The sequence below is a fragment of the Allobosea sp. 10N428 genome, from assembly GCF_056394545.1.
Genome location: NZ_JBFTIC010000011.1, coordinates 1 through 83,957 on the forward strand (window position 1 = coordinate 1; position 83,957 = coordinate 83,957).

Annotated in this window: 87 protein-coding genes and 2 pseudogenes; 47 read left to right on the forward strand and 42 right to left on the reverse strand. The window is 62.5% G+C overall.

The genetic code is table 11. The features are described from left to right. Positions 1–252: 252 nt before the first annotated feature. Complete coding sequence (locus AC1DDA_RS24055; RefSeq protein ID WP_476797690.1) at positions 253–1,149, reverse strand: BrxR family helix-turn-helix transcriptional regulator; 897 nt, start codon at positions 1,147–1,149, stop codon at positions 253–255. Positions 1,150–1,287: 138 nt separating this feature from the next. On the opposite strand from AC1DDA_RS24055, the gene AC1DDA_RS24060 reads away from it, so the two are divergent. The 9 genes from AC1DDA_RS24060 to AC1DDA_RS24100 all read left to right on the forward strand — a co-directional run bounded on the left by AC1DDA_RS24060 (position 1,288) and on the right by AC1DDA_RS24100 (position 13,536). Beyond that, entirely contained in the window at positions 1,288–1,476 is a 189-nt protein-coding gene (locus AC1DDA_RS24060) for a hypothetical protein (protein WP_336532362.1), read from the forward strand. 113 nt (positions 1,477–1,589) lie between these two features. Further along, the gene (locus AC1DDA_RS24065; RefSeq protein ID WP_476797691.1) at positions 1,590–1,787 is read left to right on the forward strand and encodes a hypothetical protein; all 198 of its coding nucleotides are present in this window, start codon (positions 1,590–1,592) and stop codon (positions 1,785–1,787) included. An 83-nt stretch (positions 1,788–1,870) separates the two neighbouring features. After that, on the forward strand, positions 1,871–4,555 hold the full coding sequence (locus AC1DDA_RS24070) for a PD-(D/E)XK nuclease family protein (RefSeq protein ID WP_476797692.1): 2,685 nt from the start codon (positions 1,871–1,873) through the stop codon (positions 4,553–4,555). Next, complete coding sequence (locus AC1DDA_RS24075) at positions 4,555–7,695, forward strand: UvrD-helicase domain-containing protein (RefSeq protein ID WP_476797693.1); 3,141 nt, start codon at positions 4,555–4,557, stop codon at positions 7,693–7,695. The genes AC1DDA_RS24070 and AC1DDA_RS24075 overlap by 1 nt, the downstream gene beginning before the upstream one ends. A gap of 255 nt (positions 7,696–7,950) precedes the next feature. Beyond that, positions 7,951–9,120, forward strand: a complete 1,170-nt coding sequence (locus AC1DDA_RS24080) for a helix-turn-helix domain-containing protein (RefSeq protein ID WP_476797694.1) — start codon at positions 7,951–7,953, stop codon at positions 9,118–9,120. Positions 9,121–10,620: 1,500 nt separating this feature from the next. After that, positions 10,621–10,998: a hypothetical protein gene (locus AC1DDA_RS24085; RefSeq protein ID WP_476797695.1), complete on the forward strand. Its 378-nt coding sequence runs from the start codon at positions 10,621–10,623 to the stop codon at positions 10,996–10,998. Continuing rightward, positions 10,964–11,704, forward strand: a complete 741-nt coding sequence (locus tag AC1DDA_RS24090) for a hypothetical protein (protein ID WP_476797696.1) — start codon at positions 10,964–10,966, stop codon at positions 11,702–11,704. The genes AC1DDA_RS24085 and AC1DDA_RS24090 overlap by 35 nt, the downstream gene beginning before the upstream one ends. Positions 11,705–11,824: 120 nt before the next feature. After that, on the forward strand, positions 11,825–13,018 hold the full coding sequence (locus AC1DDA_RS24095) for an ImmA/IrrE family metallo-endopeptidase (protein ID WP_476797697.1): 1,194 nt from the start codon (positions 11,825–11,827) through the stop codon (positions 13,016–13,018). Further along, positions 13,015–13,536 (forward strand): DUF4411 family protein, encoded by a 522-nt coding sequence (locus AC1DDA_RS24100; protein ID WP_476797698.1) that lies wholly within the window; start codon positions 13,015–13,017, stop codon positions 13,534–13,536. Before AC1DDA_RS24095 ends, AC1DDA_RS24100 begins: the two co-directional genes overlap by 4 nt. Before the next feature lie 185 nt (positions 13,537–13,721). Here the strand turns inward: AC1DDA_RS24100 and AC1DDA_RS24105 are convergent, their stop codons facing one another. After that, the gene (locus AC1DDA_RS24105; RefSeq protein ID WP_476797699.1) at positions 13,722–14,333 is read right to left on the reverse strand and encodes a DUF3800 domain-containing protein; all 612 of its coding nucleotides are present in this window, start codon (positions 14,331–14,333) and stop codon (positions 13,722–13,724) included. Positions 14,334–14,553: 220 nt separating this feature from the next. Here AC1DDA_RS24105 and AC1DDA_RS24110 point away from each other — a divergent pair, with 220 nt between their 5' ends. Beyond that, the gene (locus AC1DDA_RS24110; RefSeq protein WP_476797700.1) at positions 14,554–14,841 is read left to right on the forward strand and encodes a BrnA antitoxin family protein; all 288 of its coding nucleotides are present in this window, start codon (positions 14,554–14,556) and stop codon (positions 14,839–14,841) included. Between the two features lie 382 nt (positions 14,842–15,223). Here the strand turns inward: AC1DDA_RS24110 and AC1DDA_RS24115 are convergent, their stop codons facing one another. The 3 genes and pseudogenes from AC1DDA_RS24115 to AC1DDA_RS24125 form a co-directional block, all read right to left on the reverse strand. After that, positions 15,224–15,682 carry a hypothetical protein gene (locus AC1DDA_RS24115; RefSeq protein ID WP_476797772.1) on the reverse strand — a complete coding sequence of 153 codons (459 nt, stop codon included), beginning with the start codon at positions 15,680–15,682 and terminating at the stop codon, positions 15,224–15,226. Positions 15,683–15,770: 88 nt separating this feature from the next. Then, positions 15,771–15,917 (reverse strand): annotated as a pseudogene (locus AC1DDA_RS24120) (DUF6074 family protein); the annotation flags it as partial. Beyond that, the gene (locus tag AC1DDA_RS24125) at positions 15,914–16,069 is read right to left on the reverse strand and encodes a hypothetical protein (protein ID WP_476797701.1); all 156 of its coding nucleotides are present in this window, start codon (positions 16,067–16,069) and stop codon (positions 15,914–15,916) included. The pseudogene AC1DDA_RS24120 and the gene AC1DDA_RS24125, both read right to left, overlap by 4 nt. A gap of 297 nt (positions 16,070–16,366) precedes the next feature. On the opposite strand from AC1DDA_RS24125, the gene AC1DDA_RS24130 reads away from it, so the two are divergent. Next, positions 16,367–17,014, forward strand: a complete 648-nt coding sequence (locus tag AC1DDA_RS24130; protein ID WP_476797702.1) for a hypothetical protein — start codon at positions 16,367–16,369, stop codon at positions 17,012–17,014. 191 nt (positions 17,015–17,205) lie between these two features. Here AC1DDA_RS24130 and AC1DDA_RS24135 read toward each other — a convergent pair whose 3' ends face one another. Next, a complete protein-coding gene (locus AC1DDA_RS24135; RefSeq protein WP_476797703.1) occupies positions 17,206–17,337 on the reverse strand; it encodes a hypothetical protein in 132 nt (43 codons plus the stop codon). A gap of 31 nt (positions 17,338–17,368) precedes the next feature. Between AC1DDA_RS24135 and AC1DDA_RS24140 the strand changes: the two genes are divergently transcribed. Further along, on the forward strand, positions 17,369–17,983 hold the full coding sequence (locus tag AC1DDA_RS24140; protein WP_476797704.1) for a hypothetical protein: 615 nt from the start codon (positions 17,369–17,371) through the stop codon (positions 17,981–17,983). Between the two features lie 809 nt (positions 17,984–18,792). On the opposite strand, the gene AC1DDA_RS24145 is transcribed toward AC1DDA_RS24140, so the two are convergent. From AC1DDA_RS24145 to AC1DDA_RS24155, 3 genes are all read right to left on the reverse strand, one after another. Next, positions 18,793–20,007: an IS91 family transposase gene (locus AC1DDA_RS24145; RefSeq protein WP_476797705.1), complete on the reverse strand. Its 1,215-nt coding sequence runs from the start codon at positions 20,005–20,007 to the stop codon at positions 18,793–18,795. A 15-nt stretch (positions 20,008–20,022) separates the two neighbouring features. Beyond that, positions 20,023–20,886 (reverse strand): tyrosine-type recombinase/integrase, encoded by an 864-nt coding sequence (locus tag AC1DDA_RS24150; protein WP_476797706.1) that lies wholly within the window; start codon positions 20,884–20,886, stop codon positions 20,023–20,025. Positions 20,887–21,572: 686 nt separating this feature from the next. Then, on the reverse strand, positions 21,573–21,998 hold the full coding sequence (locus tag AC1DDA_RS24155; RefSeq protein ID WP_441471273.1) for a low affinity iron permease family protein: 426 nt from the start codon (positions 21,996–21,998) through the stop codon (positions 21,573–21,575). A gap of 509 nt (positions 21,999–22,507) precedes the next feature. Between AC1DDA_RS24155 and AC1DDA_RS24160 the strand changes: the two genes are divergently transcribed. Next, positions 22,508–23,014, forward strand: coding sequence for a YciE/YciF ferroxidase family protein (locus AC1DDA_RS24160; protein WP_476797707.1), 507 nt, complete (start codon positions 22,508–22,510; stop codon positions 23,012–23,014). Between the two features lie 183 nt (positions 23,015–23,197). Here AC1DDA_RS24160 and AC1DDA_RS24165 read toward each other — a convergent pair. Then, positions 23,198–23,638, reverse strand: a pseudogene (locus AC1DDA_RS24165) (NAD-dependent epimerase/dehydratase family protein); the annotation flags it as partial. Here AC1DDA_RS24165 and AC1DDA_RS24170 point away from each other — a divergent pair. Both AC1DDA_RS24170 and AC1DDA_RS24175 read left to right on the forward strand, forming a co-directional pair. Then, entirely contained in the window at positions 23,565–24,197 is a 633-nt protein-coding gene (locus tag AC1DDA_RS24170; protein WP_476797708.1) for a DUF6766 family protein, read from the forward strand. The pseudogene AC1DDA_RS24165 and the gene AC1DDA_RS24170 overlap by 74 nt on opposite strands. Positions 24,198–24,245: 48 nt before the next feature. Beyond that, positions 24,246–25,157 (forward strand): NAD(P)/FAD-dependent oxidoreductase, encoded by a 912-nt coding sequence (locus AC1DDA_RS24175; RefSeq protein WP_476797709.1) that lies wholly within the window; start codon positions 24,246–24,248, stop codon positions 25,155–25,157. A 455-nt stretch (positions 25,158–25,612) separates the two neighbouring features. Here the strand turns inward: AC1DDA_RS24175 and AC1DDA_RS24180 are convergent, their stop codons facing one another. From AC1DDA_RS24180 to AC1DDA_RS24190, 3 genes are all read right to left on the reverse strand, one after another. Beyond that, positions 25,613–25,873, reverse strand: coding sequence for a hypothetical protein (locus AC1DDA_RS24180; protein WP_476797710.1), 261 nt, complete (start codon positions 25,871–25,873; stop codon positions 25,613–25,615). An 82-nt stretch (positions 25,874–25,955) separates the two neighbouring features. Continuing rightward, complete coding sequence (locus AC1DDA_RS24185; protein ID WP_476797711.1) at positions 25,956–27,137, reverse strand: YihY/virulence factor BrkB family protein; 1,182 nt, start codon at positions 27,135–27,137, stop codon at positions 25,956–25,958. A 273-nt stretch (positions 27,138–27,410) separates the two neighbouring features. Continuing rightward, positions 27,411–27,737: a hypothetical protein gene (locus AC1DDA_RS24190; RefSeq protein ID WP_476797712.1), complete on the reverse strand. Its 327-nt coding sequence runs from the start codon at positions 27,735–27,737 to the stop codon at positions 27,411–27,413. 259 nt (positions 27,738–27,996) lie between these two features. On the opposite strand from AC1DDA_RS24190, the gene AC1DDA_RS24195 reads away from it, so the two are divergent. Next, the gene (locus AC1DDA_RS24195; RefSeq protein ID WP_476797713.1) at positions 27,997–28,608 is read left to right on the forward strand and encodes a PDC sensor domain-containing protein; all 612 of its coding nucleotides are present in this window, start codon (positions 27,997–27,999) and stop codon (positions 28,606–28,608) included. After that, positions 28,589–29,380 carry a GGDEF domain-containing protein gene (locus tag AC1DDA_RS24200; RefSeq protein WP_476797714.1) on the forward strand — a complete coding sequence of 264 codons (792 nt, stop codon included), beginning with the start codon at positions 28,589–28,591 and terminating at the stop codon, positions 29,378–29,380. The genes AC1DDA_RS24195 and AC1DDA_RS24200 overlap by 20 nt, the downstream gene beginning before the upstream one ends. Before the next feature lie 302 nt (positions 29,381–29,682). On the opposite strand, the gene AC1DDA_RS24205 is transcribed toward AC1DDA_RS24200, so the two are convergent. Then, on the reverse strand, positions 29,683–30,906 hold the full coding sequence (locus AC1DDA_RS24205) for an RNA-guided endonuclease InsQ/TnpB family protein (RefSeq protein WP_476797715.1): 1,224 nt from the start codon (positions 30,904–30,906) through the stop codon (positions 29,683–29,685). A gap of 406 nt (positions 30,907–31,312) precedes the next feature. Between AC1DDA_RS24205 and AC1DDA_RS24210 the strand changes: the two genes are divergently transcribed. Then, entirely contained in the window at positions 31,313–31,726 is a 414-nt protein-coding gene (locus tag AC1DDA_RS24210; protein WP_476797716.1) for a LysM peptidoglycan-binding domain-containing protein, read from the forward strand. A gap of 180 nt (positions 31,727–31,906) precedes the next feature. Here AC1DDA_RS24210 and AC1DDA_RS24215 read toward each other — a convergent pair whose 3' ends face one another. Further along, on the reverse strand, positions 31,907–32,161 hold the full coding sequence (locus AC1DDA_RS24215; RefSeq protein WP_476797717.1) for a DUF6894 family protein: 255 nt from the start codon (positions 32,159–32,161) through the stop codon (positions 31,907–31,909). Between the two features lie 266 nt (positions 32,162–32,427). Here AC1DDA_RS24215 and AC1DDA_RS24220 point away from each other — a divergent pair, with 266 nt between their 5' ends. Both AC1DDA_RS24220 and AC1DDA_RS24225 read left to right on the forward strand, forming a co-directional pair. Then, entirely contained in the window at positions 32,428–33,225 is a 798-nt protein-coding gene (locus AC1DDA_RS24220) for an alpha/beta fold hydrolase (protein WP_476797718.1), read from the forward strand. After that, on the forward strand, positions 33,191–34,336 hold the full coding sequence (locus tag AC1DDA_RS24225; RefSeq protein ID WP_476797719.1) for a PAS domain-containing sensor histidine kinase: 1,146 nt from the start codon (positions 33,191–33,193) through the stop codon (positions 34,334–34,336). Before AC1DDA_RS24220 ends, AC1DDA_RS24225 begins: the two co-directional genes overlap by 35 nt. Positions 34,337–34,403: 67 nt before the next feature. On the opposite strand, the gene AC1DDA_RS24230 is transcribed toward AC1DDA_RS24225, so the two are convergent. The 15 genes from AC1DDA_RS24230 to napE form a co-directional block, all read right to left on the reverse strand. Continuing rightward, on the reverse strand, positions 34,404–34,655 hold the full coding sequence (locus tag AC1DDA_RS24230) for a hypothetical protein (RefSeq protein WP_476797720.1): 252 nt from the start codon (positions 34,653–34,655) through the stop codon (positions 34,404–34,406). 363 nt (positions 34,656–35,018) lie between these two features. Further along, positions 35,019–35,228: a cbb3-type cytochrome oxidase assembly protein CcoS gene (gene ccoS, locus AC1DDA_RS24235; RefSeq protein ID WP_476797721.1), complete on the reverse strand. Its 210-nt coding sequence runs from the start codon at positions 35,226–35,228 to the stop codon at positions 35,019–35,021. Continuing rightward, positions 35,225–37,483 (reverse strand): cation-translocating P-type ATPase, encoded by a 2,259-nt coding sequence (locus AC1DDA_RS24240; protein ID WP_476797722.1) that lies wholly within the window; start codon positions 37,481–37,483, stop codon positions 35,225–35,227. Before AC1DDA_RS24240 ends, ccoS begins: the two co-directional genes overlap by 4 nt. Then, positions 37,480–38,265, reverse strand: a complete 786-nt coding sequence (locus tag AC1DDA_RS24245) for a DUF2189 domain-containing protein (RefSeq protein ID WP_476797723.1) — start codon at positions 38,263–38,265, stop codon at positions 37,480–37,482. Before AC1DDA_RS24245 ends, AC1DDA_RS24240 begins: the two co-directional genes overlap by 4 nt. 11 nt (positions 38,266–38,276) lie before the next feature. Next, positions 38,277–38,483: a hypothetical protein gene (locus tag AC1DDA_RS24250; protein WP_476797724.1), complete on the reverse strand. Its 207-nt coding sequence runs from the start codon at positions 38,481–38,483 to the stop codon at positions 38,277–38,279. Further along, entirely contained in the window at positions 38,483–39,358 is an 876-nt protein-coding gene (ccoP, locus tag AC1DDA_RS24255) for a cytochrome-c oxidase, cbb3-type subunit III (RefSeq protein WP_476797725.1), read from the reverse strand. The genes AC1DDA_RS24250 and ccoP overlap by 1 nt, the downstream gene beginning before the upstream one ends. A gap of 3 nt (positions 39,359–39,361) precedes the next feature. Continuing rightward, positions 39,362–39,532 (reverse strand): cbb3-type cytochrome c oxidase subunit 3, encoded by a 171-nt coding sequence (locus AC1DDA_RS24260; protein WP_476797726.1) that lies wholly within the window; start codon positions 39,530–39,532, stop codon positions 39,362–39,364. A 4-nt stretch (positions 39,533–39,536) separates the two neighbouring features. Continuing rightward, positions 39,537–40,271 carry a cytochrome-c oxidase, cbb3-type subunit II gene (gene ccoO / locus AC1DDA_RS24265; protein ID WP_476797727.1) on the reverse strand — a complete coding sequence of 245 codons (735 nt, stop codon included), beginning with the start codon at positions 40,269–40,271 and terminating at the stop codon, positions 39,537–39,539. A gap of 4 nt (positions 40,272–40,275) precedes the next feature. Then, complete coding sequence (gene ccoN, locus AC1DDA_RS24270; RefSeq protein ID WP_476797728.1) at positions 40,276–41,934, reverse strand: cytochrome-c oxidase, cbb3-type subunit I; 1,659 nt, start codon at positions 41,932–41,934, stop codon at positions 40,276–40,278. 127 nt (positions 41,935–42,061) lie between these two features. Beyond that, the gene (locus tag AC1DDA_RS24275; protein ID WP_476797729.1) at positions 42,062–42,775 is read right to left on the reverse strand and encodes a cytochrome c3 family protein; all 714 of its coding nucleotides are present in this window, start codon (positions 42,773–42,775) and stop codon (positions 42,062–42,064) included. A 9-nt stretch (positions 42,776–42,784) separates the two neighbouring features. Then, complete coding sequence (locus AC1DDA_RS24280; RefSeq protein WP_476797730.1) at positions 42,785–43,288, reverse strand: nitrate reductase cytochrome c-type subunit; 504 nt, start codon at positions 43,286–43,288, stop codon at positions 42,785–42,787. After that, positions 43,255–45,756 carry a periplasmic nitrate reductase subunit alpha gene (gene napA, locus AC1DDA_RS24285; RefSeq protein WP_476797731.1) on the reverse strand — a complete coding sequence of 834 codons (2,502 nt, stop codon included), beginning with the start codon at positions 45,754–45,756 and terminating at the stop codon, positions 43,255–43,257. The genes AC1DDA_RS24280 and napA overlap by 34 nt, the downstream gene beginning before the upstream one ends. Then, positions 45,753–46,040, reverse strand: coding sequence for a chaperone NapD (locus tag AC1DDA_RS24290; RefSeq protein WP_476797732.1), 288 nt, complete (start codon positions 46,038–46,040; stop codon positions 45,753–45,755). Before AC1DDA_RS24290 ends, napA begins: the two co-directional genes overlap by 4 nt. Then, positions 46,033–46,542 (reverse strand): ferredoxin-type protein NapF, encoded by a 510-nt coding sequence (napF, locus tag AC1DDA_RS24295; protein WP_476797733.1) that lies wholly within the window; start codon positions 46,540–46,542, stop codon positions 46,033–46,035. The genes AC1DDA_RS24290 and napF overlap by 8 nt, the downstream gene beginning before the upstream one ends. An 8-nt stretch (positions 46,543–46,550) precedes the next feature. After that, positions 46,551–46,745, reverse strand: coding sequence for a periplasmic nitrate reductase, NapE protein (gene napE, locus AC1DDA_RS24300; protein ID WP_476797734.1), 195 nt, complete (start codon positions 46,743–46,745; stop codon positions 46,551–46,553). Positions 46,746–47,006: 261 nt separating this feature from the next. Here napE and AC1DDA_RS24305 point away from each other — a divergent pair, with 261 nt between their 5' ends. Then, on the forward strand, positions 47,007–47,702 hold the full coding sequence (locus AC1DDA_RS24305) for a Crp/Fnr family transcriptional regulator (RefSeq protein ID WP_476797735.1): 696 nt from the start codon (positions 47,007–47,009) through the stop codon (positions 47,700–47,702). A 227-nt stretch (positions 47,703–47,929) separates the two neighbouring features. Then, positions 47,930–48,109: a hypothetical protein gene (locus tag AC1DDA_RS24310; RefSeq protein WP_377843932.1), complete on the forward strand. Its 180-nt coding sequence runs from the start codon at positions 47,930–47,932 to the stop codon at positions 48,107–48,109. A 357-nt stretch (positions 48,110–48,466) separates the two neighbouring features. On the opposite strand, the gene AC1DDA_RS24315 is transcribed toward AC1DDA_RS24310, so the two are convergent. Continuing rightward, on the reverse strand, positions 48,467–48,637 hold the full coding sequence (locus tag AC1DDA_RS24315) for a helix-turn-helix domain-containing protein (protein WP_476797736.1): 171 nt from the start codon (positions 48,635–48,637) through the stop codon (positions 48,467–48,469). Positions 48,638–48,854: 217 nt separating this feature from the next. Here AC1DDA_RS24315 and AC1DDA_RS24320 point away from each other — a divergent pair, with 217 nt between their 5' ends. From AC1DDA_RS24320 to AC1DDA_RS24385, 14 genes are all read left to right on the forward strand, one after another. Beyond that, the gene (locus tag AC1DDA_RS24320) at positions 48,855–49,307 is read left to right on the forward strand and encodes a c-type cytochrome (protein WP_377843938.1); all 453 of its coding nucleotides are present in this window, start codon (positions 48,855–48,857) and stop codon (positions 49,305–49,307) included. Positions 49,308–49,347: 40 nt separating this feature from the next. Beyond that, positions 49,348–50,694: a cbb3-type cytochrome c oxidase subunit I gene (locus AC1DDA_RS24325; RefSeq protein ID WP_476797770.1), complete on the forward strand. Its 1,347-nt coding sequence runs from the start codon at positions 49,348–49,350 to the stop codon at positions 50,692–50,694. A gap of 63 nt (positions 50,695–50,757) precedes the next feature. After that, complete coding sequence (locus AC1DDA_RS24330) at positions 50,758–51,576, forward strand: AAA family ATPase (RefSeq protein ID WP_476797737.1); 819 nt, start codon at positions 50,758–50,760, stop codon at positions 51,574–51,576. Positions 51,577–51,586: 10 nt separating this feature from the next. After that, a complete protein-coding gene (locus AC1DDA_RS24335; RefSeq protein ID WP_476797738.1) occupies positions 51,587–53,479 on the forward strand; it encodes a nitric oxide reductase activation protein NorD in 1,893 nt (630 codons plus the stop codon). Between the two features lie 11 nt (positions 53,480–53,490). Next, positions 53,491–53,646 (forward strand): hypothetical protein, encoded by a 156-nt coding sequence (locus AC1DDA_RS24340; RefSeq protein WP_476797739.1) that lies wholly within the window; start codon positions 53,491–53,493, stop codon positions 53,644–53,646. Between the two features lie 102 nt (positions 53,647–53,748). Next, on the forward strand, positions 53,749–54,066 hold the full coding sequence (locus AC1DDA_RS24345) for a DUF2249 domain-containing protein (RefSeq protein ID WP_476797740.1): 318 nt from the start codon (positions 53,749–53,751) through the stop codon (positions 54,064–54,066). Between the two features lie 26 nt (positions 54,067–54,092). Then, a complete protein-coding gene (locus tag AC1DDA_RS24350) occupies positions 54,093–55,439 on the forward strand; it encodes a hypothetical protein (RefSeq protein WP_476797741.1) in 1,347 nt (448 codons plus the stop codon). Positions 55,440–55,452: 13 nt separating this feature from the next. Then, positions 55,453–55,995: a DUF2249 domain-containing protein gene (locus AC1DDA_RS24355; RefSeq protein WP_476797742.1), complete on the forward strand. Its 543-nt coding sequence runs from the start codon at positions 55,453–55,455 to the stop codon at positions 55,993–55,995. Further along, entirely contained in the window at positions 55,992–56,276 is a 285-nt protein-coding gene (locus AC1DDA_RS24360; protein WP_476797743.1) for a metal-sulfur cluster assembly factor, read from the forward strand. Before AC1DDA_RS24355 ends, AC1DDA_RS24360 begins: the two co-directional genes overlap by 4 nt. A 112-nt stretch (positions 56,277–56,388) precedes the next feature. Next, positions 56,389–57,516, forward strand: a complete 1,128-nt coding sequence (gene nirK / locus AC1DDA_RS24365) for a copper-containing nitrite reductase (RefSeq protein WP_476797744.1) — start codon at positions 56,389–56,391, stop codon at positions 57,514–57,516. A gap of 60 nt (positions 57,517–57,576) precedes the next feature. Continuing rightward, positions 57,577–58,464, forward strand: a complete 888-nt coding sequence (locus AC1DDA_RS24370) for an SUMF1/EgtB/PvdO family nonheme iron enzyme (protein WP_476797745.1) — start codon at positions 57,577–57,579, stop codon at positions 58,462–58,464. After that, positions 58,461–59,012, forward strand: coding sequence for a cytochrome c oxidase subunit 3 family protein (locus AC1DDA_RS24375; RefSeq protein ID WP_476797746.1), 552 nt, complete (start codon positions 58,461–58,463; stop codon positions 59,010–59,012). Before AC1DDA_RS24370 ends, AC1DDA_RS24375 begins: the two co-directional genes overlap by 4 nt. Position 59,013: 1 nt before the next feature. After that, entirely contained in the window at positions 59,014–59,283 is a 270-nt protein-coding gene (locus AC1DDA_RS24380) for a cytochrome C oxidase subunit IV family protein (protein WP_476797747.1), read from the forward strand. A 100-nt stretch (positions 59,284–59,383) separates the two neighbouring features. Continuing rightward, on the forward strand, positions 59,384–60,073 hold the full coding sequence (locus tag AC1DDA_RS24385; RefSeq protein WP_476797748.1) for a Crp/Fnr family transcriptional regulator: 690 nt from the start codon (positions 59,384–59,386) through the stop codon (positions 60,071–60,073). Positions 60,074–60,562: 489 nt separating this feature from the next. Here the strand turns inward: AC1DDA_RS24385 and AC1DDA_RS24390 are convergent, their stop codons facing one another. From AC1DDA_RS24390 to ubiT, 7 genes are all read right to left on the reverse strand, one after another. Continuing rightward, positions 60,563–60,913 (reverse strand): type II toxin-antitoxin system RelE/ParE family toxin, encoded by a 351-nt coding sequence (locus AC1DDA_RS24390; protein WP_476797749.1) that lies wholly within the window; start codon positions 60,911–60,913, stop codon positions 60,563–60,565. Beyond that, the gene (locus tag AC1DDA_RS24395; protein WP_476797750.1) at positions 60,913–61,173 is read right to left on the reverse strand and encodes a CopG family ribbon-helix-helix protein; all 261 of its coding nucleotides are present in this window, start codon (positions 61,171–61,173) and stop codon (positions 60,913–60,915) included. Before AC1DDA_RS24395 ends, AC1DDA_RS24390 begins: the two co-directional genes overlap by 1 nt. Positions 61,174–61,628: 455 nt before the next feature. Continuing rightward, a complete protein-coding gene (locus tag AC1DDA_RS24400) occupies positions 61,629–62,828 on the reverse strand; it encodes an NnrS family protein (RefSeq protein ID WP_476797751.1) in 1,200 nt (399 codons plus the stop codon). A gap of 235 nt (positions 62,829–63,063) precedes the next feature. Continuing rightward, a complete protein-coding gene (locus AC1DDA_RS24405; protein WP_476797752.1) occupies positions 63,064–63,420 on the reverse strand; it encodes a hypothetical protein in 357 nt (118 codons plus the stop codon). A gap of 43 nt (positions 63,421–63,463) precedes the next feature. Further along, positions 63,464–64,360, reverse strand: a complete 897-nt coding sequence (gene ubiV, locus AC1DDA_RS24410; protein ID WP_476797753.1) for a ubiquinone anaerobic biosynthesis protein UbiV — start codon at positions 64,358–64,360, stop codon at positions 63,464–63,466. Between the two features lie 30 nt (positions 64,361–64,390). Beyond that, a complete protein-coding gene (gene ubiU, locus AC1DDA_RS24415; protein ID WP_476797754.1) occupies positions 64,391–65,368 on the reverse strand; it encodes a ubiquinone anaerobic biosynthesis protein UbiU in 978 nt (325 codons plus the stop codon). Beyond that, positions 65,359–65,910: a ubiquinone anaerobic biosynthesis accessory factor UbiT gene (gene ubiT / locus AC1DDA_RS24420; protein WP_476797755.1), complete on the reverse strand. Its 552-nt coding sequence runs from the start codon at positions 65,908–65,910 to the stop codon at positions 65,359–65,361. Before ubiT ends, ubiU begins: the two co-directional genes overlap by 10 nt. Before the next feature lie 84 nt (positions 65,911–65,994). Here ubiT and AC1DDA_RS24425 point away from each other — a divergent pair, with 84 nt between their 5' ends. After that, entirely contained in the window at positions 65,995–67,542 is a 1,548-nt protein-coding gene (locus AC1DDA_RS24425) for a UbiD family decarboxylase (RefSeq protein ID WP_476797756.1), read from the forward strand. Further along, positions 67,539–68,126 carry a UbiX family flavin prenyltransferase gene (locus AC1DDA_RS24430; protein WP_476797757.1) on the forward strand — a complete coding sequence of 196 codons (588 nt, stop codon included), beginning with the start codon at positions 67,539–67,541 and terminating at the stop codon, positions 68,124–68,126. Before AC1DDA_RS24425 ends, AC1DDA_RS24430 begins: the two co-directional genes overlap by 4 nt. Before the next feature lie 150 nt (positions 68,127–68,276). On the opposite strand, the gene hemN is transcribed toward AC1DDA_RS24430, so the two are convergent. Together hemN and AC1DDA_RS24440 are read right to left on the reverse strand one after the other, a co-directional pair. Further along, complete coding sequence (hemN, locus tag AC1DDA_RS24435) at positions 68,277–69,617, reverse strand: oxygen-independent coproporphyrinogen III oxidase (RefSeq protein WP_476797771.1); 1,341 nt, start codon at positions 69,615–69,617, stop codon at positions 68,277–68,279. A gap of 111 nt (positions 69,618–69,728) precedes the next feature. Further along, on the reverse strand, positions 69,729–70,184 hold the full coding sequence (locus AC1DDA_RS24440) for a pseudoazurin (RefSeq protein WP_476797758.1): 456 nt from the start codon (positions 70,182–70,184) through the stop codon (positions 69,729–69,731). 292 nt (positions 70,185–70,476) lie between these two features. Here AC1DDA_RS24440 and AC1DDA_RS24445 point away from each other — a divergent pair, with 292 nt between their 5' ends. From AC1DDA_RS24445 to AC1DDA_RS24455, 3 genes are all read left to right on the forward strand, one after another. Further along, the gene (locus AC1DDA_RS24445) at positions 70,477–70,635 is read left to right on the forward strand and encodes a hypothetical protein (RefSeq protein ID WP_476797759.1); all 159 of its coding nucleotides are present in this window, start codon (positions 70,477–70,479) and stop codon (positions 70,633–70,635) included. After that, positions 70,629–70,865 carry a response regulator gene (locus tag AC1DDA_RS24450; RefSeq protein ID WP_476797760.1) on the forward strand — a complete coding sequence of 79 codons (237 nt, stop codon included), beginning with the start codon at positions 70,629–70,631 and terminating at the stop codon, positions 70,863–70,865. The genes AC1DDA_RS24445 and AC1DDA_RS24450 overlap by 7 nt, the downstream gene beginning before the upstream one ends. A 379-nt stretch (positions 70,866–71,244) precedes the next feature. Further along, positions 71,245–72,417 (forward strand): zinc-dependent alcohol dehydrogenase, encoded by a 1,173-nt coding sequence (locus tag AC1DDA_RS24455; RefSeq protein WP_476797761.1) that lies wholly within the window; start codon positions 71,245–71,247, stop codon positions 72,415–72,417. Positions 72,418–73,510: 1,093 nt separating this feature from the next. On the opposite strand, the gene AC1DDA_RS24460 is transcribed toward AC1DDA_RS24455, so the two are convergent. Together AC1DDA_RS24460 and AC1DDA_RS24465 are read right to left on the reverse strand one after the other, a co-directional pair. Next, on the reverse strand, positions 73,511–74,797 hold the full coding sequence (locus tag AC1DDA_RS24460; RefSeq protein WP_476797762.1) for a Y-family DNA polymerase: 1,287 nt from the start codon (positions 74,795–74,797) through the stop codon (positions 73,511–73,513). Next, a complete protein-coding gene (locus AC1DDA_RS24465) occupies positions 74,794–75,216 on the reverse strand; it encodes a LexA family protein (protein ID WP_476797763.1) in 423 nt (140 codons plus the stop codon). Before AC1DDA_RS24465 ends, AC1DDA_RS24460 begins: the two co-directional genes overlap by 4 nt. An 895-nt stretch (positions 75,217–76,111) precedes the next feature. Between AC1DDA_RS24465 and AC1DDA_RS24470 the strand changes: the two genes are divergently transcribed. The 6 genes from AC1DDA_RS24470 (at position 76,112) to AC1DDA_RS24495 (ending at position 83,823) form a co-directional block, all read left to right on the forward strand. Next, positions 76,112–76,963, forward strand: a complete 852-nt coding sequence (locus tag AC1DDA_RS24470; RefSeq protein WP_476797764.1) for an SDR family oxidoreductase — start codon at positions 76,112–76,114, stop codon at positions 76,961–76,963. Between the two features lie 808 nt (positions 76,964–77,771). After that, positions 77,772–78,317 carry a hypothetical protein gene (locus AC1DDA_RS24475; RefSeq protein ID WP_476797765.1) on the forward strand — a complete coding sequence of 182 codons (546 nt, stop codon included), beginning with the start codon at positions 77,772–77,774 and terminating at the stop codon, positions 78,315–78,317. 132 nt (positions 78,318–78,449) lie between these two features. Further along, positions 78,450–80,528 carry a recombinase family protein gene (locus AC1DDA_RS24480; protein WP_476797766.1) on the forward strand — a complete coding sequence of 693 codons (2,079 nt, stop codon included), beginning with the start codon at positions 78,450–78,452 and terminating at the stop codon, positions 80,526–80,528. A gap of 366 nt (positions 80,529–80,894) precedes the next feature. Continuing rightward, the gene (locus AC1DDA_RS24485; RefSeq protein WP_476797767.1) at positions 80,895–81,137 is read left to right on the forward strand and encodes a hypothetical protein; all 243 of its coding nucleotides are present in this window, start codon (positions 80,895–80,897) and stop codon (positions 81,135–81,137) included. A 664-nt stretch (positions 81,138–81,801) separates the two neighbouring features. After that, complete coding sequence (locus tag AC1DDA_RS24490) at positions 81,802–82,971, forward strand: ATP-binding protein (RefSeq protein ID WP_476797768.1); 1,170 nt, start codon at positions 81,802–81,804, stop codon at positions 82,969–82,971. Positions 82,972–83,409: 438 nt separating this feature from the next. Further along, the gene (locus AC1DDA_RS24495) at positions 83,410–83,823 is read left to right on the forward strand and encodes a PD-(D/E)XK nuclease family protein (protein WP_476797769.1); all 414 of its coding nucleotides are present in this window, start codon (positions 83,410–83,412) and stop codon (positions 83,821–83,823) included. Positions 83,824–83,957 lie beyond the last annotated feature (134 nt).

Here is an 83,957-nt window from a genome sequence, read left to right on the forward strand (position 1 = left end):
ACAACCACAACCGCCACAGACCCCACTCGGCCCTCGGCAACATCACGCCCGCCGAGTTCGCCCTCAAATCCACGCTGGAAAAACAGGCCGCATGAGGCCAGAAACGAAACTCAGGACTCTCTCTCAGACCGGAGGAGAAAAGGGTCTCAGGTCAGACCCATTCCTGCCCCTGAGGGCATGCGTGGGTCGGGCGCAGCAGTAAGCTGGAGTGTAATCTACGACGACCAGCGCGTGTCACCGCGGGCACGCCCTCTACGGAAACCGCTTGGCGATGAGAGTTTTGGTGCGAGCCTTGGCTTGATCAATCTGCTCACAGACCTCGTCGAGGTTCTCCAGCTCGATCTGGAGGCGCTCCGGAGTGAGTTTTTCAGTGGTCGGCAAGTCCAGGTTGAGCCGCCTAATGAAATAATAGGCCAAACACGCGGGCACCTCTACATCTCGCCAACCAGCGCTCATCCCGAAGTCCTTTTCGATGGCGCTTCGCTGCTGATCGGAGAGGCCGCTGTGAGGTCGTAGATGCAGCACGACCTTAGTATGCCAGGCGGCATCGTCCGCGGGATCGTACTCCACACTCGATACCGCACCAAATTCGTCCATCCTGGAGAGAACGAAGTCCCGGAACTCTCGATTCTCGCAGCACCAAGCGCGGACGTGCCATCGAAATCCATCATAGGCCAGCGCATGGGGCGCGATCACACGCCGGCGTGAACTGGTCAGAGATTGATAGCGAACCTCAATGGCTTGCCGATCGCGCATCACCCGCAAGATCGAGCGCAAGCAATCCGCCGCGAGGTCACGCGCGATGTCCGGCGCGATTGCGACGTCGGGAATATCTTTGAACCATATGTCCGTGCGCGGAATGACGTCCGCTAGAAAGGCGCGCAGTTGCAAGAGCAGACGTTCGGCTGAAGGCCTGAGGAAGTGCGGAAGGAACTTCGCCGCTGGACGATAGCCGCGAGCGGTCTGTTCCATATTCTCCGGCGCGATCTCACGATAGCGCCGCAGATCGACGGACGCTTGCGGAGTCGAAATATCGAAGGTGTCCTCAAGGTCACTGCGGATGACACGGCCTTCCCAAAACATCTTCCATTCAAGGAATTCCATGCGCCGCTGATGCGTCCATGAGGGACGGTCGCTTGCTTCGCTCATTTTCAACCCCTATCAACTCTTGACCCGTATCGAGTTTATACCCCTATAATGTCAATGCGGGTCTGATTCACGATCCGTTGTTTTGCCGCGATGAGCAAGGCAAAGCGTGGGTCCCCAACGAGAAAGAGGTGAATGGCAATGGCCACGAATTCAGGAAAAGGTTTCCGGCATGGCGCGGTGACGGGTCGTACCCAGTTGCAGCGTTCGGATGGGCTCTTCCAGAAGCGCAACGAGCGCAATGGCGAGTTCATGGAGGTCAAGCAAACCCCGGGCAAGTTCAAGGGGATCGCGCGGGAGCCGGATGGCCGTGACACCAAGAACTCGTGATCGCTTCTCCGAGCGACGCGGGTCAATGGCAGGAGAAGTCGGCGGTCGGGCGTTAAACGCAGCGATCGCCGACGATCTCAGGTGATTTCGTTCTTCGTTCCAAGGGTGCGAACATGAAATCGAGGATTGAAGGCAGCTGGACGGGCTGGAGCGGAGATACCGTCGTCAAGCTCGTGGACGGGTCGGTGTGGCGCCAAGAGCAATACTACTATCGCTATCAGTACAAATATCGCCCGAGCGTCATGGTCGAGAGGAACATGATGCTAGTCGAGGGCATGCCCAAGGCTGTGCGGGTGAGGCGGATCGACTAGCGGACCGGCACGTCATGTGCTGAGCCCAGCGGCAACGGTTTATCGGGTCGCGAAAGACGGCCAGACGATGGAGTGGGGGTAAGTTGCAGCTTTACTTTGGCCTTCAGGCGGATGGGCGAACCTACCCGGATACGGCAACGCCGATCGGGGGCCTCGATGTCGCTGTTGTGGGACCCGCCGGTCTGGTCGCGACGCTAGAGGTTCAAATTGGCCTGCTCGGCCCGGTTGCCTCGCGAGCGACCCGCATCGCGGCCTATCTGAGCAAGCTGCGTTCTGCTGGAGGCACGTCTCGTTTCTGGCGCGAATCATTTTCGAAGGATGCCTGGTCGACGGCTGCGGCGGTTCTGATGTGGCGCGATGCGCTCGTCGCCGGCGGCTGGACTACTGGTCCGATCGGCTCCTCCCGCATCGATGATCTCGCTGCCGCCGAAGCCGCCGGTTCAGCGCTTCCTCCTGGTCTTGTTGACCGCGCGGCGACGGTAACCGCAGCCGTTGCGACCCGTCCGGGGCTCAGGGTTACGAGCCTCATCCTTCTGGAGGCTAGGGAGGCATTGCCGCGGCAATGGGCTGGCCTGGTTGATGCGCTGGAGACAGCCGGCGTCTCTATTGAAGAGCGGCCGTCTCGTTCGTCCGGGGTGGACGGAACGGACTTGCGGCGTGTGCAGTCGGCCCTGTCGGGTGGCGAGATTGAGCCTCTTGCGGGTGACGGCAGCTTTGTCATGTTGGAGGCCGACACCGAGCTGATGGCGGCTGAGGCCATTGCCGATTGGCTCGCCGCGGCGCCAGCAGAGGAGATGGGCGAGACCGTCATTCTCTCGGCTGACGGAGATACCGCGCTGCTGGACAAGGCCCTTCAGTCGCGTGGTCTGCCGGCCTTGGGGCTTTCCCGCCCGTCGCCGTGGCGAGGGGCGCTGCAGCTGCTGCCGATGGCATTTGCTGCGGCTTGGCGGCCATTGGATGCGAAGGCCTTGCTGAGCCTGTTGATGTTGCCGCGGCCGCCCATGCCGCGGTTTGCGGCTGCGCGGCTCGCGCGTGCGCTGACCTCTGAGCCGGGTCTGGACGGGCGTGCCTGGCAATTGGCCTGGGGTGACATCCGGGCACGGGCCGAGGTGATGTGCGTCGACGACGGTCCGCGGGCTCCCGCGAAGGCGCTGGCCTTGGTGGAAAAATGGCGTAGCTGGACGCTCGGAGGGCGCTTCGATCGCGTCGATGGCATGCCCGTGGATGAGGTTCGACAGATCGCCGGCAGGGTCGCGGCCTGGGCGGTTGAGGTCGACGCCGGCGCGGGAGATTCGCTGCTGCTGGCGGTAGCTGGCGCCGCGGGTGTGCTCGTCGAGGCGGTCGAGCGCCTTGAGCTGGACCGGGTGCCGGCGTTGCTGCTGGAGCGGATCATCGGACAGGTTCTGGCGGATGGCGTTCGCAATCCGGCGCACGGTCCCGAAGCTGGCGAACTGCGCAGCGTTCAGGCGCCAGGCTCGATTTGGGGCGAAGTCCCCCGGCTGATCTGGTGGAGTTTCACAGGACCGGGCGAGCGCCCGGTGTTATTGCCTTGGAGTCGCGCGGAACTAGCGAGCCTGATGAAGGAGGGAGTGCATCTGGAGGAGCCGGCAGTCACGGCCAGCCAGATCACCGCGCGCTACTCGCAGGTGCTGCAGCGGGTTTCCGATCAGACGATCCTGGTTCGGCCGGCGCTGGCCAGGAGCGAGCAGACGATTGCGCATCCCCTCTCCCATCAGCTGCGGCCGATCCTGAAGGATGCAAGCACGGAAGTGCTCGTCCGTGCCGAGCGCCTGTTGCGCGAACCTGACGTTTTGCTCGCCAGGCGCCGGCTGGTTCGACAGGAGAAGCAAACGACAAGCCCTCCCTTGGGCCGTGCGGCGTGGGACGTGCCGGAGCAGGCTCTTCGGCGTTTGGAGGCGCGGCGTGAGAGTGCCTCATCGCTGAGGCGGCTGCTCACCTGCCAAATGGCCTGGATGCTACAGGATGTCATCGGCCTTCGTCCGGGCAAATTCGCCGAGATCCCCGGGCCCGATCAGCTGTTCGGCAATGTGGCGCATGAGATTGCCCGCCGCCTGCTGAGGCCGGGCGCGCCTCCGCCGGAAGCGACGGTTCGTGCGGCTGCAGGGCTCTTATTCGAAGAGCTGCTGCCGCAAATGGCCGCGCCACTGCAGCGGCCGGAGTTCGCAGGAGAGCTTGCGACAGCGCGGGACCTGGTTCCTGCCGCGCTCGAAGCTCTCGTGCGACTCATGCATGAACGCGGGCTGGAGATTGTCGGAACCGAACTCGACCGCGAGGGGGTTGTCGGGAATCTCGCTCTGCAGGGCCGCATCGACCTTGCCTTGCGTCAGGGGGGCCGCCCGGCGATCTTGGATTTGAAGTGGACGCGGTCCGAGCGGCGCTACCGAAAAGAGATCGTCGATGGCGACGCGGTGCAGCTCGCGATCTATCACGCACTCGGCGGTGAAGGCGGCGTCGGGGCGGATGGGGCTTATTTCCTCCTGCGCCAGCGCCGCGTGCTGGCGGGTCAAGGCTCGAATTTGGCGAACCAGCCCCTGGAGAGTGCGCGCGACAATGCCGAGACGCTGCGACTGGTGGAGTCCGATTGGTCGGCCTGGCGGGAACTCACTCAAAACGGGACCTTACTCGCCGCCGGTGTCGAGGGAGCCGCGGAGCAGCGTCCGGTCGAGCTGGGCTTCCCGGCGGCGGAGAAGCCCTGTCAGTTCTGTGAGCTCACCGGCCTATGCCGTGTTCATGTGGAGATGGTGTGATGCCGGGGAAGCTTCAGGCCATCACCGCGGCGGCAGGCGCGGGCAAGACGACGCGCATCGTTGGCGATATCGCCAATGAAGTGTCGAAGCGCTCGCCGGAAAGCATTCTGGCAACGACCTTCACCATCAAGGCGGCGGATGAGCTCGTGGAGCGGGCCCGCGCCGAGCTGTTTCGTCGAGGACAGCATGAGGCGGCGGCTCGCCTGCTCGGTGCCCGCTTCGGCACCGTGAATGCCGTCTGCGGTCAGATCGTCGGCGAGTTCGCGCTCGATCTGGGACGTTCGCCCGCAACCGCAGTCATCGGAGAGACAAACGAGGCGCTCAGCTTCTCGATAGCGGCTGATGTTGCGATCGCCGCACACGCGCCAATCCTGAACAGGATTGCGGACCTGTTCGGCGACAATGATCCTCGTCCGCCGCACAAGGAAAGGCCGGACTGGCGGAAGACGGTGCGCTCGATCGTGACCCTGGCGCGGGCCAACGGTATCGGCCCGGACGAGCTTCGCCACTCGGCGGAGCGTTCGATCGAAAGCTTTCTGGAGCTACTGCCTCAGGCGACATCGACCAGCGAAGCGCTCGATGCCGGCCTGGTTGCCGCGATTGCACGTGCGGTTGATCTTTGCCCGGCCAATCCGAGCACAAGCGGGCGTCCTGACGCCGAGGTGCTACGATCGGTTCACCAGCGCGTGAGCCGCGGCGAGCCGATGTCATGGTCGCAGTGGGCGAAGCTGACGAGGCTTAAATGCGCTCCGACCAAGGATGGCAAGGCCTATGAGGTTGCCTTGGCAGATGTGATGGCTCGGGCAGGTCAACATTCGAGCCATCCTCGTCTGCGCGAGGATGCCGAACTCTTCATTGGGACCATCTTCACCTGCGCCGCCGACGCCCTGGAGGCCTATCAGCACTGGAAGGCCGAGCGGGGCCTGGTCGATTTCACTGACCAGGAGGCGCTTGCGCTGAAAGTGCTTACGAACCCGATCTTGGCGGAACGGGTTCGCGAACGCATCGAACGGGTGTTCGTGGATGAGTTTCAGGATTCGAGCCCGCTTCAGGTCGCGCTGTTCAAAGCGCTGGGCGACATAGCGGAGGAGAGCACTTGGGTCGGTGATCCAAAGCAAGCAATTTATGGGTTTCGCGGCGCCGACACAGAGCTGACCCAAGCGGCATTTGCCGGCGCGGGCGATGACAACGAAGACGTCCTGTCGGTTTCCTGGCGCAGCCGGCCGGGGATCATTGAATTCGCGAATGCGTTGTTTGGACCGTCATTCGAACGAATGGGACTACCGGCTTCGCGGCACGCTTTTTCCGGGGCTGCCCGTTCCGACGTAGGCTTCGATCGCCATCCGCTGGCTTGGTGGCCGTTGATCGGCAAGGTGGAGGAGCAGGCGCAGGCTTTGGCCGAGGGCATCAAGGCTGCCCTCGAGGATGCCGATAGCTGGCTGGTTGGCCTGGAGGATGACGAACACAGGACGCTGGGCGTTGGCGACATCGCGATCCTGTGCCGGAGCAATACGGATGTTTCGCGCTTTGCGACCGCACTGAGCCGCGCTGGTCTACCTGTCGCCGTCGAGCGATCGGGCCTGGCGAGAACACCGCACGTAGAGTTCGTGCTAGCGGCCTGCCGCTGGGTTGCCGACCCTGGCGACCGGCTCGGCTTGGCGGAAATGGCACGCTTCTTTGCCGATGATCCTGAATCGGCAACGTGGCTGGAAGCCGCGGCAGATGATGCGCCGGACTCGGCCCTGCGAGCGCTTGTACCGGTGGCAGAAGCGCTGGAGGCGCTGCGAGCGCAGGTCCTGAACCTGACGCCTGCCGAGCTGGTCGATGCCGTCCTAGCGCTCCCGGAGGTGATCGGTCGTATCGAAGCATGGGGCGACCATGCCATTCGGCTCGACGACCTCGAGGCGCTACGCGGCTTCGCGGCTGACTATCAGGCCGAATGCATCGCTTCGGGCTCATCGGCAACCCTTCAAGGCTTGTTGCTTGCGGTCCTGAGCGCAGATCCGAAGCGGCCGCCAAGTCTCGCGGCGGATGCCATCCAAGTCATGACTTATCATGGCGCCAAAGGCCTGGAATGGCCGATGACGGTGCTGACTGGTCTGCATTTTGAGCCGCGGTCTCGCTTGTTCGAGCCGGTGGCCGAGATGGAAGGGACAATCGACTGGAGCGAACCACTTCGCGGTCGTTGGATCCGGTACTGGCCCTGGCCGTATGGCCTCGCGGGGCAGGGGAGCACGCTGGAGGTAACCGCTTCCAACTCGACCTATGGGCAGACTGCCGGGCAACGGGCAGTGAACGAGGAAACGCGCCTTCTCTATGTCGGCGTCACCCGGGCCCGGGACTATCTCCTGTTCGCGCCATCGGCGAAGGCGCCGCTAAATTGGCTCAAAGTGTTCGACACGTCCGATGCCGGTCCTCACCTGAGGCCGCCGTCCGAGGACAACGGTCAGATCGATGTCGGTGCGTACACGTTCGCGGCCGATATTCGGCCTTTGGCAGCAAGCAACGCTGATGATGAGCGCTTTCCTGTTCCGACCTTCATTCGACCAAGGGCGAACGATAGCGCGGCAGCGGCGCCGCTCTATTTACGCCCGAGCGCGTCAACGGGTGACGCGTGGTCTGTAGCGGAGCGCATCGATCTAGGCGGCCGTCTGCCGATTGATGGGGTTTCGAACATGGCCACACTCGGCGAGGCCCTGCACGCAATCCTGGCTTACGACGATCCTGCGCGGGAGCCAGCCATTCGGCTTGCCGATGCTCGGGCCACGCTCGACCGTTGGGGCGTGGCTGGTTTCAATGCGCGCGATGCGTTGACAGCTTCAGATCGCCTTCACGGCGTACTGGCCTCGCGTTGGCCCGGCGCGGTTCTACGGCGAGAGGCGCCAGTTTCGGCACGGATCGGCCAGCAACTCGTTCAGGGACGGATTGACCTGCTGATTGAAACGGGCTCGACGTCAGCGATCGTCGACCACAAGAGCTTCCCGGGGCGGGCGGATCTCTGGGAGACGCGAGCGCTTCAGCATGCTCCACAGATTGGGCTTTACGCGGAGGCGGTCGAGGCGGCATCGCAGCGTTCCTGCGGAGAGCTGTTCGTACATATGCCGATTGTCGGAACCCTCATACGTGTGGCTCGCGTATAATATCTCGGTCTGCCGCAAGCGTGGATTTTGGGTCGAGATATGCCTCTAGCCACGATGACACATCGGGACCATGCGAGGCTTCCCAGTCAGGCTGAGGAAAAGCGTCTCAAATTAGGTGCCGGCATAAATTATTGAAAGTATGTTGGATTTTTAATGAGATTGACCGCTGGTCACGGATATGGAACATGACGCGGAACGCAAGGCTTCCTTGCAAGTTTGGTTGCGCAAGATTATCTGCACGTCGGTATGGCAGCTATGAACGACATCCACATTGGCCAACGGGTCAAAGCCCTTCGCGAAGGCAAGGGGATGCGGCAGGATGAGCTCGCGACGCTCCTCGGGTTAAACAGCCGTCAGATCGTTTCGCAGATCGAAACTGGCACACGGCGTTTAACGGCGTCGGAGCTCGTCGCGATTCTAGACCACTTTGGCGAGACGCTGGAGCGTCTGACCAACCCATTCCTGCTCATGGGCAAAAGCTCGTTTTCTTGGCGCCAGCATCAGGTTCCAAGAGAGCGGCTCGATGCCTTCGAGAGCAAGGCGGGGGAGTGGATCGGTGCATATCGAGAACTGAACGAGCTTCGAAGCCGGCAGCCCAAACTGCTGCCAAATACGCGGCTGACCTATGCTAGCTCATTCGAGGATGCTGCTGCGGTTGGCGAGCGCGTTGCGGAGCAGCTGGAACTTGGCGATACGCCGGCCTTCAAGCTTGCCGAGGTCATGGAGGATCAGCTCGACATCTTGGTGCTCATGGTCGATGCCGAGCCCGGAATTTCTGGTGCTGCGTGCCAACTACCGGAGCTCAGTGCGGTCCTCATTAACCGCCAGGAGAGCTTTGCGCGGCGCAACTCTGATTTGGCGCATGAGCTGTTTCATATCCTGACCTGGAATGAGATCAAGCCAGCTCACGTAGAATCATCGGTGCAGAGCTGGGACATTCCCACAAAGCCGAAATCCCACAATGCCAAGCGCGATCAGCGTATCGAGCAGTTGGCGGATAATTTCGCAGCGGCGCTGCTTATGCCGCCGCGGAGCTTGGATTTGATCGGTAAGCCGCGGGGGGGGCAGGCTCAATGGCTGGTGGAAGCGGCAGCTTTCCTCGGTGTGTCGAGTCGTGCCCTTAAGTGGCGACTGGTCAATTCAGGCCGCGCTCCCGAACTGAATGGCCTCAAGGAAGGGGATTTGGTCGCTGCGATGCAGTCCCGCGTGGACGGGAATGGCTCGCAGGAACTGCCCCCGCTGTTCAGCAAGCGATTCATCGCAACGATCGCTTCCGGAGTCGAGCAAGGCAACTTGTCGGGGCGACGGGCGGCTGCGCTATTGGGACTGGATCAACAGCTTATCGGTGAGCTGTGTGAGACATACGGATTGCCTCGCCCAGTTGAATTAGGCGGGCAGGCAACTCTGGAGCCTTCGCAGGCTTGATCACTCGGCTAACTCCAGTCCTTTTGGACACTAACGCGATCCTCGCCTGTCATTCGAACGGATGCTGGCGAGCGATCGCAGGGGCGTTCCGGTTGGAGACCGTCGACAGGTGTATCGTTGAGTTCCAAACGGGTGGCCACGCCCTGAAAATGGCCGAATACGTCGATGAGCCAACGTTACGCAGCCAGTTTCACGAAATCCATTCACCAACCAGCCTGCAACTCGCCGAAGTGGCCCTGGCGGGAGGCACCGGCCTTCACGATGGAGAGCGAGAACTCTGGGCTCACGCCCTCGGACGATCGGATGCTTGGGTCCTATGCGGACCAGATCGCGCGAGTATGAAGTTTGGGTGCAGCCAAAAGGCGGCCAACCGCTTAATCTCGCTTGAGAGCCTGTTAAGTCACCTCAATCATCCATCGGCGGGCAACCTGCCGACGCAATATTCACAGGGATGGCTCGAACAGGTTCGTAGAAATTTTGTCTTGGGGATCCTCTAGGACCGTTTTCCCGAGCGACCGGCCCATGCAACTGAATCGTTGCTGAACTCAATTTCTTTGCGCTGGGGATCCACCCATTCTAATGAACGGACCTATTAATCCTTAGAGCGTCTGAGACAGTCAGTCACTGTTTTCGTTGGGAGGGTAGCCGGGCAGAACGAATGGCGCACCGTACTGCGCCATACCGGCCCTGGGGAGCCAACCGGCGTTATAGGACCATAGCTGACGCTGGGAACGTCCGCTTTCGGGGATGCCGATTGTTTACACCCCAGCGTAAATGATGGGGCTCGCCTGTTGAGTGCTGAAGGTTTTTCGGCCTCCTTTAATCAAGCGAATGGCGTCACTCTCACAGTCGTCCAACGCGGGGAGTGACCATGAACCCGAAAGACCTCATCGCCGTATCGCCACAATGCCGCCGCCGGCTCAGAGCGTCGCCGCCACGCCACCAGTAGAGGTTGTCGCGATGGTCGTGCGCATGGCACGCGGGCTAAGACAGTGGAAGCAAGACACGCTCGCCGACTTCGCACGCGTCAGCATGTCCACGGTCGAGGACGTCGATCGCGCTGAGCCGGTCAGCACCGAAAGCCTCGACCGAATCGCTCAGGCGCTCGGTTACGAAGCCGGTGTCTGCTCAGCGCCCCGCCTGCCAATCCCCAGGGGTGGGGCGGCCACGCAGATGGTCGATCAGCTCGGAATCTCCAGCAGGTCGAGGTGCGCCCGTTCGAAACCCACCGCCAGATTAGAATGATCGCAGCCACCCAGGCCTGTTACATCCACCGCCCCGAGGAAGGGGCCGCCTACGCCGAGCAGGTGACGGGCCTGCGGGAGTGGCTAGACTTGGCGTCCTTCGCACTGGGGCCTGAGCCCGTCTACGGGCGAGCCGATCCGTCGGCGTGCACTCTGCGATGACATCCTGGCCGCGGTTGTCGATCTGCGCCGCCGCGGCGTCACGGTTCTCGTCGGCATCGCCGACGCGCCAATCCCGGGATTTGCCGACTGGAAAGTGGCGATCATCTCGCTCACGCCCAAGCTCTCCGATCCCGGCGCGCTCCACCCCGATGGCGGAGTGAACATCACGCGCTTCTTCGTGATGGGGTGCCTGTGGACGGACGCCCGCCAAGGCGATGCTCAACGCGACAAGCGCCCGCCAAGGCACTTCTCGCAATCAGCAGAGCTTCCGGCGCCAACCGGCGGTCTGCCTATCTCGGTCAGGGTTTCGACACCCGCTGACCACGATGCCCTTATTCGCAGTTTCGAGCAAGCGCCGCTCTCTGGGGCGATGCTCTCGCTTGCGTTGAAAGCCGGCTCTCGTCCAGATTGCGGCGCAGAGGCTACGGGGGCGGCGCATGTCTATCAGAACGAGGGTATTGGTCTGGGTTGAGCCAAACAGCCAGCCGGTCGAAGTCGGCATTTTCGATTTTGAGGTCCCGCCCTCTCCTCAGGACATGCTCGCGCTTTCCAAGCATCCGGTTCTTCTTGTCAACTGGAGAAAATTCGCGCCGCCTGATGCCGAGGCCGATGGTGTGCAACTGCTTCTCGGCTGTAGCTACGACCGCCCGGCGACCACTCCCCCTCCTGCTGAAAGCCCCCTCGACGCGCTTGAAGATCAGCAAACCCGCATCAACAACAAGCTTCGCGACAATCAGAAGATCATCGGCGAAATTCAGGGCCGCTCCTTCAAGGACGCAGCAACGTACGTCAACGTCATTGTCATTGCTGGCTATGCCGCCATCTTTACAATCTGGTCGAATGTGAAAGCGATCGTATCCCCCATGGAGATCGCCTCCGTGGCAGCGCTATTGCTTTTCTCAATCGTCGTATTTGTTGCTTTCGAACTGACGAAAATGATCATTCTTTCCCTCTCCATGCGACGGAACGTGGCCGCCGCGATGCGAGATCCGATGATCGAGGACTACCTTTCCAAGCTCATCGAAGCTGAGCAGACCGGGATGCAGCGAATGGGCATCTTTATGAAGGCGTGGCCGCTGGTCCTGGCCCTAACTATTCTTCCCGCTCTTACGGCTGCAGTCGTGTTGTTTTGGAAGTTTTACGGCGTTGTGAGTCCCTCCCCGCCTGGAGCGCCTTGACGCAGATTGAGCGGAGGGGACATGGCCCAGGCTGCCCGAGCCCGCCCCGTTTGGCGCAAGGTCTTATTGTAGAATCTGCTGCAGGATGGCACTGCAATCCTATCCGCACGTTGGGTCCCCATGGCTGAGAGAGTGATAGCGCCGGTAGAAGCCTCCCTGCTCGCCTGGGCTCGCCGAACCGCGTCCATCGGACTGGACGAGGCTGCGAAGGCCGCTGGCGTGGCTCCTGAACGGCTCGAGGCGTGGGAACAGGGCGAGGCTAAGCCGACCCTGTCGCAGCTCCGCGCTCTCGCGACCAAGTATCGCCGGCCGCTCGCGGTAATGCTGTTGCCGAAGCCTCCACGCGATTTCCAGCCGCTGCGTGACTTCCGGCGTGTTGATGAGCTTGCCGGCGGTGCGATGCCGCCTCGCGTGACCTTCGAAATTCGACAAGCCCAGGAGCGGCGCGAGATTGCTCTCGATCTGCTCGACGACAGCGCTGGCGAGAGCGAGCGTTTTTCCATGCGCGCGGCGCTGACGGACGATGTCGAGGCCGTGGCCAAGCGCGTTCGAGAATTCCTCGGCGCCGATTTTGCCGACCAGTCCAAAGCGGCTCGCAAGGCGCAAGCCTTCGCTTACTGGCGCGACCTGATCGAGGCGAAGGGCGTGCTAGTTTTTGTCATGGGCGGAAACCAGGCGCCGAAGGTGCGCGAGGTCCGCGGGTTTGCGGTTCCCTTCGACAAACTGCCGATCGTCGCCGTGAACGGTCGCGACAGGACGGCCGGCCGAGCCTTCACTCTGTTGCATGAATTTGCGCATCTGTTGCTCGGCACGGCGGTTGTCGAGAATGCAGTCCAGCCGGGGCCGTGGCTGCCGGCTGCGGAACGCAAGATAGAGCGCTTCTGCAACGCCGTTGCCGCCGCAGTCCTCATGCCCTTGGCGCAGGCTCGGCAGATTGCCCAGACGCGCGGCAAGAGCGCTGGAGCGGCGTGGAGCGATGCCGAATTGGATGCGGCGTCCGAGCAGTTCGGGGCGAGCAGGGAAGCCGTGCTCTTGCGCATGGTGAAGCTGGGCTTTGCTGCTCAGCGGTTCTACCTGCACAAACGCAAGGCTTTCGAGGCCGAGTATCAGCAGCTCGACGAATCCGTTTCCGGCGAACGGTTCGGGCCGCCGCCGCACCTGACGCAAGTTGGCCGCTACGGCAAGAGCTTTGCGCGGCTCGTCCTCTCCAGCTACCGCGAGCGGCGGATCACGATGAACGACGCGGCCGCCTATCTTAACGTCCAGGCTAAGCATATCGCCGCAGTAGAGAAACAGGCGTTCCGCGCAGCATGACGAGGAAGGCGCTCTACTGCATCGACACGAGCGCCCTGATAGCAGCCTGGGATGAGCGCTACCCTATCGACGTGTTTCCACAGCTATGGGCCGGCGTCGCCGCTATCATCGAGGAGGGCCGGCTCATCTGCCCCGAAGAGGTCGCTCACGAGCTCGACAAGCGATCGAAAGACCTTGCAGCCTGGTTGCTAGAAGCCGGGCCGATCATGATCCCGAACGACCAGGACACCGTCAATCACGTCGCCCGCATCCTTGCCAGTCACGAGCGTTTGGTGGCCGAGCGGAAGCGTGCCTCCTCTGCCGACCCGTTCGTCATTAGCCTCGCCAAGCTGCGCGCCGCCATCGTCGTCACGGAAGAGGGCCAAGGCACCGAAGCGAAGCCCAAAATCCCCACGGTCTGCACGGCCTATAGGGTCGAATGCATCAGCCTGCTGGACTTCATCCGGGCCGAAAGTTGGATGATGGGCGGCCGCAAGCCGCCGAGTAGGGGCGGTGATCAGGGCGACATATTTTCGTAATCCGAAAACGCTTGCGCCGGCCGTCTCGTCTTCCTGGAACCGACTGGGGTCCGGCAAAAGTTAACTTGACATTAACGCGGCGCACACAACATTGAAGCTGCAAAGTCGCCCCGCCTTGCCGAATTGTCGCCGGATGGCGTGCGTGGCCAGCAATCGCTGGTCTAGGCAGGCGGGTCGCACCTCTCCTAGCGAAAATGCCAGATATTCTGGATCTTTGGCCCCAAAACCTCCAGCCATCGGCGGGCATCGTCGCGGTCCTTCCGTTGAGCCCGGCCAATGGCCCCGGCGCACATATCGGCGAGTTGCACCAGACGATCTCGGCTCGAATCGGAGAATGTGATCTTGTTTACCGCGCCGGGGCCGGTGTAGCGCCTGAGATAACTGCCAAGCTCCTGGCGGAAGGCTCGCTCGCCGCTGCCGTCGATAACGACCTTGGCCTGGGCAAGGAGCCCATTGTCGAAGGTCAGCATCGATTTCACGAAGAAGCTGTAGAATGCCTCTTTGTCCGTCCGGAGATGCGCGCTGTATATTAGCTCTTTCCGCACGACCACGGAACGAACGCAAAAGTCGAATGGCAGCACCGTCCGGAAGAATTCGTCCCGTACCTCCGAGCGGCTCTTCGAAAACTTGAACTCCTGCCGGAAGCGCAAGCGTGCCGCCAAGTCGTCAATCGCTGTCCCGGCGCGTATTGCCTGCTCGCGATCTTGAAACGCAACCATCGCCACGACGAAGTGCGGCGAGGAACCCTTGGTCAGCTTGAAGCCGGCGTCGCCCGACTCGTCGATGAAAATCAGCATGTCCTGTGGTGGTCGGACTGCAACCGCAGCGCAAGGTGCGGCGCGGACTTAGCCGCCTTTTCCACCTTGTCCACAGGTTACCCACAGTTCCACAATGAGAGAACGCGGTTGGCATCCATTGACGCCGCGCCGCCGCCGTCGTGTGCTGCCTCCGCGATTCAGGAGGCTCCACGATGATGCGCGCGGTGATCGAGCTGGCCATGGCAAGAGGGGAACAAGAATGAGCAACGACCGCACGCCCCGCCGCCCGACGAGCGCCCGCGACCTGGCAGAGGCGTTGTTCGCCGCGCCGAAGGTCGCGCCCGCCGCCCCTCTTGAAAAGCGCACTGTCCTGCCCGGCGCGAAAGAGATGGTCACGCTCCGGATCGATTGCGAGGTGCTGGCGTATTTCCAAGACGGCGGGCCCGGCTGGCAGGACCGTATCAACGCCATCCTGCGCCAGGCTACGCCCCTTGCTACAGATGAGGGCTTGAAGCCGGACGAAATCAACTCGCCCAACGACGGCTGATTGGCCGGGCGCAGGCGAAGGGCGGCGGGGCTACTGGCTGAAGCTGTTGCATTCGATCTGCATCAAGCCGTCGAATGCCTCGCTCTTGTCGATCTGAGCTTTCCGCGCGCCTAGATTTGCCGCGGCCCACGCCTTCACGGTCCCCGCGTCCGCCGTGGTCGAGAAAGAAATAAGCGTTCCGGGACAGAGCCGTCTCTTCGATCAACTCGCCGCTGGTAAGCAGGTCGGTGCGCAGCTGGTCGGCTTCGGCCTTCCTGCGCCGGGCATCCTCCGTCCGGCCGGAACTGTGGCGGACGGTGCTCAAGCCTGGAGGGGCAGCAGCAACCGGCCTTCGCGGGTTGTGCCTTCGGACCTCATGATTAGGTCGAGCATAGGATCGTTGTTAAAAACCGTGCCTTCGCCGGTCAATGCTTGGCGCGTGGCCCGCATGCCCGCCGACGGCGAGCGCAGCGCCGGGAACCGGCCGCCAGTGCCGCCCCATGGCGAGGCCAGCCCGCGCGCGGCGTTCCCGGATGCCACCATCCCACCGGTCAACGCGTTTTGGGATCAGCCCCGCGAACGGACCCGATCCGTCAAAGCTCTGCTGCTGGATCGTGGCGCCCTGGCGCGCATCCTGCTGGAGCTTCCGGAGCTTCTCGATCTCGGCCGTCAGCGACTTCATCTCGTCTACCAGCTTGTCGCGCTTCAGCCGGGCCTCGTCATCCGTCGGGCCGGTGAAGCCGCGCACCCCTTTTTTCATTCCGAAGCCGAGTTCTGTGCCATGCGCTCTTATTATGCTCGACGGCGGGAGGCTCGCTCGCCATGTCGAGCCGGATCGGGCTGCCGAGATCAATGAGGTCATGATGGCACGTCTCGCGGCCGTCCCGCCGTCGTCGATCGCGAAGATGCATCACAGCGATTTTCCGGAGCAGCGCGGGTGCAATGCTTATGCTCGTCAGACGACCGGCCAGAGTTCCGAGATGCCGCCGAATATGCCTTTCGGCGGCATCCGGACCCATTTGCCGCATGCATCTTGCGTGACGCGCTGCCCACGGACGATTGCGCACGCGGGGGAACGGGATCACTTCGCCCATCATCTCACCTCTCGCTTGAGTTCGTCTCGATAGAGCTCGATCGCCGCGGCGCGGAGCTGCAGCACCCACTCCCGGTTTGGGAACACCACGCGATCGGTGCCGAACGTCAGGCTCGGCGGAAAAACGGTGAGCTTGCCGTCAGGGAGCTCGACCACGCTCAGCCCTGAAGACGGATATCAGCAACGACGACGGCGAAGGTCGGCAGCCGGCGGCCGCCACGGTTGAGCGCGAGCCCGTCAGGCCGCATGTCCACGATGGACAGGGAGATTGTTTCCATCGGCTGGATTGTCCTGGGGCTGGGCACCATGTCTGTTGCAAGCCCTCACGCGGGCTCTTCTCCATGACGGCGCCGGCTGTATGATGGTGGCGTGCGCCTGTCGGGAAACCGGCGCACGCCTCGCAACCGCCAACCGAGCGTCCGATTGGAGATCACGAATGGAAGGATCTGAATCATGGTCCATGGCCAATCCGCCGAGGCCACCTCAGCCTCCTCCGCCGCCGCGGCCGACGCCGGGGACGAAAGACGGATCGATCCGCATTCCGGCGGACCCTCGTCCACCGCGCGACTCCCGCTGACGGATCGTGACAAGGAGCGAATGCGCTGCGAGCGCGGCATCTGGTACCACGACGATCGCGAGCGCTTTTTCGCTCGCCTTCACAAGTTCCTGATGTTCTGGGTGATCGTCACAGGAGCGAGCGCCGGAGCCGAAATCACGCAAACGCTGGGTTGGTTTGACGCGAAATATCTCGGCATGGCCGCCGCACTGATTGGAGCGGCCGATATCGCCTGGGACATCTCCGGCAAGGCGCGAGTGCATGCGATGTTGAAGCGCGAGGCTGTCACCATCCTGGAGCGCATCGAGGCGGGCGACGAGGTCAAGGCAATCCGGATTGCGATCGCTCGATCTCAAGCCGATGAGCCCCCGATCATGCACGCGGTGAACTGCATGGCGTACAACGCTGTCCAGCGCGCGAACGATCGCGGGGAGCATACCTGCGTCGAAATCAAGGGATGGCGCCGCTGGATGCGCCACTTTGCCTTCACTCCGGAAGTGTTCCCGGACAAGACGCCCCAAGCTGGCGGGTTGCCTCAGGCCTGATCGCCATCCTCTGGCGCCTACTTCTTGGCCGGCGCCGGCTTGCGCCACGCTCCCGGCCGTGATGGTCTTGCGCAGCGGATTGCGGGGGGCTAGCGGTGGCGGTACTGGCGTCGGATTGCGAACTCTGGGCCAATGGTGCTTGGCACGTTCTTAGCGTCGATGAGGCCCTGCGCTATCCGCGCGATCGGCTGCTACGCTGCCGCGAGTGCCTTGGCCGGGTGCATGCGCACCGCGCGGGCGGTGGCCAGAGTGCCCATTTCGAGCACGAGACGCGGCACGAAGGCTGTTCGCGGTGCGACAACTTCGGTGGAGTTAAATCGCATCATCCTACGCCCGCTCGCCTGCGGCGTTGAAATGTCTGAATTCTGGCGGAGCTTCCAGGGCTGGTACTTTAACTCCGGTGTCGAGACGCTGAGTCGAAGCTACACGACCGCTGCGCGTGCGCTGTTCCTCGAACTCGATCAGGCAAAATCGAACCTGTCCGGCTATCTCGACGATATCGCAGGTGGCGCCGAGCCGGATCGGGAGGTCGATGAAGACGGTCTAGTGCTCTCGGACCGGGAAACGCTGTTAGAAATGGAAATCGAGAACGTCTATGAGGCCGCTATGGGTCTCCGCAAGGCCTTCGCGATCCAGTTTTATCACTTCTGGGAGCGCTCGGCGCAGAACTGGACCGGCTGTGATACGAAGGCCGGCTTCCGTAGTCTTAAGGCAGCAGTTCACACAAAGGGATTCGATACCCACCCCAAGCTTGATGCCGTTCTGATGCTGGCGAACACGCTCAAGCATGGCAGCACAGATTATGGCCCTAGGCTCTTTGCTGCTTGGCCGGAGATCGTCGTCCTGCCCTTCGCCAGGGATGTCTCCAAAGTTTCCGACTGGTACGCCGCTGTGGTGCTCTCTGATCCGGTGATCTTTGAGATAGCCGAAATCATTCGGGCATCTGGCCCACAACTGCGCCGCGGCTGATGCGACTGCTGCTGGAGTGGATCAGCCTTGCGCCGGGCCCTCCTTCATCACAAGTGCCTTCGCCTCGCATTCCGCGAGCCAGGTCCGGACTGTCTCCGGTCGGGCACAGACTGTCCCGAACGCGGACGATATCCGAGAGATCGACGGTCGATGGCGCGCACCCAGTGACCGGTCGGCACGTGGCGCTCCAGGCTGAACTCTCAGAACAGTGCCCCTGGCGCCAACCGCCGTTCGCCCATCATCCCGCCGCCCTACGACCAAGGACAACCGAATCAGGACGTCATCCTGCGGGACCCGTCGTTCATATCTCCACATCGGCAGGTCTGAAGGAGCCCCACCGTGCAGCATGCGAGATTCCGCGCATTGCACGAGCCGATCGGCTCGAACTGCGCTCCGTCCGACAACGAGCTCTACCTGTCTCTCGACTAGCGAGAGTGTGCCTCTCAGAATTTCCGCTTCCAGGCGGTCATCCAATGTCCGGTGTTGTGAAGGGTTTCGGATGCCGGCCCGTGCGAGCGGGTTCGGACCGGGCTGAGGGCCGGCGTCCGAAAACCTCCAGGGGAGGAAGCCGCGGCCCGGGGCCGTGTGCTATGCGGATTTCGTCGCGCGGCCTGGTGGGTGGGATCGTGCGAGGCGCGGGACGGCGGCGCGATGCTCCGACCAAGATGCCCGGAAGCCCCGGTTTTGCTGCACCTGGGAGGGATCCGGGATCGCCGCAAGGTGCATTTCCGCGATCAACGCGATAGGGATCGCCCGCTCTCTGGCCGAGACCGGTCGTTGTTCCTCATGGTGTCGCTGCGGCGCCATCGTCATGAGGTGTCCAACCTGACGGCGAAGATGGTGCGCGGCGCTGTGCCCGGCGCGAAGCGCTCGACGAGGATCATGCGGCCACCGCAGCAGGGGCAAGGCGGCCTCCGCTCGTCGACCGGATCGCATTGTTCGGCCGGGATCTCTGCTTCACGATCTGCCTTCGTCGTGGCCGGCGTCGCCGCCGCGATGATCTCCCTTATGCGGGCGATGGTGTCGGCACGGCGGCTGGAGGCGAGCAGGCCGTAGTGGCGGATGCGGTGGAAGCCGTCGGGCAGGACGTGGAGCAGGAAGCGGCGGATGAACTCGTGGGCCGTCAGCGTCATGGTCTTTCGCCAGGCCTTGCCGGCGGAGCGAGCGCGATAGTCCTTCCAGCGGAACGTGACCCCGTGCCGATCCATGCCGACGAGGCGGCTGTTGGCGATGGCGACGCGATGGGTGTAGCGGGCGAGATAGGCCAGCACGGCCTCGGGGCCACCGAAGGGTCGCTTGGCGTAGACGACCCAGTCGGCGCGTCGCAGCGGCGCCAGCATGGCGGCGAAGGCATTAGCTTTGGCCAGATGGGCGAGATCGCCCTGGAAGGAGAGCCGCCCGTAAGCATTGAAAGCGGCGAGCCCTTCGAGGAAGAGCCGTCGGAACAACCGCGAGAGCACGCGCACGGGCAGGAAGAAGCCGGGCCTGCAAGCGATCCAGCGCGAGCCGTCCGGCGAAAGGCCGCCGCCGGGTGCGATGATGTGGAGATGGGGATGGTGCGTCATCGCCGACCCCCATGTGTGCAGCACGCTGGTGAAGCCGATGCGGGCGCCGAGATGCCGGGGATCGATGGCGATGGTGGCGAGCGCCTCGGCTGCAGCCCTGAACAGCAGGCCGTAGACCTCGGCCTTGTTCTGATAGGCGACCACTGCGATCGGCGCCGGCAGGGTGAAGACGAGATGATAATAAGGCACGGGCAGCAGATCGGCCTGCCGGTCCGCCAGCCAGTCCTTCGCCGCCGCGCCTTGGCAGCGTGGGCAGTGCCGGTTGCGACAGGAGTTGTAGGCGATGGTCGCGTGATCGCAGTCGCCGCAGGCCATGACATGGCCGCCGAGCGCAGCCGTGCGGCAGGCCCGGATCGCACCCATCACCTTGAGCTGGCCACGGCTGAGCCGATGGCGCGCGGAATAAGCCTCGCCATGCCGGTTCAGGATATCCGCGACCTCCAGCGAAGGCCGCGCCATGATCGGCGCGGAGCGTTACGGCGGTGGCGGCAGCGCCAGCAGGGCGAGCGGGCTGGTCACCTCGCGCAGCGTCTTCAATGCGACGCGGGTGTAGACGGCGGTGGTGTCGAGCTTCCTGTGACCGAGCAGGACCTGGATCACCCGGATATCGGTCTTCCGCTCCAGCAGGTGGGTGGCGAAGCTGTGCCGCAGCGTGTGCATCGACACCCGCTTGTCGAGCTTGGCCGCAACGGCCGCGGCATGGCAGGCCCGGTTGAGCTGGCGCGTCGTGATCGGCTGGCCCGGCTGCTGGCCGGGGAAGAGCCAGCCGCGCGGCCGCTTCACCCGCCACCATTGCCGCAGGAGGTCGAGCAGGTCGGGCGCGAGCATGACGTAGCGGTCCTTGCGGCCCTTGCCCTGCTCGACGCGGATCAGCATGCGGGCGCTGTCGATGTCGCCGACCTTGAGATTGGCGATCTCCGAAACCCGCAGTCCGCAGCCATAGGCGATGCTGAGCGCCGCCCGGTCCTTCAGGCTCCGCGCATGTGCCAGGAGCAGCGCGACCTCCTCGGTCCCCAGCACCACCGGCAGGCGCTCCGGCGTCGGGATCCGCGCCATGCGGTCGCCGAAGCCGGTCCGGCCCAGCGTGACGTGAAAGAAGAACCGCAGCGCCGTGCAGGCCTGGTTCATCCGCGAATAGCTCGCGCCGAGCGAGGCCAGGTGAAGCTGGTAGCGCCGTAAATCCTCCGGCTCGGCCCGATCCGGCGGCAGGCCCAGAAAGGCCGTGAACTCACGGACCTGCCGGACATAATCGCGCTGCGTGTGCTCGCCGAACTGGCGGATCGTCATGTCCTCGATCATCCGCTGGCGCAGCGGACTGACGGTGACGGCATCGATCATGGAGACCTCCAGGGATCAGGGGAAACGACCCCGAAATCCTCGGATGCAGCGCCTCACATGCGAAATCTCAGCGATGAACGCGCCGCAGCGCCCTCCCGCGAGAGCGGGTTAGTCCAGTGGCGCCGCACGGTACTTGAAGTGCTTTGCGGCATTCACGATCGTCACGGGCCGATTGCCGGCATTCCGGTCATCCACTGCCTTCGCGGCTCTCGTCGAACGTCTTCCGCGCGTTCCTGAAGCTGTCGGCATTTTCGACGATCCAGGTCCAAACCCTGCCAGGAACCATGTGCGGTGGTAGTTCAGCCTGAAGCTGATCAACCCGCATGAACATCGGCAATCTCCTTGAGCCCCAGCCGAAGGAGTAACGGGCGGTCTACTTAGATTTTCGGGAGCTGCCGGCGACAAATCGGTCGCGAGTATCCTGATACGTGGCAAACGGAGCGGCGTCGGAATGGTTCCTCGGCCAGCTGCGATGTTACTGACGCGAAGCCGCATCCGTTCGAACGATGAGATATCAAGGATGTTGCGCCTTGGCTTCAACGCGGGCAGCGCAGGCCAGAGGAGGGCGAGCCCGCGAACCCGGTAGCGCGGTGGGTCCGAACGCACCGCCGCTGTCGGCCCGCGCTTAAACCGATCCATGTGTTCCTCGCAAATACCCATCGCAGAAGCGGCGAGGTGTCCGAGGTTCAGGCGGTATTCGACCCATCTTCGGCTTTGCGCCGCGCCTTGGACGCGCGCTTGCAGAAGTCACGCCTGATTACCACCAGGTCTTCTTCGTCCAGCTCCTCCAGATCAAGGAGCTCCTCGCGCGCTCCTTCCAACCGGATGATGAGCTCGTCGAGCTTAATCTGCATAGCGGCGGTGTCGCGGTTCTGGCTGTTCTGGATGATGAACACCATCAGGAAGGTGATGATCGTCGTAGAGGTGTTGATGACGAGCTGCCATGTATCGTTGAAGCCAAAGATAGGGCCGGAGAGGGCCCAGATGAGGATCAAGCCGACCGCCACGAAGAATGTGATCGGCTTGCCCGTCCAACTGGCGACCGCCTGAGCGACGCGGGTGAACAAGGACACCTTGTTGTCCTTGTGAATGATATGATCATAGCTCGACATGGTGCACCTCGGTCCCCGTTGGCGACGCCTCCGTCCGCAGAGCATTTGAACCGGCAGAGCTCCCGGCGAGTTCCGGATCGACCGCATCGGAGGACGAGATGAAGTGGTTCGACGCATTCTCGACTGGGTGCGCCCGTTTCGCCGGGCGGCCCGCGATGCTGGTGGTGGCTTTGACTTTGTCCCTGACCTGAGTCCCCGCGTTCGCTTCAGGAGACGATCACGTCCTGGGAGGAGCTAGCGTGGCGATCAGCACGGTCACTCTTTTGCTCCTCCTCCAAGCCACGAAGAACCGCGACGGGACGGCCCTGCATGCGAAAAATTGAGCTCATTCGGGTTCAGGAGGGAGCCCGCAGCTCGCTCATCGGGGTCGAGGCCCGCAGTGACGAAGAGATCAAAAAGGCGCGCCGCTCCGAGAAACACTCTCCTGAACCGTATCGGGAGTAGAGACCGCGGAACTTGGGCGGAGACAAACCGTTGGATCGCTCTCACCCCTAAGGAGGAAGCCGATCATGGCCAGCGAGCCCAAGACCCTGAACGACCTCTTTATCGACACCCTGAAGGACATCTACTACGCCGAGAAGCAGATCCTGAAGACGCTGCCGAAAATGGCGAAGGCGGCATCATCGCCCGACCTGAAGGCCGCCTTCGAAAAGCACCGCGACGAGACTGAGACCCATATCGAACGTCTCAGCCAAGTCTTCGAGATTGCCGGCAAGGCTCCCCGCGGCAAGACCTGCGACGCCATCCTCGGCATCATTGAAGAGGGCAAGGAGATCATGGAGGAGTACGCCGACAGCGCGGCGTTGGACGCTGGACTGGTCGCTGCGGCGCAGGCCGTCGAGCACTACGAGATGACGCGCTACGGGACCTTGAAGACCTGGGCAACCCAGCTCGGCCTCAACGATGCGGCGGCGTTGCTCGAACAGACGCTCCGGGAGGAAGAGACGACGGACCAACTCCTGACGAAGCTCGGCGTCACCGCGGTCAACAAGAACGCGCAGGGCAAGGCTGCGTGAGTCTGAATTGCGCGCCGGCTTCGGGAGCCGGCGCGCCTTCCTGGGACGAAGGCATTCGGAGCAATTCTCGCTGCTGACCGATCGCACCGTCCCCATCTGCGTGGATATGCAAAGAATATTGGCTCCGGAAGGTCTAGCCAACCCCGTTTGGTGGGTCTGCTGCAGATCGTCAGATGGCCCATCCTGAAGAGCCCCTGCGCAGTTCACGACCGCCGCGACGCCCGTCAGCAGATGCTCCCATTCGGCTCCGTCGGTGTGGCCCAGCTCGCCGGCTTTCCATTCGATCGAGGCTGGCGCCGGGGGCGTCCCGACATGACGCGCTACGCCCACGACCCGGACGCCGCGGGCAATCAGCGCGGCAGCGATACTGGTTCCAATCAGCCCCGTGGCTCCGATGACAGCGATGCGGTCCACGGCGATTCTCCGGATTGTGCCGTGCAGCCCCAACCAGAGCTTCCTCGCGATGTTCCCACGTCTCATCGGCCGGGGAACATGAAGGGATAGGAGGCGTTTTCCCCGGCCGAAGGAACACGAGAAGGGGCATCGCCAAATGCGGCACTTCCTGCGCGACAACGGGCTGACGTTGGCGCTTTCGGCGATGTTCCTAGCTTCCCTGATTGGCATGGCCCTGACGGGGCATGCAGCACGCAACCAGGAACTTTCGGATCATGGTCAAGCTGCAATCGGATTGGGCGCCTACCTTTCCGGGGGGACCTTCCTGGCGGCTCTATTCGAAAACTGGGAGAGCGAGTTTCTTCAGATGGCGGTTTACGTCGTCCTGACTGCCATGCTCTTCCAGCGCGGCTCGGCGGAGTCACGCGATCCCGACGACCCTCAGCGCGACGGAGACGAAGTTCCTTGGCGCGACCGTCGCCCGATCCTCGCGTGGGTCTACGAACGATCGCTCGGCATCGCCTTGGCGGTCCTATTCGGGATGTCTTTTGTACTGCATTGGTGGTTCAGCATGGTCGCAGCTAACCATGAAGCGTCGCTACATGGCCGGGCGCCGCAGTCGGCGCTCGAATATGTCGGAGACTCCCAGCTTTGGTTCGAATCCTTCCAGAACTGGCAGTCAGAGTTCCTTTCGACGGCCCTGCTGGTGGTATTGTCGATATTCTTGCGGCAGCTCGGCTCTCCCGAATCGAAGCCGGCGGCCGCCACCAATGACGAGACGGGCGCGTGAGGTTGCACCGCGCAGACAGGAACCGAACTGATCGATGAAAGGCGAGCGATGCCCGAAGCCTTAGATTGCCTGATCATTGGAGGCGGACCTGCGGGGCTGACCGCGGCGATCTATCTGGCGCGGTTTCATCTGTCCGTGACGGTGGCCGACGACGGCAACAGCCGGGCGCGGCAAATCCCCTGCACTCACAACCACGCTGGGTTCCCGGAAGGCATTGCCGGGGCGGATCTGCTAGAGCGCATGCGCGACCAGGCGCACAAATATGGCGCGCGCCACCTCGAAACCCACGTCGGCGAACTTGTTGCAGGCCCTCTTGGGTTCAAGGCAAGCGGTAGCGGGGAGATCGGCCCTGCACGAACCGTGCTTCTTGCAACCGGGGTGACCAACCGGCGGCCCGATATTCCTGAGGCTCTCCATGCCGAGGCACTGCGCTCTGGGAGGCTGCGCTATTGTCCGGTATGCGATGGCTACGAAGTGACCGACATGAACGTCGGTGTCATTGGCCGCGGCGAGCGCGCTCTGACCGAGGCTATCTTCTTAAGGTCCTTCACCGATCGGGTGACGCTGATCCTCGATCAGCAGGCCGAATTGACCGAGCAGGATCTTAGCCGGATCGGCGCGGTCGGAATTGAGTTAGTCCGGGGTCGACCGAGCGAGTTTTCCTTCGACCAGACCGGGATAAACGTCAGCTTAGGGCAGCGGCGGATGTCTTTCGATACAGTCTATCCTGCCCTTGGCTCCAAGATTCATTCGGACTTGGCGGCGTCGCTCGGCGCCGCTTTGACGGACGAGGGCTGCATCAAGGTCGATGCCCACCAGCGCACGAATGTCCCGGGGTTGTATGCCGCCGGCGATGTCGTGGTCGGGCTGGACCAGATCAGCCACGCGATGGGGGAGGCTGGTGTCGCCGCGACAACGATCCGCAATGACCTGGCTACGGCCAAGCCGATCCTGCGCTAAACGGATCGATCGCGGTCGCGCCAGTCCGCACGGACGGCCGGCCTGCCCATTCTCAAGAAATAAGCCATCGTACCGACGGCCACAGCGCCTGCGATTGCACCGGCTGCGGCCGGCACAATCGTCCGCTCCGGCCGCGTCAGCAACTTCGCCGTTCGCGAGATATCAGGAGAGGTTTGAAGGCGCTGGTATAGCGAAGGCGGAGGAGGAGTCCGAGAGAGAATGTATCCGGCGATGATGAGCCCTATTGCGCAGAGCAACAGCCCCCCAGCCACGACGAGGCTCGCCGTTATCGAGCCCCAGCGGAACATGAGCGCCGCATGGAGTGCACTAAGCGCGTATCCGGCCGCGAAGACCGCGAAAAGCCCGCTGGCAACCCAGAGGCCATATACGATCAAATGGCGCTTCAGCGCGCCCGTCGCCACAGATACGAGTTGGGCGACAAGGCCGCCCATGGCCTACTTCGCCGCCCAGAAACCGAAGATCACTCCGGCGGCAGCGGCCCAGGCAAGGGCACGTAGCGGCTGCGCTCTCACTTCGTCGACCAGCAGGCGCTGCAACTCGCTCACCCGTTCACCCGCCGCTTCGGTCATACGGTCTGTGTCGATGCCGACCGATTTAAGGTTCTCGGAAACTTCGCTCGCTGCGGCTCGGGCTGCCTCCATCTGCGAGCGCTGACCATCGCCGCCTGTCTGGCCGAGTTCGTTCTCATCTGCCATTTTGCGCTCCCAAAGCTTGCAGCTTATGATGAGCGTTCAACGGGCACTCGCGCCAACGGTTCCCGGGTTTTCGCGTTCGCCGTTATCGTTGAGCGGACTGGTTTTTAACCGACTTGTGTTCGTCATCAGACTTGTTGTCAGCGGCGTCTGCGCCGCGCAGTCCGATCGGTCGCGGTGCGCCCTTGGTGGTGTCGCGAAGCGTCTGACGCTCAGTTTCGGAATTCAGTTCGGCACCGACCAAAATGATCGTCGCTGACAACCACATCCACATTAGGAGAGCGATCACAGCGCCGAGCGCGCCGTACGTTTTATTGTAATCCTCAAAGCTGGCGACATACCAAGAGAACAGAACCGATCCGAGGAACCACGCTACGCTTGCGAACATTGCTCCTGGGCTGACCCATTTCCATTGGGCATCGTCACGGCTCGGCCCGAAGCGGTAGAGCGCCGCGAGCCCGATCATCATGATGGCGACCAAGACGGGCCACCGGCCGAGCCATATCAGCCATTCCGCGACGTCTCCGAGGTAGAGGTAATCAAGGACGACCGGGATGGCGGCCACCGCGCCGATTGCGAGCACGGCAAACACGAGAATGCCGAGCGTGAAGACGAGCGAGGTCAGGTTGAGCCGGATAAAGCTGCGCTTCTCCTCTTCGCCATAGGCGACGTTGAGCGCGTCGAAGACAGCTTTCACTCCTGCATTGGCGCTCCACGCCGATATCCCAAGACCGAGGACGAAGGCGAAGCCGAGCTTGGTCTCGTTTCCCGTTGAGATGCGCACGATCTGATCGCGTATGATCTCGATCGCGCCACCCGGCAGCATGCCCTCCGCTGCCGAGAGTTGCTCAGCGACTGTTCCCGGATCGGCTACCAGACCGTACAGCGATACGAAGGCCGTAATCGCCGGGAATATCGCAAGCAAGCCGTAGAAGGTTACGCCTGCAGCTACCGCGAGCACCCTATCCCTGCTGACTTCGCCATATGTCCGCCAAAGAATATCGCGCCAGCCTCTCGGCGGGATTTCGGTCGGTGCGTCGGCATCGGAACCGTCAGTACCGGCGGAGCTACCGCGGGCGGTACCGCTGCGAGTACCGGCCGCGAGCAACGAGTACAGCTGCACCGCCATCAACGATGCCGTTAGACCGGCCAGGGCCGCGAGCGTTGCCTGTTTCAAAATAGCTAGAGTGCGCAAGTGCCTCGCCCCAAAATCCGGAAACTGCGGGCGAGTGGGAAAGGTTGCATCATGGATGCCAAGCGTGTCCACGGCGGTCCGATCCACACCATCGGACAGATCAGCGCAGCATCCCCTCGACATCAAATCGGGCAACTATAGGAGCACCTCGCTCAACGTTGACGGCGATTCACCGCCCGAGAGAACGGCCCTTCCATCAGCTTTGGAGTCTGCAAAAGCGCCAGGATCGGCGGCCCCGCGAGGCCACCTGTTTCAACCGCCGGCGCTGACGAATCATCTTGAAATCCGAGACCAGAACTTCGAGCTCGACGCTCCAACGGCCGGGGGCGAGGATCGGTAGCTCTTTCACGAGCCATGTAGCGTCGTCGGGTCGAACCGCTTGGCGCTCGATAGGTTCAATGCCGGCTTCGGGGTGGTGGCGCCGCTGCCTGACGTCGTGACCCGTCCGATCACTCCGAGATGCTTGTCACGCGAATGCATCACGGCAAGAACGATGACCTCGCCATCGGCGCAGACGAGTTCTAGTCGCTGGCACAAAACAGCCGGGTCGATCTGGGAAACGTCGCAGAGCAGATATCCGGCGCGTCGATCGTCCTCGTCGCCGCCGAACTGATAATGGGCAGCAATCTCGCGCCCATTCTGCAGGACCAGTATTCCTGTCCCACTAATCATTTCTACCTCCCGCGAGCAGGAAGCCAGGCCCTTCCACCGTGTCCTTCGATAACAGGCCCAAGGCGACGCACCGATTTTTGCCACTCTGGCTAAACAACGGCAAGGCGGAAAACGCGCCATGACGGGGCGAGGGAGATCTTTCGCCGAAAGCCCCGGATGGTGCGTCAGAACCATTAGGAGGCAGGCTGTTCGACGCCCCTTGACCCGCAGATCGCGATCGTTCGCAATCCATTAATCCAGTCACGTCAAGGTGCTCGCTATGGAGCCCTATCTGAGTTCCCAGACGGGCGACCGGTTTACCCGGCCACCGCGTCTTCCAGCGTGGGCAGGCGCCTTTGTGGCGCTGGTCTGTGTTGCCATTCTCGCTTTGAGCGCGTGGCATGAATGGGACACCCGCAGCTCCACGTTGCATCGATCTGAGACCGAGATGGCCAATCTCGCGCGGTCGCTCACCCAGCATGCTGATGACACTATCGACCTTGCTGATGCCACCCTGATGGGATTGGCCAATCGCCTTGAGGCAAGCGGCACAGATGAGCCTGCGCTCGCGGCCGTTCAACACTTCCTAGACATGCGGAAGGCAACCTTGGGCAGCATCCGAGCGCTCTTTGTTTACGATGAAAAGGGGCACTGGCTGGCGACAACGGAAACCATCAACCGCGAGGGGCTCGATAACAGTGATCGAGCCTATTTCCGACATCACCGGCACACAGATGATGGTCGCCTGTTTCTGGGGCCGCCGATTAAAAGCCGTTCTGGGGGTCAGTGGATTCTCACGATTTCCCGGCGGTTCAATCACCCGGACGGCAGCTTTGCTGGAGCCACCGGCGAAGCTTGTAGGCACTTCAGCCTTGGCCGGGATCAATCCTGAAGATCTTCCGCGAGTCCAACAAGCGATCGAGGCGTTGAAATCCGGGGACCTGACTGAGGCCAGGATTCTTTACCGGAATAGGCATCGAGAGAAGGGGGAAATCTGGATCGAAACGAGCGCGAGTGTCACAAGAAGATCAGACAATGGGGCGATTAACGGCGTCGTTGCCCTCTCTCGCGACATGACCGAAAATCAGGATCTTCAGGCTAAGCTCACTGCTTTGGCCGCAACCGATGGCTTGACTGGCGTCGCGAACCGCCGATCCTTTGACGAGCGTCTGGAGCAGGAATGGTCCAGAGCGCGGCGCGAAGGTAACCCGCTCTCTTTGCTCATGATCGACATTGACCACTTCAAAGCGTTTAACGACCGCTTCGGACACCCGGACGGTGATCGCTGTCTACGAGCCGTTGCGGGCGTGGTTGCCGGTCAGGCTCGTCGGCCCGCCGACGTGGCGGCCCGCTATGGTGGTGAGGAGTTCGCCATGTTACTTCCGAGCACTGATGCTGAAGGCTGTAGGCAGGTCGGGGAGGGGATTCTCGACGCTGTCGCGCGGCTTTCGTTCGAGGATGGCGCTCACCGCTTTTCACATCGCGTCACGGTCAGTGTTGGCGGAGCGACCTTTCAACCCCGTTCAACAGCCCAATTGGATCCGCACTTCCTCGTTGCCTCTGCTGACCGTGCTCTCTACGCAGCCAAGGCGGAAGGCCGGAACCAGATCGTCATGGCGGGTCAAGTGGTCGGATGGCCAATTCATAAGGCCCGCGATCACTAAGGCGAGCTGCTGCTGATCGAACATCCAATGCGGGTTGGGGAGGCTGCCCCAACCGCCGACGACCTCATTTTTAATCGTAAGCAATCAATTGTCGAACCCAGGTCGCGAGGCTGCCGTCGCGCTTCGAGCGACGGCGAAGGGCGGGGATGCGCGGCGCCGGGGGGATGATGCCAAATCGAGCTTTGAAGGCCGAGAGGCTGATCGCTTGGAGAGCCGAACTGACGCGATCTTCCCGATACTTCCCATGGCTATCCGGCACCTGAGGTTGATCCTCTGACGCCAGGTTACGGGAACTTCGGCCGCTAGGCTGCTTCCGTGACCGCGGTTCCGAGACGACGCACGGGCTGATGCCCCACGTTACCGTCTCCGGGCGGCATAGCCCGCCCGTGGGCGACCAGAGCCCTGTTTAAAATGTTGTTCGCCGCGTTGTGGTCGCGATGCAGGTCAGCACCGCAACCGCAGGCATGGCGACGCTCGGAGAGCGTCTTCTCCACGATTGTTCCGCAGGAGGAGCACTCCAACGAGGTGCGACGTGGATCGACCCTGACGACCGTCCCACCGGCTCTCTCAGCCTTGTAGGTCAGCATCCGGATCAGACGCGCGAGAGCTGCATCGAGCAGCGCCCGGTTCAGGCCGGCCTTCTGCCGGACATTCGTGCCAGGATCGTTCGCTGTTCCGCGCGCCGACCTGGGCATGTTCCTCAGCTTCAAGTCCTCCACAGCGATGAAGGCAAAGCGCCGCGCCAGCTTGGCTGAGACCTCATGGAGATGGGAGTTCCTCGCTTGCTGGATCCGCCGATGGCCGATCGCGACACGTTCCCGAACTTTGCGCCGCCGCTTAGAGCCGCGCTTGCAGCGCGCGAGCGCGCGCTGGGCAAGGCGCAGTTCCTTCTCTCGGCGCGATCGCGGGCGAATGTTCTCGATATGCACACCATCGCTCAGCGTCGCGAGATACTCGATCCCGACATCAACACCGACAGTGCTCTCCGGCGCAGCGTGAGCTTTAGCCACGGCGACGTCGATGGCCAGGGTGATCCACCAGTGCCGTCCACGCCGGGTGAAGGTGCACGACTTGGTCGACGAACCTTCCGGGATTGGGCGATGCAGGTTGAGGCGCAGCGCTCCAACAATCGGCTTCAACATCAGCCGATCAGAAACGAGCCTGATCCCTTTCCACTCGACAAATCCGAAGCTGCTCCACCTCGATCGAGGCTTGAACCTGGGAAAGCCCGGGTTCTGCCCTCGTTTCACCCTCGCGAAGAATCCCCCCATTGCGTCGTCGAGCCGCGCCAGTGACCAGCGCGAGAGCGAGACGGGCATTGACGCATAGGTCTCGTCGAAGCTCCTGATCTGCGTCAGCGACTTGTTCTGGTCGATCTTCGAGATCGACTTGCCGGCCTTGCGCCAGGCCTCGATGCGTTCCTGCAGCGCTGCATTGTAGAGCTGCCGCTGCGCCTCAAGCAGCCGATTGAGAGCCGCATATTGCGCCCGCGTCGGCTTCAGCTTGTAGCGATAAGTCAGCAGCATCAGGTCCGGCTGTTCTTCAAACGTTCCTAACGAAGACAGCCTGGTTCCGCCTCCCGGTCAAGAGCTGATCAACCTCGCATGTCGGAGCGCCCTTCCCATTCGCGCGTCGGGGCCAAGAGTGCCAGCCGGCGCTGGCGGATGCTTCTACATCGCCCTCTAGGTGCGCATCGCTCACCCCAGCTTCCGGAGGCGCGATCAGGCTGCCTATTGCGCTGCTTCTGCGGTGGGCTGTGCCGGCGAGATGTTGATTATCTGCATCGGGGCGCTCTACCCGCGTGAACTGTCCCGGAAGGCGTCGCTCTGAGACGGCGGCCAGGCTGGCATTCGAAATGGCGTTTCGATTTGAGCTAGCGCAACGAACGGCGCCGCCAAAACCGGAAAATTGCAGCGTAGGGAGGATACGATCATGCGTTTATCAGAATCGGTCCGGCATTGGCTAAAAGCGCAGTTTCCCTGGAAGGAAATGAAGGCGCTCGATAAGGAGACGATCGCCCAGCTCGCGCGAGACAACGCGATGTCTGTCTCTGATTTCTCTGCGCTGGCGAACTCCAAGAGCGGCAACTCAGAGCTCCTTCCCCGACAGCTCACCCGAGCCGGCCTAAATCCCGAGACGGTGGCCGACGCCAAATCGAGCGTAATGCGGGATATGCAGATTGTGCTCCGGCTGCTTTATGACCCGCCGTTGCCGGCGCGAGCTGAGCCGACAGAATTCAGCGCCAAACTACTCAGCGTATTGTCCCAACGCGCCCACCATCGACGCATTGAGACGAGATCTGGTATAATCAACAGACCTCCGCTCATGCGCGTAAAGGCCACATAGTTCTGCGTGATGGACGCAGATTTCGGTAGTCCCTAGATGAGACCCGCGGGGCATCTCCTGGAATAGCTCCGATTTCGACCCGGCATGCTTTTTGTTCTGCGATGAAGGCTCGGGAGCTGGTTCGCCCGTCATATATTTCAGGGCCAGATTAGCTGTGACGGGGCGTGGCAGGCTTCCGGGTCAGTTCTTTCCGCTGGACCCTGCACTCGCTTCTTTCTTGAATGTAAGCGAAGCGCGATAGATCTCCTCTCCTGCTTCGTTCTCAACAGATGCGCTCAAGTCCGCGCGCTCGCCGTCTGGCAGCTTGTCATCCGCCATGTCGACCAATGCCCTCTGCGCATCGTCGGTTGCCGCTTTCTCGTCGGGAAATTCTAGCGGCACGTCGTCTCGATCGATCTTGTTCCCGTCCTGAGTTGTGAACCGAAACTTGGGCATAGGCCATTCCTCCTTTTTTTGGAGAAATGCGATCGGGTCCTTTTGGTTCCAGAACCTAACTACGAAGGCGGCGTGCTAACAGCGAAAGAACGGATAGAACGCCTGAGAAGGGCGGCCGAGCTGTTAACCACCAAAGGGGGACTGGGGGGGTTCCATCCCCTCCAGTCGCTAGGCGTCGCAGTGCCAGGCTCGGACAACTGCGTCCCATCATGCCAAGGCTTCAAGCGTAGGAAGACAATTCGAGGGTATCGCGGTAAGACGCTGTGATGCACGCAAAGCTCGGGCTCCAACGCAATAACGTGAAGGTCGCTGGGGCCGGCGCCCGGCCGATGATGTTTGCTCACGGGTTTGGTTGCGATCAGAATATGTGGCGCCTGGTCGAGCCGGCGTTCCGCGACAGCTACAGGACCGTCTTGTTCGATCACGTCGGTGCCGGCGGGTCCGATCTCTTGGCGTTCTCGCCTTCGAAATACGAAACCCTTTCGGGCTATGCGGATGACGTGGTCGAAATCGGCACGTCCCTTAATTTGGACGATGCCGTGTTCGTCGGTCACTCCGTCAGCGCGATGATCGGCGTGCTCGCCGCCGCCAAGGCTCCGGGGATGTTCTCGGCTTTGGTAATGGTCGGGCCGTCACCGCGCTACATCGATGACGGCGACTATAGGGGAGGCTTCTCGGCAGCGGATATCGAGGGTCTTCTCGATTCTATGGCCGAGAACCACATGGGTTGGTCGAACGCGATGGCCCCCGCGATCATCGGAAACGCGGACCGCCCCGAGCTTGGGCAGGAGCTGACGGCAAGCTTCTGTCGGACGGACCCCGAGATTGCGCGGCATTTCGCCCGCACGACATTCTCATCCGACAACCGCGCCGATCTCGCGAGCGTTTCTGTCCCGACGCTGATCCTTCAGTGCCGCGACGACATCATCGCGGACGAGAAGGTAGGGAGATACGTTCACGACGCCGTGCCGGGCAGCCAGTACGTGCTGCTCGACGCCACCGGCCATTGCCCGAACCTAAGCGCGCCCAATGAGGTCATCCGGGAGATCCGCGCATTTGTCTGACTTCGATCTGTCGCTGCCCGACATCTACGAGCATGCTCCATGCGGATACGTTGTCCTGCTTCCAGATGGAACGATCGCATCAATCAATGCCACCCTCTCGACTTGGCTGGGCACGCCGGCTGAGGACCTCGTAGGCAACAGATTCCGCGAGTGGCTCTCCGTGCCGGGCCGCATCTTCTATGAAACCCACGTAGTTCCCACGTTGCGTATGCAGGGCTTCGTCACCGAGATCGCCATGGACCTACTGACGGCCGACGCTGGCCGGATCCCGGTTTTCATCAGCGCCAACGAGCGCAGGGATGACCGGGACCAACTGGTCTATACTCGGCTGATCGTGTTCCAGGCCACCGAACGGCGTAGCTTCGAACGATCGCTGGTGGAATCGCGCGAGCAGGCATTTAAGGGGCTGGCCGACGAAAAGGCCCTAGGAGCGCTGCGTGAGCAGTTCATCGCCGTTCTCGGCCACGACCTGCGCAATCCGTTAGCCTCAGTGCAGGCTGGCCTGCGCATGGTCAGCAAGGAGCCGGTGACGGCGAAACAGGCGCGGCTGATCGGGTTGATGCAGGCGAGTTCCCTGCGGATGTCCGGCTTGATCGATAACGTGCTGGACTTCGCTCGCGGCCAGCTCGGCGAGGGCCTGACGCTGACGCGCAACGCCACAACCGACCTGGAGCCGATGCTTCGGCAGGTGATCGCCGAGCTTCAGGAGGTGCATCCGGACGTCAGGATCGAAGCGATCATATCGATTCGGCGGCCGATCGATTGCGACAAGTCCAGGATCGGCCAATTACTTTCGAACCTGATCGGCAACGCCCTGACGCACGGGGCGATCGATTGGCCCGTGCGGGTCGATGCCTTCGCGGACGAAGAGGTCCTGCGGATCTCCGTGGCGAATGCCGGTAAGCCCATTCCACCGGCGGCAATGAAGCAGCTGTTCCAACCGTTCTTCCGCGGTAACGTCCACAACAGCGCGAACGGGCTGGGTCTTGGCCTTCACATCGCTTCGATGATCGCGAAGGCGCATGGTGGGGTCCTCACGGTGGCCTCGTCAGAAGTCGAGACAAGGTTCACGTTTGAGATGCCGCTCAGCCGTGCGGACGAAGGGCCTTGACGACCTCGTCCGAGCGATAGGGCTTTCGGAACAAACTAGGGTTCATCGGCAGGTCGCTCCCGGTAGACTAGGCGACAGTGAGAGACTCTATTTTTGATATAATAAGATCGAAAGTCTTGCGTTCCTCTAACAGGGCCATATCAATGTCGCCATTCTTGAGCGCATTTAACAACTCTGCCTTAAATTTCTCGGCGGCTTCGGCGCCTTCCTGCGTGGAAATGTGCCTCATTGAATACCCGATACAAAGATATAATGCATTCAGCGCAATTTTAATCTGCTCCATATTTGTATCTGTGACATTTTCAATTTCCTCCGCCATTTTTGTGCTCCTTAAGGCTGCGCTCTGAAGCGGGCTCGTTGCTGGTCTTTGTCGCGGCAATCCAAATCGGAACTGCCGAGCGGCAAAGCTGTTCCGAAACTGCTCGATGGGGCAGAGGGCGCCGATCCGACCCACCAAGTCGCCCAAGCCAAAAGGCCATTCAGGTTATCGAGTGGGGAACTCGCTACCATAAGCGTCAGGGAGTTGGCCTATCCTGAACTTGGTGGAAAACCGAGAACTGGGCATGAGCGCTCTCCTTAGCGAAGAATATCACTAGTAGCCCCGCACCAGCCAAGACCCGTGCTGTTTCCGAGCTGCACCTCAATGCTGCTCACGACTCCCACGGCCTGATCGCCGCAAAAACTAGCTTTTTTCAGACGGACTGTCGTTCTCGCGGCCGTTCGATGAGTTGCTCGGGTCGGAGATGCGATCGTTCTCCTCGTCCAGCAGGATGCGCTCGGCCGCGCCGTCAAGATCATCGTACTGACCGCTTCGCACTGACCAGAGAAAGGCGGCAAGCGCGGCCCCGCCGAGGACGAGGGCCAGCGGCACTAGAAAAGCGAGGCTACTCATCCGCCTGGCCGCACGCTATCAGCGAGAGCGTTTAAATCCGGCTGCGCATCGCGCGATGGAAGATGCGCGCTGGCGTCGAGGCGCAATGCATTAGCGACGACGAGGGTCGAGGATAGCGACATTGCCAAAGCCGCGATCAGGGGCGTGACATATCCCGCGATCGCAATCGGAAGGGCGATGGCGTTGTAGGCGATTGCAAGCGCGAAGTTCTGCCGGACCAGACGGCCTGCGTTCCGCGAGACCGCGAACGCCATCGGAACCGCGTCGAGCCCCTCGCGCAGAAACACGAAATCCGCCGCGTTGCGGTTGATATCCGCAGCCGATGCAGGCGCCATTGAGACATGAGCAGCGGCGAGAGCGGGAACATCATTCAGACCGTCCCCAACCATCAGCACCTTCCGGCCCTTGCCCCCCAAGGCAGCGAGCCGCTCGACTTTTTGCGCTGGCAGCAAACCCGAAGCGGCAGAGCCGATCCCGAGCTTGCTCGCCATCGCCCGCACGGCATCGACGGCATCGCCGGAAAGCAAGCAGACGTCCAACCCTGCAGCATGCAAGGAATCGATGGCCGCCCGCGCCCGAGGGCGCGCTGCTTCTTCGAACGTGAAACTCGCGACGGAGACGCCGTCGCAGCTGAGCACTGTGCCACTCGCTGCAATTTGTGGCGACGCGCCTCCGTCCAAAGCCCACTCGGCCCGCCCTAGTCGATAAACGCGCCCCTGTAGGCCGGCTTGGAGACCGAGCCCTGGGTGTTCACGTACATCGGACATGGCCAGAGCGCCCGACGGTTCCACAGCAGCAATCGCCCGCGACAGCGGATGATTGGAATGGCGCGCAAGCTCCGCCGCGATCGACATGACTCCCGGCGCGATCTTGCCGTTGATGAGGCGCGGCTGGCCCAGGGTCAGGGTGCCCGTCTTGTCGAAGGCCACTGTATCGATCTCGGCCATGCGCTCGATCGCCGAGCCGTCCTTGACCATGATGCCGTTCTCGAAGAGCCGCCGCGATGCCACCACCTGCACGATTGGCACGGCGAGGCCAAGCGCGCAGGGGCAGGTGATGATCAGAACGGCGATGGCGACCGTGATCGCTTGGTGCCAGCCGCCGCCTAGCGCCATCCAGCCGAGAAAGGTCAGGAAGGCGGCGGCATGGACGACTGGCGAGTAAAGCGCCGAGGCGCGATCGGCGATTCGACGATAGCGGGCGCGCCCGCCTTCGGCGGCTTCCATGAGCCTGACGATCTCGGCGAGGAAGGAGCTGTCCGCCCGTGCCGAAGCATTGATGACGAGTGCGCCGGACAGATTGAGCGTGCCGGCCTGAACCACGGAACGGGGCTCGACGCGGCGGGGGGCGCTCTCGCCGGTGACGATGGCGCAATCGAGCTCTGAAAGGCCTTCCGAGACGATGCCGTCGACGGGAATGCGGTCACCGGCCGCGAGCGCGAGGCGCATGCCGGGCTCGATCTCGGTTATGGGCACGTAGTCGCGACTGCCGTCCTTGCGCAGAACCGTCGCGCCGCGCGGCGCCAGACGCATCAGGCCGCGCACTGCGGCGCGCGCTTTCTCGCGCATGAGGTGGTCCAGCGTCCGGCCGATCAGCAGGAAGAAGATCAGCGAGGTTGCCGCGTCGAAGTAGGCGTGCGCCCCTTCATGGATCGTGTCGTACAGGCTCAAGGCAAAGGCGAGGCAGACGCCGATGGAGATCGGCACATCCATGTTTGTGCGGCCATGTTTCAGCACCGACCAGGCGGAAGCGAAGAAGATCCGGCCCGAATAGAGAAGGCAAGGCAACGCCAAGCCGGCTGAAATCCAATGAAAGGCGCTGCGCGTTTCCGCTTCGGCACCGGACCAGACTGAGACCGAAAGCAGCATGATGTTCATCGCGCAGAAGCCGGAAACCGCCAGCGCTCGGACCAGCTGCGTGAGCTCCGGATCAGCCTGATCGGCAAAGGTCTCGAAAAGATGGCCCGGATATCCCAGGGTCGCCAGCGCTGCCAAGAGGTCAGGCGCTTCCTGCCCGCGCCACTTCACCGCGACGCGCCGCGTCGACAGATTGACGCGGGCGTGCTCGACGCCGGTGACGCGCATCAAGCCCGTTTCGACCGCGCGGATACAGGCGGCACAGTGAACGCCCGGCACGGCAAGATCGCATTGCCAGAGTCCATCGCCGAGATCGCGGCTGGCGAGCCGGATTTCCTGTCGCGCGGCCGAGCCATCGAACTCCCCATAGGGATCGACTGGCGGCGCGCAGCAGCTCACTTGATCGCTCTATAGCTGTGCCAAGTTGCGTGACCGAGCAGCGGAAAGACAATGATCAGGCCCAGCAGCCCTGTAGCCACAGCAACGAGGAACAGGCCAAGCACGATTGCACCCCAGGCAAGCATCACCGGAAGATTGCGGAAGACCATCGAGATGCTGGTGCCCATTGCGGTGAAGGCATCTACCCGTTCATCGAGCAGCATCGGGATCGCGAAGGCGCTGATCGCGAAGGAGAAGGCGGCGAACAGACCGCCGACAACCGTGCCGACCAGCAGCATCGCCCAGCCAACCGGTGTTCCGAACAGCATCGCGGCGATGTCGTTAAAGCCGGGGAAAGGTCGAAAGCCGAAAAACAACGCATAGATGATGACCGCGGCCCGCATCCAGAGCAACATAAGCAGACACAGGATCGCGCCGGTAAACCAGACCTGACCGCCCGCTGCAGCCCTGACAAAGATCATGCGTGAAAGGCTGATTGACTCGCCTCTCTCAATGGCACGGCTCTTTTGATAAAGCCCGATCGCGAGCAGCGGCCCCATCACCATGAAGCCCGCCAGCGCCGGGAACAGGATGTAGTCGAGCCCTAGTCGGAACAGCCCCCAGATGACCGCGGCGGAGCCCACGGAGACGGCGAAGCCATAAAGCAGGCTGGGCGCCGGGCGGTGCCAGAGATCACGCCAGCCCGCCCCGAGCCAGGACAAGGCAGCGCCCGCCGGCAGGTTTCGTCTACGCCGCGCAGAGAGGGGCAGCGGCATCTCCTGGCCATTCCCGATCGCAGCCATGGGCTCCTCCTTCAGCAGGACGGGCGGGCGGCGCGAAACCCGCCTGCCTCGCTCGCCGATTTCGCATGCGGCACACAATCCGGCTGCGAGCCGACCGCGACATAGATCAGATGGGCATTGGCGAGAATGAGCCCGCCCGCAAGCACGCCGGCGAGCATGAGCCATAAAGCCCTGCGCCCGCCGTGCCGCCTTGCGCCGCCTTCAGTCGGAGCGCTCATCACTTCGCCTCCCCGAGCGTGCCCACATAGAGCGCCAGCATCTTGATATCGGTCGGCGAGAGCCGGCCTTCCCAGCTCGGCATGTGGCCCTGCCGCCCGCCATGGATGCTGTTGACGACCGATTGCAGGTCGCCGCCATAGATCCAGTTGGCATCGGTCAGATCCGGCGCGCCGAGATCGTGCTGGCCCTTGGCGTTTTCGCCATGGCAGGCGACGCAATTCGCCGCGAAGACCTCCTTGCCGGCCGGCACGCGGGCCTGTTCGGCCGCGTCGAGCTTCTGGCCCGACAGCGAGCGGACATAAGACGCGACGGCGAGCACTTGCTCGCGCTGGAGGATGCCGTCACGGCCGAAGGCCATCATCTGCGCGGTACGCGTGTCCTTGGCCGAGCCATTGATTCCGGCGCGGATCGTTTCCGCTATCGTCTCCGGCGCACCACCCCAAAGCCAGGAGCCGGCGGCGAGATTGGGGAAGCCCGGCCCGCCCCGGCCTTCCGTACCATGGCAGGCGGCGCAGTTATCGGCGAAGAGCGTGCGGCCGGTATCGCGGACATGGCGCATCAGCTGGGGGTCGGCGGCGATCTCGGCGAAGGAGGCCTTGTCGATCTTCGCGGTCCAGCTTGCCCGCTCGGCAGCCGCATCGCGCACCTGCTCGGTCACGACCTGGCGCTGGTCGATGCCGAGCAACCCCTTGGTATAGGTCACGCCCAGCGGCCAGGCCGGCATCAGCAGCCAGTAGCCAATCGCAAACAGGGTCGTGACAGCCAGGAAGAACAGCACAACGCGCGGGATCGGCGTATCGAGCTCTTCGATGCCATTCCACTCGTGGCCAGTTGTTGCTGTCCCCGTGACGGGATCGCGCGTCGCATCTGCCATCGCTCAGTCCCCCGGCCTATCATCTTCATCGAAAATGCTTTTCTTGGCGCGGTCGAAACGCTTCCGGTTCGACGGCCACAACGCATAGATCAGCACGCCGATCGCCATGGCCACGAGATAGAACAGCCCCCAGCTTTTGGCGAAACCGACCAGGTCGTAATGATCGACGTCCATGGTCTCACTTCTCCGCCGCCACGGCCTGCTTCTGCGCGGCGTCAGTCAGGCGGCCCAGAACCTGGAGATAGGCGACCACGGCATCCATCTCGCTCAGCCGGTTCGGCTCGCCGTCGAAGGCGCGCAGGTTGGTGGCGGCGCCATAGCGCTCGCTAACGCCACCGGCATAGGGGCTGTCGGGGCTGGCCTGGCCATAGGCGTCGGCGCTAGCATTCGCGATCTGTGCATCGGTATAGGGCACGCCGACCGCACGTTGCGCCGCGAGATGCTTATCCAGATCGTCAGTTTTCAACTCGTTGCGCAGGAGCCAGGCATATTTCGGCATCACCGATTGCGGCACCACATCGCGCGGATTGTAGAGATGCGAGACATGCCAGGCGTCGGAATACTTGCCGCCGACTCGTGCCAGATCCGGGCCCGTCCGTTTTGAACCCCAAAGCATAGGATGGTCATATTGCGACTCGACCGCGAGCGAGTACGGCCCGTAGCGCTCGACCTCGTCGCGCAGTGTACGGATCATCTGGCTGTGGCAGAGATAGCAGCCTTCGCGGATATAGATGTTGCGCCCCGCCAATTCGAGTGGCGTGTAGGTGCGCATGTCAGGCGCCTTCTCCACCGTCTCATGGATCGTGAAGAGTGGCGCAATCTCGACGAAGCCGCCGATCGCGGAGACGCCGATGATGGCGAGCACGAAGCCGATCGCGTTGCGTTCGAGCTTGCGATGAAAGAACTCGCGCATCGGCTTATTCTCCCGCCTGAAGCGCAGCGCCTGCACCACGCAGCGCCGGCAGATCGCTGTCGCCGGTACGCGCCGCCTGGGCGCGCGACATCCGGATCGTCATCCAGACATTGTAGGAGGCGACAATCGCACCGAGCAGGAACAACAGGCCGCCGACGGTGCGCGCGATGTAATAGGGATGCATGGCGACGACGCTGTCGATGAAGGAATAGGCGAGGGTGCCGCTGTCATTATAGGTGCGCCACATCAGGCCCTGGATGATGCCCGAGTTCCACATTGCGAAAACGTAGATGACGGTCCCTGCGAGAGCGAGCCAGAAATGGACCTCGATCAGCTTGGGCGAATACATCCGCTCGACCTTCCACATCCACGGCACCAGCGCGTAGAGCGAGCCGAAGGTGATCATCGCCACCCAGCCGAGAGCGCCGGCATGAACATGGCCGACGGTCCAATCGGTGTAGTGCGAGAGCGAGTTCACGGCGCGGATCGCCATGAACGAGCCTTCGAAGGTCGAGAGCCCATAGAACACGGCGGCGACCATCATGAAGCGCAGGGTCGCATCGTCGCGCACCTTGGCCCAAGCGCCGTTGAGCGTCGCCAGTGCGTTGCCGGCGGAGGCCCAGGACGGCACCAGCAGGACGACCGAGAAGGTCATGCCCAGCGTCTGCACCCATTGTGGCAGCGCTGTGTAATGCAGGTGGTGCGAGCCCGCCCACATATACATGAAGGTGATGCCCCAGAAGCTGATGATCGACAGCCTATATGAGTAGATCGGCCGTCCTGCCCGCTGTGGGAGGTAGTAGTACAGCATCCCGAGGAAGCCGGAGGTCAGGAAGAAGGCGACCGCGTTGTGGCCGTACCACCACTGTGTCATCGCATCCTGGACGCCGGAGAACAGCGAATAGCTTTTGGCACTACCGAAGGAAATCGGCACCGCCAGGTTATTGACGATGTGCAGCACCGCCACGACCAGGATGAAGGCCATGTAGTACCAGTTCGCAACGTAGATATGCGGCTCCTTCCGCCGCTGCAGCGTGCGGATATAGATCAGAAAATAAGTGACCCAGACGATGACGAGCCAAAGATCTGCATACCATTCCGGCTCGGCATATTCCTTCGATTGTGTAATGCCCATCAGGTAGCCGCTGGCGGCCAGCACGCAGAACAGATTGTAGCCGATCAGGACGAACCACGGGCTGAACTGGTCCGGCAGGCGCGCACGCGTCGTCCGCTGCAGGACGTGGAAGGAGGTCGCGATCAGAGCATTGCCGCCAAAGCCGAAGATCACGCCGGAGGTATGAACCGGCCGGAGGCGGCCGAAGCTTGCCCAGCCGGCATCGAAGGTGAGGTCCGGCCAGGCCAAGAGCGCTGCGACCCACACGCCAAAGAACATGCCGACCACAGCCCAAAAGAGCGAAAGCACGATGCCGACGCGCGTCGGGTCGTCGTAGTAGCGCGTCAGCCGCTCTTCCGATGGCTCCGGCGCGAAGTAGTTCGACATGACCAAGCCAATACAGCCGAGTCCGAACAGCATGATGACGACGCCATGAACCCCGAACAGGTCGTCGCGGCCGGCGATCGCCATGGCGAGTCCGCACAAGGCGAGTAGCGCCGAGATCGATATGGCGCGCTGTCGCTCCGCGACCGTGAGTGCCGCAATCATCGCTCACCTTCTCCGTGGCCGGCGCGCGCCGGCAACCTCAATCCTTCGGGCCGGTATCCATAAATGCTCCAGGTCAGATACCTCTTTGCTGAGAGTGGGACCTGACAAACTGGCAGCCGGCAGAATTTCATTGCTTCTCGATCTCCGCGAGATACGTCCGCATCGCTTGCTCCGGTCCATGCCAGGAGGCGCTGCCCTTGCCCTGCAATTCCGGGGCATCCTTCCAGCCGGGCTCGATGCCTCTCATGTCCGGCAGCAGATGGGCGATGCCCTTGTGGCAGTCGATGCAGGTCTTCTCGCCCGTGGTCAGGAAGCGGCCATGGATCTCGGCGGCGCGGCGCGTCTGCTTGGTGAAATCCATCGCGACAGAGGAGTGGCAGTTGCGGCATTCCAGCGAATCGTTCGCCTTCAGCCGGGACCATTCGTGCTTGGCGAGTTCCAGGCGCATGTTCAGGAACTTCTCGCGCGTCGAGATCGTGCCGAAGATCTTGCCCCACACCTCCTTCGAAGCCTGCATCTTGCGGGCGATCTTGTCAGTCCAGTTATGCGGCACGTGGCAGTCCGGGCAGGTCGCGCGCACGCCCGAGCGATTCGAAAAGTGCACCGTCGACTGCAGCTCCTGATAAACGTTGTCGCGCATCTCGTGACAGGAGGTGCAGAACTTCTCGGTATTGGTGATTTCCAGCGCCGTGTTGAAGCCGCCCCAGAACAAAACGCCGCCGACGAAGCCGCCCAGCGTCAGCACGCCGAGCGGCAGATAGGCGCTCGGCCGGCTGATGATGCGCCAGAAGCTGACGGCAATGCCCCAGCACCAGAGAATGATGGATTTGAGCCTAGCCATGATGCGCGCCTATGGCTTCCGGCCGATGTCTTTGGCGTCCTGGAACCTATTCTGGACCAGGGGCGGGACATCGGTCTGCTGGACATGGCACGCCGTGCAGAAATAGCGCCGCGGCGTCACGTCCGAGAGCACCTGCCCGTCGCGGTCCTGGAAATGGGTGACGCTGATCATCGGCGCTCCCGAGCCTTCCGTGAACTCGCGCTTGTGGCAGTCCATGCAGCGATTTGTGTTGAGGGTAAGCTGGTAGCCGTCGATCGAATGCGGAATTACCGGCGGCTGCTCGGGATAGTTGCGCATGCGCCTGACGTCGTCGACGACCGGGCGGCCGAGCGCCGGCACGCGCTCGACTGCCATCGGGCTAGCCGTGCCTGTGAGACGCGGCACAATCTTCACCGGTGCGCCCTCCTGCGAGACGGCAGCCCCGAAGGCGAGGACGAGGCCCGCCGCCAGGGCGGCCCCGAGGAAGGTCCGCGAGCGCATCAGCCCGAGACCGGAACGATCTTGACCGCGCATTTCTTGAAATCCGTCTGCTTGGAGATGGGATCGGTGGCGTCGAGCGTCGTCTTGTTGATGAGCTGGCTGGCATCGAACCACGGCACGAAGACCACGCCGGGCGGCATGCGGTTGCGCCCGCGCGTCTCGACGCGGGTGCGCATCTCGCCGCGCCGCGAGATAATCGTGATCTCGGCGCCCTGGTTGAGCCCGCGCTTGCGGGCGTCCTCGGGATGCATGAAGCAGCGCGCGCCCGGGAAGGCCTTGTAGAGCTCCGGCACCCGCATCGTCATCGAACCGGAATGCCAGTGCTCCAGCACGCGGCCGGTGACGAGCCAGAGGTCGTATTCGCCATCGGGCGATTCCGCCGGTGGCTCGTAGGGCACCGCGATGATGCGGGCCTTGCCGTCCTTGTTGCCGTAGAACTCGACGCCCTTGCCCGGCTTCACATAAGGGTCGAGCCCCTCCCGGTAGCGCCAGAGCGTCTCCTTGCCGTCGACCACCGGCCAGCGCAGGCCACGGACCTGATGGTAGAGGTCGTAAGGCCCGAGATCATGGCCATGGCCGCGGCCGAAGATGGCGTATTCCTCGAAAAGGCCCTTGTGGACGTAGAAGCCGAAGTCCTTCGATTCCTGGTTCTCGTATTCGGGACTGGTCTCGGAGAGCGCGAATTTGTCGACCTGGCCGTTGCGATAGAGCACGTCGAACAGGGTCTTGCCCTTGTGGTTCGGGTTAGCATCGAGAACATCCGCCGGCCAGACCTCGTCGGTGGTGAAGCGCTTCGAGAACTCCATGAGCTGCCAGAGATCCGAGCGTGCCTGCCCCGGAGCATTGACGAGCTGGTGCCAGACATGGGTGCGCCGCTCGGCATTGCCGTAGGCGCCCTCTTTCTCGACCCACATCGCGGCCGGCAGGATCAGGTCGGCGGCCATCGCCGTCACCGTCGGATAGGCATCGGAGACGACGATGAAATTGTCGGGATTGCGATAGCCAGGATAGGTCTCGTTGCTGCTGTTCGGCGCCGCTTGCAGGTTGTTGTTCACCTGGATCCAGTAGAAATTGAGCTTGCCGTCCTTGAGCATCCGGTCCTGCTCCACCGCGTGGTAGCCGGGCTTCTCCGGAATGATCCCGTGCGGGATGCGCCAAATCTCCTCGGCATGCTTACGATGCTCGGGATTGGTCACCGTCATGTCGGCCGGCAGCCGATGGGCGAAGGTCCCGACCTCCCGCGCCGTGCCGCAAGCCGACGGCTGGCCCGTGAGCGAGAACGGGCTGTTGCCGGGCTCCGAAATCTTACCCGTCAGCAGATGTAGGTTGTAGACCATCTGGTTGGCCCAGACGCCGCGCACATGCTGGTTGAAGCCCATGGTCCAGAGCGACATGACCTTGCGTTTGGGGTCGGCGTAGAGCTCTGCGAGCTGCTGCAGAAAACCGGGCTCGACCCCCGTCAGCGCAGAGACCTTCTCCAGCGTGTATTCCTTGACCGAGGCAGCGAAGGCCGCGAAGTCGATCGGCGTCGTCGCGGCAACATCCTCCGCTTTTCGTGCCTTGACCTCGCGGGGATCATCGGAGCGTAAGCCGTATCCGATCTCGGTCGCGCCTTTGACGAAGGTGGTGTGCTTCTCGACGAAATCAGTGTTCACCCGGCCGGTCGAGATGATGTGGTTGGCGATGTAGTTAAGGATCGCCAAGTCCGTGCCCGGCTTGAACACGATCGGGATGTCGGCGAGGTCGGAGCTGCGGTGGGTATAGGTCGAGAGCACCGCGACCTTTACATGCGGCTGGCCGAGCCGACGATCGGTCACCCGCGTCCACAGGATCGGGTGCATCTCCGCCATGTTCGAGCCCCAGAGCACGAAGGCGTCGGCATGCTCGAAATCGTCGTAGCAGCCCATCGGCTCGTCCATGCCGAAGGTGCGCATGAAGGCGTAGGCGGCAGAGGCCATGCAGTGGCGGGCGTTCGGGTCGAGATTGTTGGAGCGGAAGCCGGCTCGCATCAGCTTGGTCGCGGCGTAGCCCTCGAAGATCGTCCACTGGCCTGAGCCGAACATGCCGAGCGCGGTCGGCCCCTTGGCTTTGAGGGTCGCCTTGGCCTTGGCGGCCATGGTGTCGAAGGCCTCCTCCCAGGAAACCGGCGTGAACTCGCCGTCCTTGGCATAGACGCCGTTCTTCTTGCGCAGCAGCGGCTGGGTCAGCCGGTCGTTGCCGTACATGATCTTGGAGAGGAAATAGCCCTTGATGCAGTTCAGGCCGCGATTGACGTCGGCCTTCATGTCGCCATGGGTGGCGATGACCTTGCCTTCCTTGACGCCGACCATGACGCCGCAGCCGGTGCCGCAGAAGCGGCACGGCGCCTTCGACCATTTGATCTGCAGGGTATCGACGCCGCCGGTCACCGGCTGGGCATCGGCCGGGACGCTCATATTGGCGGCGAGCGCGGCGACGCCGGCCGCCTGCGCCTTCAGCATCTCGCGACGGGACAGGGTCATGGGATCACTCCGGGGTCGTCGAGGGTTTCGAGGTCTTCGATCTGCTCGAACACCATGTTGGCCGAGAGAACGCCGTCGATCAGGCTGATCGCGGCGAGCCGGTCGCCGATCACGCCCGTGCTGGAGCCTTCAAGCACGATCACGATCTTGCCGTTCTCGACGCGATGGATCTCAGTCTCGGGAAGCTCTGCGATACGGGCGAGCACCGCCTCGACCTTTGCCGGCAAGGCCGAGACGACGGCGCTCGAAATATGATGGAAGCGCTGGCGCGGACGCTCAAGCATGGGCGGACTCCGCCGGACGCGCACCAACAGCGATGGCCTGCGCCGGACAGGCGGCGACACAGGCGCCGCAACCATTGCAACGATCGCTCGCGATCTCCGGCAAAGCCGGACCGCCCAGCCGCGGGCGAAAGCGGATCGCACTTTCCGGGCAGGCATCGCCGCAGCTCTGGCAGACGATGCCGCGCTGCGCGAAGCAGTCCGCACCGGCCGCAGCTACATGCTCGAAGGCGGGCAACAGCCGGTCGAAGACCGGCTCGGGGCAGGCTTCCGCGCAGGCGCCGCAGAAGCTGCATTCACCCCCCGAGAAATCGAGCGCGGGCCGGGCGGACTCGTCGAGGGCGATGATGTGCTGCGGGCAGGCCGCGATGCAGGCTCCGCACCCCGTGCAGTCAGCGGCGAGCGAGGATGCAAGGGCCCAAGGTGGGCGCACCCTGTCGGGTAGTGAAACACGCCGGCCAGTCAGGAAGTTACGGCGCCCTCGATCGATGACGGAGCGTTCCATTTCGGGCCTCAATGCGGGGGTCCGGGCGGGCCCAGAATGATCTGGGACATCCACACCAGGAAGCCGTATCCACCGACGACGCCCACCGCGAAGATTGGCCAGATCAGCACGGCCAGCACCAGGAAAGCTAGAAGCTCGGCGCGTCTCGTCGGCTTCTCCGCAACCTTTTCCGGGCCGCGAGCATCAGCGGTCTCGGTCGCCATCTCTTTTCCTTCTCCAAGACGGGCGCCTCGCACCGCCACCAGATTAGAGATCAAAAAATGACAATAAGAGCATCGCCGGCACTGTCCAGCCCGAGTGGATATCAGGATGCCGATTTCAGGAGCTTGTTTGATCTAGCGCAAACACAGGTGGTGCGCCGTCGACTAGCTGATGACAGCGACGTGCTTTCGGAATCTGGAAGCGACCCGCATTTCTCTCGGCATCGGAATGGCCGCGCCGAACACCTTCACACTTGCGCAGTCATGAAATTCGAATCGCCTGCTCTCAAACGGCTGCCTGTCTTCGCCGCACTCACCCCCGAGCAGCGACGCGAAATCGCATCGGCCGCATCGCTGAGGAATTTAGCGAGAGGCGAGTACGTGTTTCGGGAGGCAGAGCCAGTCAGCAACGCCTTCCTGATTCTATCCGGCCATGTGAAACTCTCAAGAGGGGGCTGGCATCGCGATTCCGTCACCGTGAGCATCGCCCACCCAGGCGAGCCATTCGGGGTGACCGGAGACCTATCGGGACATAAGCAGACGAAGACCGCCGTCGCCCTCTGCGACTGCAGGCTCGCGATCTGGCCCATCCAAATTTGGAACGAATTCCTGCGAGCAATGCCCGGCCTCGCTGTCGGCCTGTTGCAGGACGTTGAGCGTCGTTTAGCCATCACTGAGGATCGTCTGGCGGAGATCGCCTCGCTCGATGTCTCGCGTCGCATCGCCCATTTGGTGCTCCGCCTCATCGATCAGGCTGGAAAGCAGGGAGAAGATGGTGTGTGGGTGGATTTTCCCGTTACGAGGCGGGAAATCGCCGCGCTCACCGGAACGACGCTGCACAGTGCCTCCCGAATCCTAACGCAGTGGGAACGAGAGCGCATCGTGGGAGGAGGAAGACGAGAATTGGTCGTTCGCAACATACCCGCCCTGCTCAGCCTTGCCACCGGCGCGACAGCTTAAGGTCAGCTGACCATCGATCTTAAAAGTCCCCCGCTGCAATCGATGTAGCCTGCCGGCTCCTCACGAGAATTTACGCTGGGGCGTCGCTGAGTTTCCTCTCTCGCTGGGACACCGGTGTTCTGAACTTTCGAGAATTCGCTGGGCTTTGTCGCACCACCTACTTTGCTCCACCGCAAAGACGCTATCGACTGGTCGTTTAATGGTTTCTCGACAAAGGAGAACGACCCATGACACTGTCCGAAACGACGCGAAACAAAGCTATCCTGATCATGTTCTTACTGGCACTCGTCGTTGCGGCAGTTGCCGGCGTGGCGCTCGGCTCGGGAGCGTTTCAGGCGCTTCTTTTTGCCGTTTTTGCTCTATCCGCTGGAATCTTATCGACTTTTGTGTTCGTGGCCCTGAATTAGTGGTCTCTACCTGGCGGAAGAGCCCTAATTGGGATTCCTGTCGTTGAGTGTCCATGCAAGTCCGCTGCGTCCATCGCCATCGCCTTGAGGCGGTAGCAAGGGATCGCCACGGCGCGCAGAAGCATGTGCGGCAGCACGAGCCTATTCGCCGCGTTGAACGTCCTCGACGGCACCGTCATCGGCCACTGCATGCCTCGCTTCACTTCGACAGCGTCGGCTCCTAAAGCACCGCGCCTTCGCCGGCCGGCATAGGCACATCGATCCAGGCGCCCATGCCGTCGTCGAGCCGCGCCAGGGACCAGCGCGAGAGCGAGACGGGCATGGACGCGTAGGTCTCGTCGAAGCTCCTGATCTGCGTCAGTGACTTGTTCTGGTCGATCTTCGAGACCGACTTCCCTGCTTTGGCCTGGCCTCGATGCGCTCCTGAAGCGCCGCGTTGTAAAGCTGCCGCTGCGCGTCAAGCAGCCGATCGAGAGCCGTATATTGCGCCCGCGTCGGCTTCAGCTTGTAGCGATAGGTCAGCAGCATCAGGACCGCATTGTTCTTCAAACGTTCCTATCGAAGACAGCCTGGTTCCGCCTCCCGGTCAAGAGCCGATCAACCTCGCATGCCGGAGCGCCCCTGTTTGCCAAAACGCAAAGAAGCTCCTGGGGCGTCTCGCTATCACCGGTTCGCCTCCGCGGCTGCACGCGGGGGCTCTTGAGCCGGCGTCGCCGGCGCGCACGCGCAACGGAAGGGTGAACGCATGGCCGAACGTCTGACAAAGGCGGGAGCCCGAAATGTCTTCTACGGCGGATCGATCTTCTTCTTCGCCATCTTCGTCGGGCTCACCGCCCATAGCCACTGGTTCATGCGGACGAAGTCCACCGACGAGACGACGCTGACGCCGGCCGTCGCACGCGGCAAGCATGTATGGGAGCGCAATTCCTGCATCAACTGCCACACGCTGCTCGGCGAAGGCGCCTATTTCGCGCCGGAGCTCGGCAATGTCTGGAAGCGCTATGGCGGCGACAAGGATCCGGCCGGCGCGCGCGAGGGCCTGAAGGCCTGGATGCAGGCCCAGCCCAGCGGCATCGAGGGCCGGCGCCAGATGCCGCAGTTCAACCTGACCGATCAGGAACTCCGGGATCTGGCCGATTTCCTCGAATGGACCAGCAAGATCAAGACCCAGAACTGGCCGCCCAACGATGCCGGCTGAGACCTCGCGACAGGAGAGAGCCATGCCAGGCTACAACACCTTGAGATACAAGACCCAGAGCGTCGCGATGCTCTATTTCTACGGCGCGCTCGCGCTGTTCGTCGCGCAAGTCACCTTCGGGCTGGTAGCGGGGCTGATCTATGTCCTGCCCAACACGCTTTCGGTCGTCCTGCCCTTCAACATCGTGCGGATGATCCACACCAACGCGCTGATTGTGTGGCTGCTGCTCGGCTTCATGGGCTCGACCTATTACCTGCTGCCGGAAGAGGCGCAGACCGAACTCTACAGCCCGAAGCTGGCCGTGGCGCAGTTCTGGATCTTCTTCATCGCCGCTGGCGTCACCGTCGTCGGTTATCTCTTCCATATCCATGAGGGTCGGGAGTTCCTGGAGCAGCCCTTCGCGATCAAGGTCGGCATCGTCCTCGTCGTGCTGATGTTCCTGTTCAACATCACCATGACCTCGCTGAAGGGCCGCAAGACCACGGTCACCAACATCCTGCTCTTCGGCCTCTGGGGGCTGGCGGTCTTCTTCCTCTTCGCCTTCTACAATCCGGCCAACCTCGCGCTCGACAAAATGTACTGGTGGTACGTCATCCATCTCTGGGTGGAAGGCGTGTGGGAGCTCATCATGGCCTCGGTCCTGGCCTTTCTGATGATCAAGCTCAACGGCGTCGATCGCGAGGTCGTGGAGAAGTGGCTCTACGTCATCGTGGGGCTCGCCCTGTTCTCCGGCATCCTCGGCACCGGCCACCATTATTACTGGATCGGCGCACCCGGATACTGGCAGTGGATCGGCTCGCTTTTCTCGACGCTGGAGGTCGCGCCCTTCTTCACCATGGTGATCTTCACTTTCCAGATGACCTGGAAGGCTGGGCGCAACCATCCCAACAAGGCCGCGCTGCTCTGGTCGATCGGCTGCTCGGTGATGGCCTTCTTCGGCGCCGGCGTCTGGGGCTTCCTGCACACGCTGTCCTCGGTGAACTACTACACCCACGGCACGCAGCTCACCGCCGCCCATGGCCACCTCGCCTTCTTCGGCGCCTATGTGATGCTGAATCTCGCCGTGATGGCCTATGCCATCCCCGAGCTAAAGGGTCGTGCGCCTTACAACCAGTGGCTCTCGATCGCGAGCTTCTGGCTGATGGTGACGGCGATGTCGGTGATGACCTTCGCGCTGACCTTCGCCGGCGTGGTCCAGGCCCATCTCCAGCGCGTGCTCGGCCAGAGCTTCATGGAAGTTCAGGATCAGATCGCCCTGTTCTACTGGATCCGGCTCGGCTCCGGCCTGGTGGTGGTGATCTCGGCGCTGATGTTCGTCTGGGCCGTGCTGGTGCCCGGCCGCGAGCGCAGCGCCGATCCGATCGCGCTGGCCCAGCCGGCGGAATGACGTCTCAGCCCGCCGGCCACCCGGCCGGCGGGCTTCCGTTCCCTTGCCCCACGGATTTTTGCGATGAACATGATTCCGCGCCCGCCGGTCCCGGCTCCCGCTTCCGTCGACATCCCGGCCTATACCGCTTCCGGCAACGAGCGCTTCCTGTTCGAGAAGGCCTGGGAGCGACGCCTGCCGCTGCTGCTGAAAGGGCCGACCGGCTCGGGCAAGACCCGCTTCGTCGCCCATATGGCGGCCAAGCTCGGGCTGCCCCTTTTCACGGTCGCCTGCCATGACGACCTCTCCGCCGCCGACCTCACCGGCCGCCACCTGCTCAAGGGCGGCGAGACCGTCTGGGTCGACGGGCCATTGACGCGGGCCGTGCGCGAGGGCGGGCTGTGCTATCTCGACGAGATCGTCGAAGCTCGCAAGGATGTCGCGGTAGTGCTGCATCCGCTAACCGACGACCGCCGCATCCTGCCGCTGGAACGCACCGGCGAGCTGCTGGCGGCGCCAGCCTCCTTCATGATCGCAGTCTCGTACAACCCCGGCTACCAGAACCTGCTCAAGAATCTGAAGCCCTCGACCCGCCAGCGCTTCGTCTCGATCAGCTTCGATTTCCTGCCGCGTGAGCAGGAGATCGCCGTCGTCGCGCAGGAAAGCGGGCTCGACGAAACCGCGGTCGCACCCCTGGTTGATCTCGCCCGGCGCCTGCGCACGCTGAAGGGGCAGGATATCGAGGAGGGCGTCTCGACGCGCCTTATCGTCTATGCCGCGAGCCTGATCGCGGCCGGCCTACCGCGGCAGGAGGCGGTGATGGCCGCGATCATCGAGCCGCTGACCGACGAGCCGGAGGTTCGCTCTGGGCTTGTCGAGGTCGCACGCGCCGTCCTCGGCTAGGAGCCAAGCGATGCTGGACTTCCTTGAGTTCGAAGAGGCCGTCGGCCGCTTTTGGCATAAGCTCGTCGGAGACACTTCGAGCCTGCCATATCACCCCCAAGCGGCAGTGAAGCTGGCGAGCATAGCGCCGACGCTCGCCGTCTGCTTCCGCGGTTTCGGCGGCGAACCCGGCGTCAGGATAGTCCCCGCCCGCGAGCGTGCCACCGGCCACCGGCTCAGGCTTCGCCAGCGCGTCGGGCTCGGAGAGGAAAGATTGGCACAGGCGTTGCGCACACCGGATAGTCTGCAGCTGCCCGCCGAGATCGCGATCTTCCCGCAGACCAGACTGAATCGCGACCTCTATCTCTGGCTCGCCGCCGCCATGGCAGCCGTCCGTCCCGCTTCCGTGACGCAGGCGGACCCTCTCCGCCGCGACCTCGCACTCATTGCCGCGGCGCGCGCGCTGGTCGCGACGGTCCTCAAGTCCTTTCCCGGGCTCGCGCCGGTATATCGCCGACTGGCAGACGCCCTGCTCGCCAGCCGGCGTCGCGAGGGCTTGCCAGCGACAGAGGCAAAGGTGGAAGCGTTGATCTGTGGGCTGTTGCGCGGCGAGGTGGTCGATTTGTCCCCGGCGAATTGGCAGGCTGCCGCCCCCGCGGGCTATCTGCCGGCGCTGGGCGTGCCGCTCTGGCCATTAGCGAGCGCCGCCGCTCCCGCCCGCATGCGCCGCCGCGACGAGGACCACCCGTTGCCGGCCTCGGCCAAGGCTGAGGAACAGATGAAGGCTTATGCCGCCAGCCGCGACGAGACGGCTGAGGATTGGCGCGAGCGCAGCCCGTTCATCCTCAACCGCTTTGAGAAGATCCTCGCAATGTCGGAGATGGTCGCCGTTGATCGCCCCTCCGATGACAGCGAGGAGCATGATCCCGAGGCCGCAGATGAACTCGATGACCTCGTTCTGAGCGAGCGCAAGGGCCGCCCGGCCTCGCGCTTCCGCTTCGATCTCGACCTGCCGCCGGAGGCGATGGATGAAACGTCCCTGGCGGGCGGGCTGACCTATCCGGAATGGGATTTCCGCAGCGCCTCCTATCGCGAAGACTATTGCAAGGTGATCGCGGCCACGGCCGCACAGGGACGCGAGCCGCCTGTGCACGACCCGGCGACGCGCGCGCTTGTACGCCAAGTCCGCCGTCGGTTCGAAGCCCTGCGTCCCTTGCGCGAGCCGCAGCGCGGCCAGATCGACAGCCCAGATCTCGACCTCGACGCGGTGGTCCGACGCCAGGCCGATCTCGCCGCCGGCGGTCCCGGCAGCGACCGCATCCATCTCGCCAGCCGGCCACAGGCGCATGACCTCGCCGTGACGACGCTGATGGATGTCTCGCTCTCGACAGATTCCTGGTTCGACGATCTGCGCGTGCTCGATGTCGAGAAGCAGGCACTCACCGTCTTCGCCCATGGGCTGGCCGCCTGCGGTGACCGCCACGAGATACTGACGTTCACCTCGCGCCGGCGCGACTGGGTCCGGATCGAGACGCTGAAGCGCTTCGACGAGGCGATGGGGCCGGCGGTGGAGGCGCGCATCGCTGCACTGAAGCCGGGCTACTATACCCGCATCGGCACCGCGATCCGCCATGCTGCGGCGGGGCTCAAGGTCAGGCCCGATCGGCGCAAGCTCCTGCTCGTCCTCACCGATGGCAAGCCCAACGACATCGATCATTACGAGGGCCGTTTCGCCATGGAGGACACGCGCATGGCGGTGATCGAGGCGCGCCGCGCCGGCATCTGCGTCTTTGCGGTGACCGTCGACCGGGAGTCACGCGCCTATATCCCGCACCTCTTCGGCCGCAACGGCCATGCCGTGGTCTCCCGGCTCGACCGCCTACCCGCTGCCCTGCCGGCGATCTATCGCGCGCTGGCGACTTAAGGACGCCGATCATGACTGAAGCTCAAATGGGTCTCGTCGTTGCGACGCCCGCGATCATCGTGATGGCCCTGCTGTTCTACCGAATGGGCGTGCTGCAAAAAGGCGGGCTCGCCACGGCGGTGCTCGCTTCGCTCGCTATCGCCGTCGTCCTCTATCTCGAACAGTGATGGGCCAATTGTAGGTTCTTTGAGCCTCGACAAATTGCCAGGAGCTCGGGCCGGTTAGGTTCGATGCCACCCCGCTTTGGGGCCGCATCGGAGCCGGAAAACATGACCACCCTGCCTCTTGAACCGCTGGACGTGCGCACCATTCCGCCGGTTGTGCGCCACGCCACGATCTTCGGTATCCTGGAGCGTCTGGCGCCGGGCGATGCTTTCAGTATCGTCAACGACCATGATCCGGCGCCCCTGCGCCGCCAAATGGAAGCGCGGTATCCCGGCGCTTACTCCTGGGACTATGTCGTGCAGGGCCCCGAAATCTGGCAGGTCGAGATCGGCTGCAACGAAGCCGGTGCGGAGGAGGCTCAAGAGCATGCCGCCGACTGCGGCGGCCATGGCGAAGGCCATTCCTGCACCTGCGGCCACTGAGCCGCCCCGACCGGGAGACTGAAGCCATGCCGATGGCATCGCTGTCCCGCTGGACGATGAGCTACTTCGCGGCCGCGCTTGCTTTCCTCCTCGCGGCCGAGGCTCTCGCCATCGCCGGCGTGGGCTATCCGGCGGCGGGCATGGGCGACCCTGGGACGCTCATCCTCGTCCATATCGTGGTGATCGGCTTCCTCAGCCTCGCCATGGCGGGGGCACTGCTCCAATTTGTGCCGGTGCTGGTCTCCCGGCCGCTCGTCTTCCCACAGTTCGCGTTGCCTGCTCTTATCGCATTAGTCGCGGGGCTGCTTCTGCTCGGCGTCGGCTTTGCGATACTCGCCGGCTGGATCGATGGCCCGCCGGACGTTCTGCCGCTGGCGGCCGCGAGCCTGCTGACGGGCTTTGGCCTCCTCGGGCTGATGCTGGTGGCGACGCTGCTGAGTGCGCGGCCTGTCACGCTGTTCGCCTCTTTCGTGCTGGCTGGTCTGGCCTGCCTCGCCGGCACGGCCTTGAGCGGTTCCGCCTTCGCCGCGATCCTGGCTGGCCGAGGGGGTCGGCTCGCCGAGCTAGCGCTACTGCCGGGCGGCTTGCCATTTCACGCTGTGCTTGGTCTTGGGGGCTGGCTCGGGCTCATCGCCTTCGGCGTCAGCTACCGGCTCTTCGTCATGTTCATGATGGCGCCTGAACCGCCGGCTCACCGTGTACGGCTGGTGCTGTTGTCCGGAGGCTTCGGGCTCGGCGTCGCCTTTGCCGGCCTGGTCGCGCCCTTCGTCGGCTTCGAGCCTGGCATTGGATGCGCCATGGCTGCCCTTACGGCACTCGCCATAGCGAGCGCCTTCTACGGCCGAGACATTCTCTCGCTCTATCGAGCGCGCCGGCGCAAGGCGCTCGAAATCAACATGCTCGCCAGCATCCCTGCCTATGCCTCGCTCGGCCTCGGCATCGCTCTGCTGCCGATTGCCGTTGCCAGAGGCGCCGCAGAAGGCATCGTCGCGGGACTGGCCTTCCTCCTGGCGTTCGGCTGGCTAGGCGGCTTGACGCTCGCTCAGCTCGTGAAGATCGTCTCATTTATGACTTGGCTCGAAACCTATGCGCCCCGGCTGGGGCGTGGCCCAGCGCCGCGCGTCGGCGACCTCGTCGCCATCAGGCGCACGGGCTGGTGGTTCGCGCTCTATTTTGGCGGGGTCGCGCTGGGAACCATCGTCCTATGTACCGGAATGGCTTCCGGCTTCCGCTGGACCATGCTTCCCTGTTTCCTGGGAACGGCAGGGATTACCGCAGAACTCGTCCGCGTGCGCCGCTTGTCCCAGATTAACGCCAACGCCCGGCCGCCTACGCATGAACGCCCATGGCTGCTGATTGCACGCATCGGCTAAAGGAGACCGCCTCATGTCGACCACGCAAACGCCGCTTGCCCGCGAGCTTGACGTCCGTCCGATGCTGCGGGCCGGCGAGGAGCCGTTCCAGGCGATCATGGAAGCCGTCAGTGCTTTAACGCCAGGTCAAGCTCTCCGCCTGATCGCTCCGTTCCGGCCGGTGCCGCTTTTCTCGGTGATGGCCAATCGCGGCTTCGCCGCCAGCGACCGCGACCTCGGCAGCGGCGACTGGGAGGTGGTGTTCTCCCCCGTCGAGACACCGGACGAGAGCGAGGGTCTTGCTATCGGCAGCTCTCTTTCGGCGGTGTTCTGGGGTGAGCCCGTGATGGAACTGGACCTCATCGATCTCGAACCGCCCGAGCCGATGGTGCGTATCCTCGAGACTCTCGAAAGTCTGCAACCGGGCGACGTCCTGTTCGCGTTGCTCGCTCGTGAGCCGGTGTTCCTCTTTCCGGAGCTAGCCAAGCGCCAGCACGAATGGGCCGGCAATTTCGACGCTTCTGGCACGGCCTACCGTCTACTTGTGCGCCATGGCGGCGGGAGCTCGCACCGATGAGCGCCAACCTGGAACGCCTCGTCGAGATCGCGTTGCGTGACGTGCTCGACCCCGAGACGGGCCGCAGCGTGGTCGACCTCGGCCTAATCTATGCGATCGCAGCAGCCCCTGGCGGCTCAGTCGCGATCACCATGACGACGACCACGCGCGGGTGTCCTTTGGCCGGCTTCTTGAAGGAAGCTGTCACCATGGCTGCGGGAGCGGTGGAAGGCGTCAGGGGCGTCGCTGTGACGCTCACCTACGAGCCCGCTTGGGTGCCTGCTATGATTGCCGCTGAATGATCGCGGATTACGAAATCGTCGAAGATGTTGTGCTGCAACAAAGAGTGATTTTCCCAGTCTCCTAAAGTCTTCACGACCGGATGAACTACGGTCGTTGGCAAGGAGACCAGCCATGGGCGAAGAGCTCAATCTGACCCGCCGCAGCATCCTGGCGGGAGCGGCGGCCGCCGGGGCATTCGTCCAGGCAGCTTCCGCGCCGGCGCAGGCGCAGGCCGTGATGACCAAGGCCACCGCCGCCGATATCGCCAAGCTGCCGCGGGTGAAGCCGAAGCTGGTCGATCCCCCCTTCGTGCAGATGCATGAGCAGATCGCGACCGGCGGCCCGAAGGTCGTCGAGTTCGAAATGACGATTCACGAGAAGAAGATCGTCCTCGACGATGCCGGCACGGAAACCTTCGCCTTTACCTTCAATGGCACCGTTCCTGGCCCGCTGATGGTGGTTCACGAGGGCGACTATGTCGAGCTGACGCTGATCAACGCCGAAACTAACGAGCTTCTGCATAATATCGACTTCCATTCGTCGACGGGTGCCCTCGGCGGCGGAGCACTGACTGAAGTCAATCCCGGCGAGCGCGTCGTGCTACGCTTCAAGGCCACGCGGCCGGGCGTCTTCGTCTATCACTGCGCACCTCCCGGCATGGTGCCCTGGCACGTCACCTCCGGCATGAACGGCGCCATCATGGTGCTCCCGCGCGACGGGCTGAAGGACGGCCAGGGCAAGGCTCTGAAATACGACAAGGTCTATTATGTCGGTGAGCAGGACTTCTATGTGCCGCGCGACGAGAACGGGAACTTCAAGCGCTACGCCAGCCCCGGCGAAGCCTATGAGGACGTTCTGAAGACTATGCGGACGCTGACCCCGAGCCATGTCGTCTTCAACGGCAAGGTCGGCGGTCTGACCGGCAAGAACGCCATGACTGCGAAGGTGGGCGAGACCGTGCTGATCGTGCACTCGCAGGCCAACCGCGACACGCGGCCCCATCTGATCGGCGGCCATGGTGACTATGTCTGGGCCACCGGCAAGTTCCGCAATGCGCCGGAGCGCGACCTTGAGACCTGGTTCATCCCCGGCGGCTGCGCGGGTGCAGCGCTCTACACCTTCCTGCAGCCGGGCATCTACGCGTATGTCAACCACAACCTGATCGAGGCCTTCGAGCTGGGCGCCGCCGGACATTTCAAGGTCGAGGGCGAGTGGAACGACGACCTGATGAAGCAGGTGCGGGGACCGGCCGGCATCTGACCATTCCCAGCCTCCCCGCCAGCCGGCGTGGAGGCTCTTTCCCCGACAGGGATTCCAACCATGGCCACCACGCTGCGTCTATCGCTGCCGGGGCTGACGACTTCGCTCGGCCTCATGTTTATGGCAAGCGCCGCCGCTCTGCTGCTCGCCTTGCCCGTGCATCGCAATGCGCCGACGTTTCCGTTGCCGCAGACGGCGGTCGTGCCGCCCACGACGCTGCTGCACCGCCTCGACGGTGAGTACAGCCGCGCCGGCCGCCCGGTCGATGCGCCGCGTGTCGCGATCGAGATCCGCGAGCCTCTGGAGATCATGCGATATCAGGTAAGCGCTGCCGACTACGCGCGCTGTAGCGCGGCCGGTGCCTGCAAGCGGCTCGACACCCCGCCGCCACGCGGCGACCTGGCTGTGACCGGCGTCAGCCATGCGGATGCCTCCGACTACGCCCACTGGCTGTCGCAGGAAACCGGAGCGGTCTGGCGTCTGCCCACGGATCGCGAATGGGCGCAGGCCGCCGGTTCGCGCTTCGTCGACGATGCGCGCGGCTTGAGCGGTGGCGAGATCAATCCGGCATTGCGCTGGCTTGCCGATTATGAGCGCGAGGCCAACCGCAAGGCCGCCAGCAATCCTGCCCCCCGTCCCGTCGGCAGTTTCGGCGCCAACGAGCACGGCGTCTACGACATCGCCGGAAATGTCTGGGAATGGACGCAGACCTGCCTGCGTCGCGTTGCTCAAGACGCCGCAGGCCGCACGACCGGCGAAAGCAGCAATTGCGGCATCTATATCGTCGAGGGCCAACATCGCGCTCCGATAACTTTCTTCATGCGCAATCCGAAAGCAGGTGGCTGCTCGGTCGCCACCCCACCCGACAATCTCGGCTTCCGGCTGGTGCGTGAGCGGAGTTGGCGCGATCGGTTGCCGGCGAGCATCAATCGGCTGCTGCCAACATGAACGTTGGCGTCGACCGCCGCAGCCTTACCGGCGCCCAACCGGCATCCGGAGGCGGCATGGAGCTTCTGCTCTGGATTCTCGTCTGGAGCGAACTCGTAGTCTTCGGCGCGCTGCTGGGCGCCTTCTTGCTCCTCAGCGCGCTCGATCCGTTGTCCCGGGCGACGCTGCACCGAGCTCTAGATCCCACTCTCGCCGGCCTCGCGACTGCTGTGCTGCTGTGCAGTGGTTTCTTCGCAGCATGTGCAGCCTTTGGCCGCCATCCGCGTCGTAACCTGATTGCGGCCGGTCTTGGTGGCTTTGCGTTTTGCGGACTGAAGATCGTAGCTTTCACTGACGAATTGCCGGCGCTCAGCGAGATGGAAGGACGGCTCGCAGAGCTCTATCCGCTCATCGTCGGCTTCCATTTCGCGCACGTGCTGTTCGTCGCCGGCTTGCTACTGCTCGTCGCCTGGCGGGCAGTGCCGCGCCACGTCGCCGCCGTCGCGACCGTCTGGCATCTGATCGACCTGGTTTGGTTGCTGATCCTCCCCGTCATCTATTTGGGTTGAAATGCTGTTTTCACGCGCATTGCCGCTTCCCACCGTGCTAGTCGCACTGTTCGCCGCATCGGGCTTGAGCCTGTTTGCTGCCAGCCATCTTCCGGCCGGACTGCGCGGACCCACCATTGCGGTGCTCTGCCTGGCGAAGGTGGTGTTAGTGGTGCTGGGCTTCATGCGGCTACAGCGAGAAAGCCGCGCGTTGGCCGGAGCGCTCATCGGCTATGCCGCCCTCATTTGCCTGCTGGCCGGCGCCAGGATTGCGTTGGCCGGGGTATCGTGACGCACTTGAACGGCAACTGCGATTGGGGTCTTATCCTGCGTCTGTCGATATAGAAAACGCACGCCGACCCATTCCAAGCCGGACCCAGGAAGACAACATCGTGGCAATGGATCGGAGCGTGCTTCGCGATATCCCGCTCTTCGCAGCCATGACTGATACCCAGCTCGATCGGATGACCGCGCAGGCGAACGGGCGCCGGATCCCTCAGGGCGAGGCAGTCTTCGAGCAGGGAGGACCGGCCAAGGCTTTCTATCTGCTGTTGCACGGGCGGCTCAAAGTGACTCAGGTCACGCGCGATGGCCAACAGATCATTGTACGGGTCGTCCATCCTGGCGACCTATTCGGCTTTACTCGCGCACTCGGCCGCAGCGACTATCCGGGCACGGCGACAGCCGCGGTCGATAGCCTCGTTGCAGCCTGGCCGACCGAGTCGTGGGACGACTTCGTAGAAGAAAACCCGCATCTCGCCATGAGCGCGATCCGGACTATCGGCCAGCGCCTAGACGAGGCCCATACTCGCATCCGCGAGATGTCGACGGAGGAAGTTGAGCGTCGCGTTGCTCACGCTGTGCTGCGGCTGATCGAGCAGGCAGGAACACGCGACGCGGCCGGGATGCGTATTGATTTCCCAATCTCGCGGCGCGACATCGCGGAGATGACCGGGACGACACTGCATACAGTCTCGCGCATCCTCAGCGCGTGGGAGTCGCGGGGACTGGTCGAAGGCGGCCGCCAAAAGCTGGTAGTCTGCGATGCCGCAGCACTGAAGCGGCTGGCTGAGAACGTATAATAGCGGCAGTGTCTCAATGAGGCCGAACGCCTCCCAGATCGCATAGCCGAGACCCTAGAACGATCTCGACGCAATCGGCAGGGCTTTCGGCCGGTTGGGCAACAGCGGCAACCTGCATGCCGTCATGCTGCGGCAGAAGCGCCAGAGCCTGCTGGGCGCAGCAGATCCAGCGCACAGGCTGATACGCGAGCTGCGGACGCTGTAGGCCCGATGACCAGAATGGATCTCGCTCCGGCGATCGTCAGCCTGAAAGGTGACGACGTGAGAGACTGGAAGATTGGCTCCAAGACCCGAGAGGCGTCTCGCAAACCGTCCGGTTTCAACGGGAAGCGGGATGAGCGCGGTCAATGGGAGTCAAATTAGGCTCCCTGGTTTCGTCGAGGCGAGCCGGCAAGTTGATGGGATTCGCACGCTGCTGGGACGAGAGCGTTCTCCAGGCCAACGCATTGCGGGCAGAAGCGCGGCGACAACCGAACCGGCAAGCGTCGCTTATCGTCTTCCGGGAGGACTGTACTCAGGTGCCGCCTCGTCTTCGTAGTCGGAGTCGGGCTCCAAGATAGTGCTCTGTGACAATCGCTTGCCGCTGCGGATCGAGACGACGTGAATTTCCTGTTCGGTCACTTCGTAGTCCATCAGATAGTCCCCGACGACGAGGCGTCTCATACCATCAACCGGAAGATCGTCGGATTCGAACCCCATCTGCGTGAACGCACTTAGATTCAGGCGCGCTTTGGCTATATGGGCGGTGAATTCCTTGGCTGCGGCGGTGCTGCGCGCCTTCAAGTATCGGGTCTCTTCACGGATATAGGTTCGTGCGCGCTCGGAAAGCCGAACCTTCATCAAGCGGCCCTGCCATCGGCGATCGCCTCGATCTCCTTCAGGACATCATCCATGTCGTATGATTGCCCTGCCTCGATTTGTCGCCGACCCTCGATAGCCGCAAGGACGTCGCGGCCTTCCGCGGCGATATACCGCTTTAGGGCTCGGACCATCACCCAGCTTCTGGTTCGGTCGAGTGCCTCGGCGACCTGCTCGATCTCACGCAAGATATCCACTGGTAACCGCAGGGTGATCGGATCGCTTAGCTCGGGCTTGGACACGCTCGTTCTCCTCGTGAGATTACGGTGTATTACAAATGACCGATCTCCGTGTCAAGGCTGTTCCGGTGGTTGATCCGCTTCGAGCCTGGTGCGACCTAATTAAGCCCGTGGTGCGGCGGTACGAAATGCCCGCGACCAACTCGTCCCGCGACGGAGTTAGCGAGACAGCCTGCTCTCGATGGCTTCCCGCACAATCGTTGCTAAGCTTCTCAGCTTGATCTCTCGGCTACGAACCAACTTCATCGGAGCCGGCATCTTGTTTGAGACCGGTCGGCATGCGCTGGAGCCGATGACCGATCAACCAATTTCAAAATTCGATATTTGTTGCCAACGGGGCAAACCCACATCGCAGCCGCCTTCGCTTAGTCCGAGGTAGCCCCCGTCGAGCAGCTCATTTGCTGGTTCTGATGCAGCATCAGACTAGGGACCGGGGATACTCATGCGCCGCGGCTCGATCAGCTTGGCTGAGCGGGCGCCTTCGCGCCAAGGCGCCGCCCCGTCAGTACTTGCCAGTAGGCTGCCGTGAAGGTCAAGAATCCCAGTGACCAGCCAAGCCCGGCGATGTGGAGCAGCGCGACTTGACCATGGCCCAGCGCCGAGCAGATCCGCGCTACGGTGCCGATGATGACCAGCACGTAGCAAAGCTGGGTCGCGGTCGTGGCGACAAGCGGTCGGCTCGTATGGCCGAGGCTGGCGCGTGACATCACGGCGAGCGTCATGATGCCGAAGGCGCCGGCGGTCCAGGCATGAAGGCCGGCGGCGGGCGCCAGCATACCGGCGGCCGCCGCCGCTGTCAGCGCAAAGCCCAGTGGCACAAACAGATATCCTACGTGCAGAATGACGAGCAGGGGGTTGCGCCAGGTGCGATCACCGGCCCAACGGGCCAGCCTGAACAGATGAAGACAGGCCGCGGCCGCCAGGGCCACGCCGGTTGCGCGAGCGTCGGGCAGAGCCACCCAGAGGGCAAGGACGATAGCGCTCGCCGCCAGAACTAACTTGTCGTAGAGCCCGAACGGAATTGGCATGCGCCCCTGCCGCCGCTGCGCCAGCCAGTTGCGCGTGAAGCTTGGCACGATGCGCCCCGCGACCAGGGCGACGAGCAGGAGCACGACGGCGATAGCGAAGCGACGGGAGAAGTCGGCGCCGCCCGCCAGCCGGGCCTCCAAATGGAATGCCAGGTTGGCCGTCAGCAGTAACCCAATCAAAACGACGACCTTGAGATTGCGCCAGTTGCGCCCCGCCACGATCTCACGTCCCGCGGAGGCGGCGAGCAGGAGAAGGAAGAGCGCATCAATACACATGGCCAGGCGCCAACCTATCACGGCCGATAGCGCGACCGCGATGCGGCCTGCGAGCCAGGCAACGACGAGGACCAAAAGCGGCTTGCCCTGAACGGGTAGGCGGCCGGTCCAGTTGGGGATCGCCGTCAGCAGGAAGCCGCCGATCGCGGCAGCCTGATAACCGAACAGCATCTCATGGATATGCCAGTCCACGGGAGCAAACGCCGTCGGTATCGCGATATGGCCAGTGACGACCAGCAGCCAGACCAGGATCGTGAGCCCCGCTTGGAGAGCCGCGAGAAGAAAGAAAGGCCGGAAGCCATAGGACAACAAAGCGGGTCCCTCATAGGCGCGCAACCTCGGTATCGGTGCCATCAGATTTGTCCCTTCCGGCCGGTTGACCGGCCGGCTCGATCTCCGAATACACAAGGCTGATGCGCCTTGGCGGCGGCCACGCTGACGGCACTTAAAATTGATCTGCTCGTCCACGACGACCAGGCCATCACGCCTGTGTCCTGTGGCTCGCGGCACCGCAACAGTAGCGAGCTAGGGCCGGTGGCAAGTTGCGGAAACGCAAATTCGATGATCGGAAGAGGACGTCTGCGTGGGATCAGAGCTCGCGCAAGGCGGCTGCACCCGCTTCTGCGCTGCTTGCGATCTCGATGAAGAGAAGTGCCAATTCCTCAAAAACGCTCCGATCGTTCTCGACTTCGCTCAATGCATCGAGTTCCGACAGGAACACCAGCAGCGCGGAAATCCGCTCCTTGTGATCCCGTGCAGTTGTGAGTTGCCGACGCCATTCACGCCGACGTTCGAGTTGGTCAAAGCGATCAAGCGCGCCGTCCAGCGTCTCGCGACAAGTGCAATCGAGCTCCTCGGGTCGCAGCACTCGTCGGAGCCGACCGATCAGTTCGCTCGCCGATGTCGGCGGAGCATTGCGCGTACCGCTATTCTGCCCGCCAGCCATGACCTGATCCTTCCGCGTTCAAACCGGGTTCGCTGCATTGCGTCTAAATTTGCGCTGCCACACGAACGTGGCCAGGACACCCATGCAGGAAGCCATTGGCCAGCGGCACGTCAGGATAGACCGCTCCAAGAAGCCTTTCGGCTTCTTCCGGGTCGAGGCGCTCGTCTGCGACATCGCGGAACAGCCGCGCGACCGCGACCATGTCGCAATCCTGCGGCGACAGCCTCAGCGAGTCGACGCCTGCCCCGCGCAGCGCCGGAATGTCCCGCAGCAGGCTGGCCGAGGTATGCGAGAGGGTCTGCACGCCGTTGACCGAGAGGAAGCCGGCGCCGTCGAGCGTTTCAACTGGCATGCCGTCGGGGTCCTGCTCGCAGACGAAACGGCAATTGTCCTTGGTTAGCTTGTGGGCGCGAGCATGATAGCAACGCGCCGAGATCGCGAGCGGCACCTTGCCGAAAGCAAAGACCTCAATGGCAAGCTGGGGCAATGCGGTGGCGATGGTCTTGACTGCTGACAGTGGCAGCTCCGGCGGCAGGCAGATGCGTGTCGCTCCTCGCCGAGCCAGAAAGCCCGCTGTGCCTTCATTATAGACGTTGACGAAGGGGCCGGCTGCAAAGGGCCGCTCGCCAAGGGAGGCAAGGCAGGTCAGATCGTTGATCTCGACCTCGGCCTCCTCGGCTTGCATCAGTTCGCGGGTCTGGCGACGCTCGCGCGGAAGCGAAACCAGAATCAGTGAAGCATGCAGTACCCGCTTGCCGGCCGCTTCGAGGCGCTCGACCACAGCAGGAAGGTAGTCCTGCTTGAAGGAAGTGCGCTTCGAACAGACCGCCTCGCCGACCACCACGGTGTCCACCGGTGCTTCATCCGCGATCCGGTAATGGAAATCGCGCCAGCGCTCCGGCGCCCAATGATAGAGGACCGGCCCCAGGGTGAGCTGCATTTTTGGTAATCCCTCCGTCGATCCCGGGCACTATCGCCAGGTCTTGCGATAGGCGCCGACCGTGCTCGCCTGTCCTTCCGCCAAGGCGGCGAGGCCGGCTCCGGCGGCGCTACGGCCCTCATCAAGTGCAGCGAGAATTTTACGGAAGGAGCGCACGACACCGGCGATGTAGGCGCGGCCGCGCTGGCGACCCTCGATCTTTAGTGCTGTCACGCCAGCGTCCCGCAAGGCTGGCAGCAGCGTGGCAGCATCGAGGCTCACCGGTTCCTCGAAAATATAGCCGGAGCTCTTCGGCGTGGCGAAGCGGCCCTTGCACAAGGTCGGATAGCCGGCCGGCTCGTTCTTCCCGAATCTATTGATGGTGATCCCACCAAGCGTCGAGACGATGTGTCCGTCGCGCTCGGCATAGGCGACATGGCTGGCCGGAGAGCAGACCCCATTCATGTTCGGTGACTGGCCGGTGGCGTAGGACGAGAGCGAACAGCGCCCCTCCTCCATCACGCACAGGCCGCCGAAGACGAAAACCTCAGTCTCGCAGCTGCTCTCGCGCGCGATCACGGCGATCTCCGGGACGCTGAGCACGCGCGGCAGCACGACGCGGCGCGCACCGAAGCTTTCGGCATAGAAGCGGATCGCGTCGGGATTGGCCGCCCCCGCCTGCACCGAGACGTGCAGCCTCTGATCGGGGTGACGGCGGGCGGCATAGTCGAGCGTCGCGAGGTCGGCCAGGATCAGGGCATCGGCCCCGGCCGCGGCAGCGTCGTCGATCGCCGACTGCCAGAGCCCAAAGGAGCCTGCCCGCGCGAAGGTGTTGATCGCGACCAGCACCCTGGCACCATGGCGATGCGCGAAGGCGATGCCCTTGCGCAACTCCTCGCGCGAAAAATTGAGGCCGGGGAAATTGCGGGCGTTGGTCTCGTCACGGAATCCGCAATAGACGGCGTCCGCTCCCGCCTCCACCGCCGCTTCGAGACTCGCCGGCGTCCCGGCCGGGCAGATCAGCTCCACGCCGGATCCTCCGATACACCGGGTCGCGCACGCATCCGCTCGCGCATGACATCCGCCAGACGCGCACCGACAGGCCCGAGACCACCGAACAGGAGCGCACCAAAATCGATGCGAGCATCGTCGATGGCATTGCGCAGGGCGAGCGCAGCGGCCACATCCCCCTCCACCCAGAGCACCCGCGAGAAGAACAGGGCATCTGCGTCGAGCGTCCCTTCCGCCATGCCGATCAGCCCCGCCAACGGACCGCGGATGCTGGCATCGAGCCCGGCCGGCAATTCGCGGAGGGCGCGCGCCAGCGGGCGGCGCGGCTTCGGCTCAAGCACGAAGGCGAAGGGCAGATCGGTCGGATCGATGCCGAAGCGCTTCTGGGCATGCTCGCCTAGGCGATCGTAAAGATCGGGATGGGAGCGGCCGATGCGGTCGAGCAGCAGAGCCAATGCCGGCTGCAGCGGCGCAAGCGGCAAGGGCGCGACCGCCCGCGCCAGCCATGGTGGCAACCGCGGTGTCACCGCATGCAATCGTGTCTCTTCCGGCCTCGGCATTGCTTACCTCCTGCGCCGGAGACTAGGGCGGAAGCTGATGCGCTCGTTGTTCCGGCGCAAAGACGTCCGCGAATGAAGCGGGCGATGTTCCGGCAACCGGAGCCCTTGCCTTTGCCGATCCGAGACCTGCCCCATTTTCGCGACCTCAGCGCCTTCCTCGCCCATCTCGATGGCGCCGGTCAGCTCCGGCGGATCTCGGAGCCGGTCAGGGTGGCGCACGAGATCACCGAGATTCATCGCCGCGTCATTGCCGAAAGCGGGCCTGCACTGTTGTTCGAGCGCCCGGTACAGCCGGACGGAACGGTTTCGCATGTACCGCTGCTGACCAATCTCTTCGGCACGGTGGAGCGCGTGGCGTGGGGTCTAGGGGTTGAAAAGCGCAACCTGCCGGCGCTCGGCCGCATCCTTGCCGACCTACGTGAACCCAAACCGCCGCGCGATCTCTCCGAAGCCTGGAAGGCACTGCCGTTGGCGCGCGCGGCCTTGTCGATGCGCCCTCGTATCTGCAAGCGTGCGCCGGTGCAGGAGCTGGTCTTCCGAGGCGAGGCCATCGACTTGGCGGCGTTGCCGATCCAGCTCTGCTGGCCCGGCGAGCCGGCGCCACTCATCACCTGGCCGCTGGTACTGACCGTGCCGCCCGATTCCTCACCACAGGACGAGAGCAATCTCGGCGTCTATCGGATGCAGGTGCTCGGCCGCGATCGCGCGATTCTGCGCTGGCTCGCCCATCGCGGTGGCGCACGCCACCATGGGCAATGGCGCCGGCTCGGCCGCGAGATGCCGATTGCCGTCGTCATCGGCGCCGACCCGGCGACGATCCTCTCCGCCGTCCTCCCCTTGCCGGAGACGATTCCGGAGTTGCGCTTCTCCGGCCTGCTGCGCGGCGAGCGACCGGCGCTCGTCCCATGCGTCAGCATTCCATTGTTGGTGCCGGCTGAGGCCGAGATCGTGATCGAAGGGTTGGTCTCGCCGGATGAGACGGCGCCGGAAGGGCCCTATGGCGACCACACCGGCTATTACAACGCAGTCGAGCCCTTCCCGGTGATGAAGGTCACGGCGGTGACGATGCGGCGGGCGCCACTCTATCTCTCGACCTTCACCGGCCGGGCGCCGGACGAGCCCTCACGCATCGGCGAGGCGCTTAATACCCTGTTCCTGCCGCTGCTGCAGCAGCAGTTTCCCGAAGTGATTGATGTCTGGCTGCCGCCAGAGGCCTGCTCCTACCGGATCGCCGTCGTCGCCATCGCCAAGCGCTATCCGGGACAGGCGCGCCGACTCATGCTCGGCCTATGGTCGCTGCTGCCGCAGTTCAGCTACACCAAGCTCGTCATCGTCGTGGACGCCGACATCGATCCGCGCGACTGGACGCAGGTAATGTGGGCCGTCGCGACCCGCACCGATGCGAGCCGCGATCTCCTCACCCTCACCGACACGCCGATCGACTATCTCGATTTCGCCTCGCCGAAGCCTGGGCTGGGCGGCAAGCTGGGCATCGACGCCACCAACAAGCTCGCTCCCGAGACTGAGCGCGAATGGGGCCGGCCGATGGCCATGGATCCGGCTGTCAGTGCTCGGGTCGACGCGCTCTGGCCCTCGCTCGGGCTGGCGCCAGCCTCCGGAGTTCCGCGATGAGCCGGCCGATGCGCATCGTCGTCGGCATTAGCGGCGCTTCGGGTGCGGCGATCGGGCTTCGGGTGCTGGAGCGGCTGTCCGAGACTCGTCAGGTCGAGACGCATCTCGTCATCTCCCCGGCGGCGGAACGCACGCTTGCAGCGGAGATCGATCCGGACGCCCCGGCACGCGCACGGGCGCTGGCCTCCCATTGCCACGATCACCGCGATATCGGCGCTAGCATCGCCAGCGGCTCCTTTCGTACCGCCGGCATGATCGTCGCTCCGTGCTCGATGCGCAGCCTCAGCGCCATCGCCTACGGTCAGCTCGGGGATCTGCTGGCACGCGCAGCAGACGTTCAGCTCAAGGAGCGGCGGAGGCTCGTGCTGGTGGTCAGGGAGAGCCCGCTGCATCTCGGCCATCTGCGCGCCATGGCGCAGGTCACGGAATACGGCGCAATCATCGCGCCGCCCGTGCCTGCCTTCTATCTGAAGCCGCGCGACATCGCAGATATCGTCGATCAGATCGCGCTACGCGCCATCGGACTGCTTGACCTCGACCTCGAGGCGTTACCGATCATCGAGTGGCAGAGCGTTCAAGTGTGACGACCACGAATGGCTGGGCTGCCTGCGCGAGCCAGCCCTTTCGAAGCTTCTTCGTCCTGGCCGCAGGCACTGCAGCGGCCGGCGTGCTGCCATGGCTTGTCGGGAGATGGCCAGAGGGCATGACTCTCGGGCTTGCGTGATTGCGACGGTTCACACGGCGCGGCTGAATTGCCTCTGCGCCTGATCGAGATGGGCGTCGAAGACCGAAGCGACCTTGCGGACCAGCAAGCGCGCCTCCTCCGGCAGGAGCACGCGCCTGCCATCGAAGACGACGAGACCTTCATGAGCCAGCTGGTCTAGCTTGCGTCGTGCGGGCGCGAGTATCCGCGCATCGACAGGGTGCTGGGCGCAGATCGAATCGATGTCGACAGTGAGGTCGCACATTATCCGCTCGATCAGTTCGGCCCGGAGGCGATCCTCGGGCGTCAAGCGATAACCCCTGCGGGTGGGCAGGACGCCGTCGGCGATGCGTTCCGCATAACGGCCGATGACAACTTCGTTCTGAACGAAACCTTGCGGCAGCTTACCGATCGCGGAGGCGCCAAGTCCGATCAGCGCCTCGCAGGGGTCGGTCGTGTAACCTTGGAAGTTTCGATGGAGCCGACCCTGCGACAGCGCGTGTGCCATCGGGTCCTCGGGGAGGGCGAAATGATCGAGCCCGATTCGGACGTAGCCCGCCTCGGTAAGCAGGCGTGCCATGAGTTCGGCCTGCTCGTGCCGGGCCTTGCCGTCCGGCAGGTCCACCGTCGCGATACGGCGCTGGTGCTTTTTGAATTCCGGCACATGTGCATAGCCAAAGATCGAGAAGCGGTCGGGCCGCATCGGCAGGCACTGCTCGACAGTGTCGAGGCAGGATTGCAGCGTCTGCTTCGGCAGTCCGTAAATCAGGTCGAAGCTGACTGCCGCGATCCCGGCGTTGCGCAGGCCGGCTGTCACAGCGGCCGTCTGCTCGACACTCTGGATGCGATTGATAGCCTTCTGCACCACAGGGTCGAAGCTCTGCACGCCCAGGCTCGCACGATTGACCCCAGCCGCGGCAAGGGCTGCCGTCATTGACGGTTCGAGCCGACGCGGATCGATTTCAACCGCGATCTCTGCGTGCGGATGAATTTGGAAACGCTGCCGTAACAGTGCGACGAGCGCGACGAAATCCGCCGGTTCGAGGATGGTCGGGGTGCCGCCGCCGAAGTGGACATGCCGCACGTCGGGCGGCGCGGAAAGCGCCTCTGCCACCAGCGCGATCTCGCCGCGCAGAGTTGCGAGATAGTCGACGATCGGCCCGTCGCGCAACGCGACCGTCGTGTGACAGCCGCAGTACCAGCACATCGAGCGGCAGAAGGGGACGTGCAGATACAGGGACGTCGGCGTGCCCTGCGCCAGGGCGCTAAGCCAGCTCGTGTAGTGAGCCTCGCCCATCTCGTGGAATTGAGGAGCGGTTGGGTAGCTCGTGTAACGAGGAAGACGCTCGTCCGCATACGCTAAGGCGTTCATATCTGATCGAGCCAACACTCTTGGGATTGGATCCCGCGCCCGTTCAAAGGCAGCGTTATTGCGACCACCGCCACAACGTGATCGTGACGGCGTTGGCCGGAACGGCAGAACCTACTTTGCTGCCACTGTCAGGGTGGCCAGCTTATCGAACAGGCCCGCGAACACCTGTTTCGCCTTGCCGGGATGGGTCGCAGCTTTGGCCTGGTCGAGATTCGGTGCATCGCCGACAACGACCATAGCGACCATGCCCATCCCATAATGGGGTTTGCACTTGTAGCCATAGACGCCGGGCTTGTCGAAGGTGACGGCGACTTCTTCGCTGATCTTGCCCACGACAGCCTGCGCCCCTTCGGGCAGCATCGCCTCGATCGTCTCGACATTGTGGCCCTTGTCGGACGGCATAAAGCGGACGGTGTCGCCGGGCGCGATTTTGACGACGGCAGGCTCGAACACCATCACGCCTTCCGCGCCCTTATTGAGCATTTTGATCTGGACTTCGGCCGCTTGGGCCATCCCTGCCACTCCAAGTCCCGCCACGAGGGCGCCAAGCATAATGATTTTGCGCATTATAGTTCTCCTGTTTCGGTGAAAAACCGCGAGCCGCACCGAGCTCTTGGGGAGCGTGATACGCCTGGTCTCCAGGAGGCAGTTTGATTTTGCGCAAAGAAGAACGCGGTCGGCCGACGGATCAGCGGTTGCTTTTCGTCTGGCCGCTTGCGATTGGAACGGGCCTTCTCCGACCAGGCTCAGCCACGCGTGTAGCAAGGGCGCGCAGCGTGCGAAATTTTGGATTCGTTGGGTCTCCAGCTTGGAACCTGCGGCAGCGATCGAAGGTTACCCAGCCTTCAGGAGGACTTCCATGAACGGGCGGACGATCCTGTGCGTCGATGACGAACTGCTGATTGCGCTCGACGTCGAAGACGCGTTGACCGAGGCAGGCTTCCTCGTCATCAGCGCACATTCGGCGGTGGAGGCTATCGCCCAGCTGGAGCAACGTGGGAAATCGGCCTCTTGCTGACGGATGTTCGCATGCCAGGTCAAACTGGCTGGGCGTTGGCCAGGCGCGCGCGTGAGCTTCAGCCTGAGATCGCGGTGATCTATATGACGGGCGACAGCGCACACGAATGGACCCAGCAGGGTGTTCCTGAAAGCGTGCTGATCAGCAAACCCTTCAGGCATGCGCAACTGGTGATGGCAATCGACAACTTTTTTAGCGCCCAAGCGACGATTGTCGATACAAAGGCCTGACACGGCCGTCTGTACGACGAGCGCCCTGGTCGCCCGTTCCCGCGTAGATATGGAGCGGCGTGAGTAAGAGCGTCCGTTCAATCGAGCCGCTCGACCTGATTTCGCTCGAACAATTCTTGCCTCGGCGAGCGCGCTAGCTCTCAGCCAGGACAACGCTCGCCCCCAGCAGCGGTTGCACGCATCAGCTCAAGAACTGTCGGTCGATAAATGGGGTGAGGTGTGGCTTCCGATCGGGGTTCACCAGGTAACAATCGCCTGCCTGGCGAAGCTGACGCGCGTTCTTCCGGGCTTCAGCATCTCTGGAAGCCATCGATCCTTGGAACGCTGATTGAAGTGCCACGTTCGGACCAGTGGCGGGGGCCAACCTTCGGAGGCTGACATGAGAGCCCTTTGCTGGCACGGGAAGAGCGACATTCGCTGCGAGACCGTCCCAGATCCGCAAATCCAGGATCCCGGTGATGTCGTCATCAAGGTCACATCCTGCGCCATCTGCGGCTCTGACCTGCATGTCTATGACGGCTATACGCCAACGATGGAATCCGGCGACGTCCTAGGCCACGAGACTATGGGCGAGGTCGTCGAGGTCGGCAGCGGCGTTCGCAACCTCAGGATAGGCGACCGGGTGGTCGTTCCCTTCAATATCGCGTGCGGCGACTGCTTCTTCTGTCGAAAGCAACTCTTTTCCCTGTGCGATCGGTCCAATCCGAACGCGGATCAAGCCAGGAAGGCGATGGGGCAATCGCCGTCAGGCCTCTTCGGCTACTCGCACATGCTCGGCGGGTTTCCGGGTGGACAGGCCGAGTATCTGCGAGTGCCCTATGCCGATGTGGGGCCCATCAAAATCCCCGCAGGCATACCGGACGAGCAGGTCCTATTTCTTTCAGACATTTTCCCAACTGGATATATGGCCGCAGAGAACGCCGATATCGAGGAGGGCGATACCGTAGCCGTCTGGGGCTGCGGCCCCGTCGGTCAGTTTGCGATCCAGTCGGCATGGATGTTCGGGGCTGGCCGGGTCATCGCAATCGACAACGTACCTGAGCGCTTGGCCCTTGCGGCATCGGTGGGACGGGCAGAGACGGTCAACTTCGACGACGTGACGGTTTACGACAGGCTCATGGAGATGACGGGTGGCCGCGGCCCGGATCGCTGCATCGAGGCGGTCGGCGCCGAAGCCCATGGCAGCGGCGCCTTCGATGCCGTCGTCGATAAAATCAAGGCGGCGACTTACCTCGCGACAGATCGCCCGCACGCACTTAGAGAAGCGATAATGTGCTGCCGGAAGGGCGGTACGATTTCGATGCCGGGCGTCTATTTCGGCTTCCTCGATAAAATTCCGATGGGCGCCTTCATGAACAAGGGTCTCACCCTGAAGACCGGGCAGACGCATACGCATCGATACCTGGCGCCCCTACTGGAGAAGGTCACCTCCGGCGAGATCGATCCGTCCTTCGTGATCACGCACCGCGCCGGACTCGAGGACGGGCCGGGTCTCTACAAGACGTTCCGAGATAAGGAGGATGGTTGCATCAAGGTCGTTCTCACTCCGTGAAGCAGGAGGGTCCCATGGGAAAGGCAATCGGAACGGATTCGAACTCGCCGAGATAGCGGCGAAGGACGGATATGATCTGATTATCGCAGCCTGCCCAGGGATGAGGGCCAGCGATCGGCCGTCGCGCCGAATACGCTCGGCCGGGAGTTCCATGCCGAGCGTCCGAACCCGCGCTGGATGGGCATGGCCCTAGCCGAATTGCCATAAATAATTACCGCTTCTAATTTTGGTTTGCTTTTATGGCAGTCGGCCTCATGTCATGAATAGGTACCAATGCCCAAAATGGTGACTTTTCATGACAAGCCGCATCGCGTCCATATTGGCTGAGCGGCTCTGCATCGGCATCCATGAAAGCAACACGAGGAGCTATGGGGCATGACCAAGAAGGCGCAGTGCCTGCTTGGGCCGCTGGCCCTCTCTCAGACAAAGGCGGCCGGCATCGGTTCTGAAAAAAGGCCGGCGTCCCAGAGGGAGCCGGCCAAGGGGAAGCCTAGGCAATAAGCCAAAAGCCTCGAGGGGAACGGATGCAACCGGATACCGGCGGGAGGGTGCCGGAGCGGTCAGCGAACCGAACACCCGATATGGAGTGCGCGGCCGCAGTCGCAATCCGCTATTTGGATGACCGGCCCATGCAATGAGGCGGGCCGAGTGGGTAGTGCTGTCACAAACCTATGGGCGGTGAGCTGCAACGAAAGCCGATTTCTCGCAATCGCAACCTTGGTTGGATTGCCCTGAAACTCAGACCCGAGCCACTTTGCGGCAACAGGGGAACGAACAAAGTGAGCTGGCAGCGCTCCAACAGATGAGCGCGCCAGCCTTAACTTCCGGCCTGTCGGCTATCGTCCGGAACGCCGCGATAGCATCCTGCCGCTAAACGCCCACCATACCCGAACGCCTGCGGTATCACCCTGGCACAAGCGATTATCCGGCGCCAATGCAGCAACAAGCTCAGTCAAGGATGCTGGCACCCTCTGCCGAAAGGGCGGCCCAGTCCCTCTTGCATGTCCCATTCAACGCAGGTTGTCGACAACCGGCATTTCCAACGATTGCGATTACGGGATGGTCTGGAGCTCAGGCCTCAAAGTTAGCATCGTCAGTGCGCGCGTGAGCCGACAACAGGTACCTCATCCAATCGCGTTGTGTAACGCGGCGAGCGCTTGTCGAATTTGGTGACCCACGCCTTGCGCTGACGGGCAATGCCTGCAGCCGCGGGGAATACAGCGCCTCTGCCGTGCCTCGCATTGCAGGCGTCCAGCGCGGCCATGAGGCGTCCAGACTTATCGCGATCGAGCGAGCCTATCAGCGCGCGCTGCGACATCTCCAGCGAAACCAGGTCCGTGGTCATGAGACCGGCCTTAGCGTAGCGATATCCGGGCTTCCAGATCCGTCGCGCTCCCCATTTAGCTGCGCGGACCAGGACCAGCGTGTCGTTGCTGGCTTCGGGGAAATCCACGGTTGTCGATACCGATCGCGCCGAGCCGCCGTCGAAAGGAGACGTGTGGTAGAAAACCGTGACATGATCGGTGGCAAGGCCGTGATGACGCAGCTTTTCGCCGAGACGGGTTGCATGTGAGGCGATTGCCTCCTGCATCATCTCCAGGTTATCGACGCGGCCAGCGAAAGAGCGTGTCACGGCGCAGCCTTTGCGGGTTGGCGCGACCGCCTCCAGGTCAATGCACGGGTGACCGCGCAACTCCTGGATGATCCTCTCGCCGGCGACGGTCAGTGTCTGGCGGGCGAGCTTCGGATCGAGGGCGGCGACGTCAGCCGCGGTCTTGCAACCGAAAGCCTTGAGCTTGGCTTGGCTGGCGGCACCAATTCCCCAAACATCGTCGAGCGACATGAGCCGAAGCCACTCCCGGCGAGCCTCCGCGCTGGTCAGGTCGCAGACCCCGCCGAGCTGAGGCGTACCTTTGGCGATCTTGTTTGCAAGCTTGGCCAGCGTCTTTGTCGGACCGATGCCGACGCAGGTCGGGACGCCGGTCCAGGTCGAAACGGTTGAGCGGAGATCCTTGCCCCAATCGGCGCGGCGTTCGGGTTCGACAAGCCCGGTATCCAGGAAGCTCTCGTCGATCGAGTAGATCTCGATGTCCGAAGCGAACCGCTGGTAGACCGTGTTCATCCGGCGGCTCATATCGCCGTAGAGGGTGTAGTTCGAGGAGAAGACGACAACGCCCTCGCGCTTCACCAAGTCGCGGATCATGAACATCGGCGCGCCTATTCGGATGCCGAGCGCCTTGGCCTCGCTGGTGCGTGCGACCGCGCAGCCATCGTTGTAAGACAGCACGATGACCGGCCGGCCCTTGAGCTTGGGATCGAACACGCGCTCGCAGGAGCAATAGAAGCTGTTTCCGTCGATAAGGGCGAAGCTCGCGGTCATCGCCGGAAGCGCCGCACGCTGTTGGTTATGACGCCGAAGATCTCGATGTCGGCGTCCGGTCCAGGATCATATTCGGGATAGCGACAGTTGCCGAACGCGAGCCATGATCGGCCCCCGACGAGGCGAAAAATCTTGACCGAGCGCTCGCCGTTCACGTCGACCACGACCGGGTCGCCGTCGCGAGGTCGCAGGCTGCGATCGACCGTGATCAGACTGCCGTCAAAGATACCAGCGTCGATCGCGCTGTCGCCGGCGACTGTCATGATGAAGGTCGCCGGCGCGTTCTTGATCAGGGCGCGCGACAGATCGATAGGGGCGTCCAGATAGTCGTCGGCCGGGGAGGGGAAGCCGGCGCGAACGGGCTTCCGAAAGACAGGGAGAAAAGCAGGAGGGCCGACGACGGCCGGATGAGCGAGCATGATGGCGTTCTCGAAAAAGAGAACATAAGAAGAACACTAGCCACCCGATTCCTGTCAACGTGGAATCTCCACAGCGGCCACGAAATCCGACCGGAGGACGGCATTCGAGGTGGGATTCATACCTGTGTCGGTAGCAGGTAGCGGGTACCGAAGCTTGTTACCATTTTGCATTTTGAGAGGGTAAAAAGCCCGCCGTTCGAGGAACGGCGGGCCTCTGACATCTGTCAGGACTAGGCGGATCCGGCCATCGCCGGGAAACTGACAATGCCCTCCTGTCGGTTGCGACCGGTACATCCGCGGCAACGCATCCAACCGGAGAGCAGGCAGGTGCCATATGACACCGCGCGGACAACGAGATAGTGACGGCTTTGGTTCCTGCAAGGCGGCAGGAAATCTAAGGCCGTCTCCTGCGAGGACTCTCGGTCGTTGGATTTGAGCTGCAGGCGGCTAGGCCCGGCCTGATGCCGAGCCAGATTACACGTCCGGCATTGAGAGGGGCGTTCAACAGCTGCGCGAGAGAGGATGATGGGTTGAGAGGCATGGGTCCGACGCCAGCTGTCCTAGCGCGCTGAGAGACGCTGGAAGATATCTCGGGCAACGCCAACCACGCGCTCCCGCAACTCAGGGCGCGTTGCGAGCATCCATCCAGCCGCGCCTGCCAGTGTCAACCTGATCATCGTCTTGTCCTTCGATTGGAGCATCGGGCGTCGTCGTTGTGTCTCAAACGAACTTCCGCGGGATCGGTTCTCAGGCCACCGCCTGTCGCGACGAAACCGCCATTGAAACCTGTCCGATTTCGGGAACCTGTCATTGACCAGACTGTTCGATGACTAAGGCCTGGGGGCAGATTGGCCGAAGGCGCGACGCGCCACGGTCTATTTCCAGGGATTGTTCGATGTCCTCCAAAGAGCCCATGATCCATGAAGACGGTCTACCAGGCCACGAGTCTGCGCTGACGCCGAAGCCGGAATGGGAGCCCCGTTATCCCGGGAGCGGCCGCCTGGGCGGGAAAGTCGCGCTTATCACCGGGGCAGATAGTGGCATCGGTCGCGCTGTTGCCGCGCTTTACGCGCGCGAAGGCGCGGACGTCGCCATTGTTTACCTAAGCGAGCACGACGATGCCAAAGAGACGGTGAGCATCGTCGAGCGGGAAGGGCGTCGTGCTATCGCTATCGCAGGAGATGTCGGCGACAAGGCATTCTGCGCCGATGCCGTCGCCCGGACGGTCCAAAAGTTTGGGAAGATCGATATCCTCGTCAACAACGCTGGCGAGCAACATCCGGATAAAGACATTACGGACATCACCGAAGAGCAGCTTCGCAGGACGTTTCAAACTAACATCTTTGGCATGTTTTTCATGACGCAAGCCGCGCGGCCGCACCTCCGAAGTGGCGCCGTTATCGTCAACTGCACGTCCGTGACGAGCTACCAGGGTTCCAGCGAGCTGCTCGACTACAGCTCGACAAAAGGCGCGATCACCGCATTCACGCGGGCCCTTTCCGAGAATCTGATCGAGCAGGGAATACGTGTAAATGCCGTGGCGCCCGGCCCGATCTGGACGCCGCTTAACCCGATGGGCGGAGCAAGCCCCGAGAAGCTCAAGCACTTTGGTGAGAGCACACCGATGAAGCGGCCCGGGCAGCCGAACGAGGTCGCGCCTAGCTTTCTGTTCCTGGCATGTGAGGATTCCAGCTACATGTCCGGCCAGGTGCTTCACCCGAACGGCGGAACGGTTGTGAACGGGTAGGGAGCGGAACGGGACGAGTTTCAATCACCGATCAAGCTAAGACGAAGGAATGCCTCGCTGGACCGGGCGATTTACCCGCCGGACACGCGACGCCGGGGAGAAGCGCAGCTCGGCGCATGGCCGCCACCTCTGCGAGTAATGAGCGACACCGCACGCAGCCGGCAGTCAGCTGCGCTTTTGATGATAGGTAGCGGGTAACGATACCTATTGCCCATTACCAGCGACAAACCTATTGCAGTCGTGGGTACGCAACGAGCTTGGTTTTGAAAAGCTAGATAGCGGCAGCGCGGCCGGGGCAGGTTCTGCGTTGTTCGCTCACCCACCTCATGAAAAGCGGTGAGCCGTATACGCACGATTAACGAAATCGGCCTACCGTTGAGATGTGTCGCAATTGCCTTTCCGGGCATTTTCCGCGTCCCCTCCCAAAATTGCCGGCGTTCCCTTGGAAATCCAAACCCTGGATATCCTCGTCGCACTCTTCGCGACTCGACGCTCCGCTTGCAGCCGGCCTTCTCAAGGGTCTCCCATGAAAAAGACCGAGAATTCAGTCGACTCGCCAATACTTGACTTGCTCCGAATCCTCGCGGCTAACGAGGCACGGCGGCTGATACACGAGGCTATCAAGCCATTCAATAAACCAATCCACCAAGTATTTTGTGATGACATCGAAGTGGTGGAGGCAAAAAAGTACGGAAAAAAGACAAGTCAATAGCTTGTATTACTTTTTTGCGTTTCTAAATGGGCTGCACCGGAGCGGGGCGTGGATCCTTAACCGAGCTGTTAGTTGCCATTTGCGCGGGAGTTGCCGTTGAGTCTTCAGACAAAGTACACCATGCCGCCTGACCGCTTCGAGCGCTTTATAAGAGCGCTAGAGGGTGCGGATGAGCAGCGGCGCGCCAGGGTGCTGGCGCACTTGTCGCGCCCCCGCAACGTAAAGTCCGAGCCGCATCGCTTCGCGATCTACTGCCGCGATATGAGCGGCTGCTACGAACGGCAGTATGAGCGCTATGAAACCTGCTCGGCATTCATATCGTCGCGCTTTCGCGAGGCGGAAGTCGAGGCATTCGTGGATCACGGCATGCCGGGCGAAGCCCTGCTAGAGCTCGGGCGTCGCGTTGTCGACTGTCGGTTCGATGCGATCGTCGTTACTCATCTCGATCAGATTTCGACCTACCGACCTCAGCTCATCGGTGTTTTGGCTCGAATTTACTCCCGGCGTGTGCGGCTCTACCTCGCACGCACTGGTGTCGAGCACCTGGAGACGGAGGAGATCAGGAAGTTTTACGAAACGGACTGGGGGCTTGAGCACGGCCCTGAGCATGTTCTCAGCGACTGGTGGGGCGCGCACGTTTAGCGCGACCTTGTCCTTTCGGGGGGGGGGGGGCGTCCCCCGAGCTCCTCTTAACTCTCGCGAATTCGGTTTCAGCGCTCGACAGTCGCTCTCGCGGCGCGAGTGATTGATGACGCTTGCTTCAAAGGATGCACCATGCCGGCCGACAACCTATTCGATGCAGCCAGCCGCGGCGCCACTTCGGCCCACTTCTCGGCACGCTTTCTTGAACAGGCGGAAAGGCGAGCAGCGCTGGGCCCGCAACTTCTCGTCGTTGAAGATGAGGTCGCGGTATACTGCCGTCGATCTAAGGAGAAGGGTAATTATTCCATCCCTCGACAGATGGAGCGTGGCGCGGAATATTCTGGGCGTCGTCTAAAGAAAGACCCCAAATACTATTATGAAGACGAGGGTTACACTGGAGAGACGGACGATCGTCCCGGGTTTATAAGTATGATGACCGACGTGAGCCGGGGTCTCATCAAGTACATAATTATGGAAGATTTCGATCGGTTCGGTCGAAATTTTGGGGTTGTTGGCAAGCCGTGGGAGTTAATCAAAGAGCTTCAGATTGAGGTTTACTCGATATTTCAGGATAAGCTGCTTGATGACTCGGATGTTGCGTTGTTGACCTTAGCGGCCACGAAGCACCAGCAGTCCTTGAAAAGTAGGTCGAAAGACGGTGTAAACCAAGCCTTTGAGGACGGCAAAGTCGTTTCGGCTCTGCCTTGGGGATTTGTTCGCGACCCATACAAAAAAGGTGTGTATGTCGTCGATGAAACACTTCGAGACGCAATTGTTTGGATGTTTAAAGCGCGCTCGCTAGGAATGAGCGTCCCTAATATTGCGAGGGAACTTCCTAGTAAGACGGAAAATCCCGGTCGGCTACCCAAGAGCAATGGAGCTATTGCCAGCGCACTGAAGAAATCTATTTACAAAGGAGTATATGTATTCCGCAAAACCGAATCTCGCCTTAAGCTTGGTAAAAAAACAAGGCGTGTCCGATACCCCTCCGAGTGGCAAACAAAATTTCTGCCGAAACTTCAAATTGTCGGCGACGAAGTTTGGGAGGCGGCAGGAGCAAGTTTCAAGGGGCGAAATAAACGAGCCGCCGGATTTCGATTTCTGAGTTGCAAGATCCGCTGCGAGCTCTGTGGCCAGAGCTTCCACATGGTATCTCGCAACGATAATGAAAAGGAACCCGTCTCTTATGGCTGGTGTGATTACGAGAATCGCCAGCGCAAAGATGGCAGTACGCCCGTATGCAAAGCGCGTATGGTTAGTTTCAATGCGGCAAACAAGGTCGTTCTCGACGCGATCCGCGAAGTGTTGGCGGTTGATGGCATGGAGGAGGAGTATGAGTCGCTTCTCAACCAGGAGATGGACCGTCAGCGAGATGCAATAACGAAGCGCGAAACGTATCTCAAACGACGAGTGGGCGAGTTAAAAATTGAAGTACTGGAATGGGTGGCAAAATTAAACGGTGTAAGCGGCGTCGCGCGGGAACTGATCGATGAAGAGATCGCCGAGAAATCGGATGAATGGAATAAGGCGCGATCTGAGCTAAGGGGCCTGCCTCGACTTGCCGATCGGATTGTCATTGAGGCTACGCGACGGGCATCACTTTTTGAGGTATTCGATCGCGTAACAAAAAACATCGACCTCCACGACCGTGACTTGACGGCAAATGAGATAGCGGAGAGAGCTGTTTTTCGTCATCTTGTCGACGAAGTGTCTATCTCGCCTATTGTAGGTACTCGTTCGGTCAAGGCCGTGGTGAAACTGAGTTTGGCGTCTATTCTTGGAGTTGAGCTACCTGCAGGATTGGCGATCTTGCCGACCGTCGAATCGACTTACTATCTTCACAACCATCGCAACCAGAGCAAGGAGGAGGTCCTAACGGCTTACGAGGCAAAATCGCATGAGCTTAGTGACGAAGAGTGGACGGCGACGGAAGAGAGGTTTGGATCCCGTCTCGGCGCTCTTAAAAATGCTCACGAGTACGGCTCACGAAAGCTCGTTAATCTACTCGTCTTTGCCGCTTCGATGTCAATCCGCCGGAAGGATCTTTCTAGTTTTGGCGTCGAGAATACTATTAGGGGATTTAAGTTGATGAGGCAGTCTTACAATTCCGGGCTGTGGGACGATCTCAGGGCATTCCTTGAAGAAATGTCGCCTCACCGGCGAAGAACCTTCAATCCCGCTTACCCCGCTGTTTTCTTGACCTGGTATTGACGTAAGCGCCGCCCATCTGGGCGGCGCATCTCTATTAACTGGGGTAGCGGTACGGGCAAAAGGGATCACGCCAACGGCTGCTGTGGCGCTGGGACGTTCCGCTGGCCTGTTCGGGTTCGATTGCGATGCGCCTATCGACGAGCGCTTCAGCGCCGCCAAGTCTCATCGCGTAGGCATTGGCACCAGACGGCAGTGCCTGGGTTCTTGAATATATAAGGGGGGGAAGAACGCACTAATCCTCGCCCAAACAACACTACCCGCTACCAACGCCGAGGAAAGAGATCCAGCCTGAGGGGCCGGAATGTCCCTTGAAGGGCGTTGGATCCCTAAATTTCGATGCACAATCACATCCCTCGGGAGGAGGACATGCCGTTTTCGTCCTTGAGCGACCCGGCCGACATCGCTCGGGCTTATGCCGTGCTGGACGCGATTTGGAATGAGATCCGAGAGCGGATTCCCGAAGCCCGCCTCGACGGCGAAAAGCGAAGAGTTGCGCATCTGGTTGCGGAGCTCGCGCCCATGGCCTTGGACGAAGAGGACCTCAAGCGAAACGTCCTGCTCCACCTCCGACAGTCAGCAGCGGCGTCACGCGCAAAGTCGCTGCCGTGATCAGGTCCACAAAGCGGGCTTCTTTGCACTCTTAAGGAGCTACGAAATCGAAATCTCGCAAGAAAACGGTTAAGGGCCGACGTTCTTCTGATTGCTGTTGGCGGCGGGCCCGGCCGGAGCATGGAGTCCGTTCCCACCCGCTACGCTGCCCGCGGCCCTTGCTTTCTCTTCGACATACCGAAGCCGTGTGGCGGCAACGTTGGGAAGATCTCTTTCCGCTAGCCACGCGAGAAACTCTTCGGGCTTTATAGTCACGATCTGTAAGGCTCGCCCACGCGATAGCCATGCATGGATGACCGCGAGTGCTCTCGCATGCCACAGGTCATAATCTCGCGGAACGACGTCATGATCGCCAGCCAGTTCCCAGAGGCGATCAAAGTCCTCTCGCTCATACCAAGGTAGAGCGCCGGTATAGCTCTCAACTGTCGGTTTCATATCCCCCGCTTCCTCCTCGCAAAGGGCGCCAAGAAGGTGCGAAACCGCCTGTGGGGACTACGCTTCACGGTGAGTTAGGAGTCAACCGCAGCGACGAATCCATTCTGGATTCAAGGTCTGGCGATGGGGTGAAGCGGGCCACACTTGCCGGTTTGGCGGCTCCACCACCTGGGGGCAGCGGAAGAGATTTATCCTTGCAAATCCGGAATGTAACTCCATAATTGCAAGGATGATCGATCGTAGAATGGCTGGCAACCTCGCCACGCTCCTCGACGAAAGCCCCGCCGTTGCCCTGCTCGGCCCGCGACAGGTCGGCAAGACAACGCTTGCCCTTGAGATCGGGGAGCGGCGTCCCTCGCTGTACCTGGATCTCGAATCCGACGGGGACCGCGCCAAGCTCTCTGAGCCAGAATTATACCTCGCCGGTCACGAAGATAAGCTCGTCATCCTTGATGAGGTCCAGAGAATGCCGGACCTGTTCCGGAACCTTCGCGGCCTGATCGACCGAGGCCGGCGCAAGGGACTGCGCGCTGGCCGTTTCCTTCTTCTCGGGTCAGCGTCGATTGAGTTGCTGAAGCAGTCCGGCGAGACGCTTGCGGGGCGCATCGCCTATACGGAGCTCGGTCCGATCGACGCGCTGGAAGTCCCCCCTGCCGATCTCGATCGCCTGTGGGTCCGCGGCGGATTTCCCGACAGCTTCCTCGCCGCCAACGATCGGGCAAGCCTGCGCTGGAGACAGGACTTCATCCGCACCTATCTGGAGCGCGACATTCCGATGCTGGGTCCGCGCATCGCTGCCGAAACGCTGCGGCGCTTCTGGACAATGCTCGCGCACCGTCAGTCAGGCCTGCTGAACGCGGCCGAGCTAGCCCGCGCCCTCGGCATCGACGGCAAGACCGTGGCATCATATCTTGATCTGCTGGTGGACTTGCTGCTCGTTCGCCGCTTGGAGCCGTGGCACTCCAATGCAGGTAAGCGGCTCGTAAAGTCGCCCCGCGTCTACGTTCGCGACTGCGGCATCGTCCATGCCCTGCTTGGCATTACCGCGCTCGACGACTTGCTAGCCCATCCCGTCGCCGGCGCGAGCTGGGAAGGCATGGTGATCGAGACCGCCCACGCGGCCATGCCGAAGGGTACGCAGGCAAGCTTTTATCGTAGCGGCGCCGGGGCCGAGGTCGATCTGGTTCTGACGCTGCCAGCGGGGGAACGCTGGGCCATAGAGGTCAAGCGCAGCCTCGCGCCCAAGGTCGAGCGTGGCTTCCATCATGCCTGCGAGGACCTGCGACCACAGCGGCGCATAGTTGTCTATCCTGGAGCGGAACGTTTTCCTTTGGCCGACGGCATCGATGCCCTGCCCCTGCCAGAGTTCGGTCGCGACCTTCTCTCGCACGGCTCCTAGAGCCGCGCCGGCTGTCGTATCGCGGCCAGGCGGTAGGAATCAGACTCTGTCGCCCGATTCAACGTCGCACGCTTCACAACGCTCGATCAGGTGACATCGCGCGGACAATCGGGAGCCATTGCGTCCAAGTTGATTGGGGAAATTGGCAAGCCAACGCCATCAATCGAGCTACGACTTAGGCGCCGAGATCCTCGTATGCACTCGCTGAAAGCGCGCGTCCCTGCATAGACTGCCGGCTGCTCGCGAAGCACGCCGCCGCGTCCGGACTAACGATCGAGCGTCTTTCTTACCGAGACAGCTCACTCCGACAGTCAGCAGCTGTCCTATAAATTCTGGCACGAGCCGTGCCGTAAGCATCCAGCTCTTGCATCGCCCCCGCGCGAAAATCTTAATCTGTCTCAGCTTGCTTGACCGCAACTTGACCAGGGAATGAATGGGATGAACGAACGGAGCGACGCTGATCGCATTTTTCAGATCGAGGCCTCATTCACGCAGTTGATTGCGGATCTGCTGGAGCGTGAAGGYCATCAAATTCGGCGGGCCGAAGAGCCGCTGGAGCCGGATCTTGTGGTTAAATTGGACGGACGCCCCACTGTTGTAGAAGTCAAAGTCCACCGCGCGCCTGGCATCGTGAGACACAACATCGCGGATGCTTATTATCAGATTGGCCGCATGATGAAGCGTGTCGGCGCGCAGGATGCTGTCCTCGTCATTACTCTGTCAGCGGAGATCCTGACGCGCGTTCCTGCTTGGCTGCAGGTCTGGGGGGTAAAGGAAATCGCCTCACGGTTGGCTCCGCATCTCGATCTTACGACAAGGTTTTTTGATCTGATGCAGGCGCTGCTGACCTGAGACCCTTTTCTCCTCCGGTCTGAGAGAGAGTCCTGAGTTTCGTTTCTGGCCTCATGCGGCCTGTTTTTCCAGCGTGGATTTGAGGGCGAACTCGGCGGGCGTGATGTTGCCGAGGGCCGAGTGGGGTCTGTGGC

What these genes read in the sequence shown, in the direction of transcription:
- AC1DDA_RS24055 (WP_476797690.1), bottom strand. Translation starts at nt 1,149, where the DNA reads ATGAGCGAAGCAAGCGACCGTCCCTCATGGACGCATCAGCGGCGCATG.
- AC1DDA_RS24060 (WP_336532362.1), top strand. Translation starts at nt 1,288, where the DNA reads ATGGCCACGAATTCAGGAAAAGGTTTCCGGCATGGCGCGGTGACGGGT.
- AC1DDA_RS24065 (WP_476797691.1), top strand. Translation starts at nt 1,590, where the DNA reads ATGAAATCGAGGATTGAAGGCAGCTGGACGGGCTGGAGCGGAGATACC.
- AC1DDA_RS24075 (WP_476797693.1), top strand. Translation starts at nt 4,555, where the DNA reads ATGCCGGGGAAGCTTCAGGCCATCACCGCGGCGGCAGGCGCGGGCAAG.
- AC1DDA_RS24080 (WP_476797694.1), top strand. Translation starts at nt 7,951, where the DNA reads ATGAACGACATCCACATTGGCCAACGGGTCAAAGCCCTTCGCGAAGGC.
- AC1DDA_RS24090 (WP_476797696.1), top strand. Translation starts at nt 10,964, where the DNA reads ATGTCTATCAGAACGAGGGTATTGGTCTGGGTTGAGCCAAACAGCCAG.
- AC1DDA_RS24095 (WP_476797697.1), top strand. Translation starts at nt 11,825, where the DNA reads ATGGCTGAGAGAGTGATAGCGCCGGTAGAAGCCTCCCTGCTCGCCTGG.
- AC1DDA_RS24100 (WP_476797698.1), top strand. Translation starts at nt 13,015, where the DNA reads ATGACGAGGAAGGCGCTCTACTGCATCGACACGAGCGCCCTGATAGCA.
- AC1DDA_RS24105 (WP_476797699.1), bottom strand. Translation starts at nt 14,333, where the DNA reads ATGCTGATTTTCATCGACGAGTCGGGCGACGCCGGCTTCAAGCTGACC.
- AC1DDA_RS24110 (WP_476797700.1), top strand. Translation starts at nt 14,554, where the DNA reads ATGAGCAACGACCGCACGCCCCGCCGCCCGACGAGCGCCCGCGACCTG.
- AC1DDA_RS24115 (WP_476797772.1), bottom strand. Translation starts at nt 15,682, where the DNA reads ATGACCTCATTGATCTCGGCAGCCCGATCCGGCTCGACATGGCGAGCG.
- AC1DDA_RS24130 (WP_476797702.1), top strand. Translation starts at nt 16,367, where the DNA reads ATGGTCCATGGCCAATCCGCCGAGGCCACCTCAGCCTCCTCCGCCGCC.
- AC1DDA_RS24135 (WP_476797703.1), bottom strand. Translation starts at nt 17,337, where the DNA reads ATGCGATTTAACTCCACCGAAGTTGTCGCACCGCGAACAGCCTTCGTG.
- AC1DDA_RS24140 (WP_476797704.1), top strand. Translation starts at nt 17,369, where the DNA reads ATGTCTGAATTCTGGCGGAGCTTCCAGGGCTGGTACTTTAACTCCGGT.
- AC1DDA_RS24145 (WP_476797705.1), bottom strand. Translation starts at nt 20,007, where the DNA reads ATGGCGCGGCCTTCGCTGGAGGTCGCGGATATCCTGAACCGGCATGGC.
- AC1DDA_RS24150 (WP_476797706.1), bottom strand. Translation starts at nt 20,886, where the DNA reads ATGATCGATGCCGTCACCGTCAGTCCGCTGCGCCAGCGGATGATCGAG.
- AC1DDA_RS24155 (WP_441471273.1), bottom strand. Translation starts at nt 21,998, where the DNA reads ATGTCGAGCTATGATCATATCATTCACAAGGACAACAAGGTGTCCTTG.
- AC1DDA_RS24160 (WP_476797707.1), top strand. Translation starts at nt 22,508, where the DNA reads ATGGCCAGCGAGCCCAAGACCCTGAACGACCTCTTTATCGACACCCTG.
- AC1DDA_RS24170 (WP_476797708.1), top strand. Translation starts at nt 23,565, where the DNA reads ATGCGGCACTTCCTGCGCGACAACGGGCTGACGTTGGCGCTTTCGGCG.
- AC1DDA_RS24175 (WP_476797709.1), top strand. Translation starts at nt 24,246, where the DNA reads ATGCCCGAAGCCTTAGATTGCCTGATCATTGGAGGCGGACCTGCGGGG.
- AC1DDA_RS24180 (WP_476797710.1), bottom strand. Translation starts at nt 25,873, where the DNA reads ATGGCAGATGAGAACGAACTCGGCCAGACAGGCGGCGATGGTCAGCGC.
- AC1DDA_RS24190 (WP_476797712.1), bottom strand. Translation starts at nt 27,737, where the DNA reads ATGATTAGTGGGACAGGAATACTGGTCCTGCAGAATGGGCGCGAGATT.
- AC1DDA_RS24195 (WP_476797713.1), top strand. Translation starts at nt 27,997, where the DNA reads ATGGAGCCCTATCTGAGTTCCCAGACGGGCGACCGGTTTACCCGGCCA.
- AC1DDA_RS24205 (WP_476797715.1), bottom strand. Translation starts at nt 30,906, where the DNA reads ATGCTGCTGACTTATCGCTACAAGCTGAAGCCGACGCGGGCGCAATAT.
- AC1DDA_RS24210 (WP_476797716.1), top strand. Translation starts at nt 31,313, where the DNA reads ATGCGTTTATCAGAATCGGTCCGGCATTGGCTAAAAGCGCAGTTTCCC.
- AC1DDA_RS24215 (WP_476797717.1), bottom strand. Translation starts at nt 32,161, where the DNA reads ATGCCCAAGTTTCGGTTCACAACTCAGGACGGGAACAAGATCGATCGA.
- AC1DDA_RS24220 (WP_476797718.1), top strand. Translation starts at nt 32,428, where the DNA reads ATGCACGCAAAGCTCGGGCTCCAACGCAATAACGTGAAGGTCGCTGGG.
- AC1DDA_RS24225 (WP_476797719.1), top strand. Translation starts at nt 33,191, where the DNA reads ATGAGGTCATCCGGGAGATCCGCGCATTTGTCTGACTTCGATCTGTCG.
- AC1DDA_RS24230 (WP_476797720.1), bottom strand. Translation starts at nt 34,655, where the DNA reads ATGGCGGAGGAAATTGAAAATGTCACAGATACAAATATGGAGCAGATT.
- ccoS (WP_476797721.1), bottom strand. Translation starts at nt 35,228, where the DNA reads ATGAGTAGCCTCGCTTTTCTAGTGCCGCTGGCCCTCGTCCTCGGCGGG.
- AC1DDA_RS24245 (WP_476797723.1), bottom strand. Translation starts at nt 38,265, where the DNA reads ATGGCTGCGATCGGGAATGGCCAGGAGATGCCGCTGCCCCTCTCTGCG.
- AC1DDA_RS24250 (WP_476797724.1), bottom strand. Translation starts at nt 38,483, where the DNA reads ATGAGCGCTCCGACTGAAGGCGGCGCAAGGCGGCACGGCGGGCGCAGG.
- ccoP (WP_476797725.1), bottom strand. Translation starts at nt 39,358, where the DNA reads ATGGCAGATGCGACGCGCGATCCCGTCACGGGGACAGCAACAACTGGC.
- AC1DDA_RS24260 (WP_476797726.1), bottom strand. Translation starts at nt 39,532, where the DNA reads ATGGACGTCGATCATTACGACCTGGTCGGTTTCGCCAAAAGCTGGGGG.
- ccoO (WP_476797727.1), bottom strand. Translation starts at nt 40,271, where the DNA reads ATGCGCGAGTTCTTTCATCGCAAGCTCGAACGCAACGCGATCGGCTTC.
- ccoN (WP_476797728.1), bottom strand. Translation starts at nt 41,934, where the DNA reads ATGATTGCGGCACTCACGGTCGCGGAGCGACAGCGCGCCATATCGATC.
- AC1DDA_RS24275 (WP_476797729.1), bottom strand. Translation starts at nt 42,775, where the DNA reads ATGGCTAGGCTCAAATCCATCATTCTCTGGTGCTGGGGCATTGCCGTC.
- AC1DDA_RS24280 (WP_476797730.1), bottom strand. Translation starts at nt 43,288, where the DNA reads ATGCGCGGTCAAGATCGTTCCGGTCTCGGGCTGATGCGCTCGCGGACC.
- napA (WP_476797731.1), bottom strand. Translation starts at nt 45,756, where the DNA reads ATGACCCTGTCCCGTCGCGAGATGCTGAAGGCGCAGGCGGCCGGCGTC.
- AC1DDA_RS24290 (WP_476797732.1), bottom strand. Translation starts at nt 46,040, where the DNA reads ATGCTTGAGCGTCCGCGCCAGCGCTTCCATCATATTTCGAGCGCCGTC.
- napF (WP_476797733.1), bottom strand. Translation starts at nt 46,542, where the DNA reads ATGGAACGCTCCGTCATCGATCGAGGGCGCCGTAACTTCCTGACTGGC.
- napE (WP_476797734.1), bottom strand. Translation starts at nt 46,745, where the DNA reads ATGGCGACCGAGACCGCTGATGCTCGCGGCCCGGAAAAGGTTGCGGAG.
- AC1DDA_RS24305 (WP_476797735.1), top strand. Translation starts at nt 47,007, where the DNA reads ATGAAATTCGAATCGCCTGCTCTCAAACGGCTGCCTGTCTTCGCCGCA.
- AC1DDA_RS24310 (WP_377843932.1), top strand. Translation starts at nt 47,930, where the DNA reads ATGACACTGTCCGAAACGACGCGAAACAAAGCTATCCTGATCATGTTC.
- AC1DDA_RS24315 (WP_476797736.1), bottom strand. Translation starts at nt 48,637, where the DNA reads ATGCTGCTGACCTATCGCTACAAGCTGAAGCCGACGCGGGCGCAATAT.
- AC1DDA_RS24320 (WP_377843938.1), top strand. Translation starts at nt 48,855, where the DNA reads ATGGCCGAACGTCTGACAAAGGCGGGAGCCCGAAATGTCTTCTACGGC.
- AC1DDA_RS24330 (WP_476797737.1), top strand. Translation starts at nt 50,758, where the DNA reads ATGAACATGATTCCGCGCCCGCCGGTCCCGGCTCCCGCTTCCGTCGAC.
- AC1DDA_RS24335 (WP_476797738.1), top strand. Translation starts at nt 51,587, where the DNA reads ATGCTGGACTTCCTTGAGTTCGAAGAGGCCGTCGGCCGCTTTTGGCAT.
- AC1DDA_RS24340 (WP_476797739.1), top strand. Translation starts at nt 53,491, where the DNA reads ATGACTGAAGCTCAAATGGGTCTCGTCGTTGCGACGCCCGCGATCATC.
- AC1DDA_RS24345 (WP_476797740.1), top strand. Translation starts at nt 53,749, where the DNA reads ATGACCACCCTGCCTCTTGAACCGCTGGACGTGCGCACCATTCCGCCG.
- AC1DDA_RS24350 (WP_476797741.1), top strand. Translation starts at nt 54,093, where the DNA reads ATGCCGATGGCATCGCTGTCCCGCTGGACGATGAGCTACTTCGCGGCC.
- AC1DDA_RS24355 (WP_476797742.1), top strand. Translation starts at nt 55,453, where the DNA reads ATGTCGACCACGCAAACGCCGCTTGCCCGCGAGCTTGACGTCCGTCCG.
- AC1DDA_RS24360 (WP_476797743.1), top strand. Translation starts at nt 55,992, where the DNA reads ATGAGCGCCAACCTGGAACGCCTCGTCGAGATCGCGTTGCGTGACGTG.
- nirK (WP_476797744.1), top strand. Translation starts at nt 56,389, where the DNA reads ATGGGCGAAGAGCTCAATCTGACCCGCCGCAGCATCCTGGCGGGAGCG.
- AC1DDA_RS24370 (WP_476797745.1), top strand. Translation starts at nt 57,577, where the DNA reads ATGGCCACCACGCTGCGTCTATCGCTGCCGGGGCTGACGACTTCGCTC.
- AC1DDA_RS24375 (WP_476797746.1), top strand. Translation starts at nt 58,461, where the DNA reads ATGAACGTTGGCGTCGACCGCCGCAGCCTTACCGGCGCCCAACCGGCA.
- AC1DDA_RS24380 (WP_476797747.1), top strand. Translation starts at nt 59,014, where the DNA reads ATGCTGTTTTCACGCGCATTGCCGCTTCCCACCGTGCTAGTCGCACTG.
- AC1DDA_RS24390 (WP_476797749.1), bottom strand. Translation starts at nt 60,913, where the DNA reads ATGAAGGTTCGGCTTTCCGAGCGCGCACGAACCTATATCCGTGAAGAG.
- AC1DDA_RS24400 (WP_476797751.1), bottom strand. Translation starts at nt 62,828, where the DNA reads ATGGCACCGATACCGAGGTTGCGCGCCTATGAGGGACCCGCTTTGTTG.
- AC1DDA_RS24405 (WP_476797752.1), bottom strand. Translation starts at nt 63,420, where the DNA reads ATGGCTGGCGGGCAGAATAGCGGTACGCGCAATGCTCCGCCGACATCG.
- ubiV (WP_476797753.1), bottom strand. Translation starts at nt 64,360, where the DNA reads ATGCAGCTCACCCTGGGGCCGGTCCTCTATCATTGGGCGCCGGAGCGC.
- ubiT (WP_476797755.1), bottom strand. Translation starts at nt 65,910, where the DNA reads ATGCCGAGGCCGGAAGAGACACGATTGCATGCGGTGACACCGCGGTTG.
- AC1DDA_RS24425 (WP_476797756.1), top strand. Translation starts at nt 65,995, where the DNA reads ATGTTCCGGCAACCGGAGCCCTTGCCTTTGCCGATCCGAGACCTGCCC.
- AC1DDA_RS24430 (WP_476797757.1), top strand. Translation starts at nt 67,539, where the DNA reads ATGAGCCGGCCGATGCGCATCGTCGTCGGCATTAGCGGCGCTTCGGGT.
- hemN (WP_476797771.1), bottom strand. Translation starts at nt 69,617, where the DNA reads ATGAACGCCTTAGCGTATGCGGACGAGCGTCTTCCTCGTTACACGAGC.
- AC1DDA_RS24440 (WP_476797758.1), bottom strand. Translation starts at nt 70,184, where the DNA reads ATGCGCAAAATCATTATGCTTGGCGCCCTCGTGGCGGGACTTGGAGTG.
- AC1DDA_RS24445 (WP_476797759.1), top strand. Translation starts at nt 70,477, where the DNA reads ATGAACGGGCGGACGATCCTGTGCGTCGATGACGAACTGCTGATTGCG.
- AC1DDA_RS24455 (WP_476797761.1), top strand. Translation starts at nt 71,245, where the DNA reads ATGAGAGCCCTTTGCTGGCACGGGAAGAGCGACATTCGCTGCGAGACC.
- AC1DDA_RS24460 (WP_476797762.1), bottom strand. Translation starts at nt 74,797, where the DNA reads ATGACCGCGAGCTTCGCCCTTATCGACGGAAACAGCTTCTATTGCTCC.
- AC1DDA_RS24465 (WP_476797763.1), bottom strand. Translation starts at nt 75,216, where the DNA reads ATGCTCGCTCATCCGGCCGTCGTCGGCCCTCCTGCTTTTCTCCCTGTC.
- AC1DDA_RS24470 (WP_476797764.1), top strand. Translation starts at nt 76,112, where the DNA reads ATGTCCTCCAAAGAGCCCATGATCCATGAAGACGGTCTACCAGGCCAC.
- AC1DDA_RS24480 (WP_476797766.1), top strand. Translation starts at nt 78,450, where the DNA reads ATGCCGGCCGACAACCTATTCGATGCAGCCAGCCGCGGCGCCACTTCG.
- AC1DDA_RS24485 (WP_476797767.1), top strand. Translation starts at nt 80,895, where the DNA reads ATGCCGTTTTCGTCCTTGAGCGACCCGGCCGACATCGCTCGGGCTTAT.
- AC1DDA_RS24490 (WP_476797768.1), top strand. Translation starts at nt 81,802, where the DNA reads ATGATCGATCGTAGAATGGCTGGCAACCTCGCCACGCTCCTCGACGAA.